This window comes from Streptomyces sp. NPDC111507 (assembly GCF_055638955.1).
In genome coordinates, this window is sequence record NZ_JBVKBU010000004.1 from 396,257 (window position 1) to 509,308 (window position 113,052).

The window sequence follows — 113,052 nt, forward strand, 5'->3', positions numbered from 1 at the left end:
CCCCCTTGCCGGCGAGCAGCCCCCGCGCCTCCGCCTCCGTGAACGGTCCGAGCGGCACGTCCGTCATGAAGTCCGCGAAGCCGCCCCAGCGGGCGGTGTCGAAGGGGCGCTGGCCGGAGGTGACGATGACGACATCGGCGGGCAGCAGGCCGTAACGGTCGGTGGTCATCACCTCGTGCAGCCAGCCGTCGAGGAACGGCCCCGTGCGTTCGTAGGTGTCGAAGAACAGGACGACCCATGGCACCGCCGACGCCACCTGCGACAACTCGCCCAGCAGCACCGGCGTCAGCACCCGTTCGGGTGTCAGGACCAGCTGCACGTCCTCCTGGCTGCGGAAGCGGGCGCTGAGGCTCGCCCGCACCCTGTCAGCGGCCTGGGCGAGTTGGCCCGCGTCCAGGGCGCCCGCGAAGGCGCCCACGCCCGGCACCATGCCAAGTCCGACCAGTCCGGCGCGTGCCACCACGAGACCGGCCGCCGAGGGCTCACCGGGCTCGGCGTCGACCACGGCGACCGCCTCGGCTTCGTGCCGCCGCTCCCGATGAAGGGCGAGCAGCCGATCCAGCTCCTTGAACCTCCGCCCCTGCAGACCGAGTTGGCGGCTGATCGCGCCCATGGCCTCGGGCACCCCATCGACGCTCTCGTCGACGTACGCCGTCACGGCCCCGCAGTCCCGGGCCATCTGCTCGAACTCCCTCACCAGGAAGGTTTTTCCGACCCCCGCGTTGCCGTGCACATGGAAGAGGAAGCGGTGGCGTTCGTCCTCGGGCCGCAGCTCCAGGTTCCGCCGGAAGGCAGCCCGTTCGTGGCTCCGCCCCACGAATCCTGCCCGTCTGCGCTGCTGGATCAGCTCCTGCATCGACGGCCGCGCACGCCCCATCCGTCCGCCCCCTCCATCGCCCTGGCCGCTACTTCACCACGGAGACCTTCGTCCCCTTGGCGCCGAACGCCCAGACCGCGTCCCCGTCCGCGCTGTGCATACGGATCCCGCCGGTCTTCACGCCCGCCGCGGGCTGTGGCGAGGAGCCGTCCTGGGCGTTGGAGAACGCGATGTTCACGCCGGACGCGACGGTGAAGTAGACGATGTTCTCGACCTTCGTGCCGTCCGTTCCCGTGGTGGAGGGGACGGTGGTCGACACCGCGTACCGGCCCGGCGCCGGGCTCACCGTGCCCGGCCACACCGCGAAGGTGCGGCGGACGGCCTCGCCGGTGTCGACGAGCCACACGCGCCGCTGGGCGAGCGAGTAGACGATCCGCCGTCCGGTGCCCGAGCCGTCGGGCACGGCGACCGGCTCGGCCTTCTTGGGCGAGGCGGAGGGCCCCGGGCTCGCCGACGCGGACGGCTTCGCCCCGGCGGCGTGGGCGGCGGTCGGGTGCGCCCCTTGGTCGGCCTGCGCGGCGAGGGCGGTGACGCCCACGATCGCCGCCGCGGTCAGACCGGTGACCCAGATCCAGGAGGGAAGCCGTCGGGCAGGCACGGACACGCAACTCCTCGGATTCACCGGGCTTCTGGGCCCTCCACCGAGGGTCGGATCATCGTACTCCGACGCGCCCGGGGCCACCGCACTCTTCGGCCGTCACTCCAGCACCGGCAGCAGCTCCGGCAGGTGCCCGTCCGACACCTCCGCCGCCCGCTGCCGCTCCTCGGAGACCTCCCCGTACAGGGTCGTCCGCGGCCTCGCCGGACGCCCGGCCGCCTCCGCGACGGCGATGAGGTCCTTGACGGACTTGTACGAGCCGTACGAGGAGCCCGCCATCCGGGAGATGGTCTCCTCCATCAGCGTGCCGCCGAGGTCGTTGGCGCCGGAGCGGAGCATCTCCGCGGCGCCCTCGGTGCCCAGCTTCACCCAGCTGGTCTGGATGTTGGGGATGTGCGGGTGGAGCAGGAGGCGGGCCATGGCCACCACCGCGCGGTTGTCGCGGGTGGTCGGGCCCGGACGGGAGATGCCCGCCAGGTACACCGGCGCGTTGGTGTGGATGAACGGGAGTGTCACGAACTCGGTGAAGCCGCCGGTCTGCTGCTGGATGCGGGAGAGCGTGCGGAAGTGGCCGAGCCAGTGGCGGGGCTGGTCCACATGGCCGTACATCATCGTGGACGAGGAGCGGATGCCGAGTTCGTGCGCGGTCGTGACGACGTCGATCCAGGTCGCCGTGGGCAGCTTGCCCTTCGTCAGAACCCAGCGGACCTCGTCGTCGAGGATCTCCGCCGCCGTGCCGGGGATCGTGTCGAGGCCGGCCTCCTTGGCGGCGGTCAGCCACTCACGGATGGACATCCCCGTACGCGTCGCGCCGTTGACGACCTCCATCGGGGAGAAGGCGTGCACGTGCATGCCGGGGACGCGCTCCTTCACCGCCTTCGCGATGTCGAAATAGGCGGTACCGGGGAGGTCCGGGTGGATGCCGCCCTGCATGCAGACCTCGACGGCCCCGAGCTCCCAGGCCTGCTGGGCGCGGTCGGCCACCTGGTCCAGCGACAGCGTGTACGCGTCGGCGTCCGTGCGGCGCTGGGCGAAGGCGCAGAAACGGCAGCCGGTGTAGCAGACGTTGGTGAAGTTGATGTTCCGGGTGACGATGTACGTGACGTCGTCGCCGACCGCGGACCTGCGCACGTCGTCCGCGATCCGGCAGAGGGCGTCGAGCGCCGGACCGTCCGCGTGCAGCAGCGCGAGCGCCTCGTCGTCGGTGAGCTTCGTCGGGTCGTCGGCGGCGGTCGCGAGGGCCGCCCTGACGTCGGTGTCGATGCGGGAGGGCAGCATCCCGGGCGCCGCCGCCTCCCGCAGCGCCTCCCAGTCGCCGTACACGAGGTCGAAGTCGTCCCGGCGATCGCCGGTGCGCCCCTCGGTGTCGATGGTGTGGTGCAGATCGGTGCGCCCGGACGCCGTGAAGGCCTCCTCGGGCTCCTGCCAGGGGTGCCCCTCGACGACGGCGTCCTCCCGGGCGAGCCCCGTCTCCGGGTCGGCCAGCGCCCGTACGTGCGGCAGCAGCCGCGGGTCGAGCCAGGGCTCCCCGCGCTGCACGAACTCGGGGTACACACACAGCCGCTCGCGCAGTTCGAAGCCGACGGCACGCGACTGCTCGGCCAGCTGCTCGATCTGCGGCCAGGGCCGCTCGGGGTTGACGTGGTCGATGGTGAGCGGCGAGACCCCGCCCCAGTCGTCGATCCCCGCGCCGATCAGCCGCCCGTACTCGGAGTCGACGAGGTTCGGCGGGGCCTGGAGGCAGGCGGCCGGTCCCATGATGTGCCGGGCGACGGCCACCGTGGCGACCAGTTCGTCCAGTTCGGCGTCCGGCATCCCGCGCATCGCCGTGTCCGGCTTGGCGCGGAAGTTCTGGATGATCAGTTCCTGGATGCCGTGGTACGACCGGGACACGCGCCGCAGCGCGAACAGCGACTCGGCGCGCTCCTCGTACGTCTCCCCGATCCCGATCAGCAGCCCGCTGGTGAAGGGAACGGACGACCGCCCCGCGTCCTGAAGGACCCGCAGCCGTACGGCGGGCTCCTTGTCCGGAGAGCCGTGGTGCGGACCGCCGGGCTCGCTCCACAGCCGTGTCGCCGTCGTCTCCAGCATCATGCCCATGCTCGGCGCGACGGGCTTGAGCCGCTGGAAGTCGGTCCAGGACATCACCCCCGGGTTGAGGTGGGGCAGCAGTCCCGTCTCCTCCAGGATCCGGATGGAGATGGCACGGACGTACGCGATCGTGTCGTCGTACCCGTGCGCGTCCAGCCACTCCCGGGCCTCGGGCCAGCGGTCCTCGGGCTTGTCGCCGAGCGTGATGAGGGCTTCCTTGCAGCCGAGTTCCGCGCCGCGCCGGGCGACGTCGAGGACCTCGTCCGGCGACATGAACATCCCGTGCCCGGCGCGGCGCAGTTTGCCCGGCACGGTGACGAAGGTGCAGTAGTGGCACTTGTCACGGCACAGCCGGGTCAACGGGATGAAGACGCTCTTGGAGTACGTGATGACGCCGGGCCGGCCGGCCGCTTCCAGGCCCGTGTCCCGTACCCGGGCGGCGGAGGCGGCGAGGTCCTCGAGGGCCTCGCCGCGCGCCTGGAGCAGCACCGCGGCCTCGGTCACGTCGAGGGCGACGCCGTCACGGGCGCGTTTGAGGGCGCGACGCATGGAGTTCTCGGTCGGGCCGGTTCCGGAGGTCGCGGTGGTCGTCATCGTTCGAGCATACGATCGCGGTGATCAGGCGCTACAGGGCGTGGCCGTATTCCTCCGGGGCCACGGATCGTTACAGGGTGCCACTGGCGCCCCGCGCGGGTCGGGCCCCGGCAGGCGCGCCGCCTCCCCGAAAGCTGTCGATTTCCTTCCCTTGCCCCGCAGTTCACAGCCGACTACCAGGGTTGTACGTGCCAACGTGCACCACCCATGTCACTCTCACGACACCCTGGGAGCAGCAGCATGTGCGAGGACGAGCACGGCATCGAAAGCTTCGACGGCATCGGCAGACGCGCGCTGTTCGTGACGGGGGCGGCGGCCGCCCTTACGTTGGGAAGCGTGACCTTCGCGAGCGGCTCCGACGCGACCGACCGTACCCAGACCCGTACGGTGTCCGGCACCCTGCCCACCGGATCACCGGACTTCGTGTACCTCCCGGTGGAGGTCCCGCGCGGGGTGCGGGAGATCCACGTCGCGTACACCTACGAGAAGCCGTCCGTCCCGGCCGGCACCGCGGGCAACGCGCTCGACATCGGCCTCTTCGACGAGCGCGGCACGGCCCTGGGCGGCGAGGGCTTCCGCGGCTGGTCGGGCGGCGCGCGCACCGAGTTCTTCGTCCGCGCGGACGACGCGACGCCGGGCTACATCCCCGGCCGGATCCACGCCGGCACCTGGCACATCGCGCTCGGCCCCTACACGGTGGCGCCGCAGGGCCTGCCGTACGAGGTCACGATCACGCTGACGTACGGGGAGCAGGCCGCCACCCCGGCCCCGGCGTACCCGCCGTCCCGTGCGAAGGGCCGGGGCCGCGCCTGGTACCGCGGCGACTGCCATCTGCACTCCTGGTACTCGGACGGGCGCCGCACCCCCGCGGAGATCGCCGCGCTGGCGCGCGCCGCGGGCCTGGACTTCATCAACACCTCGGACCACAACACGCACAGCTCGCACGCCCACTGGGCGGACCAGGCCGGTGACGACCTGTTGATCATGCTGGGCGAGGAGGTCACGACCCGCAACGGTCACGTGGTGGCCCTCGGTACGGACCCCGGCACGTTCGTCGACTGGCGCTACCGGGCCCGCGACAACCGTTTCGGCCGTTTCGCCCGCCAGATCCGCCGCGCGGGCGGCCTCGTCGTCCCCGCCCACCCGCACGCCACCTGCGTCGGCTGCGGCTGGAAGTTCGGCTTCGGGGAGGCGGACGCGGTGGAGGTGTGGAACGGCCCGTACACCCCCGACGACGAGGTGACCCTCGCGGACTGGGACAACACGCTGGTGGCGGCCGTCCGTTCGGGCGCCGCCGACCGCTCCTGGCTCCCGGCGATGGGCAACAGCGACGCCCACCGCGACCCCGACCCGGTCGGCACCCCGCAGACGGTCGTCCTCGCCGACGACCTGACCCGCGAGGCCATCCAGGAGGGCCTGCGTGCGGGCCGCTCCTACGTGGCGGAGTCGAAGCTGGTGTCCCTGACGTTCTCGGCGGCCGGTGCGAAGGGCGAGCACGCGGGCATCGGCGAGCGCCTGCGGGTCGCCCCCGGCACCCCGGTCACCGTCCGCCTGGAGGCCACCGGCGCCCCCCCGCTGCACGGTCCGCTTCGTCACCGACCAGGGCGTCCTCTTCACGAGCGACCCCTTGCCGGTCTCGGGCTCGGGCACGGTGGACTGGAACACGACGGCGCAGTACGCGGCCTACGTGCGCGCGGAGTTGCGCCATGAGACGGCGGTGGGCCCGGTACCGGGGGCGTTGGCGGCGTTCACCAACCCGATTTTCCTGGGGACATGAGTCGGCTGGTGTGACGTGCTCCTCGGGCTGCTGAAGCCCGGGGCTTCTGGCTTCCCGTCCGTTGCCGTGCCGCACGCGGCACGGGTTTCGGGCGGGATCCATGACTTCCCGACGGGGCCGTCGGCCGACTGGTGCCGCTGGTCGAGAAGCGGGGAGAACGCTCAGCGCTCGCCGGCCGGCTCCGGCCACAACGCCCGCACCGCTTCAGGCACCCCGGCCACGACAGCCGGGTCGAGCAAGGCCAGTTGGAGGATGTAGCCCGGGAGGACGGAGAGCATCGCCGAAGCGATCGCCTCGGCCGTCACACTGGTGGGCAGGTCGCCGTGGTCCTGGTGGTCACGGACCATGATGACCAGGTCGGCGCGCATGCGGCCCATGAGCTGGTCGAGCTTCTGCGCCACCGAGCGGTTGCGCATGGCCTCTCCCCAGACCAGAACAGCGAGCCCGGCCAGGTTCCCGTCGGCGGACTTGACCCGAATCACGTCGAGAAGTTCCGCCATGACCGCCCCCATGGATCGGTCCTGCCGGTTCGTGGCGACGGTGAGCGTGACGCCGAGGACCTCGCGCATGTTCTCCTCGGCGATCGCGAGGATCATCTCGTCCTTGCTGGTGAAGTGCCGATACACCGCTCCCGCAGACAGCCCCGCCTCCGTGAACAGGTCCTGCATGGACGCGGAGTGGAATCCGTCACGGAGGAAACAGCGGCGCGCCGCGTCCAGGATCTGCTCGCGGCGGGCGTCCATGTACTGCTGGGTGACCTTGGGCATGACCTCACCCTATCAAGAAAAACGAACATTCGTGTTGACGTTTGCTCGCGCAGGGGGCCAGACTGAGGGAACTAATAGAACGATCATTTCTTTTTTTAGGGAGGGCTGACCGTGAGCCCGTTGTCAGGACGCTCGGCATGGCGGGAAGTGGCCATTGCCGCCGTGGCGCTGCCCATAGTGATCACCCTGGCGGTGATGGCGTTCGCCTGGCCGGCGGGGCGGATCGCGCCACGCGACGTCCCGGTCGGGATCGTGGGCACCGGGCCCGCCAGCCAGAACGCGGTGGAGGGACTGGCTCATGCCAGGCCCGGCGCGTTCGACTTCCACCTCTATCCCGACCAGCAAGCCGCACGTGCGGCGATCAAGAACCGGGATGTCTACGGCGCCTTCGCCATCTCCGGCAACGGCATCACCGTGCTGAGCGCCTCCGCCGCCAGCCCCTCCGTGGCCCAGCTTCTGACCCAGGTCGGGCAGCAGCTGGCCGACAAGGCCACCCAGCAGATCGCCCAGCAGAAGGCCATCCAACAGAAGGCCATCGAGCAGAAGGCCATCCAGAAGGCCGAGCAGCAGAAGGCCGCTGGTACTCATTCCTCGGCGAAGACCCACAAGCAGGCAGCCGCCCCGCAGGGAGCAGCCCAGCAGGGAGCAGCCCAGCAGGGAGCCACCCCGCAGGGAGCCGCCCCGCAGGGAGCCGCCGGTGCCGATTCCTCGGTGAAGATCCTCGTGAAGGCAGTCGACGTGGTGCCCGTCGCCACGGACGACCCCCGGGGCGTGGTGTTCAGCTCATCGGTCTTCCCGCTCACGATCTGCGGCATCATGATCGGGGCGTTCGTCACGATGGCTCGCGGCCTGGCCCGCCCGCGGCACCGCGTACTGACACTTCTCGTGGCATGCGCCGTCGCAGCCCTCGGTATCTATGTCGTGGCCCAGGGTTTCCTCGGGGCGCTGCCCCACAATCACGTGGCCACGTGGGCGATCCTGTCGCTCGACCTGCTCTCCATCAGCGCCACCGCTGCCGGGGTGATCCGACTCTTCGGACCGGCGGGCCTCGGACTCAGCGCCGCGCTCATGGTCTTCGTCGGGAACGCCTTCTCCGGCGCCACCTCCGCTCCGGACATGCTCCCCAAGGGAGTGAACGACATCGGCCAGTGGCTGCCGCCCGGCGCCGGAGCCAGCCTGCTTCGCGACACCGCGTACTTCGACGGCAACAGCGGAGGCGGCCACCTTGCCGTCCTCATTCTGTGGAGCGTCATCGGGATCACCGCGGTCATGTTCGGCCACTGGGTCATGCGGGAATCCCGGGGAGCCCGCAACGCGAAGACCGGTGCGACGGCTTCCGGAGAGTTGGTCCCGGCCCTGCCGGGGTCCGGCATCACTTCGCTGGACCGGCGTCCCGCGCACGCACACGCGCACGCACGCCGCAACGACGGTGGCAGCTGAGCAGCAGCACACCGAGGCCGCGGCCGTCCACATGAGCCGGCCTCACGAAGGGTGCGGCCCTTCCGCGCGGGCCGCACCCTCACCTGGGGGGTGCGGCCCGCGCGCCCCCCAGGCCGACTCCCGAAACAGCCACGACTACGACGTACGGCGCGAGGCACTGCACCGTGACGCCTCGCGCCAGACCGGAGCGGACACACGATGACCACCCCACGACACGCTCAGCCGGCACTCCAGTGCGCACCCCCGCAGCCGGCCGGGCCCCCTCCGGCGGCCGCTCGGGCCTTCGCCCTGCTGGGCAGACGCTGGAACGGCCTGATCCTCGTGGCCCTGGCCAAAGGCCCGGCCCACTTCACGCAGGTTCGCGAGCGCGTCCCCGGCATCAGCGACCGCATGCTCGCCCAGCGCCTCCAGGAACTGACCGCGGTCGGCCTCGTCGCTCGAAACGTCCAGCCCGGCCCGTCCTCGCGAACCCATTACGCGCTCTCCCCGCACGGCAACGCCTTCCTCATCCCCCTGGCCGCCTTGCTCGTGTGGGCGGAGGACCACCTTCCGGCGAGCGGCTCACTGGCCGAGGACCAGCAGCGTCACCATGAGGACCGTCAGTACGCCCAGGCCGATTCCGCCCGCCTTCGCGCCACCCCGGGGGAGGAAGATCCCGGCGACCGTCAGCAGCGTGGTGAGTGGTACGCCGAGCTGGGCGACCAGGATGAGCGCGTTCGCGAACTCGGGTGTGCGGACGCCGTCCTGGCAGGTGTCGCAGGCGATGGCGAGAAGCGGGCCGAAGGTGGCGACCAGGCCTCCGGTGACGAGCACCAGCATCGCGAGGGCGGTCAGGCCGGCCCAGTCGAGGGGAGTGCGCCGGGACTTGGTGGTGTGGGTGTTCGCCATGCGGCCGACGTTACGGAGCGTGTCGACCGGTCGGCATCCGACGTCGTACTCAGGTCACCGTGAGGCCGTGGCCTGAGTACGGCTACTCCGGAGCCGTGTTGGAGAGGCGGTCCAGCCACTCGCCCAGGAGGGCGGACTCGCCCGGGGTGAAGTCCGGCCTCGGGGCCCGGCGGAGGAGGGCGGCGAGGTGGGTGGCGGTGGCGGGGAGTACTTCTTCCGCTCCGGCTTCTTCCGCTTCCGCTCCCGCTTCTTGCGCTCGCGCTTCCTCGTCGCCGGCGGGCGTGGTCTGCGGCCCCATCGCCTCCGGGGTGAAGACCACCGCGTGCACCGCGTCCCGGATGCGGCGCGGCAGGGTCTCGTCCGTGAAGGTCGTCGGGCGGGAGACCAGCATCAGGGACACGCCGACGTTGGCGGACATGATCATCTGAGCGGCGAGTTCGGGGGCCAGGCGCAGCTTGCCCTGTTCGGCCGCGCGCCGCAGGTCCGCGGTGAGGATGCGGTGGGACTCCAGGGCGGCGGCCGGTGGCGTACGCATCGCCGGGGAGTTCATGAGGCGGTAGAGGTTGGGGTTGCGCAGGGCGAAGTCGGTGTGGGTGTCCCAGCCGTCGCGCAGGTCCTGGATGGGGTCCGTGCCGGGCCTGCGGCTGCGCTTGGTCGTCAGGTACTTCTCGTATCCGTGGTCGACCACCGCCGACAGCAGGCCCTCCTTGTCCCCGAAGTGGCGGTAGAGGGCCGGGGCACCGACCCCCGCCGCCTCGCAGACCGCCCGGGTGGAGACGTCCCCGTCGGGGGAGTTCGCCACCAGCTCGGCCGCCACTTCGAGGATGCGCGCTTTCGTACTGCTCACGGACGTGCTCACGGTAGCGACGTTATCCGAGTCGTCCGAGGTCACGCCGTCCCCTTCCGCGCCAGGGGGGACAACAGGTCCGCCAGGCCGATCCGGGTCAGGAACTCGGCGCGGACACGGTCCGCGACCAGGCTGACCTCCTGCGATCCGTCGTCCGCCGGGTCGACGTGCACCCGGAAGGGGCGCTTCCCGTACGGGGTGTCCACCACGTCGACGATCGCGTCGGCGACCAGCGACACGTCCGCGTCGGGCGGGGTGAGGGCCGCCAGGCGTCCCGCGACCTGGTCCATCAGGCCCGCGTAGTGCTCCTCGTAGGCGGGGAGCACGGCCTGTTCGGAGGGGTGGCCGCCGCTCGCGAAGTGGTTGGTGCCCGAGGTGAACGCGCCGGGCACCACGATCGTCGTCTCGATGCCGAAGCGGGCCAGTTCGGCGGCGTACGACACGGCGAGCGCGTCCATCGCGGCCTTGGCGGCGAAGTACGGCGCCAGGTACGGCGGGGTGCCGCCGCGCGTGGAGGTGGAGCCGACCCACAGCAGCAGACCGTGGCCCTGGGCCCGCAGATGCGGCAGCGCGGCCCGGTTGACCCGCTGGGTGCCCAGCACGTTCGTGTCGTACACCGCGGCCAGTTCGGCGGGCGTGAAGGCCTCCGTCGGGCCGGTCACCATGTGCCCGGCGTTGTGGACGAGCACGTCCAGCCCGCCGGCCCCCGCCAGCACCGTGGCGATCGCCGCGTCCGCCGACTCCTGGGACAGGACGTCGAGTTCGACCGTACGGAGGTCCACCGCGTGCTCGGCGGCGTACGCCTCGGCCTCCGCGACCCGGGCCGCGTTGCGCCCGCCGGTGTCCCGCATCGCGGCGTACACCGTGTGCCCGGCGCGGGCGAGGGCACGGGCGGACAGCGCGCCGAAGCCGGATCCGGCCCCCGTGATGACGATCGTCTTGCGCGCGGCGGCGTCCATGGCCGAATTCGCGACTGACTCCATCACTGATTCCATGACTGATTCCGTGACCGAATCCATGACTGAACTCCTCGTGAGTCGTGGCGAGTTACGCGATGCCGCCGTTGGCCCGCAGCACTTGGCCGTTGACCCAGCGGCCTGCGGGACCGGCGAGGAAGGACACCACCTCGGCGATGTCCCGGGGGGTGCCGAGGCGCTCCAGCGGCGGCTGGGCCGCCATCCGCGCGATGGTCTCCTCGTCCTTGCCGTCCAGGAAGAGGGCGGTGGCGGTCGGGCCGGGGGCCACGGCGTTGACGGTGACGTCCCGGCCGCGCAGCTCGCGCGCGACGATCAGGGTCATGGCCTCGACGGCCCCCTTGGTGGCGGCGTACGCGCTGTACCCGGGGATCGCGAGCGCGAGCACGGAACTGGAGAAGTTGATGAGCGCGCCGCCCGCGCGCAGCCGTCGTGCCGCCTGCTGGTCGACGACGAACGTGCCGCGGATGTTGGTGCGGTGCATGCGGTCCAGCGCGTCGAGGTCGAGGTCGACCAGGGGCGCGAGTGCCATGACACCGGCCGCGTGGACGACGACGTCCACCCCGCCGTACGTGGATTCGGTGGCGTCGAAGAGGGCGGCCACCTCGGTCTCGTCGGCCACGTCGGCGCGGACGGCGATCGCCTCTCCGCCCGCCTCGGTGATCGCGGCGACGGTCTTGTCGGCCTCGGCCTCGCTGCCCGCGTAGTTCACGACGACGGCGTAACCGTCGGCCGCGAGGCGCTCGGCGGTCTCCCGGCCGATTCCGCGGGATCCGCCGGTGACGACGGCCACGCGGCGGGACGTTTCCGACGTGCTGGAGTGCTCGGTCATGACGATGCTCCTCGACAGGGCGGGGTAGCGAGGTTCGCCACCCGATGAGAGCAACGCTAACACTATTGCGGTAGCAGCGCTATGGACAAGCGCACTCAGCCCAGAAACGCCGCTACGGTCGCCACGAACCGCCCGGAGTCATCGAGCCAGGGGTAATGACCGGCGCCCGGCTGCACGACGAGCCGCGCGTCGGGGAACAGGCCCGCGAACTCGGCCGTCGCCCCGGGCGGGCTGTTCAGGTCGAACTCCCCGGTGAGCAGCAGGACGGGGGTTCGGCAGGCGGCGAGCGCCGCGCGGGTGGCGGGCGGGTCGAAGGCGCCCTCGGCCCCGAAGAAGGCCACGGCCTCCTCGTTGCCCGGCCGGGCGGCCTCATGATGCCGCCGCGCCACGGCGTCCCAACGGCCCCAGAAGAAGGGGGCGATGGCCTCCCAGTCACTGCCTGTCCCGGCACCGATCGCCTCCAGCGCGGCGAACGCCGCCGGGAACCACGGCTCACCCTCCCTGAGCCGTGCGCGTGCGCGCCGCGCCTCCCCCGTGACCTCGATGCCGACGGCTCGGGTGCCGGGGCCGATCAGGGCGAGCCTGCCGACGCGCTCCGGATACCGGGCCGCGTACTGCGTCGCGACGTTCGCTCCGGCGGAGTGGCCGAGCAGGTCGAACCGGGCGAGGCCGAGGTGCGCGCGCAGCGCCTCGACGTCGTCGACCAGGCGGTCGCAGCGATAGCCGGCGGTGTCGTGCGGGAGCGCGGACCGGCCGGTACCGCGCAGGTCCAGGACGGCGAGCCGGCGGTGCAGGGAGAGGCCTCCGAGGTCGCCGAGGTAGCGGGAGTCCGTGGGGCCGCCGGGGACGCAGAGGACCGGGCCGCCGCCGCCGTCTCCGCTCCCGCCTCCCATCAGGCGGTAGGCGAGGCGGGTTCCGTCAGGTGCGGTGAAGGTGGGCATGACGCGGATCCTGACAGTCATAACCGGGTTATACAACCGGGTTATGGAGACCTGGAGACACTCGACCTGGGTATATAACCGAGCTATGGCAGTCGAAGAGGACACGCGTCGCACCCCCGAGCCCCCGGCCGAGCCCCTGACCGAGGCGCAGGCCGAGCGGATGTTCGCCGACATGAACGACGTCATCCGCGCGGGCGAGGAGATGCGCCGGCTGCGCGCCGAGATGATCAGGCTCTTCGCCGACCTCGGCTGGACCCAGGACAGGATCGCCCGCCTCACCGGCATGAGTCAGCCCGCGGTGTCCAAGCAGGTCGCCAAGCACAAGGGGGACGATCCGTCGCCCCCGCCGCGCCTCTCCCTCGACGAGCACGACACCCCCTGGCTGGAGGGGCGCCTCTGGGGCCTCGCCGAGGAGATCTCCGAGACCCTCCACGACGCCGCCCACTGCACGCGGGACGTCAACGCCGTTGCCCGGGGCCGGAAACACTTCACGCCCCAGAACGTCGACGCGCTCCGGCGCCTGGTCGAGGCGGACCTGCGACTGCACCGGACCGCGCTGCCCGACGGCCACCGGCGTGCCTACGACGAGATCAGCCGCGCCCTCGACACCCCCGCCCCTTCGGCGGCCACCCCCACCGGATCCCCCTCCGCACGCCGCACCCTGGCCCGCCAGATCCAGCGCACCCGCCTCAGAGAGGAGACCTGAGCGCCCCATCAGGGCCGGTGTTTCCACCTTCGCCATACTCGCCGTCACATTGACCGCATGATGTCCACATGACGGTCAACATGACGATGAGCCTCCCCGACGAAGTGGCTGCCTTCGTGATGGCCAAAGGGAATGCCTCTGCGTACACCGCGCGGATACTGCGCCGACAAATGCTGGCCGAGGAGCTGGAGAAGTCCGCGCGGATGCGGGCCGAGGCAGGCATAGTGATCACCGCTTCGGAGCCCGCCGAAAGCGAGGACGCCACCCTGGAGCGCTGGGCGCGGGTGGCGGGCAGGTGAAGCGCGGCCACGTCTACGAGCTGTCGTTCGCCGGAGGCCCCGCGCACGCCCTGGTGATCTCCTTCGACGCCCTCAACACGCAGAACAAGACAGCCACGTGCGTACTCGTCCACCCGCAGCAGGTGCGCGAAGCGACCCTTGTCGACATTCCGGTCGACGCCCCCTCCTCGGGCACCGTCGTGCTCGGCGAGTTCCGCACCCTCTCAGCCCCCCACTTCACCGAAGAGCTGGGCCCCGTCGACGAACGGGTCATGGAGGCCGTCGAGATCGGCCTCCGGGCCGTGTGCGACCTGTAGACCCGGGCCCGGCCGGCCCGTCAGTCCTGCCGCGTTCCGGCGTTCACCGGCCTCGCTGAGGAGGACGCCGGCTAAGCGGGTCGGGCGAAGTCCGCTGCGGTTCGGCGGCGCCCTGAAGGGGCGCGGGGAACTGCGCGACCGGCCACGATGGAGCCGCGGACGATCGACGGCACCTCCCCGCACTTCCAGCGGAGCGCTCAGGTCCCCTTCGTCGCCCGAGCCCGGTCGCGGGCCCACGCGCACGCGCCTACCAGCACGGCGGCACCGGCCCCGTACACGGGCAGCCACAGGGTCGTCGTGGCTGCCAGGCAGTCGGCAACGGCCTTGCCGCTCTGGGTCACTTGTGCGTACGCCAGGGCGGCGACGTCGCTGTCGGCCAGGTTCGCCAGCGCGGCCCTCGACCGGATGGCCTCGTACCTGCCCGTCCCCTCGCACCCGCTCCGCGTGCCCGACATCGGAAACAGCCAAGCCCAGCGCTGCATCATGGGGGCCAGTGCGATCGCCACGCACAGGCCGACGACCAGCGAATACGCCACCAGCCCGCGCATGTACGCCGATCGGATGCCGGGCGTCCATGCCGGCCGTCGCTGGAAGGCGAAGATCACGGCGAGAAGCGTCACCCCGATGTACGTGGAGAACCACTGCCAGGAACCCTGCGCGAGCGCGAACGTCAGCACGGCGGCGAGTCCGATGCCGATGACCCCGGCCTGGCCGGCGGAGTCGGATCCGGCTCCGGCTCCGCCTCCGGTGGATGCGGGCCTTCGGGTTGCTTGAGGGCTGAGGTCGTTCACGGGCCTCTCCTGCGGGGTGGGGGCCATCAGCATCCGCCGCGTGGCGCCGCGGTCCCCGGCGCCATGCCGGACGGTCTCGGCACCCCCGCCCGGATGACACACCCTGCCGGTCCGGGCAGGCCCAGGGCCTGCCCGGCCGAATCAGGCCCAAGCGCTCCGCTGGAAGTGCGGGGAGGTGCCGTCGATCGTCCGCGGCTCCATCGTGGCCGGTCGCGCAGTTCCCCGCGCCCCTTCAGGGCGCCGCCGAACCGCAGCGGACTTCGCCCGACCCGCTTAGTTACCCGACGGCCACACGATCGCCTGCACCTCGCTGTACGCGTGCAGTGCGTACGACCCCACGTCCCGCCCCACCCCGCTCTTCTTGAAGCCGCCGAACGGTGCCTCCATGTTGCGGCCGACCGTGTTGACGCCCACCCCGCCCGCACGCAGCGCGCGGGCGACGCGGAAGGCGCGGGCGACGTCGCCGGACCAGACGTAGTCGATCAACCCGTAGTCGCTGTCGTTGGCGAGGGCGATGCCCTCCTCCTCGTCGTCGAAGGGGACGACCACGACGACGGGCCCGAAGATCTCCTCGCGGACCACCCGCATGTCGGGGGTGCAGTCCGCGAGGAGGGCCGGGGCGACGTAGAAGCCGCGGTCGTACGGGGGGCGCGTGCTGCCCGTGACGATCCGCGCGCCTTCCTTGCGGCCGAGTTCGACGTAGGCCTCGACCCGGTCCCGGTGGGCCGCCGAGATGACCGGCCCGACGACCGTCCCGGGCTCGCGCGGGTCCCCGACCGTCAACCGTCCCGCATACGCGGCCAGTTGCTCGACCAGGCGGTCGTGGACACCCCGCTGCGCGATCACCCGCGTCGGCGCCGTGCAGATCTGGCCGCTGTAGAAGGAGAACGTCGTGCCGATGCCGAGCACCGCCGACTCGACGTCCGCGTCGTCGAAGACGACCGCCGCGCCCTTTCCGCCCAGCTCCATCAGCTGGCGTTTCATCCCCCGCCCGCACACCTCGGCGATCCGCTGCCCCACCGCCGTCGAGCCGGTGAAGCTGACCATGTCCACGTCCTCGCAGTCCACGGCAGCCTCGCCGACCTCAGGACGCGAACCGCTCACCACGTTCACGACACCCGGCGGTACGCCCGCCGCCTCCAGGGCCTCCGCCATCCGGTACACGGACAGCGGGTCCTGCGGGGCGGGCTTCACGACCACCGTGTTGCCCATGGCCAGGGCGGGGGCGATCTTGCCTGCCGGATTGGCCCAGGGGTTGTTGTAGGACGTGACGCAGGTGACGACGCCGACCGGCTGGCGGACGGCGAGGGCGCCCATGACCGCCGCCTTCCCGAACGGCCCGGCCTCGTTGATCTGCGGTGGCAGCGGCTGCTCGACGGGCTCCACGCGCGCGTAGCGCCGGAAGCGGGCCGCGCCCACCCCCACCTGCATCCCGCGCGCCGTCCCGGTCGTGGCACCGCTCTCGGCCTGGGCGAGATCGGCGTAGGAGAGGAAGTTGCGCCGGATGATGTCCGCCGCCCGGCCGAGGAGCGCCGCGCGCTCCTCGGGGGGCGTCCGCGACCACGGTCCGAAGGCCTCCCGCGCCGCGGCGGCGGCCGCGTGCACCTGCTTCCGCGAGGCCTCCGGCGCCCTCCCGACGACACCCTCCGTCGCCGGGTCGATCACCTCGTAGTGCCCGTCGTCGGGCTCCACCCACGAGCCGCCGATGAACAGCCGCTGCTCGTCGCCCGCCCCCCGCACGTCGGTCACCTCGTACTCACCGTCTCCGTGTCCCGGCCGGAGCGCAGCACCTTCCCCGGTACTGCGCCCGTCACCACGTCCCCCCGGATCGACTCGACCCCGTTGACCCAGACCGCCGTGATGCCGATCGCCCTGGAGTCGAGCCGGGGACTTTCTCCCGGCAGGTCGTGCACCAGGGTGGCCTTGCCGGCGTCGATGCGCTCCGGGTCGAACAGCACGAGGTCCGCATGGAAGCCCTCCGCGATCCGCCCGCGTTCCCTCAGTCCGAAGAGGCGCGCCGGGTCGTCCGTGAGCATCTTCACGGCCGCCTCCAGCGTGGTCAGCTTCCGCCCGCGCAGACAGTCCCCGAGGAAACGGGTCGTGTACGGGGCCCCGCACATGCGGTCGAGATGGGCGCCCGCGTCCGAGCCGCCGAGCATGACGTCCGGGTGCTGCCAGGTCTCGGCGCGCAGCGTCCAGGAGTCGGTGTCGTTGTCGGTGGGCATGGGCCACAGCACCGTCCGCAGGTCGTCGTGCGCGCAGATCTCGACCAGGCACTCGAAGGGCTCCTGGTGGCGCCGGGCCGCGATGTCCTTCACGACCTGCCCGGTGAGGCCGTCGTTCGCCGGACTGTAGGTGTCCCCGATGACGTACCGGCCGAAGTCGGCGAGGCGGCGGAAGACGCCCGCCTCCTTGCTGTTCGCCCGGGCCAGCATCTCGGCGCGCACGGAGGAGTCCCTGAGCCGTGCGATGCGCTCCGGGACGGGCAGGGCGAGGATCGGGCCCCACCCGGGGATCAGGTTCAGCGCGCAGAACGTGCCCAGGGACATGTTCATGGGGGTGAGGATCGGCATGGTGAGGGCCACCACCCGGCCGCCCGCCTTCCGCGCCCGTTCGCTCGCGAACAGCTGCCTCGGTACCCGCTCGGGGACGGCGGCGTCGATGGTCAGCACGTTCCAGTTGAGCGGGCGGCCCGCCGCCGCGCTCATCTCGACGAACAGGTCGATCTCGTCGTCGCTGAACTGGTCGAGGCAGCCGGCGACGATCGCCTCGATCTGGGTGCCCTCGTGCTCGCCGACGGCCCTGCTCAGAGCCAGCAGCTCCGCGGGCTTCGCGTGCCGGGAGGCCACCGGTTTCCCGTCGCCGTCGGAGTGGGTGGAGGACTGGGTGGTGGACAGGCCCCAGGCGCCGGCGTCCATCGCCTCGTGGAAGAGGGCGAGCATCTGCTCCAGCTGCTCCCCGGTCGGCTGCCCGCCCACCGCGTCCGCGCCCATCACGTACCGCCGCAGCGCGCAGTGCCCCACCATGAAGCCCGCGTTGACGGCGATCCGCCCCTCCAGGGCGTCGAGGTAGTCGCCGAAGCTGTGCCAGCTCCAGGGCGCCCCTTCCTCCAGGGCGACCAGCGACATCCCCTCGACCTTGGACATCATGCGGCGGGTGTAGTCGGCGTCCTCGGGCCGTGCCGGGTTCAGCGGGGCGAGGGTGAAGCCGCAGTTGCCGCCCGCGACCGTCGCCACCCCGTGGTTCAGGGACGGGGTGGCGTACGGGTCCCAGAAGAGCTGGGCGTCGTAATGCGTGTGCGGGTCGACGAATCCGGGCGCGAGGACGAGACCGGAGGCGTCCTCGCTGGTGCGGGACGCCTCCGTGACCGTGCCGATCGCGGCGATACGGCCGTCGCGGATGCCGACGTCCGCGGTGTAGCCGGGCGCGCCCGTGCCGTCCACGACGGTCGCGCCCTTGATGACGTGGTCGAGCATGGCCGCACCCTCCTCAGACCGCTTGGCGGAAACGGGTCGTCCGGTGCACCGGATCCGTGTCGATCTTCGGGATCACGTGCTCTCCGATCAGCCGGATCGTCTGCAGGGTCTCCTCCTTCGGGACCCCGACCGGCAGCCCGAAGGAGAGCTGGTCGGCGCCCGCCTGCTCCCAGCGCTTGCACTGGGTGAGCACCTCGTCCGGGTCGCCGCAGATCAACAGCTCCTCCTCGATGAGGAGTTCGACGAACTCGGCGTTGTACTCGGGGAGCGTCTCCGGCCAGACGGGGAAGCCCTCGGGGCGCGGGAAGGTGTCGTGGTAGCGAAAGACGAGGGAGGGGAGGTAGTGCAGTCCGCCGCCGACCGCGATCCGTATCGCCTCCTCGTGCGTCGGCGCACAGATGGCGGTGGTCGTCACCATCACGTTGTCGTTGACGAAGGCCCCGACGGGCTCGGCGTCCACGATGGCGGTCTTGTACTGCTGGAGCACCCACTCCATGTCGGAGACCTTCTGCACGCTGAAGCCGAGCACGCCCAGGCCCTTGCGGGCGGCCATGGCGTACGAGGGTGGCGACCCGGCGGCGTACCACATGGCGGGGTGCGCCTTCCCGTACGGCTTGGGGAGCACCTTGCGGGGCGGGAGCTGCCAGTGCTTGCCCTGGAACCCGACGTACTCGTCCTGGAGCCACATCTTCGGGAACTCGGCGATGGTCTCTTCCCAGATCTCCTTGGTGTAGTTCATGTCGGTGATGCCGGGGAGGAAGCCGAGGATCTCGTGGCTGCCCGCGCCGCGACCGCTGCCGAACTCGAAGCGGTTCTCGCTGAGGTGGTCGAGCATGGCGACCTTCTCGGCGACCTTCACCGGGTGGTTGACCTGGGCGAGCGGGTTGAAGATGCCCGAGCCGAGGTGGATGCGGTCCGTGGCGTGGGCGAGATAGCCGAGGTAGACGTCGTTCGCCGAGAGGTGCGAGTACTCCTCCAGGAAGTGGTGCTCGGACGCCCAGGCGTATTTGAAGCCGGACTTGTCCGCCTGGATGACGTACTCGGTCTCCTCCATCAGCGCCTTGTGCTCCGCGAGCGGGTCGGTCTCGGCGCGCTTGCCCACGTATCCCTGTACAAAGAGCCCGAATTCCAAGGAGGTTCACCGTCCCCAGTAGTTTCTGACTATCCGTCAGATTGGCTTGCCGCCGACTGTTGCACCACGGGCCTGCACCGTCAATAGCTGACTGGCCGTCAGATCACGCTGACCCCCGCCAGCCACCCCCCGTCGATCACGAACGGCTGCCCGGTGATGTACGAGGAGTCCTCGGAGGTCAGGAACAGGGCGAGCCGGGCGACCTCCTCGGGCCTGCCCACCCGCCCGAGCGGCACGAGCTTGCTGTACAGCTCGTCCAGGGCCCTGGTCATCTCCTGGGGATCGGCGCTCGGGTCGAGCTGGGCCGGGTTCGACATGGGGGTGTCGACGGCGCCCGGACAGATGGCGTTGACCCGTATCCGCTGGTGCGCCAGCTCCAGCGCGGCGACCCGGGTGAGACCGAGGATGGCGTGCTTGGTCGCCGTGTACGTGCCCACGGCCGCCATCCCGGTCATCGCCGTGTACGAGGCGGTGTTGACGATCGTGCCCCCGCCGGCCGCGGCGATCTCCCCCGCTACGGTCTTGATGCCGAGGAAGCAGCCGACCTGGTTGACCTGCACGACCTGGAGGAACTCGTCCAACGGGGTGTCCACGAGGGCGTTGAAGCGCAGGATGCCCGCGTTGTTGACCAGCCCGTCGATCCGCCCGTACGCGCCCTTCACGGCGGCGACGGCGGCCGCCCAGTCGTCCTCCCGGCCCACGTCGAGGTGGACGTAGAGCGCGTCCAGCTCCTTGGCCACGTCCTCGCCCCGGTCGTCGAGCACGTCCGCGACGACGACCCTGGCACCCTCCGCGGCGAACAGCCGCGCCTCCTGCTCGCCCTGCCCGCGCGCCGCCCCGGTGACGATGACGACGCGTCCGTCCAGCTTGCCCATGCCCTGACTCCCTGATTGAGGTGAGGCGCGATCCGGTCGAGATGGGGCGCCGTCTAGTTGAGGTGGGGCGCGACGTCGGCGCCGAACGCCGTGATCTGGTCGACGAGCTCACTCAGCCCCCGCGCCCGGAACCGCACCTGGATCTGGTGCACCCCCATCGCCCGGTACGCCCGCAACGACTCGGCGACCGCCTCCGGGGCCCCGGTCACCGTGCGCCGCCCGACATGCCAGTCCGGCGTGCCGACGTACAGGGGCTCGGTGATGGCCCCGACGACGAGAGGCGCGGAGATCCCCGCCTCCTCCCTGATCCGGTACAGACGGGCGATCTGCTCCGGCAGCCGCTCGCGCGGATCGCCCTGCGGCAGCCAGCCGTCACCCCGCAGCGCGGCCCGGCGCACGGCGGCGGGCGAGGAGCCGCCCACCCACACGGGTACGCGCTCCTGCGCGGGCCGGGGCCGCTGCCCGAGCCCTTCGAAGTCGTACAGCTTCCCGTGGTGCACGGGGAACTCGTCCGCCCCCAGGGCGGCGCGCAGCGCGTCGATGGACTCGTCGAGCACCGCCCCCCGCCGCGCGAAGTCGGCGCCCACCGCCGCGAACTCCTCCTCCACATGTCCGGCGCCGACCCCGAGGATCAGCCGCCCGCCGGAGAGGTGGTCGAGGGTCGCGTACTGCTTGGCCGTGACCAGCGGATGCCGCAGCCCGACGACCGCGACATGACTGAGCAGCCGTACGCGCTCGGTCACGCCCGCGAGGTGGGCGAGGGTGGCGACGGGGTCGTACCAGATCGTGCTCATGGCGTCCGCGAGACGGCGCGGGACGGCCACGTGGTCGCAGCTCGCCACGTAGGCGAAGCCGGCACGGTCGGCGGCGCGGGCGACCGCGACGAGCTCGCCGGGACCGGCCTCCGCCTCCCAGGGTTCGGCGTAGAGGGTGCTCTGGGACTGGATCGGGAGCTGCATCCCGTAGAGCAGGAGCGAGGGGTCCGTCGGCGCCGGATTCGACGGGGACCGGTTCGATGAAGGCTCGTTCGACGGGGACCGGTTCACGGGGGACTGGTTCAACGGGGGCCTCCCGGTCCGGGCCACAGCCCGTCCTCCGTCAGCCCCAGCAGCTCGATGGCGTTGCCCCGGACGATCCGTTCCACCACGTCCGCGTCCAGGTGCCCCATCTGGGCCTCGCCGACCTCGCGGGACTTGGGCCAGGTGGAGTCGGAGTGGGGGTAGTCGGTCTCGTAGAGGACGTTCGGGACCCCGATGGCGTCGAGGTTCCTCAGTCCGAACGCGTCGTCGAAGAAGCAGCCGTAGACGTGGTCGGCGAAGAGTTCGGACGGCGGGCGGTGGACCTTGTCGGCGACGCCGCCCCAGCCGCGGTTCTCCTCCCAGACCACGTCGGCGCGCTCCAGGATGTAGGGGATCCAGCCGATCTGGCCCTCCGCGTACATGACCTTGAGGTTCGGGAAGCGTTCGAACTTGCCGCTCATCAGCCAGTCGACCATCGAGAAGCAGCAGTTGGCGAAGGTGATGGTGGAGCCGACGGCGGGCGGCGCGTCGGCCGAGGTCGACGGCATCCTGCTGCTGGAGCCGATGTGCATGGCGATGACCGTGCCGGTCTCGTCGCAGGCGGCGAGGAAGGGGTCCCAGTCGTCGGTGTGGACGGAGGGGAGTCCGAGGTGGGGCGGGATCTCGGAGAAGGCGACCGCGCGGACGCCACGGGCGGCGTTGCGGCGCACTTCCGCGGCGGCGAGTTCCGGGTCCCAGAGGGGTACGAGGGTGAGCGGGACGAGCCGGCCGTGGGCCGCCGGGCCGCACCACTCCTCCACCATCCAGTCGTTGTAGGCCCGCACTCCGAGCAGGCCCAGCTCACGGTCCTTGGCCTCGGTGAAGGTCTGGCCGCAGAAGCGCGGGAAGGTGGGGAAGCAGAGCGCGGACTGGACGTGGTTGACGTCCATGTCGGCGAGACGCTGGGGAACGTCGTACGAGCCGGGGCGCATCTGCTCGTACGTGATGATCTCCAGCCGTATCTCGTCCCTGTCGTAGCCGACGGCGGTGTCGAGGCGGGTGAGGGGCCGGTGCAGGTCCTCGTAGACCCACCAGTCGCCGATGGGTCCGTCGTCGCCGGGCCCGCCCATCACCGGGGCGAACCTGCCGCCGAGGAAGGTCATCTCCTTCAGCGGCGCGCGGACGATGCGGGGTCCGGTGTCCTGGTACTTCGCGGGGAGGCGGTCGCGCCAGACGCCGGGGGGCTCCACGGTGTGGTCGTCCACGGAGATGATCTTCGGGAACGGGGTCGTGGACGCCTGGGCGGCCTCAGTGGTCCTCGTGGTCTCCATACGGCTCACGGTAGCGCCGATCTGACGACCCGTCAGCTACCTGTGGGCCACCCGTCGACAGCCCGTCGACAACCCCTCGGCCGTCCGCTCCGCCGCCGCACGCCCCCGCACGCCTCTGGAATGGGCGACTCTGTGCGGAGATGTGCGCAGAGGTTGTGAGAGCCCTGTGATTCCCCGTGCCTCTACGGTGTGCGGGCCTGTGATCGCTGTCTCGCACGGCTGACGCATCCGCCATGAACAAGGCAAACTGGCCTCGTAGAACTGACGGTTCGGCAGGGGGACGGCGATGGACGGTGTACCGCGGGTGCCGGAGCAGCGACGTGCCGGGGAATCGGCGGCGTTGCGCTTCAGCGTGCTCGGACCGGTGCGCGCCTGGCGCGGCGAGGATTCCTTGCCCACGGGGTCCCCGCAGCAACGCGCCCTGCTGGCCGCGCTGCTGCTGCGGGAGGGCCGGACGGCCACGTCCGGCGAGCTGATCGACGCCCTCTGGGGCGAGGAGTCCCCGCCCCAGGCGCTGGCCGCCGTGCGGACGTACGCCTCCCGGCTCCGCAAGGCCCTGGACCCCGGCGTCCTGATCAGCGAGTCCGGCGGCTACGCGATCCGGCTGGCCGCGAGCGACAGCTCCCTCGACCTCGCCGAGGCCCAGGAACTCGCCGCCGACGCCGAGAAGGCCAAGCACTCCGGCGACCTGTGCTCCGCCCGCGACCTGCTGAACCGGGCGCTGGGCCTGTGGGACGGGGAGCCGCTGGCGAGCGTGCCCGGGCCGTACGCGGAGAACCAGCGGGCCCGCCTGGAGGAGTGGCGTCTCCAACTCCTCGAATCCCGCCTCGACATGGACCTGGAACAGGGCTGCCATGCGGAGGCGGTCTCCGAACTCACCGCCCTGACCGCGGCGCACCCCCTGCGCGAGCGGCTGCGCGAACTGCTGATGCTCGCCCTGTACCGCAGCGGGCGGCAGGCCGAGGCGCTCGCCGTGTACGCCGACACGCGCCGCCTCCTCGCCGACGAGCTCGGCGTGGACCCGCGCCCGGGCCTGAAGGAGCTCCAGCAGCGGATCCTCCAGGCCGACCCGGGCCTCGCGGAACCCTCGGCCCCGGCGGCCGAGCCCACCGCGACACCGGTCCGCCCGGCCCAACTCCCGGCCACCGTCACGGACTTCACCGGCCGCGCCTCCTTCGTCCAGGAACTGAGCGACGTCCTGGCCTCCGCCTCCTCCGCCGAGGGCGAGGGCCAGGTCATGGCCGTCTCGGCGCTCGCGGGCATCGGCGGCGTCGGCAAGACGACCCTCGCCGTGCACGTGGCCCACCAGGCGCGCACGTCGTTCCCCGACGGACAGCTGTACGTCGACCTTCAAGGTGCGGGCCAGCGGGCGGCGGAGCCGGAGACGGTCCTCGGCGCGTTCCTGCGTGCCCTGGGCACGGCGGACTCCTCCATCCCCGACTCCCTGGAGGAACGCTCGGCGCTCTACCGCTCGGTCCTGGACGGCCGCCGGGTCCTGGTCCTCCTGGACAACGCCCGCGACGCGGCCCAGGTCCGCCCGCTCCTGCCCGGCACGGAGGGCTGCGCGGCCCTGGTCACGTCCCGGGTGCGGATGGTGGATCTGGCGGGCGCCCACCTCGTCGACCTCGACGTGATGTCCCCGGAGGAGGCCCTCCAGCTCTTCACGAAGATCGTCGGCGAGGAGCGGGTGGCGTCGGAGCGCGAAGCGGCCCTCGACGTCGTCGCGGCCTGCGGCTTCCTCCCCCTCGCCATCCGCATCGCGGCCTCCCGGCTGGCCGCCCGCCGCACCTGGACCGTCTCGGTCCTGGCGGCGAAGCTCGGCGACGAGCGCCGCCGCCTCGACGAGCTCCAGGCCGGCGACCTCGCGGTCAAGGCCACCTTCGAACTCGGCTACGGCCAGCTGGAGCCGGCCCAGGCCCGCGCCTTCCGCCTGCTGGGCCTGGCCGACGGCCCCGACATCTCCCTGGCCGCCGCGGCCGCCGTCCTCGACCTCCCGATCGACGACACCGAGGACCTCCTCGAATCCCTCGTCGACACCTCCCTCCTGGAATCCGCCGCCCCCGGCCGCTACCGCTACCACGACCTCGTACGCCTCTACGCCCGAGCCTGCGCGGAACGCGACGAACAGCCTCCGAGCGAGCGGGACGCGGCGATGTCGCGGTTGCTGGACTTCTATCTGGCGACGGCGGCCGGGGTGTACGCGATCGAACGTCCCGGGGACCGGCTGGTGGACCATCTGGAGGCCACGGAGTACCCCGGGCTGGTGTTCGAGGATCGGCATCCGGCGCAGGACTGGCTGTACTCCGAGGCGATCTCGCTGCTGGCCTGCGTGCGTCAGTCCAGCGGCACGGACATGCTGCGGCGCGCCGTCGACCTCCTGTGGGCGTCGGTCGATCTCGCCGAGTCCGGTGCCAACTCCAAGGAGTACGAGGCGATCGCAGGGGCCGCCCGCGTCGCCTCGCAGAAAGTCGGTGATCCGCGCACTGAGGCGCGGGCCCTGACCACGCTGGCCTACGTGCACCACATCGCCGGCCGTTTCGACCTGGCCGCCCAGGAGTCAGCTCGCGCGGTGGAGCTGGCCTGTTCCGCCTCCGACCCCGTGACCGGCTACTGGTCCTCCAACATCGGCGGCGTCGTCGCGCTCTACCAGAACCGCCACGAGGACGGCGAGGAGCAACTGACCCGCGCCATCGAAGGCTTCCGCTCCTGCGACGACCGCCCCGGCGAAGCCAGCGCGCTGTGCAACCTCTCGCGCATCCACCTGGCCACCGGGCGCACCGCGAGCGCGGTCGCCCTGGCCCAGCAGGGCACGGACATGTACGACGACATGGGGCACGCTCTGAAGGGCGCCAACGGCCGCTACGCCCTCGGGCTCGCGCTCACCCAGAGCGAGCAGCACCTCCAGGCCACCGAGCGCCTCCAGGAAGCCTTGGAGGTGTTCAGAGACAGCCGCCAGCGCCTGTGGGAAGGCATGACGCTCTTCCGTCTCGCCGAGGTCGACCTCGCCGCCCGACGGCCGGCGCAGGCGGCCCCGCACGCCGAGATGGCACTGACCGTGCTGCGCGGCATCGGCGGCGAGTGGCGTCGCGGAAACGTCCTCACCGTGCTGGGGCGCGCCCTGAGCGGCATCGGCCAGAACGGCCGCGCCCAGGTCTGCTGGCGTGAATCCCTGGACATCTTCGACGCGCTGGGCTCCCCGGAAGCCGATGCCGTACGCCTTCTCCTGAACCCTCTCGCCGTCGCCTGAGAGCATGCGCCTGCACGTTCATCATTCGTTTATCGCCACCCGGCACTCTCAACTCGTCGATCCGTCGCGTCGGGGGGCAGACGGGACGACAGGGGGTCGAACCTCTAAGGTGAACCGGCCCAGAAGTGCCCGTCCGGCGGTCCTCGGGGGAGTTGCCGGGCGGGTGCTTTCGCCCTATCGCATCAAAAACAGGGGAGCAAAGACATGAGCGACACCAACAGCACCGACAACGTCCACGCCACCGACGAGCCCACGGCCACCACGGACAACGTCCACGCGACCACCGAGCCCCTCTCCGGCAAGAACCCGATCGCCCCGACGGAGACCGGCGACGCCACCACGGACAACGTCCACGCCACGGACGAGCCGGTCTAAGTCCTACCGGGGGGACGGACTTACACCACACGGGGAACGGGGATCGGCCGCGGCGGCGCGGAGGGGGAGCCGTCGCGGCCGATGTGTGTCCGCGTTCATCCGAACACCCTGCGTAACCGACGGCCACTGTCGTACCGTAGGCGTGGCACGGTCCACGGAAGGATCAGGATGGCCGCACAGCACATCGACCCCGGCGGGCCCCTCGTTCCCCGGCCCGAGCGGACACCCGCGGCCCTTCGCGTCGCTCTGGCACAGGTGGCCCCCCACCGGCTCGCCGACATGGAGCGGCAGAAGGACGAGGCCATCGCGCTGGCCGCGCAGACGGGGAGCCTCGGTCCCCTCACACAGTTCCTGGAGACGTGGGCCGTGGCGATCGAGATCGCCAGGACCCCGGCGTCGGCGGCACGGCTGCGCGCCGCCGAGTACACCGCGCAAAGCGTCGACCGGAGCGATGCCGCATGGCGCGACGCCATGGACGAGCTGCACGCCGTCCACGCCTGGGCCCACGAGTCGCTCACTCGTGAGTAACCGGCGCTGGGAGAAGGACCCCGACGAAGCCCACGTCATCGGCGGCGCGACACCGGCCCCGCCCGCCTTCGTCGCCGAGGTGGAGAGCCGGGCCGACGAGATCGTACGAGCCGCCGCGGCACTGCACCTCGACGGAACGAGGTACGAGGGCGCGGGCGAAGGGACGCACAGTGCCTTCGTGCCTGGCGGAATGTTCCTCTACCTGACCGTCGCTCGGCACGAGTGCGTCTACGTACTCCAGGTCACCCCCTGGCCCGCCTGAACCCCTGCTCGATCCGTCCCCGTAGCTCTCCCTTCACCACCTTCCCGCTCGCGTTCCGCGGGAGTTCCCGTACGAATTCCACCGCCCTCGGGACCTTGTAGTTCGCCATCTCGCGGCGGGACCAGGCGATCAGGTCGTCGGAGGTGAGGACGGAGTCCGGGCGTCGGACGACGTACGCCTTGCCGACCTCGCCCAGGCGGCCGTCCGGGATGCCGATCACCGCGACGTCCGCCACCTCCGGGTGGAGGCCGAGGAGTTGTTCTATCTCGGCGGGGTAGGCGTTGAAGCCGCCGACGATGAACATGTCCTTGATGCGGTCGGTGATGCGGAGGTTGCCGGAGGGGTCCAGGACGCCCACGTCGCCGGTGCGCAGCCAGCCGTCCGGGGTCAGGACGCGGGCGGTTTCCTCGGCGTCCTCGAAGTAGCCCCGCATCACGTTGAAGCCGCGGACCAGCACCTCACCCGGGGTACCCGTGGGTGCTTCCACTCGTACCTCCACGCCCGGGATGGCGCGTCCCGAGGTCGACGCGATCACGGACGACGGGTCGCCTCGGCGGCACATCGTCACGAATCCGCTGGCCTCCGAGAGGCCGTACGCGGTCAGGACCGTCTCCACGCCCAGCTCGGTGCGCAGGCGTTCCACCAGGCACAGCGGTACCACGGCGGCTCCGGTCACCACCAGCCGCAGCGTCGACAGGTCGTACGACGCCCGCGCCGGGTGGTCCAGGAGGGACTGGTGGAGGGTCGGCGGGCCCGGCAGGACCGTGACCCGCTCGGACGCGATGTTCGCCAGCACCGTGTCCACGTCGAACACCGGCTGCGGGATCATCGTCGCGCCCCGCATCAGACAGGCGAGCACCCCGGCCTTGTAGCCGAAGGTGTGGAAGAAGGGGTTCACGATCAGATAGCGGTCCTCCCGGCGCAGACCGGCCAGCTCGCACCACACCTCGTACGCCCGCAGGCTCTGCTCGTGCGTGATCACGGCGCCCTTGGGCCGGCCCGTCGTGCCCGAGGTGAAGACGATGTCCGACGGCGCCGATCCCGGCACGGCCGCCGCCCGTTCCCGCACCTCCGCCGCTCCGACGCCCTCCCCGTCCGCGAGGAAGTCCTTCCAGGTGCGGAAGTCGGCGGGGGCGTCGTCGGCGAGCACCACGACCTGCTCCAGGTGCGGGAGTCCGGGGAGGGGGCCGTCTGCGGCGCCCTCCCCCGCCTCCGCTCTCTCCCCCGCCGCCCGCCGCAGCGACGCCACGTACGACGTCCCCAGGAACGTCCCCGTCACGAACAGCAGCCGGGCGCGGCTCCGGGACAGCACGTACGCCGCCTCGGTGCCCTTGAAGCGGGTGTTGAGCGGGACGAGCACCGCGCCCGCCGACACCGCGCCGAGGGCGGAGACGATCCAGTCCAGGGTGTTCGGCGCCCAGATGGCGACCCGGTCGCCGATCCGTACGCCGTTCGCGAGGCAGGCGGCCGCCGCACGTTCGACGCGGGCGCCCAGCTCGGCGTAGGAGATCCGCGTACGGCCCTCGACGACGGCCTCGCGGTCCGCGAAGCGCGTCGCCGCCGACCGCATCAGCCCCGGGACGCTGCCCCATTCCAGGTCTCCGCGCATCTCACGCCTCCCGTAGCCGCGAACCCACTAGCTGACTACCCGTCAGATTAGCTGTAGCCTGACGGCCTGTCAGCAGTCGGGCCCTTCCGTGGAGGTGCACCCATGCCGGGGATCAAGGACGCCACCGCCGTCGTCGGCATCGGACAGACCCCCTTCGCCAAGCAACTCCCCGAGTCCGAGAGGACCTTGGCGTGCCGCGCGATCCTCGCCGCCCTCGACGACGCCGGAATCGCGCCCTCCGAAGTCGACGGGCTGGCCTCCTACACCATGGAGGAGACCGACGAGGTGGAGGTCGCGAAGGCGGTCGGCCTCGGCGATCTCACCTTCTTCAGCAAGGTGGGCTATGGCGGCGGCGGCTCCTGCGCCACCGTCGCGCACCTCGCCGCCGCCGTCGCCACCGGCCAGGCGACGGTGGGCGTGGCCTGGCGGTCGCGCAAGCGGGGCAGCGGGCCCAGGCCGTGGAAGAACACCGCCGTCCAACTCCCCACCCCCGCCCAGTGGACCCGCCCCTTCGGGCTGCTCAGACCGGCCGACGAGATAGGCATGCTGGCCCGTCGCTACATGCACGAGTACGGCGCCACCCGCGACCACCTCTTCAACGTCGCCCTCGCCTGCCGCAACCGCGCCAACCAGAACCCCGCCGCGATGATGTACGAGCGCCCGCTGACCCGCGAGATGTACATGACCTCCCGCTGGATCAGCGAACCCCTCTGCCTCTTCGACAACTGCCTGGAGACGGACGGCGCGTTGGCCTGCGTGATCGTGTCCGCGGAGCGCGCCCGGGACTGCCGGCAGCGCCCCGTGTACGTCCACTCCGCAGCCCAGGGCCTGCCCGCCCAGCACCACGGCATGGTCAACTACTGGAACGACGACCCGCTCACAGGCCCCGCCTGGACCGCCGCCCGGCACCTGTGGAAACACGCCGACTTCACTCCGGACGACGTCGACGTGGCCCAGATCTACGACGCCTTCACCCCCCTGATCCCGCTCTCCCTGGAGGGCTACGGCTTCTGCGGACGCGGCGAGGGCGCGGCCTACACGGAGGGCGGCGCCCTGGAGATCGGGGGCCGGCTGCCCCTCAACACCGGCGGGGGCGGACTCAGCGAGGCGTACGTCCACGGCTTCAACCTCATCAACGAGGGCGTGAAGCAATTGCGGGGCACGAGCACCGCCCAGGTCCCCGGCGCCGCCACCTGCCTGGTCACGGCGGGGGAGGGCGTCCCCACCTCCGCGATCCTGCTGAGGAACTGAGGAGCCGAGATGACCGAGCCCCTTCTCACGCCCGTCCCCGACGACGACGGCGCGCCCTTCTGGGGGTACGCCGCCCAGGGCGAGCTACGGATCCAGGCGTGCGCCGACTGCGGCGAGCTGCGCTTCCCGCCCCGCCCCTGCTGTCCCCACTGCCAGTCCTTCGGCAGCGAGTGGCGGCGGATGAGCGGACTGGGCCGCGTCTGGTCGTACGTCGTCCCGCACCCGCCGCTGCTCCCGGCGTACGCGGCCCTGGTCCCGTACAACGCGATCGTCGTCGAACTCGCCGAGGCCCCGCACATCCGCCTGGTCGGCAACCTGGTCACGGCGCCGGGCGCCCCGCTCGGCTCCTTCCCCCCGGACCGGATCCGGATCGGAGCGCGGGTACGGGTGGTGTTCGGCGGGGAGGGGCTGCCGCAGTGGGTTCTGGACGGCCGGTCGTGAACGGGGGCGCGCTGCGGATCGCGACCGACAAGGACACGGGCGTCGCGGTGCTGACCCTGGACCGCCCGGAGAAAATGAACGCCATCGACGAGGCCCTGGCGTCCGAACTCTCCGCCGCCTGGCGGGCGTTCCGCTTCGACGACTCGGTACGGGCCGTCGTCCTCACGGGCGCGGGCGAACGGGCCTTCTCCACCGGCCTCGACCGCGCGGCCCGGACCCCCCAGCCCACCTCGCCCTTCATGGTCGACGACCCGCTCCTGCGTATCGGCCCGAAGGCCAACGACCTGTGGAAACCGGTCGTCGCGGCCGTGCGGGGGATGGCGTGCGGAGGGGCCTTCTACCTCCTCGGGGAGGCGGAGTTCGTCGTCGCCGACGAGACCGCCACCTTCTTCGACCCGCACACGACGTACGGCATGGTCAGCGCGTACGAGTCCGTGTACGCGGCGCACCGGATGCCGTACGGGGAGGCGGCGCGGATGGCACTCATGGGGAACGCCGAACGGATGTCCGCGCGGCGGGCGTACGACATCGGATGGGTGTCCGAACTCACCCCGCCCGGAGGCGCGTTGGAGGCCGCCGTCCGCTGCGCCACGGTGATCGCCTCCTACCCCTCCGAAGGAGTCCAGGGCACCGTCCGCGCCCTGTGGACGGCCCACGAGGCCGCCCGCGCCCACGCCTTCGCCCAGGCGCCCCACCTCATCTCCCTGGGCAACCTGCCCCCGGCCCGGCAGGAGGAGTTGTTCTCCGAGCGGCGGCCGGGCGGATTCCGGGTGCGGTGATGCGCCTGCGGCCGAGTGGGGGCTGGTCGCGCAGTTCCCCGCGCCCCTAAAAGCCTCCGCCCGACCGGCGTTCGAGAGCGAGGCCGTCAGGCCGATGGGGCACCGGGGCGCAGCCCCGGGGGCCCGGTCCCCCTACGCCGTGCGGGCCGTGCCCGTGCCCTTTTCCGCGTCCAGCGCGTACACGCACCGGTCCTTGCTGCACGCGTACACCACCCCGTCCTTGACCACCGGCGCACCGGTGATCTCCCCGCCCGTCGCCAGCTTCCACCGAAGCCGTCCGTCGTCCGCCTTCAGGGTGTAGAGGAGATGGTCCGTGGAGCCGAAGTGGATGCGGCCCTCGGCGACCGCGGGCGCGCCCACGAGGTCGCCCCCGGCCTGGAAGCGCCACTTCGGGGTGCCGGTGACCGCGTCGAGGGTGTACAACCCCTTGCCGCTGCCGACGTGGACGTGGCCGGCCGCGACCAGGACGGGATCGATCGAGGAGCGGGCCTCGGTCGCGATGCGCCAGCGGTCGCGTCCGTCCGTCGCGTCGAGGGCGTACACCGTGCCGAGGTAGTCGGCGAGGTACACGCCGCCTCCCGTGACCGCGGGGCCCGGCACGAAGGTCGGCGCGGAGAGGAAGACCGCGGGGGCCTCGAAGTGCCAGCGCACGTGCCCGCCGGCGACGTCGACGGCGAGGACGCGGGTGCCCGCGGAGATGTAGACGTAGCCGTCGGGCGCGGAGGTGATCCGTACGGGTACGCCCCCGCACGACGCCGCGTCGCCGATCGGGTACGACCACCGCTCCTCACCCGTACGGGCCTCCAGGGCACGCAGCCGGGCGTCCTTCCAGACGTACACCGTGCCGTCGTGGACGGCGGGCCCGGCCTCCGGGGACTCGAAGTCGGTCTGGGCGCCGGTGATCTCCCAGAGTTTCTGGCCGTTGGAGGCCTCCCAGGCCTGGACGCCGCCCCCGCGCGTACCGGTGATGACGGTCCCGCGGTCGGCCTTCAGGGAGTACACCCAGGCGTCCGTGGACAGACGCCACAGGTCCGCGCCCTCCCGCGCGTTCAGGGCGAAGAGGGTGGGGCCGTCGGAGGCGTGGATGCGGCCGTCCGCGACCGCCATGGACCAGGCCACGTCCCGCGTCTTGAACCGGCGGCGGCCGGTCGCGACGTCCAGGGCGTGGACTTCGAAGGAGGTGACGTAGACGAGGTCGCCCGCGACGGAGGGCGTACCCCATACGTCGTTCGACATACGGAAGCGCCAGGGCCGCCAGCCGGACGGGGAGTCCGGGGCGGCCGGCGGAGCGGCCGTCGGCACGGGGTCGGCGCCGTTGACGCCGACGCGCGGGCGGGACCAGGAGGCGGCGAGTCCCGCCTCCGGAGGAGGTGCCTTCACGGCGGCGGCGCGGGCGTCGGCGACACGCGGCCCGGGGCCGATGGGCACCTGACCGCCCGCGAGCCGCACGGGACCGGTGTCGGGCGCACCGACGGGCACGGGAGCGTGCGAGGGGGGCGGAGGAAGGGCGGGGCGTCCGCCCCCGCTGCGCCCGCCGGAGGACGGGGGCTTCAGCGCCGGACGGCCCCCGCGGCGCGCCTCGATCAGGCCCACCGCCCGCTCGGGCAGCCACGCCGACGCCGTACCGCTGTCGTCGGAGCCGGAGCCGAAGAGGTGGGGTGCCAACTGGGCCTGGAGGTCGGCGGGGTTGGGGCGGCCGGTCGCCTCCATCTGCATGCAGGACTCGATGAGGGGGCGCAGCTCGTCCGGGAGACCCTCCAGGTCGGGGCCCTCCCGCAGCAGCATGAAGACCGTCTCGACGGGGTTGGCGCCGTGGAAGGGCGCGTGCCCGGTGGCGGCGAACACCAGCATCGAGCCGAGCGAGAAGACATCGCTCGCGCCCGTCACGCTGCGCGAGTCCTTCGCCTGTTCGGGGGACATGTAGGCCGGAGTGCCGACGGCGACGTTCGTCATCGTCAAACGGGTGTTCGAGACACCGGAGGCGATACCGAAGTCGATGACCCGCGGCCCGTCCTCCACCACCAGCACGTTCGAGGGCTTCAGGTCACGGTGGACGAGCCCGGCGCCGTGGATCGACTGGAGCGCCTCCGCGACGCCCGCCGCCAGCCAGCGCACCGCCTGGGCCGGCATCGGCCCGCACTCGTTCACTATTTCCTCGAGGGAGGGCGCAGGAACGTACGCGGTGGCCAGCCACGGCACGGCCGCGCGCGGGTCGGCGTCGACCACGGCCGCCGTGTAGAAGCCGGAGACCGCTCGCGCGGCCTCCACCTCACGAGTGAAGCGGACCCGGAACAGCTGGTCCTCGGCGAGCTCGGTCCTGACCGTCTTGATCGCCACGCGCCGGCCCGAAGCCGAGCGCGCGAGATAGACCAGCCCCATGCCGCCGGCACCCAGCCGTCCCAGCACCTCGAACGGCCCGATCCGCCGCGGATCGTGCTGTGTCAGCTGATCCACCACTTGCCTGCCACCTCCCCGTACGAGCCACGTCATCCACGTATGAACGCGGCCCCGTGCAGCGTCTCACCACCGCACCGCCATGGCGGCACGCACCCCGATTCTTCCTGTCCGCGCCACAGGTTGCGAACCCGATGGCGAAACGGGGTGTCTCGGGACAAAATCACCGGCCCCGTACCTGGAGTACGGCGAACGACGCCCCTTGATTGTCCGTGACGACGGCCGCCCTTCCGTACGAGGTGTCGAAAGGGGGCGCCTGGACACGTCCGCCGAGCCGGTTCACCGTACCGAGAACCGCGTCGACGTCCTCCACTCCGAAGTGGACGAGGAAGTGCGGCGGCATCTCGGCCGAGAAGACACCGGAGACCGGGGCGCGGCCGAAGTCGGGCGAGGCGTCGGGGCCGAACAGGGCGTCGTGGAACAGGGTGCCGTAGAAACGGTCGACGGTTTCCGGGTCCCGCGCGTACAGCTCGGCCCAGCAGAAGGAGCCCGGCTCGTGCCGCTTGCCGAAACCGGAGTGGGTTCCCGCCTGCCACAGGCCGAAGACCCCGCCCTCGGGGTCGGTCGCGAGGGCGGTCGTACCGTAGCGGCCCAGTGGGGTGGGCGCGATGATCACCTGCCCGCCCGCCGCCTGGATCCGGGCCGCGAGCGCGGCGGCGTCCGGGGTCGCGAAGGACACCGTCCACACCGTGGGCATCCGGCCGTCCCGCTTGGGTGTGAGGGCGGCGACGGGCTCCCCGTGATGGCGCGCCCACACCCCCTCCGTGTGCGGGTCGAACCCCTCTCCGAAGGTCCAGCCGAACAGTTCACCATAGAAACGCCTGCCCGCCTCCACATCGGGAAGCTGCGCGTCGACCCAACAGGGGACGCCCTCCGGGTAGGCGTGCGTAGCGTCGGACGCCCGGGATACGGCCATGCGGTCAAGTTAACGGCCTTTCATCCACTCCGCGCGACGGCCCGGACACCCTCGGACATCTCCCAGGGCCCCCACTCGCCGCCCGCACTCCCCCACGCACCCCATTTGCAGTCGGCCGAATCGCGCTCCGATCACCCCTCGGTAAGCTGACGGCATGACAGGACAAGTGCGTACCGTCGACGGCCGCGTGGCCGGACGGCGAGGGCAGGCGACCAGGCAGAAACTGCTCGACTGCCTCAGTGAAATGCTCAGCTCGTCGCCGTACCGGGACGTCAAAGTCATCGATGTCGCCCGGAAGGCGGGCACGTCGCCGGCGACTTTCTACCAGTACTTTCCGGACGTCGAAGGCGCCGTCCTGGAGATCGCCGAGCAAATGGCCACGGAGGGCGCCGGGTTGACCCAGCTCCTCGAAGGGCGCTCCTGGGTCGGCAAGGCCGGCTGGGCGACCGCACAGGAACTCGTCGACGGTTTCCTGGAGTTCTGGCGGAAGAACGAGGCGATCCTGCGCGTGGTCGACCTGGGCGCCGCCGAGGGCGACAAACGCTTCTACAAGATCCGCATGAAGATCCTGAACTCGGTGAACAACTCCCTCGCGGACTCCGTCTCCGAGCTCCAGTCCAAGGGCAAGGTCGACAAGGACGTGAACCCCGCGGCGATCGCCGGTTCCCTCGTCGCGATGCTCGCCGCGGTGGCCTCGCACCAGAAGGGCTTCCAGACCTGGGGCGTCAAGCAGGCCGAACTCAAGCCGAACCTGGCGCTGTTGGTGCACCTCGGGGTGACCGGGAAGAAGCCGACCAAGTAGCGCGACCGTACCTTCTGGGGCCCCTGTTCGGCCCACATCCTGTCATGCGGGCGGCAGTTCACTTCGTGGACTGCCGCCTGCTGCGCTATGCGCGGCGGCGCACGATGCGAAACAGCCTGATCTCCCGGTCGATCCGCGCCTGGTACGTGGCGTACGGCGGCCAGAACGCCAGCACCGCCTTCCAGGCCGCGTCCCGCTCCTCCCCCGCCAGCAGACGGGCCCTCACGGGGATGTCCTCGCCCTGTCGGCTGATGACGGCGTCCGGATGGGCCAGGAGGTTGGCGGTCCAGGCCGGATGATCGGTGCGCCCGAAGTTGGACCCGACGAGAATCCAGCTGCCCTCCCCCTCCGGCATACAGGCCAGCGGCGTACGCCGCTCCAGCCCGCTGCGGGCGCCCCGCACGGTCAGCACGATCCCCGGCAGCAGCTGCGCGCTGAGCAGCACCTTGCCGCGCGTCAGCCGGTGCACCACGCGGTCCATGGCAGGGACGAGGTGCGGGGCGATCCGGGCGAAGGCCCGCGTCGAGGACACCTTCTGCACACTCCGCACGACGGCCCGCGACCGGATTCCCGGCGCCATCAGACCGCCACCTCCGCCCCGTCGAAGAGCCGCGCCGCGTCGGCGGCGTACGCCCGCAGTCGGTGCACGGGCCCGAAGAGCAGTTCGTCGCCGGCCGCGCGCTTGAAGTACAGCTGGGCCTCGTGCTCCCAGGTGAAGCCGATGCCGCCGTGCAGCTGGATCGCCTCGGCGGCGGCCGTGCGCAGCGCCTCCAGGCCCTGGGCGAGCGCGAGGCCGCCGACCCGCTCGCCCCCGGCCCCCGCCGCCCAGGCGGCGTAGTACGCGGCGGACCTCGCCGCCTGCACCCGCACGTACACGTCCGCGAGCCGGTGCTTGACCGCCTGGAAGGACCCGATCGCCCGCCCGAACTGCTCCCGCTGCCGCACATGGGCGACGGTCCGCTCCAGCGCCCGGTCGGCGCCGCCGACGGCTTCGACGGCGAGCACGGCGGCGGCGCCGTCCCCGACGGAGGCGAGCGCGCCGAGCACGTCGGCGTCCTCCTCACCGAGCAACTCGGCCCGCACCTGGCGCAGTTGCACCCGCCCCTGCGCCCGTGTCTCGTCCAACGACGTCTGCCGCATCCGTACGAGCCCCGGGGCGTCCTCCGTCACCAGGAAGATCCGCGTCCGGGCCCGGGCGAACCCCCCGGTGTGCGCGGCGACCAGCAGGAGCCCGGCGCTGTGCCCGTCGAGGACGCGTTCCACCTCCCCGTAGAGATGCCAGCCGCCCTCCTCGCCCGGCCGGGCCTGTACGCCCCCGGCCCGGCCGCCGCCCGCCCAGTCCCCGCCGTTGTCGCCGACCAGGCCGAGCGCGGTGGGGAGCCCGGCGCCCGGTACCGCGAGGGCGGCGGTCAGCTCGCCGGCCGCGATCCTGGGCAGCAGCCCGGCGCGCTGGGCGTCGGTGCCGAGGGCGAGGATCAACGGGGCCGCGAGGGCGGCCGTGGCGAGCAGCGGCGAGGGCGCGAGGACCCGCCCCGACTCCTCGCAGGCGAGGGCGAGATCGGCGAACGAGCAGCCGACCCCGCCGTACGCCGTGGGCAGGGCGAGCCCCGGCAGCCCGAGCTGCTGCGCGAGGGTCTCCCAGAGCCCGGCGTCGTATCCGGCCCCGGTGCGCACGGCCGACCGCACCTCCTCCGGACCGCAGCGCTTGAGCAGGAGTTCCCGCAGGGTGCGGCGGATCTCGTCCTGTTCGGCGGTGAAACGGGCGTCCATGGCCAGGCCCTTTCTCCCGATCTGACGGCCCGTCACATTAGCGCCGTGCGGTACGGATGCCCAGAGCCACGACGACCTCCCGCACACCGTCACATCTGATGTACCGTCAGATTCATGACTCCGGGGAAGCGCAAGGTCGCCGTGGTGGGTGTCTCCCTCTCGGACTGCGGTCGCGTGGACGACGCGACGCCGTACGCCCTGCACGCCCAGGCCGCCAGGCGCGCGCTGGCGGACGCGGGGATGGACCGCTCGCTGGTCGACGGCTTCGCGTCGGCCGGCCTCGGCACCCTGCCGCCGGTCGAGGTGGCCGAGTACCTGGGCCTGCGCCCCACCTGGGTCGACTCCACCGCCGTCGGCGGCTCCACCTGGGAGGTCATGGCGGCGCACGCGGCGGACGCGATCGCGGCGGGGCACGCCGAGGCCGTCCTCCTCGTCTACGGCTCGACCGCCCGCGCCGACATCAAGGCGGGCCGCCGCACCGGCAACCTCTCCTTCGGCGCCCGGGGCCCGCTCCAGTTCGAGGTCCCCTACGGCCACACACTCATCGCCAAGTACGCGATGGCCGCGCGCCGCCACATGCACGCGTACGGCACGACACTCGAACAGCTCGCCTCGGTGGCCGTCCAGGCGCGGGCGAACGCGGCGCTGAACCCAGAGGCGATGTTCCGCACCCCGATCACCACCGACGACGTCCTGTCCGGCCCGATGATCGCCGACCCCTTCACCAAGCTGCACTGCTGTCTGCGCTCCGACGGCGGCGCGGCGGTGCTGCTGGCGGCCGAGGAGTACGTACGGGACTGCCGCAGGGCCCCGGTGTGGATCCTCGGCACCGGCGAGCACGTCTCGCACACGACGATGTCCGAGTGGCCGGACTTCACCGTCTCCCCCGCCGCGGTGAGCGGACGCCTCGCCTTCGAGCGGGCGGGGGTGCGGCCCGACGAGATCGACGTGGCCGAGCTCTACGACGCCTTCACGTACATGACCCTCGTGACCCTGGAGGACCTGGGCTTCTGCGCGAAGGGCGAGGGCGGGGAGTTCGTGGAGAAGGGGCGCCTGACGGTGGGCGGGGAGCTGCCGGTGAACACGGACGGCGGCGGACTCTCGGCCCAGCATCCGGGGATGCGGGGCCTGTTCCTCCTGGTGGAGGCCGTACGGCAACTGCGCGGGGAGGCCGGGGAACGCCAGGTCAGGAAGACGGGCGGACGCCTTCCCGAGCTGGCGGTGGCCTCCGGGACGGGCGGGTGGTTCTGCTCGTCGGGGACGGTGGTACTCGGAAGGTAGGGGACGGTGGCGCCGGGGCGGCAAGGGCCGGACAGCACGACTCCGGGGGTCAGGGCAGAACGGTGACGGGGGCCGTGTCGTTGACCGGGTTCGGGTCGCGGCGGCCGGTGGACGGCTTGGTGTCCTGGAGGGCCACGCTGCCCTGCCCCGGCCCGTCGAGGCTCAGAGTGAACGCGAAGTCACGGGTCCTGCCGGGGTCGAGTCGGCCCACGAGACAGCTGTACGCGAGGCCGTCGGAGTCGCAGTACGGCTCGTACGCGTCCTCGTCGATGGCCTCCATGGGTTCTTCCAGCACGGTGCCGGGCGGCGGCGTGAACAGCAGCTTCGTACCGGTTCCGGGGATGCCGGGCCCGTTGTTGCGGACCTTGAGCCGCAGCGAGCGCTTCGTGCCGGGGCTGCCCCGCAGTTCGACGCCGAAGACCTCGTAGTCGGCGTGGGTGTCCAGACGCACGTCGGTGAAGACGCCTCCCTCGGCGAACGCGCCGCCGGTGCCGTCGGCGCCGCGCACGGCCTCGGCGGTCAGGGGTGGGCCGTCACCGTGGTCGCCGCCCGGCGGCACCACGGTGTACTGTCCGGGCCCCGAGTCCAGCGGCCAGGCCTCCTGGCTGAAGGAGCCGTACATCCGCGTCTTCGACGCGCGCAGCCGCAGGGCGGGGTGCAGGACGACGGTCCCGCCCGGCGGGATGCGCAGGTCGGGAAAACGGCAGACGGCCGTATGGCCGTGATGCTGAGGCGGGTAAAGGCAGTTGGCGTACCGCTGCCGGAAGTCCAGCTCCCCGGACCCGAGTTCGAGGGCGAGCCCCTTCACCGGCACCTCGCCGTCATTGCGGACGACGACCGGTACGGTCACGTCGGCGCCCGGGCGCACGTCCTTGACGACCTTGAGCGTGCGCACCTTCACCACGGGCTCGCCGACCACGACCCGGGTGCGGGTGGTGAGCGTCTTCCCGTCCTTCGTGGTGAACGTGAAGCGCACGATGCCGGTGTCGCCGGGTTTGCTGCCCTCGGCGGCGACCGGGTGGACACGGTCCAGGTCCGACCAGTTGTCGTAGGCACCGCTGACGTCGCAGATGGCACGCACGGTGTCGTTGATGCACCGGGTCCCGCTCTTGCGCAGGCCGACCGCCTTCAGCCGTACGACGCCCTCGGACCCGCGCACGTCGACGGTCAGCCGGTGGTCCCGCGTGCCGTAGCGGCTGGTCGCCTTGACGTCCTCGGCCTGCAGATGGAACGGCATCTTGGCCTTGGGCCCGGATGTGTCACCGACGGGGCGCAGGTAGAAGACCTCGGGGGCGGAGATCCAGGACTTGGGGGCCGCGAGGGGGCCGCAGGCGGCGAGGGGGAGCAGGAGGGCGCCGCTGAGCGCGACGCCCGCTGAGCGCCTCAACGGACGGTACGGAGGAAGGCGGTCCAGGTAGTGGGGGTGATGGTGAGGGTGGGGCCGGTGAGGTTCTTTGAGTCGCGGATGTGGACCGTTTCGGGGCGGGTTGCTATTTCGAGGCAGGCCTCGCCCTCGTTGTTGCTATAGCTGGACTTGAACCAGGCCAGTTCGTTCATATTCACCGTTGTCCCGCCTTCCTTTCGATGCGCTCCACGGACTCCTCTGGGTTGAGCGCTTGGGCGCGCAGCATCCCGAAGAGGTCAACCAGATCGCTCGCCTGCTCCGGCTTGTGGATCAACCTACCGCCGCCCTGCGCGTCCGCGTACACCAGATTGCGCCCCTCCTCCGAGATCATCAGCTGCATCGGTCCCACCAGCCCCGCATGGACGCGCCTCGCGGTCGGCATCACCTGGATCGTCAGCTGCTTCATCGTCTGGTTGCAATCCAGGATGTGCACCAACTGCTCCTTCAATACCTGCTCGTCACCGAGCGGCCGCTCCAGTACGGCCTCTTCGACCACGTAACTCACGTACGGCGGAGGATTGCGCATCAGCACCGCCTGCCGTTCCAAGCGAGCCTCGACGTGCTTCTCGATCTCCTCCTCGGTGTACGCCGGTCGCCGCACTTCGTACAGCGCCCGCGCGTATGCCTCCGTCTGAAGGAGCCCCGGAATCAGCATCGTTTCGTACGCGCTGATCACCCGCGCATTCCGTTCCAGCCGCACCCAATTCACGAAGGCGGGCGGATACTTCTCCTCCTCAATCATCTCGACGCAAGCGGCGAGCGCACCCCTTGCATCGAGCCTCTCATCCGCGCCCCTGAGGAACTCGATCGGCGGGATCCGCTCCCCCCTCTCATACGCCCCGAAGATCGACTCGGAGACATGCACCAACTCACCCGCCTCCTTCTGCGTCAGTTCCAGCCGCCCCCGATGAATCCGCAGCAACTCCCCCACCAACCGCCGCCCCATGGACACCCCACCGTTCGTCCCCACAACAACCACCATCCTCCCCACAACCGGCAATGTGGACCGTGTTCGTCTGGTCACGCTACGCAACCATCGCCACCCTCATAGTCATGACGAACAAACTCACCCCGAATTGGGTCCCAAGGTCCGGTCTTCAACTACGCCTCGCCGGGGTCCACTTCGACGCCGTCCGCGTGTGCGGCGTACGCGGGGAAGCCGTGCTGCACCACCTCGTCGCGCTCACCGACGGTCACCCCGGACCGGTCGTCAGGGAGTCCAACGGCTGCCGCTGGACGTACTTCCTGCTGGCACCCGGCGAGGGCGCGGAGCGCGACTGGCCGCCCGGCGCCCGCCGGTTCACGCGCTCGGCGCACGACGAGTACGTGGGCGTACCCGCGCCGGAGGGGAACACGTACCCCCTGAGCTGGGGGCACGGCGCACCGGAGGTGGGTGAGTTCGTGGACGCGGAGCTGCTGCACGGGGTGCTCATGGCGCAGCTCTGCCGGTCCCCCGAGTGATACTCGGAGGATGGGAACGGATCTTCATGAGCTGCTCAGGTCACTGCGGGTGTGGGACGTAGAGCTGCCCTCCTTCGAACCGGCATCCGCACCCGCCGAACCACTCCCCCTGTTCACGGAGTGGTTCGCGGAGGCGGTCGCGGCGGGGCAGAGCGAACCGCACACGATGTCGCTGGCGACGGCGGACGAGGACGGGCTGCCCGACGTCCGGATCGTGATGCTGCACGGCGCGGACGCGGACGGCTGGGCCTTCGCGAGCCATGCCACCAGCCGCAAGGGCCGTCAGCTGGCCGCGCGCCCGTACGCGGCTCTGGGGTTCTACTGGCCCGCTCAGGGCCGTCAGATCCGGCTGCGGGGGCCGGTCGAGGTCGCCCCGGCCGAGGAGGGGCAGGCGGATCTGCACGCCCGTTCGACGGGGGCGCTGGCCGCCGCGCTCGTGGGCGGGCAGAGCGAAGTGCTCGGTTCGGTGGCGGAGTTGGGGCGGGCCTCGGACGACGCCTGGGACCGCGCTCAGCGCGAGCCCGACGCCCCGGCCCCGACGTGGACCCTCTACCGCCTCCGGCCGGAAGAGGTGGAGTTCTTCCAGGGTGACGCGAGGCGTCGGCACGTACGGCTCGTTTACCGCCGTACAAAACCTTCTCCGGAGGGCGGTGGCTGGCGCAAGGAGCTGCTCTGGCCCTGAGACGAGGGACTGGTCAGGTGGGCCTGGGCGCACTTGCGGAAGGCCGTCACGAGGCGGCTTCGGTCGTCGGCGCGGGTCGCGAGCACGACGTGACTCGGTTCGACGCCGTGCAGGGGGACCGTGGTGAGGTCGGGGCGGATGCTGTCGGCGCGCGGGTCGGCCGGGACGATGCCCACGGCCTGGCGTCACCGGAGCCACCGGATTCGTCGGCAGCGCCGTCGTACGCGAACTGCTGGACGCGGAACACCGGGTTCTCGGCCTCGCCCGCTCGGACCGGGCCGCCGCGTCACTGACGACCGCGGGGGCGGAAGCGCACCGCGGTGCCCTCGACGACCTCGACAGCCTGCGGGCGGGCGCGGACGCGGCGGACGGCGTGATCCACACCGCGTTCCAGCACGGCTCCGCCGACTTCGCTGCCGCCGCCCGGACGGAGATCCGCGGCGGCCCGGATCCCGGGGGAGGCGGCGGCGCTGTCGTTCGCCGAGCGCGGGGTGCGGGCCTCGGTGGTGCGGCTGCCGCCGTCGGTGCGCGGCGAGGGTGACCACGGTTTCGTACCGCAGATCATCGCCGTCGCCCGCGCGAAGGGCGTCTGCGCCTACCCCGGCGACGGCTCCAACCGCTGGGCCGCCGGGCACCGGCTCGACGCCGCGCACCTGTACCGGCTGGCCCTGGAGGAGGCGGCCGACCACTTCGGCTGGTTCGGACGCTTCTTCGCGAGGGACGTCCCGGCGTCGAGCGCCCGGACACAGAAGCGGCTGGGATGGCACCCCGAGCGGCCCGGCCTCGTCGAGGACCTCGAAGCTGGGCACTACTTCACGAACTCGTAGACGGCTGCTTCAAGAAGTCGTGGACGGCGAAGTCGGCGACGGGGCGGTAACCGATGCGCTGGTAGAGGCCGTTGCTGGTCGGATTGGCGAGGTCGGTGAAGAGGAGCACCTCGTCCGCTCCGGCGGCCAGCGCGGCCCTGCTGACCTCGGCGGTGGCGGCCCCCGCGTAGCCGCGTCCGCGCAGGGATGCCGGGGTGTAGACGGGGGCGACCCGGATCTGCCCGGCGATCAGGGGGGTCGCTCCGGCCATGGCCACCGGCGTACCGTCCGGCGTCTCCCAGAGCGTGACACCGCCGTAGGCGAGTCGGCTCTCGGCCCAGCGGTCCGGGTCCTGCCTCTCGTTGCGCTCGAAGATCCCGGCGAACTCGGCGTACCAGCGCGCGACGAGCGCGTGGTCGCTCTCGCCGGCCACCCGGGCGCGGCCCGGCGGAACGGGCGTCGGCGGCGTGAGCGCACCGAGCCGGTACAGCCGTTCGCTTCTTCTGAGCCGGGCCCGCACACCCGCGTGGCGCTCCCAGGCGGCGGCGAACTCGGCGGCCGTGTCCACCGGACCGCCGACGCCCGGGAACGAGTACCCCTCGTCCGCGAGCCGCGCGGCCAGCGCGTCGACGCCTTCCGCCGGGAGGTCGGTGAGATTGAGCTGGTACGGCGGGGTGTGGAACAGCACCGCCGACACCCCACCGACCCCGTCGCCCGTCCCTTCAGCCTCCCCGTCGGCGTCGGCGTCGGCGTCGGCGTCGGCGAACCGGCCGAAGAACGGTGCCTCCTCCCCGTACACGTCCGGCCCTCGTCTGCGCAGCGCATCGGTCACGGACAGCGCCACGGTGTGCGCCGCGGGCCGCGAGCGCAGGAAGTCCCCCGCGCTCGTGAGGAATTCGTCCAGATCGTGGGTGAACACCCAGCCACGCGCGTCACGAGTCATACCCGGCATGATCCCGCTCACCGCATGCCCGGCGCCTCCGGATTTCCCGGCCCCGCGCACCGTGCTCGTCCTGGCCCGGCGGCCCGGCCCCTCCCGCGTGGCCGTGTAGGCCGTTCGCCTCCGTGGTGGTGCACGGGTCGACGCCGTCGATGATCATCCAGGTGTACCCCTCGGCAATGAAATACATCGGTATGTCCGGGGTACCCAAACGAAGGAACTGGACATGCGGTATCGAATCGTCGCTCTCGCCGTGGTGAGCGTGCTGGCCATGGCGGTCCCGGCAGGCGCGACTCCCCCACGGATCGCGCCCGACAGCGCGGGACCGAAACCCCCCGGGCCGACGCCTCCCCCCGGAACGACACCTCCGCCCGGGGCGCCGAACGGCGAGGCCTGGGCATGGACCCAACTGACCAGCAACGGCACCCAGATCCGGTACGTGTCCACGGACACCAGCCTGACGTGTCCCGTCGTGCGCTACACCCTGGGAGGCAGCCGGAATCCATTCGCGCTGCACCGTGTGAGCCTTCCCGGGCCGACCTCACAGTTCCCGACCACCGTCTGTGAGCTGAGAGTGCCCCTCACAGCCTCCAACGCGGTGCTAGAGCAGACGTCGATCCAGGCGGCCACGGTGCATCCCGCGAACCGTCAGCTCCCCTTGCCGAAGTGGACCTCGAACACACGCCCCAGCAACATCGCCGTCATCGGCGACGCGGGCTGCGAGGTCCCGACGGCCGGTCCCGTGCAGAACTGCGCGAACCATCAAACCGGCTGGCCCTTCCAGCGGGTCGCGGACAGCGCGGCGACCGTGACGAAGCCGGATCTCGTGATCCACACCGGTGACTACCTCTATCGGGATGACCCCGCCCGGGCGAACGACAAAGCGGCGAATCCGGGCTGTACGACGCTCACCGACCGAGCCAGCTGGGCCTGCGTCATCGCCGACTTCTTCAGGCCCGCCGAAAAGCTGCTGGCCGTGGCACCGATCGCGCTGACCCGGGGTAACCACGAAGACTGCAACATGATGCAGCAGGGCGGCGCGGGCGGCGCGTGGTTCCGCTACCTCGCCGACGATCTCCGCAACAACGCATCGTGCAGCGTCTACCCGCCGCCCTCGCTGATCAAGGCCGGCACCCTGACCCTCGCATCCGTGGACTCCTCGTTCGCCAACGACATCACAACCACGCCGACCCAGCGGGGCATCTACGCCAGGCAGTTCCAAGCCGTGAACCAGGCCGCGGTCCAAAACCCCAACAACGACTACTTCGTGGTCACGCACAAGCCGCTGTGGATGGTGAAGGCGGCCGGCACCCCGCCCAACTCGGCGGAATGGCTGACCCACGTCCTCGACGCGGCCGTCTCCGACACCTCACTGCACCGGCTGGCGGACAACGTGCGACTGGTGCTGTCGGGGCACGTCCACCTCTACCAGATGGTCGATTTCAACACCTCCCGCCCGCCCCAGCTGACCGTGGGCTCCTCGGGCGGACCACTGGACAACGGCCCGGACGACGCCAAGGTCGTCGGACAGCGGATCGGCACGCCCCCGCAGGCCGTCACACAGTCGATCACCCAGGAACAGAACCCTCCGGGAGGCGTGGGGGTCTTCGGATACGCGGTCCTCAACGACAACGGCGGGACCTGGAACCTCACCTTCCATGACCCGTCCGGTGCCGTACGGGGCAAGACCTGTGCGCTGAGCACGAGCAAGACCAACAAGTCGTTCGCCTGCCATTAGGCAGACCGACAGGTAGAACCGACAGGTCAAGGAGTCGGGACCGGGTCCCACCGGGGCCCGGAGCCCGTCGACGGCAGCGTCGGCTCCGGGTCCGTCGCGATCCGTGCGTGCAGGTGGACGTCCCGGAACGCGTCGTGCCGCCCCGACTCGAACATCGCCTCCCGCAGGGTCCCCTCGTACGGGAACCCGCACCGCTCGGCGATCCGGCAGGACGCGTCGTGGCCGAGGGCGTGACCCAGTTCGATGCGGTGCAGACGGACGGCGCCGAAGACGTAGCGGGCGGCCAGGGCGAGGGCACGGGTGGCGACCTGGTGACCGCGGGCCTCCGGAAGGACCCAGTAGCCGACGATGCCGACGCGTATGACGTGGTTGATGTCGTTGACGCCTATGTGACCCAGGATCGTACCGGTGGCCGCGTCGGTGATGCAGAAGGAGACGGCGGTGCCCTCGGCGACGCTCTCGGCGCGCGAGCGGAGCGAGTCACGGGCGCTGCCCAGGTCCCGGACGATCTTGACCGGGGTGTTCCAGCGCTGGAACTCCGGGTCGGACAGCCCGCGCAGCCAGGTCGCCACATCAGCCTCGGATTCCGGGTCCCAGGGACGCAGCCGCAGACCATGGCCGTCGAGCACGGGGAAGGGCTGGGCGAGGGGCTTCTCGTGAACGTCGGACATCCGGCCATTATTCACGGGGCCCAGAGGGGTTCAAGAAGTGGTTTTCGACACGGCTCAAGGAGAGGGGGCGGCGGAAGAAGGAGGCGCTACAGCGCCGGACCGTGGCCGGAACACCGGCACCCCCGCCCTGAACGCGACCTCCAGCCCCATCCCGATCCGCAGCGCCTCACTCTCGCACTCCACCACCTCGGTCATCATGCGCGGCCCCTCCACCAGGTCGACGACCGCGGCGACGTACGGCACCCGCTCGCCGAACGGCGGGAGGTCGTTGCGATGCACGACGGACCAGGTGTAGAGCGTGGCGTGCCCGCTCGCGGGCCGCCAGCGCACGTCCTCGCTCCAGCAGTGCGGGCAGAACTCCCGGGGGTAGTGGTGGGCCCGGTCGCAGCCCGCGCAGTGGCGGATCAGCAGCCGGCCCTCCGCCGCCGCGTCCCAGTACGGCCGGGTGAAGGCATCGACTTCGGGCAGATCGAATCGCGCCCCGCCCGAGGCGCGCTCCCCGCTCACGAGCACACCCCGACCCCGATCGACCCGCGCCTCACGAGAACAGGCCGATCGCACTGTCCAGCGACCACGTCTGCCATCCCATCCCGAAGAAGGCGACGACCGAGATCAGCGCCATCATCGCGTTCTGCCCCTGCTCGGCCCAGTCGTGGATCATGAGGGTGAAGTACAGGACGTTGAGGAGCAGTCCGCCGACGAGCGCGATCGGCGTCAGGAACCCGGCCACCAGTCCCAGCCCGAGGGCCAACTCCGCGTACACGACGACGTACGCCATCGTCCGCGGCCGGGGCGCGACCACGACGTCGAAGCCGGAGCGCACCGCGTTCCACCGGTGCTTGCCCGCGACGTCCGCCGCCCACGCGATCCCGGTCCCCCGCTCGAACCAGCCCTTCTTGTCCTTGTGCCGCCAACTCTCCAGCCACCACAGCCCGAGCCCGATCCGCAGCACGGCCAGCCACTCCGCTCCGCCGAGCCAGATCGTGTCCATGGCAGTCCACGCCCCCTTCAGATTCTGACGGTACGTCAGTTCAGCGCACGGAGGACGCCCGCGCAAGAGGCGTACGCCACCCTCCCCTTCACTCATCCCCCCGCTTCGAACACAACCGAGTGACCTACGCCACCGGCCCCACCCACTCCTCCTACAGCCGTGATCAGTTCGCAACCGATTCCGGGCTTGACCGAGACCTATCAAGTGACGACGTGATTACGCTCGCGCACATGGCCGACTCGACTGCTTCCTCGACACCCCGCCCGGTGCCGTCCCACGAAGACCGCCCCGTGTACGTCATCGGCGGCGGTCCCGGGGGGCTCGCGACGGCGTACGCGCTGCGCGCACAGGGCGTACGGGCCGTCGTACTGGAGAAGTCCGACCAGGTCGGAGCGTCCTGGCGGCGCCACTACGACCGGCTGCACCTGCACACGACCCGGCGCCTGTCCGGCCTGCCCGGCCTCGCGATGCCGCGCTCCTTCGGGCGGTGGGTCTCGCGCGACAACGTGGTGCGCTACCTGGAGAAGTACGTCGAGCACCACCAGCTGGAAATCGTCACGGGCGTCGAGGTCTCGCGCGTCGAGCCCGCCCCGGGTGGCGACGGCTGGCTGCTGCACGCCACCGGCGGCCGCGAGCTGACCGGCAGCGCCGTGGTCGTCGCCACCGGCCACAACCACACCCCGCGCCTGCCCGACTGGCCCGGCCGCGACACGTACACCGGCGAACTCCTGCACGCCGGCGACTACCGCAACCCCGCCCCCTACGCCGGCCGTGACGTCCTCGTCGTCGGCGTCGGCAACACGGGCGCCGAGATCGCCGTGGACCTGGTCGAGGGCGGCGCCTCCCGGGTACGGCTCGCCGTGCGCACCGCGCCGCACATCGTGCGCCGCTCCACGGCCGGCTGGGCCGCCCAGTTCACCGGGATCCTCGTACGACGGCTGCCGGTGCGCCTCGTCGACGCACTCGCCGGGCCGATGGCCAAGGTCAGCGTGCCGGACCTGTCGGCACAGGGGCTGCCCCGCCCCGACACCGGCCTCTACTCCCGCGTCAACGAAGGCTCCATCCCCGTCCAGGACGTCGGCCTCATCAACGCCGTCCGCAAGGGACGGGTCGAGGTCGTGGCCGCGGTGGAGGGCTTCGAGGAGGACAAGGTCGTCCTCGCCGACGGGAAGCGGATCGGCCCGGACGCCGTGATCGCCGCGACGGGCTACGTACGCGCCCTGGAAGGCATCGTCGGCCACCTCGACGTCCTCGACGGGCGTGGCCACCCGGTCGTGCACGGCGCCCGCACCCCGAAGAAGGCACCCGGCCTCTACTTCACCGGCTTCACCAACCCCATCAGCGGCATGTTCCGCGAACTCGCCCTCGACGCGGAGAAGATCGCGAAGGCGGTCGCGAGGACCGCGGCCAAGACGGAGAGAGCGGCGGAGAAGGCAGCGTCGAAAGCGGCGACGAGGACGCGTGCGAAGACAGGGGCGAAGACGGAGGCGCGCGACACGGGGGACACCCGCGCCGCGCGCTGAGTGACCGTCAATTGACTGCGAGCACCGCCGTGTTGTTCGTGGTGTCCGGGTCGAAGGTGAAGTCTCCGAACTCGGGATGAATGCTGACCTCACCGCTCGTGCCGGGCACCGCCGCGTCGATCCGCAGCTGGAAGGCGTACGTGCGCTCGGCGCTCTCGGACACCCAGTACGGCAGCGCACAGTCGTAGCGCGGGGCGCCCGTGCGCTTCTCGTAGTACCCGCCCGTGAGGGTGTGCGGGACGCAGTCCGCGGGGACGCCGGTGACCGTCGTACCCGTCGGGACGATCAGCCTGACCTTGGCGGCCGGGTCACCGGAGCCGAGGTTCGCGAACCAGGCCGGGCCGTTGTTCTTGAAGGTGAGCGGGGCGGTCACCGTCTGGCCCGCCGTACCGGTGACCGCGGCGCCGGCCACCGAGAAGTCGGCGGTGCTGTCCGTGCCGATCTGCAGGGCCGCGTAGTTGTCACGGCTCGCGAGGTCGGTCGCGCCGTCGGCCGGGTCGACACTGATGTCCAGCCGGTCGTTCAGCGCGTGCCGCGCGATCGCCAACTGCAGCGGCGCGGGCAGCTCGAAGGAGTCACCGGGGGCCAGCACCTGGTCGAACGTGCAGGTCGCGTCCGTCATCGGCGCGTACTCGTCACCGCCCGTCCGCGTGTAGGTGCAGGCGTCGTACTTGTTCAGGAAGTCCAGCCCGTACGACGCCGTCATCTTCACCGTGACGCCGTGCGCGCTCTCGTTGCCCTTGTTGGTCAGCGCGAAGGGGATCGTCTCGGTGCCACCCGGCTGCGCGTGCTCGACGTCGGCCACGGAGGCGAGGGAGAGGTCGGGGCCCGAGGCGACCGTGAAGTCGGTCTCGAAACTGTCCTCCGGCGCCGTGAGCGTGCCGTCGGGGCCGCCGGTGGCCGTCGCCCCGTAGGTGATCACGCCCTGCGCCCCGGCCTGCGCACCGTCGGCCGCGCGGATCCCGAGGTGGATCTGCCGGACGTAGTCGGACCCGATCACGGGCACGTCCGGCACGCTGCACACCGCGGTCGTGCCGTTCGGCGCGCAGTTGTCCGGCCAGGTCACCTCGCCGACCCCGGCCAGCCCGGAGGCGTCGACGGTCACCTTGCCGTCGGTCACCGTGAAGTGGCCGTTGTCGTGGTAGATCCCCACGTCGATCGTCCGGCTCTGCGGCGCGCCGCCGTCCGTGCCGAGCGGCAGGGCCTGCGCGGAGGGTGCGTCGATCCACAGCTGGTCGGACTCGGTCTCGGCCAGCGCGGGGGCGGCGGTGAGCCCCACGGTGACAAGTCCGGCCGTGAGCGTCGTACAGGCTCCGAGCCGCAGCGCGCGGCCGAGGGAGACAGGTCTCATGACATCCCCAAGAGTGCGAAGAAAAGTGAGGAAAGGCGAAGACAAGGACAGAAAGTGGTGGCTCGACCGGCGTGAGCCGACAGGGCCATGTCATAGACGATCAGCGGGAGTTGATGGTTGTGCGGCACCCCCACGGGTTCCGGCTCCCCGCACGACGGGTACGAACCAGATCCCCGCCGCCCAGCCTTTTGCTTGCACGACGGTTCCTGACGCGGCGTCAGTTAAGTAATCTGACAGAGCGTCAGTTAATTGGCTGTCACACAGGAGCGGGCGGACCGATGCTTGGATCAACCCACGGCACCCTCACCACCGACTCCCGCCGGGCCCGCGTCATCGCCTGCGGCGAGCAGCCCTCACCCGTCGTGCACGGCCGCCCGGCCGACGTCGACGACCTGGACGTCAGCGGCCGTCCGCTGTACGCCGAGGTACCCGATCTGGACCGCTTCTTCCGTCCCGAGTCCGTGGCCGTCGTCGGCGCCTCGGACGCCGAGGGCCGGCCCAACACCGGCATCACCCGGCAGCTGATCGCCTGGGCCGAGCGGGTCGGCGCCCGGCTGCACCCGGTGCACCCCACCCGTCAGTCCGTCTTCGGCATCCCCTGCTCCCCCTCCCTCGCCGACCTGCCCGAGCAGATCGATCTGGCCGTGCTCCTCGTCGGCGACCCGCTCCCCGTGATCGGGGAACTGGCCGAGGCCAAGGTGAAGTTCGCCGTCGCCTTCGCCTCCGGGTTCGCCGAGACCGGGGCCGAGGGCGCCGCCGCACAGACCCACCTCGCCGCCGCCGTCCGCCACGCCGGCCTCAGGCTCCTCGGGCCCAACACCAACCTCAACGCCTTCGAGAAGTTCCGCGACGATCTCGACGGTCCCGCGATCGCCCTCATCACCCAGTCCGGACACCAGGGCCGGCCGGTGTTCGCGATGCAGGAGCTGGGCGTACGGCTCTCCCACTGGGCGCCCACCGGCAACGAGGCCGACCTCGAGACCGCCGACTTCATCTCCTACTTCTCCGAGCAGCCGGAGATCGGCGCGATCGCCTGCTACGTCGAGGGGCTGAAGGACGGCCGCTCCTTTCTGCTCGCCGCCGACCGCGCCGCCCGCCGCGGAGTGCCCGTCGTCGCCGTCAAGGTCGGCCGCACCGAGACCGGCGCCCGCACCGCCGCCTCACACACCGGCAAGCTGACCGGGGCCGACACGGTGGTGGACGCGGCGATGCGGCAGTACGGCGTGATCCGTGTCGACGGGCTCGACGAACTCCAGGACACCGCCGCCCTGTTGGCCCGTGCCCGCGCCCCGCGGGCCGAGGGTGTCGTCGTCTATTCGATCTCGGGCGGCACGGGGGCGCACTTCGCCGACCTGGCGACGGCGGCGGGGCTTCCTCTGCCGAGTCTCTCCGCCCCCAAGCAGGCAGAGCTGCACCAGTGGATACCCGAGTACCTGAGCGTGACCAATCCCGTCGACAACGGCGGGCACCCGGTCGGCGACTGGCGCGGACGGAAGATCATCGACGCGATCCTCGCCGACCCGGAGGTCGGCGTACTGATCTGTCCCATCACCGGGCCCTTTCCTCCCATGAGCGACAAGCTCGCGCAGGACCTGGTGGACGCGGCGGAACAGACGGACAAGCTGGTGTGCGTGGTGTGGGGCTCGCCGGTCGGCACCGAGGCCGCCTACCGCGAGACGCTGCTCGGCTCGTCGAAGGTCGCCACCTTCCGGACCTTCGCCAACTGCATCACGGCCGTGCGCGCCTACCTGGACCACCACCGGTTCGTCGCCGCCTACCGCTCCCCCTTCGACGAGGCTCCCCGCACTCCCTCGCCGTCCTTCCGCAAGACGCAGGCGCTGATGCGGCCGGGGCAGCAGCTGAGCGAGCACGCGGCGAAGCAGCTGTTGCGCGCCTATGGGATCCGGGTGCCGCGCGAGCAGTTGGTGACCAGCGCGGCGGCGGCCGTGCGCGCGGCGAGTCTCGTCGGCTACCCCGTGGTCATGAAGGCGTCCGGCGCCCAGATCGCCCACAAGACCGAACTGGGTCTGGTGAAGATCGGACTGACCTCCGCCAGCCAGGTCAGGGACGCCTATCGCGAGCTCGCCGACATCGCGCGCTACGAGGGGATCTCGCTCGACGGGGTGCTGGTGTGCCAGATGGTCGAGCGGGGGGTGGAAATGGTCGTGGGCGTCACGCACGACCAGCTCTTCGGGCCGACCGTGACCGTCGGGCTGGGCGGCGTGCTCGTCGAGGTGCTGCGGGACGCGGCCGTCCGCGTGCCGCCGTTCGGCGAGGACCAGGCTCGGGGCATGCTCGGCGAGCTGCGCGGGCGGGCCCTTCTGGAGGGCGTGCGCGGGGGGCCGCCGGTGGATGTGGACGCGCTGATCGAGGTCGTCATGCGCGTACAGCGGATGGCGCTGGAACTCGGGGACGACATCGCCGAGCTCGACATCAACCCGCTGATGGTGCTGCCCAGGGGCCAGGGAGCGGTGGCGCTGGACGCGCTGGTCGTCTGCCGCTGAGCCCCCACGTCCCAGCCCCGGCGGCAGCCCCCGCCGCACCGCCCCCCGTAAAAACCGGAGCATCCCCATGACGTCCTCCCCCGAGAATTCTGCCGAGAAATCCGCCGATCCCGTCGACTCATTGGTACTGCACGCCACTGACAATCACGTCTCGTGGATCACCCTCAACCGCCCCGAAGCCCTCAACGCCATCACGCCTGACCAGCGCGAACGCCTCATCCAGCACCTCTCGCACGCCTCCTGCGACCCGGGCGTACGGGCCGTCGTGATCACGGCGACCGGACGTGGTTTCTGCACGGGCGCGGACCTGCGCGCAGGACCGTCGGCCGGGGGGTCGGGGGCCCGGGAACAGGCGCCCGGGGAGCAGGCGCCCGGGGAGCGGGTGGCCGGGGACGTGGCGCGCATGATCCGGCTCGGCGCCCAGCGCCTGATCGGCGCGGTTCTCGACTGCGAGAAGCCCGTGATCGCGGCGGTCAACGGCACCGCGGCCGGCCTCGGCGCCCACCTCGCCCTCGCCTGCGACCTCGTACTCGCCGCCGATTCCGCCAAGTTCATCGAGGTGTTCGTACGCCGCGGCCTGGTCCCCGACGGCGGCGGCGCGTATCTGCTGCCCCGGCTCATCGGCCCCCAGCGCGCCAAGGAACTGATGTTCTTCGGCGACGCGCTGACGGCGGCGGACGCGGCGCGGCTCGGGCTCGTCAACAGGGTCGTACCACCGGACGATCTGGAGAAGACCGCCCGCGACTGGGCCGAGCGCCTGGCCACCGGCCCGACCCGTGCCCTCGCCCTCACCAAACAGCTGGTCAACGCCTCCCTCGACACCGACCGCACCACCGCCTTCGCCGCCGAAGCCGCCGCCCAGGAGATCAACATGACCACGACGGACGCGACCGAGGGCGTGGCCGCCTTCGTGGAACGCCGGACCCCCCGCTACCAGGGCCGCTGAGTCAGTCCCGCCCCTTCCCACCCCTTCCTATCTGACACTCCGTCAGCTTCAATGGGTGGTGTGATGGGACACGCAGGGATGGCGGCCGCCGCCGTCCGTTATCTCAGGTCGGCCGGGGCTTCCACCGTCGCGGGGCGCGTGGAGGCGCTGCCGCGGCCGGAGTTGCGCGCGGTGGGGGACGATGAGCGGGCGCCGGTCGATCAGGCGGCGTTTCGGCGCGTGCTGGGGAACTTCGCGACGGGTGTCACCGTCATCACCGCGCCGGGCGTCGAGGGCGAGGCCGGTGGCGGGGGGCCGGCCGGATTCGCCTGTCAGTCGTTCGCGTCGCTCTCGCTCGATCCGCCCCTGGTCTGCTTCATGGTGGGGCGTACGTCGGCGACCTGGCCGCGGATCGCCCGCGCGGGCGTGTTCTGTGTGAACGTGCTGGGAGCGCACCAGGGCGAGTTGTGCCGCGGGTTCGCGGTGAGCGGGGCGGACAAGTTCGCCGGGGTCGTGTACGACGCGGCGCCCGTTTCCGGTTCGCCGCGTCTCGCGGGCGCCGCGGCCTGGGTCGACTGCACGATCCACGCGGTGCACACCGGTGGGGACCATCTGATCGTGGTGGGACGGGTGGACGCGCTCGGCGCGAGCGACGGTGACGACGTCGCGCCGCTGCTGTTCCACAAGGGGCGGTTCCTCTAGCTCGGTGGCAGGCCGCCCGGTCGGGGGCCGGAATCGTCAGGCGACCGCCGGTACCGCGGGTGCGCCCGTCGCGGAGCGTCGTCGGATCACCAGTGCCATCAGGGCCGCCGCCGCGCACAGCGCGCCCGAGGCGTACCAGACCACGTCGTACGAGCCGAACGCGTCCCGCGCCACACCGCCGAGGAAGGCGACGAGGGCGGCGCCGACCTGGTGGGAGGCGAGGACCCAGCCGAAGACGATGGCGCTGTCCTCGCCGTACTGCTCGCGGCACAGGGCCAGGGTGGGCGGGACGGTGGCGACCCAGTCGAGGCCGTAGAAGACGATGAAGAAGATCATCGGGGGATGAACGGTGGGGGCGAGGAGCATGGGGAGGAAGAGGAGCGAGAGGCCGCGCAGCGCGTAGTAGACGGCGAGCAGCCGGCGCGGTTCGAAGCGGTCGGTGAACCAGCCGGAGGCGACCGTTCCGACCACGTCGAAGACCCCGATGACCGCGAGCAGCGAGGCCGCCGCCGTGATGGGCATCCCGTGGTCGTGGGCCGCGGGCACGAAGTGCGTCTGGACCAGGCCGTTCGTCGAGGCGCCGCAGATCGCGAAGGTGCCGGCCAGCAGCCAGAACGGGCCGGTGCGGACGGCGGAGAGCAGGACCGTCACCGCGCGCCGGGCGGCGCCCTGCACGGGCGCGGGCTTCGGTACGAACTCCGTCGACCCGTACGGCTTCACGCCCACGTCCGCGGGGTGGTCCCGCAGCAGCAGCCATACGAAGGGGACGACCGCGAGCGCCGCGAGGGCCACCGTCACTGCGGCCGGGCGCCAGTCGTGCTGGGTGACGATCCAGGAGAGGAGCGGCAGGAAGATCAGCTGGCCGGACGCCGAGGCAGCCGTCAGAATGCCCGTGACCAGGCCCTTGCGCGCCGTGAACCAGCGGTTGGTGACCGTCGCCGCGAAGGCCAGCGCCATGGAGCCGGACCCCAGGCCGACCAACAGGCCCCAGCAGAGCAGCAGTTGCCAGGCCGCCGTCATCCACACGGTCAGACCGGAACCGAGCGCGATCACCATCAGGGCGATCGCCACCACCCGCCGGATGCCGAAGCGGTCCATCAGTGCCGCCGCGAACGGCGCCGTCAGCCCGTACAGCGCGAGGTTGATGGACACCGCCGCGCCGATCGTGCCGCGCGACCAGTGGAACTCCTGGTGCAGCGGGTCGATCAGCAGACCCGGCAGCGAACGGAAGGCCGCCGCACCGATGATCGTCACGAAGGTGACGGCGGCGACGAACCAGGCACGGTGGATGCGGGCGCGGGGAGTGGAGGCGCGGGTCGGCTCGATGGAGTCGGCCGGCTCGATCGCGTCGGTGGAGTCGGTCGGCTCGGTGGGGCGGGGGTCCTCCGCGGCTGCGGCGCCCCCCGGGGAGGCGGCATCGGTTGTCTGGGTCACGACATAGAGCTTCGGGCCTGCCGTTCCCGCGAACGAGTGGCCCGAAGGACAGCATTCGCTAGGATCGGGCCATGGACTCTCACGGTACGCATCCTCGCCACCGCGTCGTCGTCCTCGCCCTCGACGGGCTGCTGCCTTTCGAGCTCGGTATCCCGCAGCGCATCTTCGGCAAGGCACGCGACGCCGACGGGCGGCCGCTGTACGAGATCGTCACCTGCTCGGTCCGGCCGCCCGGCCCCGTCGAGACGGACGCCGACTTCGCCGTCCTCGTCGCGAACGGCCCCGAGGCCCTCGCCACCGCCGACACCGTCGTCATCCCCGCCTCCTACGAACTCGGCCCCGTCCACGAGGAAGGCGTCCTCACCCCCGAACTGGCCGCCGCCCTCGCCCACATCCGCCCCGGCACCCGCCTCGTCTCCATCTGCACCGGCAGCTACGTCCTCGCCGCCGCGGGCTACCTCGACGACCGCCCGGCCACCACCCACTGGATGCACGCCGAGCACTTCCAGCTGCTCTTCCCGAAGATCAAGGTCGACGCCGAAGTGCTCTTCGTCGACGACGGCGACGTCCTCACCTCCGCCGGCGTCGCCGCGGGAATCGACCTGTGCCTCCATCTCGTACGCCGCGACCACGGCACCGCCGTCGCCAACGACGTGGCCCGCCGCACCGTCGTACCCCCGCACCGCGACGGCGGGCAGGCGCAGTACATCCAACGGCCGGTGCCGGAGCCGCAGGCGGCCACCACGACCGCCGCCCGCGCCTGGGCGCTGGCCCGCCTCCACGAGCCGATCCAGCTGCGTGACATGGCCGAACAGGAAGCCATGTCCGTACGCACCTTCACGCGCCGCTTCCGCGAGGAGGTCGGGGTCAGCCCCGGGCATTGGCTGACCCAGCAGCGCATCGAACGGGCCCGGCACCTGCTGGAGACCAGCGACCTGTCCATCGACCAGGTCGCGCGGGACGCCGGCTTCGGCACGGCCCAGTCGATGCGGCAGCACCTGCAGGCGGTGCTCGGGGTCACCCCCACCGCGTATCGACGCACCTTCCGGAGCTCCGGGGCCTCCACGGTCGAGGGCCTCGGCGGGGGCCTGGGTGAGGGGCTGGGTGAGGGACTGGACGGGAGATCGGGTGAGGGTGGCGTCGCCCGTCTCGGGGCCGCGCGTTGAGCGCGGTCCGGTGGCGGGGGCCGGGCACCGCCCCCTAGAACGTCAGCACCGCCCGCGCCACCTTCCCCCCCTCCGCATCCTGCGCCGCCTTGTCGAAGTCCTCCACCGGGTAGGTCTGGGTGACCAGTTCGTCCAGGAGGAGGCGGCCTTCTCGGTAGAGGTCGGCGTACAGGGCGATGTCGCGCTGGGGGCGGGAGGAGCCGTAGCGGCAGCCCAGGATGGACTTGTCGAGGTACATGGAGGAGACGAGGAAGGACGCCTCGGCCGTGGCCGGGGGTACGCCCAGGAGGACCGCCTGGCCGTGGCGGTCCAGCAGGTCGATGGCCTGGCGGATGAGTTCGACGCGCCCGACGCACTCGAAGGCGTGGTCCGCCCCCGTGGGAAGGATGTCCTTCACGGCCTCCGTCGACGTCAGGAAGTGCGTCGCGCCGAAGCGCCGGGCCACGGCCTCCTTCGCCGGGTTGGCGTCGACCGCGACGATCTTCAGGGCGCCCGCGATCCGCGCGCCCTGGAGAACGTTGAGCCCGATTCCGCCCGTGCCGATGACGAGGACGGAGTCCCCCCGGTCCACCCTCGCACGGTTCAGGACCGCACCCACCCCCGTCAGGACGCCGCATCCGATCAGCGCGGCGGACGGGAGGGGGATGTCCTTGGGGATACGGACGACCTGGACGGCCTTCACCACCGTCCGTTCCGCGAACGCGGAGTTGGACGCGAACTGGTACAGCGGCCGCCCGCCCCGCGCGAACGGCTGCCGCGGCATCCCGATGGCCTTGCGGCACATCGTCGGCCGCCCCCGGTCGCACTCCGCGCACGCCCCGCAGTTGGCGAGCGTGGAGAGCGCGACATGGTCGCCGGGACGGACATGGCCGACGCCCGCGCCCACCGCCTCGACGACCCCCGCGCCCTCGTGCCCCAGGACCACGGGGACAGGAAAGGGGATCGTCCCGTCCACGACCGACAGGTCGCTGTGGCAGAGCCCGGCCGCGGAGATCGCGACCTGCACCTCGCCGGGCCCCGGATCCCGTATCTCCAGGTCGTCCACGACCTGGGTCCGCTTGCCGTCGAAGATCACGCCTCGCATCGCGACTCCCTCAGCCCTTGGGTTCCCTCGGCAGGCCGAGCACGCGCTCGGCGATGATCGTGCGCTGGATCTCGTCCGAGCCGCCGTAGATGGTGTCGGCCCGGCTGAACAGGAACAGGTGCTGGGAGGAGTCGAGTTCGTAGGGTGCCGCGGCCGACCAGTCCCAGGGGCCGGTCGCGGCCTCCGCGCCCCGCACCCGTACCGCCAGTTCACCGAGCCGCTGGTGCCAGCGGCCCCACAGCAGCTTGGCGACGCTGGGCGCGCCCGCGTCGCCCGAACCGCCCAGCGTCCGCAGGGCGTTCCAGCGCATCGTGCGCAGCTCCGCCCACTGGCGTACGAGGTGGTCGCGGACGACCGGGTCGGCCGCGGCGCCCGTGGCGACAGCCGTCTCGATCACCCGGCCCAGCTCCTCCGCGAAACCGATCTGCTGGGCCAGGGTCGAGACTCCTCGTTCGAAACCGAGGAGGCTCATGGCGACCTGCCAGCCGTTGCCCGCGCCGCCGACCACGTGCTCGGCACGCGCCACCGCCCCGTCGAAGAAGACCTCGTTGAACTCGCTCGTGCCGGTGAGCTGGCGGATCGGGCGGACCTCGACGCGGCCGGGCTGGTCCATCGGGACGAGAAGGAAGGACAGGCCGTGGTGGCGGGCCGACCCCGGTTCCGTACGGGCGAGGACGAAGCACCAGTGCGCCTCGTGGGCGAGCGAGGTCCAGATCTTCTGGCCGTCGACGCGGTACGTGTCGCCGTCCCGTACCGCGGCCGTACGGATCCCCGCCAGGTCCGAGCCCGCGCCGGGCTCGCTGTATCCCTGACACCAGAGTTCCTCGCCGCGGGCGACCGGGGGCAGGAAGCGGGCCTTCTGCTGCGGGGTCCCGTGGGCGATGAGGGTGGGGGCGAGGAGCTTCTCGCCGATGTGGCCCGAGCGGGCCGGGGCCTTGGAACGGGCGTACTCCTCGGCCCAGACGACCTGTTGGGTCAGGCTCGCCCGCCGGTTGCCGTAGCCCTCCTCCGCCCAGCCGAGGCCGATCCAGCCGCCCCGGCCCAGTTCCCGTTCCCAGTCCTGGCGGACGACCGGCTCACCGACCGGGTGGGCGCTCAGCCAGTCCCGTGCCGTGCGCCGGAAGGCCTCGTCCTCGGCGTCGAATCCGAACTCCATGTGTCCCCCTCACCCACGGGCCCAACAGAACAACGGCACTTCACGTGTTCGGCCGCGCCTTGCGCGCCGCCGCCCGCGCCATGGCCTCCACCTGTTCCAGCAGGGGCATGGGGTCCACGCCCACGGTCCCCGGCAGGAAGTCCGCGATCCGCTCGGGAGTCCAGGGGCCGCCCTCCGCGTACCCGGCGCGCAGCTCCCGCGGCTGTGCCCACACCGCGATCTTCGGGCCGGCGATCGTGTAGACCTGCCCGGTGATGCGTTCCTCGCGGGCACGGTCGGAGAGGAGGTAGACCACCAGCGCGGCCACGTCCTCCGGTTCGCCGATCTCCTTCAGCTCCATGGGGACATTGGCCGACATGCGGGTACGGGCGACCGGTGCCACCGCGTTCGCCGTCACCCCGTACTTGTGCAGGCCCAGTGCCGCGCTGCGGACCAGCGAGATGATCCCGCCCTTCGCCGCGCTGTAGTTGGCCTGCGCGACCGAACCCTGGTGGTTGCCGCTGGTGAAGCCGACCAGCGTGCCCGCGCCCTGTTTGCGCATGACCGCCGAAGCCGCCCGGAAGACCGTGAACGTGCCCTTCAGATGGGTGGCGACGACGGGGTCCCACTCCTCCTCGGACATGTTGAAGAGCATCCGTTCACGCAGGATGCCGGCCACGCACACCACTCCGTCGATACGTCCGTACGAGGTCAGCGCCACGTCGACGACCCGTTGGCCGCCGGCCATCGTGGAGATGTCGTCGGCCACCGCGACCGCTTCCCCGCCCGCCGCCTCGATCTCCTTGACCACGGCGTCGGCGATCGAACTCGTCGGCTCGGCGCCCTCGATGGACACCCCGTAGTCGTTGACGACGACCCGCGCGCCCTCGGCCGCCGCGGCGAGCGCGACGGCGCGGCCGATCCCGCGGCCCGCTCCCGTCACGGCGACGACCTTTCCTGCCAAGAAGTTCCCCACGTCCGGCCCCTCCCGCAGTTTCTGACGGTCCGTTAGATTCGGTCTCCTCGGATTCTACGACCCGTCAGATACCCGGAGACAAGCCCCGCGGAGGACTCATGTCACTTCCGGTCGAGTTCCACGACATCGCCAAGCGCGTGAACAACTGGGGGCGTTGGGGCGCCGACGACGAGATCGGGACCCTGAACCTGATCACTGACGAGGTGGTGCGGGAGGCCGTCGCCTGCGTCCGCACGGGGCGGCGCGTTCCGCTCGCGCTCCCGCTCCAGCAGGACGGGGTGCAGACCGGGATGATCCCCGGGCGGATCAATCCGCTGCACGTCATGGTGCAGATCAACCAGGAGATCTTCGGCCCGGGCACGGTCGCGTGCAGCGACGACGCCGTGACCCTGGGGCTCCAGGCGGCGACCCACTGGGACGCGCTCACCCACGTCTCGCACTCCGGGAAGCTCTACAACGGCCGCCCGGCCGGCACGATCACCCCGCACGGCGGCGCCGAGTTCAGCGGCATCGACAAGCCCCGGCACCTCGTCTCGCGGGGCGTCCTGCTCGACATCCCGCGCGCGCGGGGCGTCGACCGCCTCGACGGAGGGCACCCCGTGACCCCCGAAGACCTCGACGCGGCGGAGGAGTTGGCGGGCACACGGGTGCGGTCCGGGGACATCGTGCTCGTACGGACCGGGCAGATCCAGGTCTACCTGGCCGGCGACAAGCACGCGTACGGGTATCCGTCGCCCGGGCTGTCGATCCGTACGCCCGAGTGGTTCCACGCGCGCGATGTCGCGGCCGTCGCGAACGACACTCTCACTTTTGAGATCTTCCCTCCCGAAATCGAGGACCTGTGGCTGCCCGTGCACGCGCTCGACCTGGTCGAGATGGGGATGCTGCAGGGCCAGAACTGGAATCTCGAAGAGTTGTCCACAGCCTGTGGACAAGAGAATCGCTACACCTTCCTGCTGTCCGCGATGCCGGAACCCTTCGTGGGCGGCACAGGGACTCCGGTGGCACCGGTCGCCATCCTCTGAAGTGAGCGCCTGGATCCCCTTGGGCTCCCGGGGAAAAGGGTCGGCTGGCGGCGCGCCACTGCGCGCCCCGAGCACGGCATCGCGCGCCGCCATCCGGTTCCGGCGTACCCGCCCTGCTCCCTGTGGCCCTGTAGGAGCCGACGCCGAATCACGACCCGCACTCGCCGAGGGCTCCCGTCACCGAAGCCCTCGTCGTCCCCTCGCGGCGAATCGCTGAACACAAGCGTGATCAAACGGACACGCCACGTCAACACCCGTTCGGGGAATTATCACTTACGCACCTTTTACGAAGGCGCGCACGGAAGCACATCCCGGCGCACTCGGCCCCGACCCGGGCCGCGGAAACGGAACGCGTGCACAGACGCACGAACCGTGCTCCCGCACCAGAGCTCCCAGAGGTACGGGAGCGGGTGCGGGGCGCGGGGTGCGGGTGTGGGTGCGACCGCGGACTAGACCGCCTCGTACGCCTCGTACGCGAAGTCCTCATAGGCGGAGGTCGCGTACGCGACCCCCGCCCGGGCGCCCTGCGTACAGCGGTCGACCTCGCACCAGATGCTCTTGCCCGCACCCTCGGGGTTCCAGCCCCAGCGGTCCGCCAGGCCGTCGACCAACTCCAGGCCGCGACCGTTGGTCTCGTCGCCCTCGGCGTGCCGGGGTACCGGGGGGCGGGCGCTGGAGTCGGCCACCTCCAGGCGGACGGTGCCGATGGACTCACCGAGGACGCCCGGCAGGGACAGCCGCAGCACGGCCGGACAGCCGGTGTGCACCACGGCGTTGGTGACGAGTTCGGAGACGAGCAGGATCAGCGTCTCGGCGAGCGGTTCATCGACCCCTATCCCGGACCCGGCGAGCCGCGAACGGGCCCACCTCCGAGCTCGCCCCACCTCCGCGGGGTCGGGCCGGATCTCCAGCTGCACTTGAAGCACCTGCACCGCTCACACCATCCGAACCGGCGGACACATCGCCTCGCGCCTCACGAGGGCCACGATCGTGGCCATGACCTGCATGACCAGAACCAGGATCACGGAACGTGATTCCCTTGAGAGACAGCATGGTTGACGTACAGTCACCCCAACAAGCGCTTCGGGCATATTCCAGCGCGAAGGAGTACGCGTGCGGCATACTGTGCGACGCTCGCCACGGGGAGTCGAACAGGCAGTCGCGGGGGTCCGCACTGCCTTGCGAGCGGCGAGCATCGCCGCATCCGGCGCGGCCTCAGAGGCAACACCGGGATCGCTCGATCTCGGAACCACTCGCATCCCACACAAGGTACCCGAGCCCGCCGCCGACTCCAGGCCGTGACAAGTCACGCATAGGACACAACCCGATATCAACGCTCTGTAATTCCGGTATGCCACGATCCGCGACATCCATTGCGCCCCTTTCCGGACCGTGCCTGCACAGAGCCCTATCGGCCCACTCCGGACACCAGATCGGCCGCCAACAATTCCTCACCCTCCGTAGCCATTCCCGTACGTTGAGTCCGCGTCCAAGCCCGCTTCAGATACAGGTGGACGTCGGACTCCCAGGTGAAGCCCATGCCGCCGTGCACCTGGAGGCAGTCGCGGGCGCCGCGCACGGCGGCCTCGTCGGCGAGCAGCCGGGCCGCCGCGATGTCCACGGGGTCGGCCGTGACGGCGGCGGCGTAGACCGCGGCGCGCGCCAGTTCCACCCGCACCAGCATCTGCGCGCACAGGTGCTTGACCGCCTGGAAGGCCCCGATCAGCTGCCCGAACTGCTCGCGGGTCCGGGCGTGTTGCACGGCCGTCTCGCAGGCGCGGGCGGCGGTGCCGAGCTGTTCGGCCGCCGTGAAGAGCGAAGTGAGGGAAGCCGTGGGGAGTGCGCCGGTGGAACCCACGGGGCGCACGCCGATGGGACCGGCCCCACCGGATACGGGTACCCGGTGCAGCGGCGTCAGCGGGTCCACCGGCCGCAGCGGCTCGGCGCCGGTCGCGTCCCCGCGTACGACGTCCGCCTCGGCCAGCCACTCCACCAGGCCGCCGCCGTCGACGGCCGTCACCACGGTCTCTCCGGTGGCGGCCCCGTCCACCACGCCCGCCGCGAGGTGCGTGGCGATCAGCGGGCCGGGCAGCAGGACCCGCCCGGCCTCCTCGAAGGCGAGCACCGTCTCCGGGAGGCCGAGTCCGACGCCGCCGTCCGCCTCGGGCAGGCGCAGTGCGAAGAACCCGGCCTCGCCGAGCTCGCGCCACAGGGCCCGGTCGAGCCTCGGCCCCTCGTCCACGGCGGCGCGCAGCCGTTCCCGGCCGAACCGCGCCGCGAGCAGCTCGCGCACGCCCGCCTTCAAGGCTCGCTGGTCGTCCGTGAGTTGGAAGTCCACGGGGAAGTGCTCACCGTCCCTTCGGCAGGCCCAGGATCCGCTCGGCCACGATGTTGTGCTGGATCTGCGAGGTGCCGGCCGCGATGGTGTACGACAGGGAGCTGAGCCGGTCGAGGGTCCACTCCCTGTCCAGGTCCAGCGCCTCGGGCCCGAGGACCTCGGCGGCGGCGTCGTACAGCTCCTGCCGCGCGTGTGAGTACCTCAGTTTGAAAACCGAACCGCCGACCCCCGGCACTCCCCCGTTGCTCTGCGCCTCGCTCACGTTCCACTGGGTGAGCCGCCACAGCGCACGGAACTCGGCGTTGAGCCCGCCCAGCCGCCGCCGGAGTGCCGGATCGTCCCAGCGGCCGTTCTTCCGGGCCTCGCGCGCGACCTCCTCGAGCACCCGTCGGCAGGCCACGACCTCACCCACGAAGGCGGTGCCGCGCTCGTACGACAGGGTCACCATGGTCACGCGCCAGCCGTCGTTCTCGGCGCCGACCCGGTGCGTCACGGGCACCCGCACCTCGTCGAGGAAGACCTCCGCGAACTCGGTCGAGCCGGCAAGGGTGCGCAGCGGCCGGACGGTGATCCCGGGCGCGTCCATCGGCATCGCGAGCCACGAGATCCCGCGGTGCTTCGGGGCCGCCGGGTCGGTCCTGACCAGCAGCTCGCACCAGTCGGCGACCTCGGCGTGGGAGGTCCAGATCTTGGACCCGCTCACTACGTAGTCGTCGCCGTCCCGCCACGCGCGGGTGCGCAGCGCCGCGAGGTCCGAGCCGGCGTCCGGTTCGCTGAACCCCTGGCACCAGACCTCCTCGCCGCGCAGCACCGGCGGCAGCCAGCGCGCCCGCTGTGCGGGGGTCCCTTCGGAGGCGATGGTCGGCCCGGCGTGCAGCAGTCCGACGAAATTGGCCCCTACGTAGGGGGCGCCCGCCTTTTCCGTCTCCTCCAGGTAGATGAGGTGCTGGGTCGGCGTGGCGCCCCGGCCCCCGGCGTCGACGGGCCAGTGCAGCCCCGCGTACCCGGCGTCGTACAGCATCCGCTGCCACCCGAGGTCGTACGCCCGCCGGCCGGGCCAGTCGTCCGGGGACGGTTTCGGGGGCAGCGCCGGGAGCACCTCGGCGAGCCACTCCCGCAGCCGGGCTCGGAACTCCTCCTCCTCAGGGGTGTACGTGAGGTCCATGGGGCCGCTACTTGTCGAGGTCCAGGTCGAGCATGCGGATGGCGTTCCCGCGCATCAGCTTGTGGACGGTCTCGTCGTCGAGGCCCTTCACATGGTCCAGGGCGACCTCCTTGGTGTGCGGGAAGGTCGAGTCGACGTGCGGGTAGTCGGTCTCGAAGGTCGCGTTGTCCCGTCCCACGACGTCCAGCGAGGCGACGCCGTGCTTGTCGCGGAAGAAGCAGCAGAAGATCTGCCGGTAGTAGTACGTCGAGGGCGGCTCCGGGATGAGGTCCCGGACGCCGCCCCAGGCGCGGTGCTCCTGCCAGACGTCGTCGGCGCGCTCCAGGGCGTACGGGATCCAGCCCATCTGCCCCTCGGAGTAGGCGAGTTTGAGGCGTGGGAACTTCACCAGCACCCCGCTGAAGAGGAAGTCCATCATCGAGGCCATCGCGTTGTTGAAGGACAGCGAGGCCTGTACGGCGGGCGGCGCGTCCGGGGACGCGGCGGGCATCTGCGACGAGGAACCGATGTGCATGTTCACGACCGTCCCCGTCTCCTGGCAGACCGCGAAGAACGGGTCCCAGTAGCCGGAGTGGATGGAGGGCAGGCCGAGGTGGGTGGGGATCTCGGAGAAGGTCACCGCCTTCACTCCGCGCGCGGCGTTGCGCCGGATCTCCGCGACCGCCAGTTCGATGTCCCACAGCGGGATGAGGCACAGCGGGATCAGCCGGCCGCCGCTGTCGCCGCACCACTCCTCGACCATCCAGTCGTTGTACGCGCGCACGCAGGCCAGGGCCACTTCCTTGTCGTGCGCCTCGGCGAACGTCTGCCCGCAGAAGCGGGGGAAGGTCGGGAAGCAGAGGCTTCCCTCGACGTGGTTGAGGTCCATGTCCTTGAGCCGCTCGACGGGGTCCCAGCAGCCGCGCCGCATCTCCGCGCGCGTGATGCCCTCCAGGGTCATCTCGTCACGGTCGAAGCCGACGGCGGCGATGTTGCGCTTGTACGGGAACTTGAGGTCCTCGTAGATCCACCAGTCGGTGGGCGGGCCGTCCGGGTCCATGGTGATCTGGTACTTGCCGCCGACGTAGGCGAGTTCACCGATGCCGGCCGTGAGGGGCTTGGGTCCCCGGTCCTGGTACTTCTTCGGCAGCCAGGTCTCGAAGAGGTGCGCGGGCTCGATCACATGGTCGTCGACGCTGATGATGCGGGGCAGTTCGGTCATGGGTCCCCTCCGCCTGGCGTACGTATCTGATGGGTCGTCAGATTCTCGCTTCCTCAGCAGGCTAGTCCCGCACCCCTGGACCGACAAGGCGCCGAGCCCTACGCTCTGCGCACGATCTGACTGCCCGTCAGCTCCATCACGGTCACAGGGGGCCGCCGCCGTGAACGACACCGCCCACGCACTGAGCGCATCCCGCACCCTCTGGGAAATGGTCGCCCGCCGGGCCGACCTCACCCCCGACCGCCCGGTCCTCCTCCAGGGCGACCGCACCCTGAGCTTCGGCGCGTTGCGCGAGGGCGCCGAGCGGGTGGCGGCGGGCCTGTACGACATGGGCGTACGCCCCGGCACGGTGGTCGCCTGGCAGCTGCCCACCCGTATCGAGACCGCCCTGCTGTCCTTCGCCCTGGCCCGCCTCGGCGCCGTGCAGTCCCCGGTGATCCCCTTCTACCGCGACCGCGAGGTCGGCTTCGCGCTCCGGGAGTCCAAGGCCGAGTACTTCGCCGTACCGGGCGAGTGGCGCGGGTTCGACCACACGGCGATGGCGCGGCGGCTCGGTGCGAAGGGTGTCTTCGAGGCGTACGACACGCTGCCGGACGGCGATCCCGCCGTACTGCCCGCTCCGCCCGCCGAGGGCACCTCGGTCCGCTGGATCTACTGGACGTCGGGGACGACGTCCGACCCCAAGGGCGTCCTCCACACGGACCGTTCGCTGATCGCGGGCGGGTCGTGTCTCGCCCATGCGCTGCACCTGTCGGCCGCCGACGTGGGCTCGATGGCCTTCCCTTACGCGCACATCGCCGGGCCCGACTACACGGTGATGCTGCTGCTGTACGGCTTCCCCGCGGTGATGTTCGAGCACTTCGGGCTGCCGGAGGCGCTGGCGGAGTACCGGCGGCACGGGGTGACGGTGGCGGGCGGTTCGACGGCGTTCTACTCGATGTTCCTCGCCGAGCAGCGCAAGCGGCCGTCCGAGCCGGTCGTCCCCACGCTGCGGCTGCTGGCGGGCGGGGGCGCGCCGAAGCCGCCCGAGGTGTACCACTCCGTCGTCCGGGAGATGGGCGTGCAGCTCACCCACGGCTACGGGATGACCGAGGTCCCGATGATCACGATGGGGGCGCCGGACGACACGGCCGAGAACCTCGCGACGACGGAGGGCAGGCCGCCGGCGGGCATGGAGGTACGGATCGTGGACGGCGAGGTACGGCTGCGTGGGGAGGCCGTCTGCCAGGGGTATCTGGACCCGGCGCAGACCGCCGAGGCCTTCGACGAGGACGGGTTCCTGATCACCGGCGACGTCGGTCATCTGACGGAGAGCGGGCACCTCGTCCTCACCGGGCGCCTGAAGGACGTCATCATCCGCAAGGGCGAGAACATCTCGGCGAAGGAGATCGAGGACCTGCTGCACCGGCACCCGGCCGTCGGCGACGTCGCGGTGATCGGCCTCCCGGACGCCGACCGCGGCGAGCGGGTCTGCGCCGTGGTCGAACAGCCCCCGGGCGCCGACGAACTGACGCTCGCCGTCGTGGTCTCCTACCTGCGCGAGGAAGGACTCTCCGTCCACAAACTCCCCGAGCAGTTGGAGGTGGTGGACGCCCTCCCCCGCAACGAAACGCTCCGGAAGGTACTCAAGTACAAGCTCCGGGAGCGGTTTTCGGGGGTGGGGTGAGGGGGTGCACGGACTTCAGGAGCCGCCCGGGCCCCGGGAGCCCGGGCGGTTCGGGGAGTTGCGGGTCCCGTAGGGGGCTACTCCGGCACGGTGAAGTAGCGGGCGAACGAGGTGACGACCTCCGTTTCGCCGATCCGGCCGTCGGCGTCCGTGTCGAGCGCGGCGGCCGCCACGGCCGCGACGCCGTCGGGCACGCCCAGGGCCCTGAGCACGCGGACGGCCTCCTCGACCGTGGCCGCGCCGTCCCCGTCCGTGTCCGCGACGGCGAGGGCCGCGTGCAGGAAGGGACGGGCGATCTCCCCGAAGCGGTCGGGATTGTCGCGCAGCCGCTTCACGGCGCCGTTCACGAACTCTTCCCGGGTGATGCGCTGATCGCCGTCGCGATCCGCTATCCCCGCCATGCCCTGCCAGAACGCCTCCGCGCCGACGTACAGGGCCTGACCCTTGTCCGACCGTGCCGCCGTGTCGAACTCGGTGAGAACCGCCTTCGTCGCGGCGTTGAAGTCCTCCCGGTCGATGTAGCCGTTGCCGTCCTGGTCGAAGCCGGCGAAGCGGGCGGCAATCCTGCGCTCGTACTCGGTACTGACCATGGTCTTCTCGGACCGCCTTACAACTCAGCCGGACTCTCAGCCGGACTGCGGTTTCATCTGGCACGGAGCGTACGACGCCCGGGCAACCGGGGGTGCGGGAAAACGACGGTTGTGCCAAGACCGAGGGAATTCCCGGACAACTGTGTGGCGCGGGCTCACGCCGACAGCGGGCTCGACTCCTCGTCGACGGCCGAGACGACGTCCGGATAGACGTCGAAGAGGCGGCGCACGCCGAGGGCCCCGAGAACGCGGTTGACGTGGGAGACGTCGGACGCGCCCTGGGCCGGCAGGATCAGCCGCAGGCGCCCCTGGCAGGAGCGGACCAGGCGGCGGGTCGCGATGAGGACGCCGACGCCGCTGGAGTCGCAGAAGAGGACCTCGGAGAGGTCGAGGACCAGACTGTGGCGACCCTCCGCGACCGCCTCGTGCACCCGTCGGCGCAGCACCGGAGACGTGACGAGATCCATCTCGCCCGACACCCGGAGCACGGCCCACTCACCCCACTCGCCCCACTCGTCGTCGGTCACCTTGAGCGTCACCACAACGCCTCCCGCTCGCCTCGCCCGCCGGAAACGGAAGCACTACTTACGCTTCCTGTCAGCGCGGCTGCCCCACCGTCGTTCCATGAAACACCGGTAGGCGTTCGATGAAACGTCGGTCTACGGTCGAAAACGCTGGACGACCGAGCTGTTTCGGTCGTTCAGTGGTCACGTACGGTCTAATTCGATCGGATCCAAGGGGGGAAGCGATGGGCTTCTACCATCCGGACCCCGTCCAGGGGCGCACATTGACGTAAAGGGGCGTGCGCTGTCGGACGTGCCGACTACATTCGAGACAGCGATGCACACAGGCTGGACGGGGACGCCGGCCGCCGACAGGTAGGGACAGGGACGGCAGGGACAGGCGCCGGGCAGGAGCAGAGTGAGGGGGCCGCATGGCGACGAAGGACGCACCGCCCCGCTGGGACCGCAAGATGCAGCAGCGGCTCGCACGCGGGGAGGCGGCCGCGCTCGGTGAGCTCTACGACCGGTTCGCCTCGCTGGTGCACGGCCTCGCGCACCGCGTGCTCGGCGACGAACGGGCCGCCGACAACATCACCCGCGAGGTGTTCGCCCACGTCTGGCAGAGTCCCGAGTCGTACGACCCCAAGCAGGGGCCCCTGCGTTCCTGGATCGCCACGCTGACCCACCGGCTCGCCGTGCAGCGGCTGCGCGCCACCGAGACCGCCGCGCTCGCCCTGGACGGCGGCGGCACCACCGAGGAGTTGGAACGCAAGGTGCGCAGCGCCTCCGTCGCAGCCCGCGCGGACTACATCGTCACGTCCATGCCGACCCCACTGCGGGCCGCCCTGGAGCTGGCGTACTTCCAGCGTCGCGACTACCGCCAGGCCGCCGCCGACCTCGGCGTCACCGAGGACGAGGCCCGTCGCCGGCTCCGCCTCGGCCTGCAACTGCTGTCCACCGCCCACGACGCCGGGCTCTCCGGCACGCCGCCCGAATACGGAGGTGCGCGGTGAGCGGAGGAGCGGACCGGTTCGGGCCCTTCGACGAGCCTTTCGACGAACACGAGGAGCACGAGGCGCACGAGCAGGGCGGTGAGGGGGACGGCGAGGACTCAGGCGGGCGCGCACAGGAGGAGGCCGGCCAGAGTTCCGGCGGGCCCCGCGACGACGACGGCGGTCATGGTGACGGCCCTGTCGGAGGAGGCGATGACGGCGGCGGGGGTGACGGCGGCGGGTTCACCGGGCCCGCAGGGCCGGGGCAGCCGCCGCGCATCCCCATGCCGCGTTCCTCCGTCGAGGACACCGGACTGCCGCTGCCGGAACCCGCGCCCCTCTTCCTGGAACACCGGGTGCTGAAGTCGCTGCTCGGCGCGTGGGCGCTGGCCGCCTGCTCGGCGCAGGAGACGGCGGCGGTCGAGGAGCACCTCGGGGAGTGCGGTTCGTGCGCGGACGAGGCGCTGCGGCTGCGCGGGGCGGTCGGGCTGCTGCACCCGCCGGAGAGCCTCGATCTCGACCCGACGCTGCGCACCCGGGTCCTGGAGGGCTGCCTGGACCGGCGTCCGGCGCGTATCCCGGTACCCGAGTGGGCGACGCCCTACGACGCGGAGGCCGCGCGGCTCGACGCGCTGTTGCAGGACATAGGAGACGCGGAGTGGCACGCGCCGGTGCGGTTGCGCTGGTTCGAGGGTGACGGGCCCGTGAGCCGGCGTACGACGGTGGCCGGGGTCATCGCGCATCTGCTCTCCGTGGACGGGCTGGTGGGGATCGCGCTGGGCCTGGAGGACCCGCTCGGCGGCACGACGGCCGAGAAGACCGAGGCGGAGGGGGCGGCCGCGGGCGCCCCGACCCCTTCGCAGCGCACCGAGGCGTACTGGCGTGCCTCGCACTTCCCGCCCACCCGGGCCGTGCGCGCGCCCTGGCGGGAGCAGAGCCACCACATCGTGCGCACGGTGTCGTTCGCGGGCGGAGGCTCCGGGCGGCTCGCCGTGTCGTACGGCGGATTCGCACTGCCGCTCAGCGACTCGCTGCTGGACCGCGCCTTCGAGTGCTGGGTGCACGCGGGGGACATCGCGGACGCCGTGGACTATCCGTACGAGCCGCCCGCGCCACGTCATCTGCACCGGATGATCGACCTGGCGGCGCGGATGCTGCCCGTGTCGCTCGCCGAGCGGCGGCGGGCGGGGCTGTCGGCTCCGGCGCCCCGTCGGCTCGTCGCCGCCGGGGCACCCGGGCGCAGTCTGCGTCTGGAGATCGAGGGCTCCGGCGGGGGCGAGTGGCTGATCCCGCTCGACTCCCCGGCGAGCGTCGCCTCCGCCGAGCACGAGGTCGCACATGTCGCGCTGGACGGGGTGGAGTTCTGCCGGCTGGCGGCGGGGCATGTGTCGCCGGAGGAAGCGGCGGCGGGTCAGGTGGGCGACCGCGAGGCCATCAGAGACGTACTCTTCGCCGCCGCGTCCCTGAGCCGGATGTAGGCCGCCCCGTCCACCCGCGGCCGAAACGATCCCCGGGGCCGGAGGCGAAGCGTCCGCGTGTCCTACGCGAACACCACCGTGCGGCGGCCGTTCAGGAGGATCCGGCGCTCGGCGTGCCACTTCACCGCGCGCGCCAGCGCCTGGCACTCCACGTCCCGCCCGATGGCGACCAGCCCGTCGGGCGTCACGTCGTGGCCGACGCGCTCGACCTCCTGCTCGATGATCGGCCCCTCGTCGAGGTCGGCGGTGACGTAGTGCGCCGTCGCGCCGATCAGCTTCACACCGCGCGCATGCGCCTGGTGGTACGGCTTCGCGCCCTTGAAGCTCGGCAGGAAGGAGTGGTGGATGTTGATGATCCGGCCGCTGAGCTGCTTGCACAGGTCGTCCGAGAGCACCTGCATGTAGCGGGCCAGCACGACCAGCTCGACCCCTTCGGAGCGGACCAGTTCGAGCAGCTGCGCCTCGGCCTGCGCCTTCGTGTCCTTCGTCACCGGAATGTGGTGGAAGGGGACGTCGTACGAGGCCACGAGCTCGGCGAAGTCCGTGTGGTTGGAGACCACGGCCGCGATGTCGACGCGCAGCGCGCCGGTCCGCGCGCGGAAGAGCAGGTCGTTCAGACAGTGGCCGAACTTGCTGACCATCAGCACGACCCGCATCTTGTCCTCGGCCCGGTTGAGCTGCCAGTCCATGTGGAAGGAGTCACCGATCGCCGCGAAGCTCGCGCGCAGCTTGTCCACGGTCACCGGCGCCTCCGCCGAGAAGTGGACGCGCATGAAGAACAGTCCCGTGTCGTGGTCGCCGAACTGCTGGCTGTCCTCGATGTTGCAGCCGGTCATGAAGAGGTAGCTCGACACGGCGTGCACGATTCCCTGCTTGTCCGGGCAGGAGAGGGTCAGGACGTACTGTTCGGCGAGCGCGGCGGCGCCGGTGGACTGATCGTTCATGCAGGACAGGGTCCCATACGAGGCACCGCGCCGGACGGACCGTCCCGCCACGCGGACGCCACGCGGAGCGTCCCGCCGTGCGGACGCTACGCCGAGCGCGTCAGGATCCGCAGGACCTCCAGCGTCCGCGGCGCGATGTCCGGATCCTCACCGTCGCTCACCGCGAGACGTACGTGCGCGTCGCGCGCCGCCCGCAGTGCCTCCGGCCACGCCTGGTGGTCGAGGTAGGCGGAGACGGGGGCGTCGGGCCCGACCTGGTGCATGATCCGCAGGACGCGGAGCACGGCGGTGTCGACGAGGGCCGCCTCCTGGGAGTCCCGGAAGATCGTGCCGACGTACTTCTCGGCGGACCAGTTGTCCAGCCAGGTGTCCTCGACCAGGCGGTACACGGCGTCGGTGACGTCCCCGTACCCGTCGATCCCGGCGAGCCAGACGTCACGTTGGAAGGTGGGGTCGGAGAGCATGTGCAGCGCGGAACGCACATTGCTGCGCCAGCGCCACCAGGGCATGTCGTTCAGTGGCATGCCGCCCATGGTGGAGGAGCGACGGCCGCGACGGGAAGAGTTCTCCGAACCTTGCACAGTCGACGATCGTACGTTCTCCGCGAAAATGCGATCATCGCCCCCCGTAATTCACCTCTACGTCACCTCACGTTGACCACGGGTCACACGCAGGTTAGTGATGTGACGGAATCGTGCGTGTCCATGACCGGTAGGCGACGCACCAGCACCACCCCACCCGACCACCTCCAGCGAACCGGGTCCAGAGTCTCGACGAAGGTCAAGGCCAGAGCCCTTTTCGCGGGCGCGGTGGTGGCGTGCGCGTCGATCGCTGTCGGGTGCGGCGTCGTCCCCGGTATCACGGGGGGCTCCGGGGACGACCCCATCACCGTCATGACCTGGGCGCCGCAGGACACCCCCGCGACCAACAAGCCCGGCATGCCCGCCATGGCCGAGGCCTACGCGCGCTGGGTCAACGCGAACGGTGGCATCAACGGCCACAAGCTCAAGGTCCTGACCTGCAACGACCACAACGACACCGTGTACGCGGCGAAGTGCGCCCGGCGCGCGGCCGACGAGAACGTGGTCGCGGTCGTCGGCTCCTACAGCCAGCACGGCCGTTCCTTCCTGGCCCCGCTGGAGGCCGCCGGCATCCCGTACATCGGCGGCTACGGCGTCACCGACGACGAGTTCTCGAGCCCGCTCTCCTACCCGATCAACGGCGGCGAGCCGGCCCTGCTGGCCGGTCTCGGGGAGCAGCTCGGCAAGACGTGCGGCCCGGTGTCGCTCGTCCGCCCCGACACCGTCGCGGGCGACCAGCTCCCGGTGCTGCTGAACGCCGGCCTGAAGGCGGAGGGCCACGCGCCCGGCACCGACCAGCGGGCCGCCGAAGACGCGACCGAGTACTCGCAGCAGACCCAGCTCGCACTCAGCCGCGCGAGCGCGGACCCGCTCAAGCGGGGCTGTGTGGTGTCCGCGCTCGGGGACCGTACGGAGACCTTCATGGACTCGTTCCGGCGCGACCGCCAGGACTATCCGAAGGTCGGCACGGGCACGGTGCTGGGCAGCCTCAACCAGTCCCTGATCGATTCCACCGGAGGCCAGTCGAGCCCGTACGAGGGCGCGCACGTCACCGGCTGGTACCCGGTGGCGAGCGACAAGCGCTGGGACCCGATGCGCAAGGTGATCAAGGAGCAGGCCTTCGGCGACAACCGGATCGACCCCGCGGACGCCGGCGTGCAGACCACCTGGATCGCATACAACGTGCTCAAGTCGGTCATCGAGTCACTGGGCGACAACCAGGTGACCTCGCTCGCGATCCGGCACGCCCTCGACAACGGCCTCAAGGTCACCACCGGCCGGCTCACCCCGACCCTCAGCTGGCGCTACGAGGACCTGATCGCGGCCGTCGACTTCCCGCGCCTGGTCAACGCCCACGTCACCTTCCAGGTCGTACGCAAGGGTCAGCTGGCCTCGGAGCGCAACGGGTTCATCGACGTGTCGAAGACGCTGGAGAACGCGGACTCGAACTGACACCCGGGCTCGGACCGGGCTGACACCCGGGCTCGGACCGGGCGGTCACAGCTGGGTCGTCGTGCGCCGCGTCAGCCCGTAGGTCGAAGCGATCGAGTTCCACAGCCTGGCGGCCTTCGCCTTCTGCGCGCTCGCGGTGCCGCTGGCCTGGTTGGCCGCCGAGGTCTGACCGGTGGTGCGGGCGTGGCCCTTCTTGCAGCCCTTCCTGCCCTTGACCTGGTCGGCCCACGCCGCGTAGTGGTTGTCGGCCGACGCGGAGGCCTGCCACGCACTGTTCAGCGCGGCGGTCAGCTGGGCGTTGTTCGCAAGCTTGTCGACCGAGAGAGCGCCGAGCCTGGTCACCAGTCCGGACCGCTGCTTGGCCGCGTCGCGCAGGTCACTGGCCGCCTGGTCCAGGTTGTTGCACGCCTTCACGTTCTCCACGGCGTTGATCACCGAGTCGCGGCTGTTGTTGCTGTCCGCGAGGAGCTTGTCCAGCGCGACGGCCTGCGCCTTGGCCGGGTCGGCCCCCGACGACGAGCCGTCCGTGGGCGCGGCCGTCGCCGACACGTTCTTGCTGCTGTCGTTCTTGCCGCTGTCGCTGCCTCCGCCGCCGCTGAGCATGGCGCCGGCCCCGATACCGAGCACGACGATGCCGATCCCGACACCGGCGATCAGCGGGACGCGCGAGCGGCTCCGTCCACCACGGCCACCGCCGCTGCCGTCGTCGGCCGCGCCGCGCCGGGTGGCGGCCCGCCCGCCCGGCGCTCCGGGCATCCCCGGGGCCTGCGCGGCATACGGGGCGTGCGGAGTGTGGGGGGCGTGCGGGGCAGGGGCCTCGAACCGCGGCAGCTGCTGCGTGGACGCGGGCCCCTCCGACGCGCCCGGCGCGCCGGGCGCACTGCGGAACAGGTTGTCGAACTCCGCGGGCGGCTGCCGGTCCTCCGGTCCGCCCGGACGTATGCCGTACGGCGCCGCGCCAGGCTCGGCGGGCACGGGGGCGATGTACTGCGTGGCCTCGGCGTCGGGGTGCGCGGTCGGGGGCAGCGGCCCCGAAGACACCTCGGGCGGCAACGCACCCGGGCCCACCGGCGGGATGTACTGCGTGGCCCCTTCGGCGGGCGTGGCGGGGACGGGCGGCAGGAACTGGGTCGCGCCCTCGGCCGCGGCCGGAACCGGCGGGATGTACTGCGTGGCGCCCTCGTCGACGGCGGGCGGCAGCGCCCCGGGAACGGCGGGCGGCAGCGCGGCGGCGTGCGCATGCCCGCCCTGCTGCTGGGGTACGACACCGCCCTGGTGGCCGCCGTACATCGGATCCTGTCGGCCGCCGTAGGAGGAAGTCTCCTGACCGCCGTACGACGGCGGCTGCTCCCCGTACGGCTGCTGCTCCCCGTACGACGGCGGCTGGGTGCCCTCGGCCGGCAGCGGGCCGCCGGGGGCCTGCTGGGCCGGGAAGCCCTGCTGCTGGGCCGGGGCGGCGCCCCAGCCCTGCGCCGGCTGCTCGGGCGCGGCCCAGGTCTGGGTGGACGGGTCGTGACCGCCCCAGTCCGGGGTGGGGGCGTTGGTGGGGGCGCTGGACGGGGACGGCTCGGAGCCACCCCACGTCTGGGTGCCGTTCACGGGCGCTCCCCAGCCCTCGGCCGGCTGCGGGGCCGGTGCCGCCGACTGGTCCGGTCCCCACGGCTGGTCCCAGGTCTGACCGCTCGCCGGGATCGCCGGGGCCGCCGGAACGGCCCGGTCGCCCGTCATACCCGGCAACAGCGGTTCGCCGCCGTCGGAGGGCAGCACGATGCCTTCGCGCGCCGCGCGCGCCGAGGGCTGCTCGCCCTGTCCACTCTGCGTCACCGGGACTCCTACTAATGGGGGACCTTCGGAATCGTCGGCTCACGCTACCGGGTCCCCCCGCGCCCGTGCCACGCAGCACAGGTCGTTACCCCCGTCCCCTGTGACCGGGGTAACGAATACGCCCCACCGTGCGCTGTATCTGACTCCTCCCACTCCAAGCGCCTTCGTTAGCCCGGCGTTCACGCCTGTGCACACCGCGTGTTCACCGGCGCACACATGATCCACTCACGCCGCCGCCTGCAACTCCATCCGCGCCCCGAACTCCCGCACCACCGCCTCGTCCCGGTACGGCTCGAGGCGCTGCTGGAAGTCGTCCAGGTACTCGGCGCCACGGTTGGAGCGGAGCGTGCCGAGGAGTTCGACCGCGCGCAGACCCGTGTGGCACGCCTGTTCCACCTCGCGCTGCTGGACCTGCGCGGTGGCCAGCAGGACGTAACCGATGGCCCGGCGGCGGGCCCGCGACTCCGGATGCCCGGCGAGGGACTCCTCGGCGCAGCGCGCGGCGGCCTCCGCCTGACCAAGGTCACGGTGGCAGTGCGCCAACTCGTCGGCGAGATAGGCCTCGTCGAAGTGCGCGATCCACGTCGGGTCGTCCCCCGAGGCCGCGTCGGCGCCCTCGAGCGCGGTGATCGCACGCCCGGACGCCACCTGCGCGGCGCGCGCGTCGCCCATCAGGGCGTGCCCGCGCGCCTCTGCGGCGTGGAACATCGACTCCGCGCGCGGTGTCACCCGCCCCCGCGCCCCCTCCTGCGCCGCGCGTGCCAACTGCGCGATCTCACGCGGGTTGCCGAGCTGCGCCGCGAGGTGGCTCATGGACGCGGCCAGCACGTACCCGCCGTATCCCCGGTCCCCGGCCGCCTGGGCGAGCCGCAGCGCCTGGATGTAGTAGCGCTGGGCGAGGCCCGGTTGGCCGGTGTCGATGGCCATGTAGCCCGCGAGTTCCGTCAACCGCGAGACGGCCGAGAAGAGTTCACGTCCGACGCCCTCCCGGTACGAACCCGCGAGCAGCCCGGAGACCACGCTGTTGAGGTAGTGCACGACGACCGGGCGCACATGCCCGCTGCCGTACTGGTGGTCCAGATCGGTGAGCGCCTGGGTCATCGCGCGGACCGCCGCCACGTCCGAGAGCCCGACCCGTGGACCCGCCGCACGCGCCACCTGCGAGTCCGGCGCGGAGATCAGCCAGTCGCGGCTCGGCTCGACGAGCGCGGAGGCGGCGACGGACGAGCCGGACAGGAAGTCCCTGCGCCCGACGTCACTGCGCCACAGCTCACACACCTGCTCGATGGCGCCGAGGACGGTCGGCGAGAACTGCAACCCCACGCCCGACGCGAGGTTCTTGCCGTTGGCCATGCCGATCTCGTCGATCGTGACCGTACGGCCCAGCTTGCGGCCGAGCGCCTCGGCGATGATCGCGGGAGCGCGCCCCCTCGGCTGCTGACCGCGCAGCCAGCGCGCCACCGAGGTCTTGTCGTAGCGCAGATCGAGGCCGTGCTCGGCGCCGCACATGTTGACCCGGCGGGCCAGGCCGGCGTTGGAACAGCCCGCTTCCTGGATGAGCGCCTGCAGCCGTTCGTTCGGCTGCCTGGCGACGAGAGGCCTTGCGGCCATGGCGTACCCCCTGTGGCTGCGGTGCCTGCCCACGCACCGAGTTGACGTGTCCTCATCGGCCAACCACAGCGAAGGAAGTCGGCCATGAAGATCAATGCCCCGCCGACATACCGAAGATGCGAGACATGTGAGGATTGCCGGGGTACAGGCGGTTGCCCGACCCCACCCCTGGTTACCCACGACCCGCTGCCGTTCCCCCTGCGCGCCCCCACCTGTGCATCCATGCGCCCCGCACGCGGGAACGATGCCCCTCCCCCGCGCACGGGACCCCCGTAACCCCCTGTGGCAGCTAGAGTTGTGTTCATCGTGGAAGAGACCATCGCGGGGCCCGAGGCCGTCCAAATCCCGAAGCAGCGTGGCGAATCACTACTTGACACCGCCGTGCGATATGCCGAAGAACGCCATTGGGACGTGTTCCCGGGCACGTGGCTGGAGGTCGTCGACGGGATGCAACGCTGCTCCTGTGGCGAGGCCACCTGTCCCACGCCGGGCGCACACGCGGCGCGCGAGGACTGGGCGACACAGGCGACGGGCAGTGCGACCGTCGCACGCCGGATGTGGTCGAAGCAGCCGAACGCGTCGATCCTGCTGCCCACCGGGCGTACGTTCGACGCGATCGATGTGCCGGAGACGGCCGGGTTCCTCGCGCTCGCCCGCATGGAGCGGATGGAGCTGACGCTGGGACCGGTGACGTGCACGCCGGACCGGCGCATGCACTTCTTCGTCCTTCCCGGCGCCGCGGTGAAGGTCCCCGACCTGGTACGCCGACTGGGCTGGCCGCCCGCCTCCCTCGACCTGATCACCCTGGGCGAAGGCTCCTACGTGGCGGCTCCGCCCACCCGGCTCGGTTCGCGGGGTGCGGTGCAGTGGGCCTGCCGGCCGACGCCGGCGAATCGGTGGCTGCCGGACGCGGAGGAACTGATCTCGCCGCTTGCCTATGCGTGCGGCAGGGACCGATGACCGTGGTTCGGCGCCGTTCCTGAGCCGCGGGTTCGTCGTGGCTGGTCGCGCAGTTCCTCGCGCCCCTGAAACCTTGCCCCTTAGGGTGCTCACATGGCCGAGCAAACAGGGGCAGACGTTCCCGCCGTCCGTGTACGCGGGCTCTGGAAGCGGTTCGGGGAGCAGGTCGCCGTCGCCGGGATCGATCTGGAGTTGCCCGCGGGGCGGTTCATCGGGCTCGTAGGGCCCAACGGCGCGGGCAAGACGACCACCCTCTCGATGGTGACCGGGCTGCTCAGGCCCGACCAGGGCGGCGTCGAGGTCGTCGGCCACGACGTCTGGCGCGACCCGGCGGCGGTGAAGGCCCGGATCGGCATACTCCCCGAGGGCCTGCGGCTCTTCGAACGGCTCTCCGGGCGTGAGCTCCTCGCCTACACCGGCCGGCTGCGCGGCCTGCCCGGCGCCGAGGTCGACAAGCGCACCACCCAGCTCCTCGACGTCCTCGACCTCGCGGGCGCCCAGCACAAACTCGTCGTCGACTACTCGACGGGCATGCGCAAGAAGATCGGTCTCGCCGCCGCTCTCCTCCACAACCCCGAGGTCCTCTTCCTCGACGAGCCGTTCGAGGGCGTCGACCCCGTCTCCGCGCAGACCATCCGCGGCGTCCTGGAGCGCTACACCGCTTCGGGCGCCACGGTCGTCTTCTCCTCCCACGTCATGGAACTCGTCGAATCGCTGTGCGACTGGGTGGCCGTCATGGTCGCGGGGCGCATCCGCGCGCACGGCCCGCTCGCGGAGGTCCGCGGCGACGCGCCCTCCCTCCAGCAGGCGTTCCTGGAACTGGTCGGCGCACAGGGCCGCGACCACGGGGCCGACCTGGACTGGCTGGGCGGCGGGGCGACGCGATGAGCACGAGCACCTCCGGAGTCTCCTCCGAGGCCTCGATCACCCCCGTCGTCGTACGGCTGAAGCTGTCGCTGCTGCGCAACGGGCTGCGGCAGTCGGCCGGGCGGCGGGCCGCGTACATCACCTCGGTCGTCGTCGTCCTCCTCTTCGCCGCCCTCCAACTGCTCGGCCTCATCGCCCTGCGCGGCAACGCGCACGCCGCGTCCGTCACCGTCCTGCTGATCGCGGTCATGGCGCTCGGCTGGGCCGTGATGCCGCTGTTCTTCCCCAGCGGCGACGAGACCCTCGACCCGACGCGGCTCGTCATGCTGCCGTTGCGACCGGACCCGCTGGTCCGGGCGCTGCTCATGGCCTCACTGGTCGGTATCGGACCGCTGTTCACCCTGTGCCTGCTGGTCGGTTCCGTGATCTCCGTGGCGCACGGCACGGCGGCGTACGTCACCGGTGTCGTGGCCGTGCCGTTGGCGCTGCTCGTCTGTGTGGCCCTCGCGCGGGCCGTCGCCGCCGCCAACATCCGGCTGCTGTCCAGCCGCAAGGGCCGCGACCTGGCCGTACTGAGCGGCCTCGTCATCGCGATCGGCGCGCAGCTCGTCAACTTCGGCGCGCAGCGGCTCGGTTCGGCGGGCGGACTGTCCCGGCTCGACCCGGCGGCGGACGTGCTGCGCTGGGTGCCGCCCGGGTCGGCGATCGGCGCGGTGGACTCGATGAGCAAGGGCTCGTACGGGGTGGGGGTCGCCCAACTCGTCCTGAGCGTGGCGGCGCTGGCGGGGCTGCTGGCGCTCTGGTCGAGGCACCTGACCCGGCTGATGACCTCCCCGGACGGGTCGACGTTGCAGGCGGGCGAAAGTGCCGCGCGGGAGCGGGTTCCGACGGGCGGGCTGCGCCGGCTGCTGCCCTCGGGGCGCACCGGGACCGTGATGGAGCGCAGCCTGCGGTACGTGTGGCGCGACCCGAAGACGAAGGCCGCGTGGGTGACCTCGTTGGCGATCGGGCTGATCGTGCCCGTGTTCAACGCCCTGCAGGGCACCGGCTCGATCTACTTCGCGTGCTTCGCGGCCGGGATGCTCGGCATCCAGATGTACAACCAGTTCGGCCAGGACACCTCCGCGTTCTGGATGGTCGCGATGACCATCGCCTCCCCGCACGACGCGTACGTCGAACTGCGCGGGCGTGCGCTGGCGCTGCTGGTGATCACCTTGCCGTACGCGACCCTCGTGACCGTGCTGACGACGGCGATGCTCGACGACTGGTCCAAGCTGCCCGAGGTGCTCGGCCTGTCCTTCGCGCTGCTCGGCGCGATGCTGGCGACCGGCGCCTGGTCCTCGGCCCGCTTCCCGTACTCGATCCCACAGGAGGGCTACAAGAACGTGGCTCCCGGGCAGGCGGGCCTCGCCTGGATCGCCATCTTCGGCGGAATGGTCTCGGCGGCGCTGCTGACCGCTCCCGTCATCGCCCTCACGATCTGGCTGAACGTGACGGCGGACGGGGACCGGTGGAGCTGGCTGCTGCTGCCGCTGGGGGCCGGATACGGGGCGCTGATCACGGCGTTCGGGCTGCGGATGGCGGCGCCACGGACGGCCCGGCGGCTGCCGGAGATCCTGGCGGCGGTCAGCAAGGGCTGAGCCCCGCGGGCCTGGACCTGATCCAAACGACAGGGCCTGGGGCCTGTCGTTTGGATCAGGTCGTTTCAGGCGACGGGACTTGATCAGTGCCGGTGAGCGGGGTCCGGTGCGTGCAGCTGCAAGGCGGAGGAGGGAGTGATGGCGGAGCCATGGCGACCGACGACAACGCCGCAGATGTGCGTGCCGGGTCCCGCGGCCCAGGCCTGATCCAAACGACAGGTCCTAGCGGTCCTGGCCGGTGAGTACGCCGTCGAGGAAGGGCTCGATCGCGGCGCGCCACGCCTCCGGCTGGTCGTAGTGCACGAGGTGACCGGCGTCGGCCACCTCCGCGTACTGGCCGTGCGGCAGGACGCGGACCATCTCCTGGGCCTCGGCCCGGCCGAGCTCGCCGTCCAGACCCCGTACGACCAGTGCGGGGCACTGGACCTGGGCGAGCTCCTCCCAGTGGGCGTCGTACACCCAGGTCTGGCGGGACTTGAGCATCTGCTCGGGTTCGAAGACCGGGCGCCAGCCGTCGGCGGACTCGTGCATCACCTCGGCGTAGAACTCGCCGCGGGACGGGTTCGGGCGCTCCACCCAGGGGTCGTCCTCGCCGAACCACTTCCGTACGTCGGCGAGCGTGGCGAAGGGCACGGGCCAGGCCCTGAACCAGTCCTCCCACTCACGCTGCGACGCGGCCCCTAACGCCGAGGCCCGCATGTCGCAGATGATCAGCCCGCGGACGAGGTCGGGGCGCTTGGCGGCGAGCTGCCAGCCGGTCAGCGCGCCCATCGCGTGGCCGATGAGGACGGTCGGGGCGAGACCCAGCTGCTCGAGAGCGGCCTCGACGTCCTCGACGTACGCCTCCCGCGTGTACTGCCCCTCGGGCGCCTTGTCGCTCTGGCCGTGGCCGCGCTGGTCGAGGGCGACCGCGCGGTGCCGCTCGGAGAGCCAGCGGGCGGTGGACGCCCAGTGGGAGGCGCGGCCCATGAGGCCGTGCAGAAGCAGCACGCCGGGCGCGGGCGGGGTCCTGGGCGGGTCGCTCTTGGGAGGATCGGCGAACTCCCAGGCAGCGAGGCGTAGGCCGCCCGCGCCCGTCACGTCGATGCGCCGCACCATAGGTCTGGCACCCCCCTAGCTCGCTCGGACCGCTCGCTCCCGCTCGAGTCGGCCGGTCCACTCGTACCGCTTCCTACCGCGCTTACTGCCGCGCTTCCTGCTGCTGTCGTGCCGCTTTCGTGCCGTTGAGTCTGCTGATGTACTGCTCTACGTGTACCCGATTTGCCTGTGATACGCCGCCAGGCTATCGAATGAACATTCGAAAATACTCCTCTCGGTGGCAACACCCCTCGTTCGAGTGACCACACTCGGGGATTGACCGCCGCCGCCGAGGGGAGATCTTCAGCGGGAGGCGGACCGCTCGGGGAAATTGGTCCGAAGGGGATGACCCTGGGAGCTCGGGGCTCCGGGTCAGCACAGGGGAGGACAGGCCCCGGCGCCGTAAAGCGCCGGGGCCCTCTCCACATCTACGGCACATCCTCCCCGCCCCCTCCCCAACCGTGCGACATCCCTCTTGGACACGGTCAAGAGCCCTCAGGTCATATGCCTCACGGGCCAGCCTCGCACGCAAATGGTCGCGGCGCTGCGATTCCGCACACTGAATCTTGGTTTCGGCCATGTAGCGAAAACATCACAACTGCCCCTGTGGTCGCGGGAGTTGACATGACCGAGGTGAGTCAGCGGAGGTGCGGGAAGGAGGTGGAGTGTTGGGTCACCGCGGGCGGACGACACGCTCCACGGCGAGCGACCTGCGCCATGGCGCCCATGCCCGCGCCCGGCGCGTTGAACGGAGCGCCGGGTCGTCCCCGACGAGCGGTGTCGCTGTACGCGGGCTCGATCGCCACCGACGCGCACGGGGGCAGGCCGGGTCGACGCCTGCCCACGACGGCCGGCGGGCGCCCGGAGGCCGACCCGGGGTTCGGCGGCTGCCGGACCCCGTGGCCCACCCCCGGGAGCTGCCCCTCGCGGGCTCAGGGCCGGGAAGCCCGCACCGGGGTGCGAGGCCTCCCACGATCACCGGATGTCAGCGCTTGGCGACGAACACGTGGGACGCGACGTCCGACTCGAGCTCCGCCGCCTCACCACCGCTGCCGACGAGCACGCCGCCCGCCGACTCCGTCACGCTCACCACGGAGCCGGGCTGCACACCCGCGCGCCGCAGCGTGTACATCAGCTGCGCGTCCGTCTGGATGGGCTCGCCGATCCGGCGTACGACGACGGTCTTGCCGTCCAGGCCGGGGTCGAGCTCGGCCAGCGACACCATGCTCTCGTCCAGGAACGGGTCGGCGCCGTCCTTCTCGCCGAGCTCCTCCAGGCCGGGGATCGGGTTGCCGTACGGCGACTCGGTCGGGTGGCGCAGCAGCTCCAGCACGCGCCGCTCCACCGCCTCGCTCATCACGTGCTCCCAGCGACACGCCTCGGCGTGCACCTGCTCCCACTCCAGACCGATCACGTCGACGAGCAGGCACTCCGCGAGGCGGTGCTTGCGCATCACTCGGGTGGCGAGACGACGGCCCTCCTCGGTCAGCTCCAGGTGCCGGTCGGTGGCGACCGCCACCAGGCCGTCGCGCTCCATGCGCGCCACCGTCTGGCTGACCGTCGGCCCGCTCTGGTCGAGCCGCTCCGCGATCCGGGCGCGCATGGGGACCACGCCTTCCTCCTCCAGCTCGAGGATGGTGCGGAGATACATCTCCGTGGTGTCGATCAGTCCGGACATACGTGCCCCTTGATTAGCTCTGCCGAAGGCTCGGTGGCTCACCGGCGTGTGCGCTGGCCCTGAACCCAATTCTGACGCATACCACTGACAAGCGTGCCTCGCCGTTGAAACCGCAGGGTTACGAGTGCCCCCGCGGACGCCCCACCGGGTGCCTCCGCGGCCACCTCCGCAGGCCGTATTGACAGCGCACTGGTCCAGACCGCAACGTGATCCGCGGCACAAAGCGTGACCCAGCGCCCACCCGACGCCGACGAGACTTCTAAGGGGCTTCGCCGATGAGCGACCGCAAGCTGGCCGGGCAGTTCTTCGACGCGGCGATCGGCCTGCTCCAGCGGGTGCGCGACGAGGACGAGGGCGCCATCGAGGCGGCCGGCACCCTGATCGCCGACACCGTCGTCGACGGCGGCCGGCTCTTCGCCTTCGGCGCCGGGCACTCCTCGCTCGCCGCGCAGGACGTCGTCTACCGCGCGGGCGGCCTCGCCCTGATGAACCTGCTCCCGGTCCCGGGTGTGGTCGGCGTCGACGTCATGCCGGCGACGCTGGGCTCGGCTCTGGAGCGGGTCGACGGCCTCGCGAGCGCGGTCCTGGACTCCAGTCCGCTGCGCGCCGGCGACGTACTCGTGATCATCTCCCTGTCCGGCCGCAACGCGCTCCCGGTCGAGATGGCCATGAGCGCGCGGGCCCTGGGCGTGAAGGTCATCGGCGTCACCTCGGTCGCCTACACCTCGGAGACGACGTCCCGGCACGTCTCGGGGACCTATCTGAAGGACCACTGCGACATCGTCCTCGACTCCAAGATCGCGGTCGGCGACGCGGAACTGACCCTGGAGACGATCGAGGCACCCTTCGCTCCCGCCTCCACGGTGGTCACGACGGCCCTCCTCCAGGCCGTCATGGCCACGGCCGCGGGCGCGCTGGCCGACCGGGGCATCGAGCCGCCCCTGCTCCGCTCGGGCAACGTCGACGGCGGCCACGAATGGAACGACCGAGTGATGACGGAGTACGGCGACCGAATCTTCTACCGCCGCTGAGCCGACCGGAATCTTTCACCGCGACTGGGCCGACGGAATCTTTCACCGCGGCTGGGCCGACCGGGTCTCTCAGTCCGGCTGGGCCAACGGAATCTTCCACCGTGGCTGGGCCGACGCGGTCTTTCAGCCCGGCTGCGCCGCCGGGATCATTCAGCCCGGCTGAGTCGACCGGGGCCTTTCACGTGACTGGGCCGACCGGGTCTTTCAGCCCGGCTGGGCCGACGGAATCTTTCACCGCGGAGGGGCCGACCGGGTCCTTCAGCCCGGCTGGGCCGACGGGATCACTCAGCCCGGCTGAATCGACCGGGGCCATTCACGTGACTGGGCCGACCAGGATCTCTCACCACGGCTTGGCCCACCGGGATCCCCCGCGCCGCTGAGCCGACCCGGATCCTCGACCGACGCTGAGCCGAACGAGCCTCTCCACGGTCGCTGGCCCCACCCGGACCCTCCAACCCCGCCGAGCCGACCAGGATCCTCCACCCCGCTGAGCCGACCGGGAGTCCTCCGTCCGCGTTGGGCCGACCCGGAATCCTTCACCCGCGTTGAGCCGATTGGGTGGGGTGCGCGGCAGCGCCTACGTGCGGGCCGTCAGCCCGTCCAGGTCCAGCGCCGCGGCGATCCGTACCGCCACGTCCTCGGCGTATGTCGCGTCCGTGCGGTCGAACTGGCTGCGCTCCGCCCCCCGTAGAAACGTCACGACGCCCAGCGTGCGCCCCCGGCTGCGCAGGACCGCGCACAGGGCATGCACCGCGTCCGGCGGCCACTGGCGGGCCGTGGCCCACTCCCGCTTCCGCTCGGCGGTGGTCTCACCGGAGCTGGCCCGCACGGACCCGGCCCGATCCACGCACTGGAGCGCGGGATGCCCCTCGGCGTACCGCACGGGCAGCCCGGCCTTCCCGGTGAGCAGGCTCGGCCCGGGCGCCCCGGCGGGCGTGGTGACGGCGCGTACCAGCCGTACGGGCCCGTCGTCGTCCCCCGCCGCCCACCCGGTCGCGACCCGGTCGATCAGGGCGTGGTCGGCGAACCCGGCGAGCGCGAAGTCGAGGTGGACGGTGGCGGCCTCCCCGGGGTCCTCGCACTCGGCCGCCGCCCGTGCCGCCCGGTGCAGCTGGTTGGCCCGGAACCGCAGCAGGGCCGCCTCCTGCTCGGTGTGCTTGGACTCGGTCACGTCCTGGAAGAGCCACCCGACCCCGAGCGGAACCGGTTCTTCCGCGAGCGGCGAGGCAAGCCGCAGGAACCCGCTGCGCCAGCACCGCCGCTTCTCGCCCTCGGCCGACCGCACGCTCACCCACATCTCGGCGGGCGCGGGCGGCGCGCCCTCGGCGAGCACGTGCGTGAGCGCGCCCTCCAGCTCCTCGACCCCTTGGGAGAGCAGCTCCCCCAGCGGCCGTCCGAGCACCGCCGTACGCCCGGTCCCCAGGGCCCGGGCCGCATGCGCGTTGACGACGGCGGGCCGCAGGTCCGCGTCGACCAGGACCACACCCCAGCTGGCGTCCTCGAACAACGCCTCGCTCAGAGCGATGGACCGCTCGAGATCGATCTGCGCGTGCACCTCGCTGAAGGCGCAGTACACCCCGGCCGGCTTCCCGTCGGCTCCGCGCACGGCGGCGGACTGGGTCCGCACCAGCACGCGCCCGCCGTCCTTGGTCAGCAGCGCGAACTCGTGCACCTGACGCCCGGGGGCCTCCATGGCGGACAGCAGCCGCGCCTCGACCTCCTCGGCGTCCGCGGTCCGCACGGCCCATCCGGCGAACCCGCGCCGCCCCACGGCCTCGGCCGCGGTCCAGCCGAGAATCCGCTCGGCCTCACGGTTCCAATGGGTGACGACCCCATCGGCGTCGAACGCGCACAGCGCCGCGTCCATCCCGTCCAGCAGCGCGGCAAGCAGATCGGAACCAGCCGGCTCGGGCTCGTCCGGCCCCAGCTCGTCGGTGGTCCCACTACGCCGGGAAGCACTCACCTGGACCCCCTGCAGGCTGCGTCCGCACGTACGGCGAGACAGTTCGCTCACTCGCCTTCATTCAACTCGAACGTGACCCAGCCCACATCGTGTTCCCCAAAGATTGGACGAAATCGTTGTACGCAGGGATTCCGCCCCGTCAGCCCCATGAATCGCGCCCCACCCACCCATCGAAGTGGCCGTCCCAGGCTTCTGCCTAACAGCCGCTCCGGCCATCCGTTCGATGATTCACCTGGATTCGCACAAACGGATGCCTTTAGGCGGTCTGCGCCACAGACAGATCCACGATCACTAGCGTCTCGTTCCAGGTGGTTCGGCAGGTCAACCGCTCCCACCCATGGTTGACCAGCCCCAGTCGTCACTGTGAATCGAGGTGAGTTCGACGACTACGTTCCATACAGGTGAGGAGACCCACCCTGCCGTGCTTCCTCAGCGGCAGGCTCTGGAACCAGCGGCAGCAGACACCCCCGGAAGCAGGGACGAAACGGGCCGCAGGGGCGCCACTTCTCTGGACGGCGCAGCCGGTATGGGACACGGGCGAGGGGAGACCGTACGCATGTCACCAACAGGCGTACGGCGACACCCCGACGCGGCTGCTTCAGTAGCCGCGGAGGGAGTACGCCTCTCCCGTAAGGGAGAAAACAAGGCGGGGGCTGGCGCGCAGATGGTCCCGGTGCTCGACAAACGGGGGCACCCCTTGATGCCGTGCCACCCCGCCCGCGCACGCAAACTGCTCGCGAAGGGAAGAGCAGTGGTGGTGCGGTACGTGCCGTTCGCGATCCGCTTGAAAGATCGTCTGCTCGAGGACTCCACCATCGCCGGAGTGGCGGTGCGCGTCGACCCGGGAAGCTGTGGGCCGGGAATCGTCGTGACTACGGACACGGAGCAGCCGGACCACGCCACGGGACACGGGCACTCAGCGCGCCGAGGCCTGTTCGCGGTCGAGCTGAACCACCGCGGCGCTCAGATCCGCGACGGCATGAAGCGTCGGGCGGGCTACCGGCGTCGGCGGCGCAGCGGGAATCTCCGTTACCGCGCGCCCGGATTCGACAACAGAAGGCGACCGGCGGGCTGGCTCGCGCCGTCCCTGCGGCACCGAGTCGAGGGCACGATCGGCCAGGTCAGCCGCCTGATGAAGTTCTTTCCTGTCGTCGAGATCCACATCGAGCGGAACTCATTCGACACCCATGCCCTCAGTCTCGGCCGCGAGGCAATGAGTGCGCTCGAATACCGTGAGGGCACCCTCACCGGGTACGAGGTGCGCGAATACCTGCTGGAGAAATGGCACCGTACCTGCTCCTACTGCGGAGCCACCAGCACACCCCTGCAGATCGACCACATCCAGCCCAGGGCCCATGGCGGATCCGGCCGGATCTCGAACCTCACACTGGCCTGCGGCCCCTGCAACCAGGCCAAATCGGCGCGACCGGTGGAAGATTTCCTCGCAGAGCAGCCGGAAAGACTCGCGCGCATCAAGGCGGAGGCCAAACTTCCGCTGCGAGACGCGGCGGCCATGACCTGCGCGGGGTACCGAACCTGCGCCTGCTCCAGCGGGCTGACGGATATGCGTACGGCACCAGGTTCGAAAAACCTGTTGAGCCGCGTTCGATCGGTTCCTAAGGTGGGCCGTACGCCGAAGGGAGGTGATCGGGTACATGTATGAAACCCGGACTAGCGAGGTGGCTGCGGGCTAGCGGCCCGTCACCACATCCAGTGCGGTGCCGGACCAGCGCGTGAAGTGCGCGCGTAGCCGGCCCCAATCCCAAGCAGTCACCCGACCCGCGAGCTCGCCGGTACGTCCGGCCGGCTCCTCCGCCGTGAGGCGGGGGGACCCGAGCTCGCGGGTCGTCTGCGTTTCGCAGGGCATGTGAGGTGGGGCACATGCGTTTCGCGGGGTCCGCAGTACTCTTGGGCCATGCTTCCGATGCTCGTTCGACGCCGACACGTGGACTTCGTGCGCGTCACGAGCATGGGCTGTCGGGCTTCTTCCTGACCTCGGCCCCCCTCTTCCCCCTTGGCACCCGTGGCCCCCGCCCCACCCCCGGCGGCCGCCCGGGCACCCGTACACCCTGCGGACGCACCTCATGACGACGAACACGTCTTCTGATCAGTACCTGCAGAGCCTCCAAGGCTTGCAGAACCGACAGCACCGGCCCTCCCAGCAGCTTCCGATCATCGATCTCTCCGCGGCCGACCGCGGCCCCCAGGCCCGCGCCCTGCTGCACGCGCAGTTGCACAGCGCCGCCCACGACGTGGGCTTCTTCCAGCTCGTCGGGCACGGGGTGACCGAGGGAGAGACCGCCGCCCTGCTCGACGCCATGCACCGGTTCTTCGCGCTGCCCGCGGCCGAGCGGCTCGCCCTCGACAACGTCAACTCGCCGCACTTCCGCGGGTACACGCGCACCGGCGACGAGCGCACGGGCGGCAGCCGGGACTGGCGGGACCAGCTCGACATAGGGGCCGAGCGCCCCGCGCGCAGGCCCGGTCCCGGCGAGCCCGCCTACTGGTGGCTGGAAGGGCCCAACCAGTGGCCGGCCACGCTGCCGGAGCTGCGGACCGCCGCGCTGGCGTGGATCGACCGGCTCAGCTCGGTCGCGGCCCGCCTGCTGCGCGAGCTGCTCACCGCGATCGGGGCGCCCGCCGACTTCTACGAGCCGATCTTCGGCGAGCGGGCCCATCCGCATCTGAAGCTCGTGCGCTACCCGGGCAGCGCGGGCGACGGCGCCGACCAGGGCGTGGGCGCGCACAAGGACTACGGATTCCTGACGCTGCTGCTCCAGGACCAGGTCGGCGGCCTTCAGGTGCAGCGCGAGGACGGTCAGTTCCACGAGGTGCCGCCGCTGCCGGGAGCGTTCGTGGTCAACCTGGGCGAGCTGCTGGAAGTGGCCACCAACGGGTACCTCGTCGCCACCAACCATCGGGTCGTCAGTCCGCCCGGGGCCACCGAGCGGTTCTCCGTGCCCTTCTTCTACAACCCGCGCCTGGACGCCCGCGTGGAGCCGCTGCCCTTCCCGCACGCCTCCGCCGCGCCCGGCGTCACCGACGACCCGGCGAACCCGCTGTTCGCGGAGTACGGCTTCAACGAGCTGAAGGGCAAGCTGCGGGCCCACCCGCTGGTCGCCACCCGTCATCACGCGGAGCTGCTCACCCCCGCGTGATGACCGGCGGACCCGGCGAGCGGGGTCAGAGGGCTCGGCGCACTCAGTGCGCGATGTCCTCGTAGCCCTTGATCTCCTGGGGGCCGCGCGGACCGGGGCCCACGTAGTGCGCGGACGGCCGTACGAGCCGTCCCGTGCGCTTCTGCTCCAGGATGTGCGCCGACCAGCCCGCCGTACGGGCGCAGGTGAACATCGAGGTGAACATGTGCGCCGGGACCTCGGCGAAGTCGAGCATGATCGCGGCCCAGAACTCGACGTTCGTCGCCAGGACGCGGTCCGGACGGCGCGCGTGGAGCTCATCGAGGGCCGCCTTCTCCAGCGCCTCGGCGATCTCGAAGCGGGGGGCGCCGAGCTCGCGGGCGGTGCGGCGCAGGACACGGGCGCGCGGGTCCTCGGCGCGGTAGACCCGGTGGCCGAAGCCCATCAGGCGCTCGCCCTTGTCGAGGGCCTTCTTGACGTAGGCCTCCGCGTCGCCCGTGCGCTCGATCTCCTCGATCATGCCGAGGACGCGGGAGGGCGCGCCGCCGTGCAGCGGCCCGGACATGGCCCCGACGGCGCCGGAGAGAGCGGCGGCGACATCCGCGCCCGTCGACGCGATGACGCGGGCGGTGAAGGTGGAGGCGTTCATGCCGTGCTCGGCGGCGGACGTCCAGTAGGCGTCCACGGCCGCGACGTGCTTGGGGTCGGGCTCGCCGCGCCAGCGGATCATGAAGCGCTCGACGACGGAGTGCGCCTTGTCGATCTCGCTCTGCGGAACCATGGGCCGGCCCTGGCCGCGGGCGGACTGGGCGACGTACGACAGGGCCATGACGGCGGCGCGGGCGAGGTCCTCGCGAGCCTGGGCCTCGTCGATGTCGAGGAGTGGTTTGAGGCCCCAGACGGGGGCGAGCATGGCGAGCGCGGACTGGACGTCGACGCGGATGTCGCCGGAGTGGACGGGGATCGGGAACGGCTCGGCGGGCGGCAGACCGGGGTTGAAGGCGCCGTCCACGAGGAGGCCCCACACGTTCCCGAAGGAGACGTGGCCGACCAGATCCTCGATGTCGACGCCCCGGTACCGGAGTGCGCCGCCCTCCTTGTCCGGTTCGGCGATCTCCGTCTCGAACGCGACGACTCCTTCGAGTCCGGGTACGAAGTCGGACATCAGGCGGCTCCTCGTGATGTGTACGACGGGGGGTTCATGGGGGGTGACGGTGGGGCGTGATGGTGGGGGCGCGTCTTGCGGTTGGAAGGGGAAAACCGTGCGTCGGTGATGAGTGGTCGACGTCCGGCTCCACGGTCGGCTCGTGGACTCGCGGTCCGGTACGTCTTCCCGGTGATGCCCCGTGCGACCGGCGGTCATCCCACCGGAAACGGTGCCAGCACCATATCTCCGAGTGCCACCTTTGGGGAGGCCCTGCGGCACTCAGTGCCACCCACTGACTCTCGATGCCGTACCGGGATACGGCAAGATGACCGCGTGACCGACCGCGACCGCTTCCCGGATGAATCCGCCGCCGAGCCCCTCGTCCTGCGCGCTGCGGAAGCCGCCGCCGCGGAAGCCGCGGGCGACGCCGAAGAACTCGCCGCCGACCCCGCCGCGATGCGCGCCCACTACCGCGCCGAGGGGCTCGTCGAGGCCGATCTCGCCGCGCATCCCATGGACCAGTTCGCCCGCTGGTTCAAGCAGGCCGCGCAGGCCTCGGTGCAGGGCATGGTGTACGAACCGAACGCGATGGTCGTCTCCACGGCGGACGCGGAGGGCCGGCCCAGCTCACGCACGGTGCTGCTCAAGCAGTACGACGAGCAGGGCTTCGTCTTCTACACCAACTACGACTCCCGCAAGGCCCGCGAGCTGTCCGAGAACCCGTACGTCTCGCTGCTCTTCCCCTGGCACCCGATGGCCCGCCAGGTCATCGTCACCGGAACGGCGCGGCGCACCGGACGCGACGAGACCGCCGCGTACTTCCGCACCCGCCCGCACGGCTCCCAGCTCGGCGCCTGGGCCAGCGCCCAGTCCTCGGTCATCTCCTCCCGGGACGAGCTCGACGCCGCCTACGAGGAGTTGAGCGCCCGCTACCCGGAGGGTGAACAGGTCCCCGTGCCCCCGCACTGGGGCGGCTTCCGCGTCGCCCCCCGGACGGTCGAGTTCTGGCAGGGCCGCGAGAACCGCCTCCACGACCGGCTGCGGTACGTGGTGGAGCCGGACGGCAGCTGGCGGGCGGAGCGCCTCAGTCCGTGATGCCGCGGGGCTCAGCCCGTGACGGCGGCGGGGCTCAGCCCAGCGCCTCGTCCAGGAGTACGCCCCACTGCGCCACCACCCGTTCCCGTCGCCCCCCGTCGTTCGTGAGGAGGTTGGCGAGGCCGAGGCCGCGGGACATGTCCAGCAGGCCCTGGACCGTTTCGCGAACGCCCGGGCGGGATTCGTCGGCGGCGAGGAGTTCCACGGCGATCCGGTGGGTCTCGCGGCCCACGCGGGCCTCCAGCTCGGTGACCCTGGGGCGCAGCTGCTCCTCGTTGGAGGCGGCGACCCAGAGGTGGAGGGCGGCGCGGAAGAGGGGGCCTGTGTAGAGGTCGACCAGAGCCACGACCACCTCGCGGCGTTCGGCGGCGCCCTCCGGGAACAGGGCGCGCAGTGCGGTGGAGCGCTCCTCGGCGACGTACTCCACCGCGGCGGTGAACAGGTCCTCGCGGGTGCGGAAGTGGTGCTGGGCGGCCCCCCGGGACACTCCCGCGCGCTCGGCGACGACGGAGACCGTGGAGCCCGCCCAGCCGTGCTCGGCGAGACAGGCCACGGCGGCCGCGAGCAGCCGCTGCCGGGTGGCGCGGCTGCGGTCCTGCTTGGGAACGTGCGGAAGCCGGGGACCGCGGGGGGCGATTTCGGCCGACTGTGTCGCGTCCGTGGTCGTGTCCGTGGCATTCGTAGTCGCGTCCGTGGCCGCGTCCGTGGCATTCGTGGCCGCGTCCGTGGCGTCCGTGGGCTCCGCGCGCTCCGCGGCTTCCGTCGTGCTCACACCACCCATGCGGGATCCCGTCGTTCGAGGAAGGCCGTCATCCCCTCGCGGGCCTGCGCGGAGGAGAACAGTTCGGCCGAGAGCGCGGTCAGGGTGTCCGCGTCCCGGTCGAAGGCCTCCAGCACCCTAGCCGTGAGCAGCCGTTTCGTCTCGGCCAGGCCTTGGGGGGAGGCGCGGCGCAGGCCGTCCAGGACGGGTTCCAGGGTGACGTCGACGTCGTCGCCGGTCGCCGTCAGGAGTCCCGTCCGTACCGCCTCCGACGCGTCGAAACGTTCGCCCGTGAGGTAGTAGCGGGCGAGGGCGCGGGGGTCCGTACGGGGCAGCAGGGGGAGGGAGATCACGGCGGGCGCGACGCCGATGCGTACCTCCGTGAAGGCGAACGTGGCCTCCTTGGAGGCGATCGCCAGATCGCAGGCTCCGAGGAGCCCCAGTCCGCCCGCCCGTACATGGCCCGTCACCCGGGCCACCACGGGCTTGTGCAGTTCGACGATCCGCCGCAGCAGGGCGACGAGCGCCTCCGGGTGCGGGGGGTCGCGCAGGTCGGCGCCCGCGCAGAACGTGTTCCCCGTGTGGGCGAGGACGACCGCGCGGACGTCTCGGTCCTTGCCGCACCGGGTGAGCCCGTCCGCGAGCTCGCCCACGAGGGCGGCGGAGAGGGCGTTGCGGTTGGCGGGCGAGTCGAGGGTGAGGGTGGTGACGGCGCGGTCGTGCGTCACTCGGACAAGCGATTCAACCGGTTCAACGGTCATGACAGGCCCCGCAGTTCCCGGCGCAGGATCTTTCCGGAGGCCGCCCGTGGGACGGCGTCGATGAAGGTGACGCCGCGGACCCTCTTGTACGGGGCGACGCGCTCGGCGACGTACATCATCACCTCTCCTTCGGAGAGGCCGGGGACGTCGGAGAGGTCGTCCGCCGCCGGACCGGCCGGTCCGGCCGCGGAGGGCTGGCGCACCACGAAGGCGTGCGGGACTTCGTTGTTGTCCTCGTTGTAGACCCCGACGACCGCGGCGTCCGCGATACCGGGGTGGGTGAGGAGCAGTGCCTCCAGTTCGGCGGGCGCGACCTGGAAGCCCTTGTACTTGATGAGCTCCTTGACGCGGTCGACGACGAACAGCCAGCCCTCGGTGTCCACGTGGCCGACGTCTCCGGTGTGCAGCCAGCCGTCCGGGTCGATCATCGCGGCGGTGGCGTCGGGCTGGCCCAGATAGCCCTTCATGACCTGGGGACCGCGGATGACGATCTCGCCCGCCTCTCCGACGCCGAGGTCCTTGCCGGGGTCGTCGAGGGAGACGATGCGCATCTCGGTGCCCGGGACGAGCCTGCCGACCGTTCCCGGGGGCGCCTCCTGGGCGGCGTCCACGGGGACCAGGTGCGTGCAGGGCGACAGTTCCGTCATCCCGTAGCCCTGGCCGATGGGCGGCAGCCCCAGCCGCTCGGCGCAGGCCAGCGCGAGCTTGGCGTCCAGGGGCGCGGCGGAGGAGACGATGTACTTCAGGGACGACAGGTCGTACCGCGCGACGGCCGGGTGCTTGGCCAGGGCCAGCACGATCGGCGGCGCCACGAAGAGGCCGCTGATGCGGTGTTTCTCGATGGCCGCGAGGAAGGTGTCGAGGTCGAAGCGAGGCAGTACGACGACGGTGGCGCCCTGTCTCAGGGGCGCGTTCATGAGGGCCGTCAGCCCGTAGATGTGGAAGAAGGGCAGCACCGCGAGGATGCGTTCGCCCTCGCTCATCGGCAAGAAGGGCACCAGCTGCGCCAGGTTGGTGGCGATGGACCGGTGGGTGAGCATCACCCCCTTGGGGATACCGGTCGTCCCGGAGGAGTACGGCAGAGCCGCGACGTCCGTCACCGGGTCGATGCCGATCTCCGGTTCGGGCGCGGTCGAACCGAGCAGGTCGATCAGCGAGCGATGCCCCGGCGCGCTGTCGCAGACGAAGATCTCCCGCACCCCGCCGGCGAGCTCGGCGGCCTGCCGCGCCGCCTCCAGGAGGGGGGACACGGTCACGATCCAGTTCGCGGCGCTGTCCCGCAGTTGCTTGGCGAACTCCTCGGGCCTGGCGAGCGGGTGCACGGTCGTGACCGACGCCCCCGCGCGCGTGGCGGCGTAGAACGCCGTCGGGAAGGCGATGGTGTTCGGGCTGTGCAGGGCGAGGACGTCGCCCTTGCGGACGCCCGCGTCGGCGAACGCGGCGGCCAGCCGCCGGTGGAACCGGTCCAGTTGCCCGTAGGTGAGCGTGGTGCCGTCGACTCCGTCGATCAGCGCGGGCGTGTCGCCGCGCTCGGCGGCGCGGCCGAGGACCGCCTCGTGAATGGGTTCCTCTACGGCCGGGACTTCGGCGTACTCGCTGCGGAACACGGTTCCTCCTGGAGCGGCTCGTGGAGCGGCGGGCTAGTACGACTTGGGCAGGCCCAGGGTCTGGTGGGAGACGTAGTTGAGAATCATCTCCCGGCTCACCGGAGCAATACGAGCCACACGCGAGGCCGTTATCAACGAGGCGAGGCCGAATTCGCGGGTGAGCCCGTTGCCCCCGAGGGTGTGCACGGACTGGTCAACGGCCCTCACACAGGCCTCGCCCGCCGCGTACTTGGCCATGTTGGCGGCCTCACCCGCGGCGACGTCGTCCCCGGAGTCGTACAGGTATGCCGCCTTCTGCATCATCAGACGGGCGAGTTCGAGGTCGATGTGGGCCTGCGCGAGGGGGTGGGCGACGGCTTGGTGGGCGCCGATGGGCTGCTTCCAGACGGTGCGCTCGCGGGCGTACTCGACGGCCCTGGAGAGCGCGTAACGGCCCATGCCGATCGCGAACGCGGCCGTCATCACCCGCTCGGGGTTGAGCCCGGCGAAGAGCTGGAGCAGGCCCGCGTCCTCGTCGCCGACGAGCGCGTCGGCGGGCAGCCGCACGTCGTCGAGGGTCAGCTCGAACTGCTTCTCCACGCTGTGGAGTTCCATGTCGATCCGCCGCCGCCCGAAGCCGTCGGCGTCGCGCGGGACGATGAACAGGCAGGGCTTGAGGCGCCCCGTCCGCGCGTCCTCCGTGCGCCCCACGATGAGGGTGGCGTCCGCGATGTCGACGCCGGAGATGAACACCTTGCGGCCGCTCAGGAGCCAGTCGGCACCGTCCCGGCGCGCGGTGGTGGTGATGCGGTGCGAGTTGGAACCCGCGTCGGGTTCGGTGATACCGAAGGCCATGGTGCGGGTGCCGTCGGCCAGGCCCGGGAGCCACTCCTGTTTCTGGGCCTCGGTGCCGAAGCGGGCGATCACCGTGCCGCAGATCGCCGGCGACACGACCATCATCAGGAGGGGGCAGCCCGCGGCACCGAGTTCCTCCAGGACGATGGAGAGTTCGGCTATGCCGCCGCCCCCGCCACCGTAGGTCTCCGGCAGGTTGACGCCGAGGTAGCCGAGCTTGGCGGCCTCGGACCAGAGGGTGTTGATGTCGTAGTCGCGGCCGTGGCGTTTGCCGAGGGCGGCCACGGCGGATCGGAGGGCCTTGTGTTCTTCGGTTTCTGTTGCGGGGCTCATGGGGGCTCCTGGGGCCGTGTGTACGCTGCGGGTTGTTTGTGGCTGGTCGCGCCCACGCGGCGGAGCCGCATGAGGGGACAGCCCCGCGCCGCTAACGGGGCGCTGTGCTCACCGGTGTTGTCTCCACCACTGCCAGCAGGGTCCCGACCTCCACCTGTTGGCCGGGGGTGGCGTGCAGGGCCGTGAGGGTGCCTGCCGTCGGCGCGGAGATCTTGTGTTCCATCTTCATCGCCTCCAGCCACAGGAGCGGCTCTCCGGCCCGTACGGCGGCTCCCGTGGCCAGTCCCTCGGCGACGCGGACGACGGTTCCGGGCATGGGGGCCAGGAGGGAGCCGGGGGCCTGCTGGGCGGTGGGGTCGGGGAAGCGGGGCAGGGCGGTGAGAGCGGTGGCGTTCACGAACACCTGGTCGCCGTACCGCGTCACCTCGAACTTCCTGCGTACGCCGTCCACTTCGAGTACGACGAGACGGGCGTCGGCGTGCACCACGCGCACCCCGTCGGCCGTGAGGCCCGCACGGGTGTGCTGGTAGCGCACCTCGTGCTCGGTGCCGGCCAGGTCGTAACGCTTGGTCTGGGGCTGCGAGGGGAGGTTGCGCCAGCCGCCGAACCGGGAGCGGGAGTGGCCCCGCGCGTCCGCCAGGGCCGCCGCCAGGGGCGCGTACGGGTCCGGGGACGGCGTCGTGAGGGCGGCGAGGTGGCGCTCGTAGAACCCGGTGTCCATGCGGGCCTCGGCGAACTCCGGGTGCCGCAAGGAGCGCACGAGCAGATCCCTGTTGGTCGCCGGGCCGTGGATGTCGGCACGTTCCAGGGCCCCCGACAGCTTGCGCAGGGCCTCCGCGCGTGTGGGCGCGTAGGCGATCGCCTTCGCCAGCATCGGGTCGTAGTGGACGCCGATCGGGTCGCCGTCGGTGTAACCGGTGTCCAGGCGGACGCCCTCCGGGACGGCGAGGCGGTGCAGGGTGCCGGTCTGCGGGGCCCAGGACCGCGCCGGGTCCTCGGCGTACAGGCGGGCCTCGATCGCGTGCCCCCGCGCGCGTGGCGGGTCGTTCGCGAGCGCCCCGCCCTCCGCCACCTGGATCTGGAGCGCGACGAGATCGACGCCGAAGACCGCCTCCGTCACCGGGTGTTCGACCTGGAGGCGGGTGTTCATCTCCAGGAAGTGGGCCTTGCCGTCGGCGACCAGGAACTCGACCGTTCCCGCGCCCACGTAGTCGACGGCACGGGCCGCCCGCACGGACAGGTCGTAGAGGGTTTCCGTCAGGTCTCCGAGACTGGGGGCCGGGGCCTCCTCGACGACCTTCTGATGGCGGCGCTGGAGGGAGCAGTCGCGGGTGCCGAGCGCCCAGACCGTGCCGTGCGCGTCGGCGAGGATCTGCACCTCCACATGCCGACCGCCCTCTACGTAGGGCTCGACGAAGACCTCGCCGTCGCCGAAGGCACTGAGGGCCTCGGCGCGGGCGGCGGTCAGCTCGGCGTCGAGGGCGCCGAGCTCGCGTACGACGCGCATGCCGCGTCCGCCGCCGCCCGCGGCCGCCTTGACGAGCACCGGGAGATCGGCGGCGGTGACCGTCTCCAGCGGTTCGAGCCCCATCAGTTTCTTGGCGCGCGTCTTGGAGGCCATCGCCTCGATGGCCTCGGGCGGCGGCCCGATCCAGACGAGGCCCGCGTCGAGGACGGCCCGCGCGAAACCGGCGTTCTCGGAGAGGAAGCCGTACCCGGGGTGCACGGCGTCCGCACCGGCGCTCAGGGCGGCCTTCACGATCAGGTCGCCGCGCAGATACGTGTCCGAGGGCGCCGCCCCCGGCAGCCGTACCGCCTCGTCGGCCACACGCGTGTGGAGGGCGTTCTCGTCGGCGTCCGAGTACACGGCGACGGTCCGGATCCCCAACTCACCGCAGGTGCGGAAGACCCGGCAGGCGATCTCGCCCCGATTGGCCACGAGGACAGAAGTAATCACTGGGACCTCACATCCGGAAGACGCCGAAGCCACCGCGCGCACCCTCGTAGGGGGCCGTGTGGATCGCGGACAGGCACAGGCCGAGGACGGTGCGGGTGTCGCGGGGGTCGATGACCCCGTCGTCGTACAGCCGCCCGGACAGGAACATCGGCAGGGACTCCGACTCGATCTGCTGCTCCACCATGGCGCGCAGGGCCGCGTCGGCGTCCTCGTCGTAGGGCTGCCCCTTGGCCGCGGCCGACTGCCGGGCGACGATCGAGAGGACGCCCGCGAGCTGCTGGGGGCCCATGACGGCGGACTTGGCGCTGGGCCAGGCGAAGAGGAAGCGCGGGTCGTAGGCGCGCCCGCACATGCCGTAGTGACCGGCTCCGTAGGAGGCCCCCATGAGGACGGACAGGTGGGGGACCTTCGAATTGGAGACGGCGTTGATCATCATCGCGCCGTGCTTGATGATCCCGCCCTGCTCGTACTCCTTGCCGACCATGTAGCCGGTGGTGTTGTGCAGGAAGAGGAGGGGGATGTCGCGCTGGTTGGCGAGCTGGATGAACTGGGCGGCCTTCTGGGACTCGGCGCTGAACAGCACTCCCTGGGCGTTGGCCAGGATGCCGACGGGATAGCCGTGGAGGGTTGCCCAGCCGGTCGTGAGGCTCGTCCCGTAGAGGGGCTTGAACTCATCGAAGTCGGAGCCGTCGACCACACGGGCGATGACCTCGCGCGGGTCGAAGGGGTGTCGCAGGTCGCCGGGGACGATCCCCAGGAGCTCGTCCTCGTCGTACTTCGGGGGCTCGGCCGGACCGGGATCACCGAACGCCTTGCGGTGGTTGAGCCGGGCGACGACGCGCCTGGCCTGGCGGAGGGCGTCCCGTTCGTCGACGGCGAAGTAGTCCGCGAGACCCGACACGCGCGCGTGCATCTCGGCGCCGCCCAGGGACTCGTCGTCGCTCTCCTCGCCGGTCGCCATCTTCACCAGCGGCGGCCCGCCCAGGAAGACCTTCGCCCGTTCCTTGACCATGATCACGTGGTCGGACATGCCGGGGATGTAGGCGCCCCCGGCGGTGGAGTTCCCGAAGACGACGGCGACGGTCGGGATCCCCGCCGCCGACAACCTGGTGAGGTCGCGGAAAATCGCTCCCCCGGGGATGAAGATCTCCTTCTGCGACGGCAGATCGGCGCCGCCCGACTCCACCAGGCTGATGCAGGGCAGCCGGTTGGCGAGGGCGATGTCGTTGGCCCGCAGGGCCTTCTTCAGGCTCCAGGGATTACTGGCGCCGCCCCGCACGGTCGGGTCGTTCGCGGTGATCAGGCACTCCACGCCCTCGACGACCCCGATCCCGGTCACCAGCGACGCGCCGACCGCGTACTCGCTCCCCCAGGCCGCGAGCGGCGACAGCTCCAGGAACGGTGTGTCCGGGTCGAGCAGCAGCTCGATGCGTTCACGGGCGAGCAGCTTGCCGCGCTTCCGGTGCCGGGCCACGTACTTCTCGCCGCCGCCCGCGAGCGCCTTGGCGTGCTCGGCGTCCAGCTCGGCGAGCTTGGCGAGCATGGTCTCGCGGTGGGCGGTGTAGTCGGGGGCGGCGGTGTCCAGGGCGGACGCCAGGACCGTCACAGCAAAGCCTCCGGGATGTCGAGGTGGCGGGAGCGGAGCCATTCGCCCAGGGCCTTGGCCTGGGGGTCGAAGCGGTGCTGGGAGGCGACGCCTTTGCCGAGGATTCCTTCGACGACGAAGTTGAGGGCGCGGAGGTTCGGCAGAGTGTGACGGACAACTTTCAGATGACAGCTTTCAGTTATCAGATTCTGAAATCTGTCAGCTGTCAGCTGATGAACCAACCAGCGCCACGCGTCATCCGATCGCACCCACACCCCGACATTCGCGTTCCCCCCCTTGTCCCCACTGCGTGCACCCGCGACCACGCCCAGAGGAGCGCGTCGCGTCGGCCCCGGAGGGAGCGGTTCGGGCAGAGCGGGCTCGAGCGCCGGTTCGAGTACGAGGGTGTCGGTGGCCGGGGCAACCGGCACCCGTCGCCCGTCATGGAGGACCGCCACGTGCTCCACGGCGCCCTGGGGGACATACACGTCCTCGAAGACCCCGTACGGGGAGCCCTTTCCCGGGGGCGTGATCACGTGGAAGCCGGGATAGCTGGCCAGGGCCAGTTCGATGGCGGCGCCGCTGAGGGTGCGGCCGACCGCGTCCTGGTCCGGGTCGCGTACGACGAGGCGCAGAAGGGCGCTCGCGGTCTCCTGGGTGGGCGCGTCGGGGTGGTCGGTGCGGGCGAGGTCCCAGCGGACCTCCGTGGGGCGCGACTTGGCCGCGTCGAGGGCCGTCTCCATCTGGTCCCGGACGAGGGCGGCCTTCGCCTCGATGTCGAGGCCGGTGAGGACGAAGACGACTTCGTTGCGGTAGCCGCCGAGGCGGTTGAGGCCGACCTTGAGGGTGGGGGGCGGGGCCTCGCCGCGTACACCGGAGATGCGGACGCGGTCGGGGGCCTCCTGGGTGAGGCGGACCGAGTCGAGGCGGGCGGTGACGTCGGGGCCCGCGTACCGGGCGCCGGAGGTCTCGTAGAGGAGTTGCGCGGTGACGGTGCCGATGTCCACAAGGCCGCCGGTGCCGTCGTGCTTGGTGATGACGCTGGTGCCGTCCTCATGGAGTTCGGCGAACGGGAATCCCGGGTGGCGAAGGCGCGCCGGGTCGTGGTCGGTGAAGAAGGCGTAGTTGCCGCCGGTGGCCTGGGTGCCGCATTCCAGGACGTGACCGGCGACGACGGCGCCGGCGAGACGGTCGTACGCGTCCGGCGCCCAGCCGAAGTGGGCGACGGCGGGCCCGGTGACCAGCGCCGCGTCCGTGACCCGCCCGGTCACCACGATGTCCGCGCCCTCGCGCAGACAGGCGGCGATCCCGGCACCCCCGAGGTAGGCGTGCGCGGCGAGGCTCCTGGGGTGGCCGGCGGTCAGGTCGTCGCCCTCGACGTGGGCGACGCGCACCGGTATGCCGAGACGGTCGGCCAACTGCCGTACGGCGTCGGCGAGTCCGGCGGGGTTGAGGCCGCCCGCGTTCGCCACGATCCGCACGCCCCGCCCGTGCGCGAGGCCGAGGCACTCCTCCAACTGGCCGAGGAAGGTGCGGGCGTAGCCGCCGGAGGGGTTCTTGAGGCGGTCGCGGCCGAGGATGAGCATGGTGAGTTCGGCGAGGTAGTCGCCGGTGAGGACGTCCAGGGGGCCGCCGGTGAGCATCTCGCGCATCGCGTCGAAGCGGTCGCCGTAGAAACCGGAGGCGTTGCCTATCCGCAGGGGCGTGACGGTCACCTGGCGTCTCCCTTGGACGCGCGGCCCTGTCCGGGTGGGCCCGCGAAGGCCTGTGCGATGTCCAGCCAGCGGTCGGCGTCGGGGCCGTCCGCCCGTACGGCGAGGTCGCCGCGGTGGGCCCGTTGGGTGACCAGGAGACAGAAGTCGAGGGCGGGGCCGGTGACGCGCTGGGGTGCTTCTTCGGGCCCGTACGTCCACAACTCGCCCTTGGGTCCGACCAGTTCGACGCGGAATTCGGTGGCGGGCGGAGTGAGCCCCCGTACGTGGAAGGCGAAGTCCCGGGCCCGTACGCCGATGCGGGCGACGTGGCGGAGGCGGTCGGTGGGAGTGCGCGCCACGCCCAGCGCGTCCGCCACGTCCTGGCCGTGGGCCCAGGTCTCCATCAGGCGGCCGGTGGCCATGGAGGCGACCGACATGGGCGGGCCGTACCAGGGGAAGCGGGTGCCTGCGGGAGTCGCGCGGAGGGCCTCTTCCAGCGCCGTTCGCCCCGCCCGCCAGTCGCCGAGCAGCGTGGCGGGCGGCAGCCGGGCCCCCTCCTCCGCGCCTTCGTCCACGAATCCACCGGGCGAGGCCATCGCCTTCTCGACCTCCTTGGCGAAGGCCTCGGCGTCCGTCACGGCGAGCAGGGCGGAGCGGTCCGTCCAGGCCAGGTGGGCGATCTGGTGAGCGACGGTCCAGCCGGCGGCGGGGGTGGCGAGTGCCCAGCGGCTCTCCGTCACATCCCTTACCAGCAGGTCGAGTTCTTCGCTCTCCCGATGCAGATCGTCGATCACTGACGACGGGTCGGACACGATGGAGCTCCCCTCGGGGCACGACGGTGTGCGGCGGCGCGCGGCGCCGCGCCGCGATGTGCGGCGATGCGCGGCGGGCGTGCGGAGTCTTTCGCGGTGCGTTCTGGAGCATGGCAGCGGGCACAGAAACAAGCAAGCATGCTTGCATTAATTGATGTGCCTCGCGGGCTACGGGGAGATGTTCCGCGCGGACTACAGGGAGCGGAAGACGCCGTCCGGTGCCGCCTCGGCCGCCTCGGCGAAATCGGAGAAGTCGAGATTGGCGATCATCAGGTTGGCGTGAATCTCGTGGATCCCGGCCGGGGCGGTGCGGAACTCGCCGCCTTCGGCCTCGAACTCCTCGTCGCTCTCGCACTCTTCCCTGGTCAGGGTGGACACCGCCAGCAGAGCTCCATGACCGGCGCGCAGGGCGGCGCCGTCGGCGAGGAAGACGACGGCCAGTTCTTCGTCGACGGAGACCGCGGCGAGTACGCCGGCCGTCGTGAGTCCCGCCCAGGAGGGGTCGTCCACGACATGGATGTACGGCTCGAAGTCCCCGGGCCCCCAGGGCAGGGACAGCGCGAGTTTCAGCGCCGCCCACGCCCCGTCGTCGCTGAAATCCGTCCTGATGACCAGCGCCGCGAACTCGTCGCGGCCTGCCGCCCATCGCCCGGTGCGATCACTCATGACGCAGCCCTACTCCCCCGCTCGGATCACCACCTGCACACGCGGCACGCACAGTAGACGAGGGCGCTGACAAGCCCCGCGCGTACGAGTCGGCGGAGTGGGGCAGGCCTCGCCTCAGTGCGTGGCCGTGCCCCGGCTCATCGCGACTCACCGACGTTCTTCGCCCTGCCCCGTCCCACCTGTGTCCGTACCGCCCCCATGCTCGCGGCGATGACCAGGGCGATCGCGAGGGCCTCGGTGGCGGAGAGGGCCTGGTCCAGGACGAGGAAGCCGGCGGTCGCGGCGACGGCGGGCTCCAGGCTCATCAGGATGGCGAAGGTGGCGGCGGGAAGGCGGCGCAGCGCGAGCAGTTCGAGGGTGTACGGCAGCACGGAGGACATGATGGCGACCGCGCCGCCCAGGGCCACGGTCGTCGGGTCGATCAGCCGGGTCCCGGCCTCGGCGATCCCCAGCGGCAGGAACGCCACCGCCGCGACCACCATGGCGAGCGCGAGCCCGTCCGCCTGGGGGAAGCGTCGGCCCGTACGTGCGCTGAAGACGATGTACGCCGCCCACATCGCGCCCGCGGACAGGGCGAAGGCGACGCCGACCGGGTCGAGGGAGCTGAAGCCCCCGCCGCCGAGCAGGAACACGCCGCCGAGGGCGAGGCCCGCCCAGAGGAGGTTCAGGGCGCGGCGGGAGGTGAGGACCGAGAGGACGAGGGGGCCGAGGACCTCGAGGGTGACGGCGGGGCCCAGCGGGATACGGGCGACCGACTGGTAGAAGAGGCCGTTCATCGCGGCCATGGTGAGACCGAAGATCACGACCGTGCCCCAGTCGGCCCGCGAGTGCCCGCGCACCTTGGGCCGGCAGACGGCCATCAGCACGATCGCGGCGACCAGCAGGCGCAGGGTGACGACCCCGAGCGCGCCCGTGCGCGGCATGAGGGTGACCGCCAGCGCGCCGCCGAACTGCACCGAGATGCCTCCGGCCAGGACCAGTCCCACGGGGCCGAGGGCACCCCTCCGGCTCGGGGCGCCCTCACCCGGGGTGGGCGCGGGCGCCATCGCCGGGGCGGCCGAGGACGGAGACGCCGGGGAGGACGGGGCGGCGCTGGGGCTGTTCACGGGGCCTTCCAGGGGCTCGACTCAGGAGTCGTGCATCAAGGTGCACTTCTCAGTCCACAGTAATGGACTAAGTCAGGCACGTGAACCCCTTATGCGCCTGTCCAGGGTGTCTCGTCGCGGAAGAGGGGGCGGCCGTCGGGCAGATAGCCGTCAAGGGGGTCTCGCAGAGGATCGGGATCGGGGAGGGAGCCGGGATCGGGGAGGGGGTAGGGGCCAGGGAGGGGGGAGGGGTCGGGAAACGCACCGGGGTACCAGGCTCCCTCGGCCCCGGACTGCCCGGCGGCCCCGTAGTACGCGTACTGCGGAGCCGCTTCCGCGACGAAGCCCCCCGCGTAATCCGTCGGCACCCCGGCGGGCACCCCCACAGGCACGCCCGCCGGCATCCCCGTCGGCACCCCTACAGGCACCGCGCCGCCCACCGGAACCTCCGCCTCCGTGAACAGCGGCAGCCGCAGCTCTCCGGTGTCCATCAGCGCGTTGTTCTGCGATCCGTGCAGACGGGCGTACGCGCCGCCGCGGGCCAGGAGTTCGTCGTGGCGGCCGGTTTCGACCACACGGCCGCGGTCGACGACGAGGATGCGGTCGGCGTCGGGCGCGAGGTTGAGGTCGTGGGTGATCATGATCGTCGTACGGCCCTGCATCAGGCGCCGCAGCGGCTTGATCACGCGGCGCGCGGCCATCGCGTCCAGGCCGGTGGTCGGCTCGTCGAGGACGAGGACGGGGGCGTCGCGCAGGATGGCGCGGGCGATGGCGAGCCGCTGGAGCTGGCCGCCGGAGAGGCGGGCCGAGTTGGGGTCGGTCTTGGTGTCGTAGCCGTCCGGCAGCTTCACGATGAAGTCGTGCGCGTCGGCGGCGCGCGCGGCCTCCACCAGCGCCTCGTCGCTCGCGCCGGGGCGCCCGCAGCCGATGTTGGCGCGGACGGTGTCGTGCAGGACGAGGGTCTCCTGCGGCAGCAGCGTGACGTACTCGCGCAGCCGGGCCAGTGGGAAGTCGCCCACCGGGACGCCGTCGAGGAGCACGGAGCCGGCGTCCGGGTCGTAGAAGCGCAGGAGGAGCTTGGACACGGTGGACTTGCCCGCGCCGCTCGGGCCGGTGACGATCACGAGTTCGCCGGGGTTGACCGTAAAGGACAGGCCGCGCAGGGCGTCGGTCTCCGCACCGGGGTAGCGGAAGGTGGCGTCGCGGACCTCCACGGCGCCGTCGGGGCGGCCGAGCCGGCTCTCCGCCGAGCGCTTCGGATCGGCGACCGCTGGCCGCACATCGAGAATCTCGATCAGCCGTTCGGCGCCGGCGGTGGCGGCGGCGATGGTCAGACCGAGCTGGGCCAGGCCGCGCACGGGCGGGTAGAGGTAGCCGAGGAACGCGGCGAAGGCGAGCAGCTGGCCGAGGGTCATCCGGCCGCCGGAGATCTCCCACACGCCGAGGCCGATGACCGCGAGCACGCAGATCGTCTCGATGACCTGGACGAGCTGCTCGTACAGCTCGTTGAGGCGCCCGGAGCGCACGGAGGCCCTGAACCAGGCGTTCGCCTCCTGGTTCAGCCGCCGCCGCTCGGCGTCACGGCGGTCGTACGCCTGGGTGAGGACGATGTTGCCGAGGGACTCCTCCACGACGGAGGTGATCGCGCCGTCGGCGACCCGGCCGTCGCGCGAGACGGACTTGATGGAGCCGGAGAAGCGGCGGGCGGCCAGCCAGAACAGGGGTGCGAGCACGAAGGTCGCCGCGGCCAGGTCCCAGCGCAGCCAGAAGGCGGCGGCCGCGTAGAACAGCGCGCTGAACGCCGCCGACGCCGCGCCCACGAGCCCGGACACGACCATCGTCTCGATCGATTCGACGTCGCTGGTCAGCCGGGACAACAGGTCGCCCTGGCGGTGGCGTTGGAAGAAGTGTGGCGGCAACTGTTGGACGTGGTCGAAGACATGCTCGCGCAGCCGCATCACGAAGCGCTCGGTGACCCAGGTGGCGAGGGAGTTGCCCGCGTAGGCGACGGCGGCGCCGAGCACGGCGACGGCCAGCCATTCGGCGGCCGGGGCCCAGAACGCGGCCAGGGAGCCCTGTTGCAGGGCGTGGTCGGTCAGATCGCTGAAGAGGAGGATGGCGGCGGTCTCGGCGAGGGCGGCCAGAACCGTGCACAGCCAGATGGCCAGCAGCCAGCTCCGCAGCCCCTTGGTCAGCGGCCAGAAGCGCCGGAAGGCGGTACGGGCGGGGATGGTCGGCGTGTCGTGGTCGAGTTCATCGTCGTCCTCGTACGCATCGTCCTCGTACTCGTGATCCTCGTACCGATCGTCCGCGACCGCGCCGACGCCGGTTTCCGCGTATTCCTTCTGTTTCTCGTACCCCTGATTCTGCCTTTGCCGGGTCATGGCCCTCCTCATGTGAATTGCAGGCCGCGCCGTGGAATTCAAAAGAGAGAGGCCGACGGCGCACCGTCGGCCTCTCCGCTACCGCTCGATCAGCGTTCGTCGTTGGGGAACGGCTTGGGGAGCGGCTTGTGCGCCTTCTTGCGCGGCTTCGGCGCCGGCGGGGGCGGGAGCTGCTTCGACTTGGGCTTGGGGGGCAGGGGGGCAAGCTTCTTGAAGCTCATGCCAACTCCTTGAGGTTTCTGGCTACGCAATAGCGAGCGCAATAGTGCGATGGTGCGAGAATTCTCTGTGGATACGGGCGGGAATTCCTGGTCGTCACCTCGGTATTCCCTGCCGCCCGACATGAAGGAACCTACACGCCCCGCGTCCCAAGGCACAGCAAAATGCAGCACATGACGACTGTGAATCCCCTTATGAAACCTGAGAGTTCCCTAAAAACCCTGGGTATTGGATATCCACGCCGTCAGTCCGACCCTCGGTCGACCTCCGGGTCCACCCCTTGATCCACCCCTTGATCCAGCCCGTGGTCCAGCGCCTCGGCCAGCGCCTCCGCCAGATGCCGCCCCTTGCGCCCCGCGAGCTGTTCCAGCTGTGTGCGGCAGGAGAAACCGTCCGCGAGAAGCAGGGTGTCGGGCGATGCGGCCCGCACGGCCGGGAGCAGCTGTTCCTCCGCGCAGCTCTTCGACACCTCGTCATGGCCCTTCTCGAAGCCGAAGTTGCCCGCGAGTCCGCAGCAGCCGCCCGCGAGGGAGCCGGTGAGGCCTGCCGCCTCGCGCAGCCGGCGGTCGGCGCCGTCGCCGAGGACGGCGTGCTGGTGGCAGTGGGTCTGGCCGGTCACCGGACGGTCGAGGGACGGGGGTGCCCAGTCCGGGGCGAGACGCTCCAGGGCCTCGGCGAACGTCAGCACCGCCGAGGCGAGGCGCGCCGCGCGCGGGTCGTCGTGCAGGAGCTCAGGGAGGTCCGTGCGCAGAGCGGCGGCGCAGCTCGGTTCGAGGACGACGACGGCGGGTGGCCGCGGGTGGACGTCCGGGTCCAGGAACACGCCCATCAGGTCGAGCGTGCGGCGCATCACCGCGCGGGCGCGGTCGAGTTGGCCCGTGGAGACGTAGGTCAGCCCGCAGCAGACATGGCCCCGCGCGCCCACCGACCAGGGGTGGTGCGAGAGGGCCACGCCCTCCCCGGCCCGCGGCGTCCGCTTGCGCATCACCACCGTCGGCGGGAGCATCACGTCCACCCCGGCCGCCTCCAACACCCGTACGGCCGCCTGCCCCACGGAGGGCGACAGGTACTCGGTGAAGGTGTCCGGCCAGAGGATCGCCACCTCTCTCGGGGGCCCGTCGAGCTTCACCTCGGGGCCGTACGCCCCCTCTCGCATCATCCGCCGCACCCGCTCCTTGAACCGCCGCGCCCACCACCGGCTGAACGTCTCCGGTGCCAGGCGCGGGATCTCCCGCTCGGGTGCGATCCCGCCGAGCCGTTTGGCGAGCGCCGCGAAGGGGCCTACGGAGGCGAGGGAGTTGAGCAGCGGCGCCGTTCCCGTGCGGTCGACCATGCGCAGCCATACCGGCAGCCGGCCCATCGTGTAGTGCGCGGCGGGGCGCCTCCTGCCTTCGTAGTGGTGGTGCAGGAACTCCGCTTTGTACGTGGCCATGTCGACGCCCACCGGACAGTCGGACCGGCAGCCCTTGCAGGACAGGCACAGGTCGAGCGCGTCCCGGACCTCGGTCGAGCGCCAGCCGTCGGTGACCACCTCGCCCGCGAGCATCTCGTGCAGCAGCCGGGCCCGCCCCCGCGTGGAGTGCTCCTCCTCGCCCGTCGCCCGGAACGACGGGCACATGACGCCCGCGTCGGCGGCCGTCGTACGGCACTTGGCGACCCCCACGCATCTGCGCACGGCCGCCGAGAAATCCCCGCCGTCCGCCGGATATCCGAACGCCACGTCCACCGGCTCGCGCGGCAGCACCGCGAACCGCAGGTTCTCGTCCAGCCGGTGCGGGCGCACCAGCATCCCGGGGTTGAGCAGGTCGTCCGGGTCCCAGAGGTCCTTGGCACGCTCGAAGAGGCCGACCAGCTCCGTGCCGTACATCCTGGGCAGCAGTTCGGCCCGTGCCTGCCCGTCCCCGTGCTCGCCCGAGAGGGAGCCTCCGTGGGAGACCACCAGTTCGGCCAGTTCCTCGGAGAAGCGGCGGAAGCGGCCGATGCCCGCACCGGTCAGCAGGTCGAAGTCGATGCGGACGTGGATGCAGCCGTCGCCGAAGTGCCCGTACGGGGTGCCGCGCAGGCCGTGGGCGCTCAGCAGGTGCCGGAAGTCGCGCAGGTACGCGCCGAGCCGGGCCGGCGGCACCGCGCAGTCCTCCCAGCCCGGCCATGCCTCGCTCCCGTCCGGCATCCGGGTCGCCGTGCCGCTCGCGTCCTCGCGCAGCCGCCACAGGGCGCGCTGTCCGGCCGGGTCGGTGACCACGAGGGCGTCGAGGACGTCGGCGGCCCGGACGATCGCGTCCGCACGCGCGCGTGCCTCCGCCGGGTCCGCGCCCCCCGTCTCCACGAACAGCCAGGCGCCGCCGCGCGGCAGCCCCGCGTCCGGCGGTACGAGGTCCGCGGCCATCCCCTCCACGGTGAGCGGCGCGAGCGACAGCAGCCCGGCCGCCGCCTCGGCCGCCGCGCTCTCGTCCGCGTACGCCAGCACGGCCAGCGCCCGCGCGCGCGGTGCCTCGACCAGGCGTACGACCGCCTCCGTGAGCACCCCGAGCGTGCCCTCGGAGCCGCAGAAGGAGCGGGCGACGTCGGCACCCCTCTCGGGGAGCAGCGCGTCGAGCGCGTAGCCGGAGATGCGGCGGGGCAGCTCCGGGAAGCCCGTGCGCAGGCGGGCCAGCTCGCCCTCGACCAAGGTCCGGAGGCCGTCCGGGGCGCCCTGCCAGCTCTGTCCCAGCCGGACGACGGAGCCGTTCCCCTTGACCACCGACAGTTCGCGCACGCTGTCCGCCGTCGTGCCCCAGGCCACCGAGTGCGAGCCGCACGAGTTGTTCCCGATCATGCCGCCGAGGGTGCAGCGGCTGTGCGTGGAGGGGTCGGGTCCCAGGCGCAGGCCGTGCGGGGCCGCGGCCTCCTGGAGGCGGTCGAGGACGACACCGGGCTGCACGACGGCCGTGCGCGCCTCGGGGTCGAGCGCGATGATCCGATTCATGTGGCGGGTGAGGTCGAGGACGACCCCGGTGCCGGTCGCCTGTCCCGCGATCGACGTGCCACCGCCGCGTGGCACGACGGGCACCCCGTGGGCCCGGCACACGGACAGGGCGGCCGCCACGTCGTCCGCGTCGCGCGGGCGGACCACGCCGAGCGGGACCCGGCGGTAGTTGGACGCGTCCATGGTGGTCAGCGCCCGCGCGGTCACGTCGAAGGCGACGTCGCCGCGCATCTCCGCCGCGAGGGCGGCCCGCAGCCCGTCCACGTCGGGCGGGTCCGCCGCGCCGCTCGTGCCGTCCTTCGCGCCAAGATCCGTCATGTCTCCAGGATGACCCCGCGCACCGACAACGGTCCGTAACCGTGACGCATCGATCACCGGCCGGCCTCCGGCCGATCACGGACCGATCGCCAGCGCGATCACAGACCGATCACCGACCGATCCCAGACCGATCACCTGCGGATTACGAGCTCGGATCCGGAACCTTCCCAATACGATCACGAACTCTCATATAGTGACGGCAAATTGAGCAATCGGTGTCGGCTCTCGCCCAGGAACCTCCCCCCAGGAACCTCGCCCCCAGGACACGACCGAGGACACGATTCATGACCGCGCCCATCCCCTCCGGCGAACGACCCACCCTCCGCGCGAGCGCCCCCGCGCCCCTGCTCACCGCCGTCGCGGCGGCAGTCGCGATCGTCGTCGCCGTCTCCCTGGCACCCGACTCGGCACGCGTCCCGCTCGCCTGGGGCACGGGCGCCGCCGCCGTGCTGCTGTGCGTCGCCGTCGCGGTGGCCGCGCGCGCCCTGCAGACCGCGAAGCTCGCGCGCCGCCGCCTCGACGCCGTGGCCCAGGACGCCGGACGGCTCCTGCAGGAACGGGCCCGCATGGCGGAGGAGTTCAACCAGGAACGGTCCCGGCTCGCGGAGGAGTCCGCCCGCGACCGCGCGCGCCTGGCCGACGCCGACGCCCGCGAACGCGCCCTGCTCACGCAGGGGTTCGAGGAGGAACGGCAGCGCCTCACCACCGAGATCGCCGAGGAGCGGCGGCGGTTCGCCGAACTCGCCGAGGAGAACACCCGGCTGACCGAGCGCACGCGGCGGGCCAACAGCGACCGGGCCGCCGCGATCTCGGCCACCGCCAACGCGGCCGGGCGGATGCAGGCACTGTCCACCGGCATGCTCGCCGACCTGCGCGCCATGGAGGAGAAGCACTCCGACGAGGAGGTCCTCGCCGACCTCCTCCACCTCGACCACCGCACCGCGCAGGCGGGCCGCCTCGCCGACTCCGTCGCTGTCCTCGCGGGCGCCCGCTCCGGCCGCCGCTGGGCGCGCCCCATCGTCATGGAGTCGATCCTGCGCGGCGCCATGGGCCGCATCGGCGGCTACCAGCGGGTGCGTGTCCACTCCGCGAGCGACGCCGCCGTCGCCGGGCACGCCGCCGAGGGCGTGATGCACGCGCTCGCCGAACTCCTCGACAACGCCGCGAACTTCTCCCCGCCGACCGCCGAGGTCCACGTCTACGTCGAGGAGGTCCCGGCCGGTGTCATCGTCTCCGTCGAGGACAGCGGCCTCGTCATGGGCGACGTCCAGCTGCGCCGCGCCGAACGCGCCGTCTCCGCGGACGCCGAGAACGCCGCCGACCTCGGCGGCCTCACCGGCACCCGGCTCGGCCTCGCGGTGGTCGGCCGGCTCGCGCGCAAGCACGGCCTGAAGGTGTCCTTCCGGCCCTCCGCACGCGGCGGCACGGGCGTCCTGGTGCTCATCCCCCAGGACATCCTGAGCCTGCCCTCCGCAGCGGCCCCGGCCGCCCCTGCGTCGACGCAACCCCAGGTCAAGCCCGCCGCCGCGACCCCGCCCGCCGAGGACCGCCCGCTCGCCGAGCCGCGTCCCCAGGCGTCGTACGCCGCCGCCCGCGCCCCCGAGGACCTCGACCCGGACCCGGTCCCCACCCACGAGTCGCCCCGGCACGCCACCGACACCCCGCCGAACGGCACCCCCACGACCGGCACTCCCGCGACCGGCGGCCTCCCCAAGCGCCGCCGCGGCCGGACCCTCGCGCACGCCGAGCGCAGCCGCGCCCACCTCGCGAACCAGGCCGGCCCCGAGCCCCGTACGACCGACTCCAAGGCCACCGCCGCCCGCTTCAGCAGCTTCCGCCAGGCCGTCCGGGGCACCGCGCCGGACCAGGCGGCGGTCCAGGGAACGGTGCCCGAGGACGACGCCGTACGCGCCACCGCGTACACCGCCGAAGACGCCGTACGGGACGCGTTCACGCAGGACGAACCCGTACGGGTCGAATCCGCGCAGGACGAATCCGGGAACGCCGTACGCGGCGAAGAAGCCGTACGGGAGCCCGCCCCCGCGCATCCCTCGCACGCCCCCTCGCACACCTCCTCGCATCCGGAAGGCGACACCACTTCATGACCGGCACCACCACCGCCGACGAGAAGCTCTCCTGGCTCATCGAGGGCCTCCTCGAGCGCACCCCGGGCGCCCGGCACGCGCTCGTGCTCTCCCGGGACGGCCTGAAGCTGTGCCGCACGCCGGAGCTCACCGTCGACCGCGCCGACCAGCTCGCCGCGATCGCCGCCGGCATCCAGTCGCTGTCCCACGGGGCGTCCGTGGAGTTCGGCGACGGTACCGGGGGCGTGCGCTCGGCGATGACCGAGTTCTACGGCGGGGTCCTGTTCATCGTGGAGGCGGGCGACGGCGCCCATCTCGCCGTGGTCACCGCCGAGGACGCGGACGCCGGTCTGGTCGGGCACAACATGAGCGAGCTCGTGGAACAACTCGGCGAACACCTGAGCGCGCAGCCCCGGACGTCATGAGCCGTCCGGGCAGGGACGACGCGCCCGACCGGCTCTACACCCTCACCGGAGGGCGCAGCCGGTCCGCGCCCGACACCCCGTTCGACCTGGTGACACTCGTGGTCGCCGAGTGCGATCCGGCGGTGGGCATGCAGTCGGAGCACGCGGCGATCCTGCGGTTGTGCGAGCGGCCGACGGCGGTCGTGGAGATCGCCGCCGTGCTGAAGCTGCCGGTGTCCATCACCCGCATCCTGCTCTCCGACCTGCTCGCCGCGGGCCGCGTCAGCGCCCGCCACCCCCAGAAGGCCGCTCTTCCCGATCCCGACATCCTGGAGCAGGTGCTCGTTGGACTCCGTAACCTCTGACGCCCGAACGTCCCAGGGGGCCGACACCCGTACGCCCCTGGGGGCACAGGCCGACAACGGTCTGAAGATCGTCATCGTGGGCGGCTTCGGCGTCGGCAAGACCACCCTGGTCCGCTCCGTGAGCGAGATACGTCCCCTCAACACCGAGGAGACGATGACGCAGGCCGGCGCGGCGGTCGACGACATCAGCGAGGTGCGCGGCAAGTCCGCGACCACGGTCGCCTTCGACTTCGGGCGCATCACGCTGGACGCCCGCAATGTGCTGTACCTGTTCGGCGCGCCGGGCCAGGAGCGTTTCTGGTTCCTGTGGGACCGGCTGTTCTCCGGCACGCTCGGGGCCGTCGTCCTCGTCGACACCCGCCGTATCGACGACTCCTGGTACGCGATCGACCGGCTGGAGCACCACGGGACGCCGTTCATCGTGGCCTGCAACGACTTCGGCGGCTCCGCGCACACCCCCGCCCAGATCCGCGAGGCGCTCGACCTCGATCCGCAGGTCCCGCTGCTCGACTGCG

At 71.5% G+C, this 113,052-nt stretch carries 99 protein-coding genes and 2 pseudogenes (2 of these 101 only partly in view); 41 read left to right on the forward strand and 60 right to left on the reverse strand.

Annotated features, from left to right (window positions below; all coding sequences use genetic code 11):
• The 3 genes from ACZ7M2_RS19505 to ACZ7M2_RS19515 form a co-directional block, all read right to left on the reverse strand.
• Positions 1 to 877, reverse strand: partial view of a tetratricopeptide repeat protein gene (locus ACZ7M2_RS19505; RefSeq protein WP_471596305.1) — the 5' portion only. The gene continues 1,511 nt to the left of window position 1, outside the view; only the first 877 of its 2,388 coding nucleotides appear in the window; it begins with the start codon at positions 875 to 877; its stop codon lies off the left edge, out of view.
• A gap of 28 nt (positions 878 to 905) precedes the next feature.
• A complete protein-coding gene (locus tag ACZ7M2_RS19510; protein WP_471596306.1) occupies positions 906 to 1,481 on the reverse strand; it encodes a hypothetical protein in 576 nt (191 codons plus the stop codon).
• Positions 1,482 to 1,574: 93 nt separating this feature from the next.
• On the reverse strand, positions 1,575 to 4,160 hold the full coding sequence (locus tag ACZ7M2_RS19515) for a bifunctional FO biosynthesis protein CofGH (RefSeq protein ID WP_471596307.1): 2,586 nt from the start codon (positions 4,158 to 4,160) through the stop codon (positions 1,575 to 1,577).
• Positions 4,161 to 4,400: 240 nt separating this feature from the next.
• Here ACZ7M2_RS19515 and ACZ7M2_RS19520 point away from each other — a divergent pair.
• Positions 4,401 to 5,937, forward strand: a pseudogene (locus ACZ7M2_RS19520) (CehA/McbA family metallohydrolase).
• 161 nt (positions 5,938 to 6,098) lie between these two features.
• Here the strand turns inward: ACZ7M2_RS19520 and ACZ7M2_RS19525 are convergent.
• Positions 6,099 to 6,704, reverse strand: a complete 606-nt coding sequence (locus ACZ7M2_RS19525; RefSeq protein WP_352044194.1) for a TetR/AcrR family transcriptional regulator — start codon at positions 6,702 to 6,704, stop codon at positions 6,099 to 6,101.
• A 111-nt stretch (positions 6,705 to 6,815) separates the two neighbouring features.
• Between ACZ7M2_RS19525 and ACZ7M2_RS19530 the strand changes: the two genes are divergently transcribed.
• Both ACZ7M2_RS19530 and ACZ7M2_RS19535 read left to right on the forward strand, forming a co-directional pair.
• The gene (locus tag ACZ7M2_RS19530; RefSeq protein ID WP_471596308.1) at positions 6,816 to 8,144 is read left to right on the forward strand and encodes an ABC transporter permease; all 1,329 of its coding nucleotides are present in this window, start codon (positions 6,816 to 6,818) and stop codon (positions 8,142 to 8,144) included.
• A gap of 198 nt (positions 8,145 to 8,342) precedes the next feature.
• Positions 8,343 to 8,687 (forward strand): annotated as a pseudogene (locus ACZ7M2_RS19535) (winged helix-turn-helix transcriptional regulator); the annotation flags it as partial.
• 18 nt (positions 8,688 to 8,705) lie between these two features.
• Here ACZ7M2_RS19535 and ACZ7M2_RS19540 read toward each other — a convergent pair.
• From ACZ7M2_RS19540 to ACZ7M2_RS19560, 5 genes are all read right to left on the reverse strand, one after another.
• A complete protein-coding gene (locus tag ACZ7M2_RS19540; protein ID WP_471596544.1) occupies positions 8,706 to 9,032 on the reverse strand; it encodes a hypothetical protein in 327 nt (108 codons plus the stop codon).
• An 82-nt stretch (positions 9,033 to 9,114) separates the two neighbouring features.
• On the reverse strand, positions 9,115 to 9,891 hold the full coding sequence (locus ACZ7M2_RS19545; protein WP_471596309.1) for a TetR/AcrR family transcriptional regulator: 777 nt from the start codon (positions 9,889 to 9,891) through the stop codon (positions 9,115 to 9,117).
• 29 nt (positions 9,892 to 9,920) lie between these two features.
• On the reverse strand, positions 9,921 to 10,862 hold the full coding sequence (locus ACZ7M2_RS19550) for an SDR family NAD(P)-dependent oxidoreductase (RefSeq protein ID WP_471596310.1): 942 nt from the start codon (positions 10,860 to 10,862) through the stop codon (positions 9,921 to 9,923).
• A gap of 64 nt (positions 10,863 to 10,926) precedes the next feature.
• Positions 10,927 to 11,685 carry an SDR family oxidoreductase gene (locus ACZ7M2_RS19555; protein WP_471596311.1) on the reverse strand — a complete coding sequence of 253 codons (759 nt, stop codon included), beginning with the start codon at positions 11,683 to 11,685 and terminating at the stop codon, positions 10,927 to 10,929.
• Between the two features lie 95 nt (positions 11,686 to 11,780).
• Complete coding sequence (locus tag ACZ7M2_RS19560; RefSeq protein ID WP_471596531.1) at positions 11,781 to 12,626, reverse strand: alpha/beta fold hydrolase; 846 nt, start codon at positions 12,624 to 12,626, stop codon at positions 11,781 to 11,783.
• A gap of 85 nt (positions 12,627 to 12,711) precedes the next feature.
• On the opposite strand from ACZ7M2_RS19560, the gene ACZ7M2_RS19565 reads away from it, so the two are divergent.
• From ACZ7M2_RS19565 to ACZ7M2_RS19575, 3 genes are all read left to right on the forward strand, one after another.
• Positions 12,712 to 13,332 carry a helix-turn-helix domain-containing protein gene (locus tag ACZ7M2_RS19565; RefSeq protein ID WP_471596312.1) on the forward strand — a complete coding sequence of 207 codons (621 nt, stop codon included), beginning with the start codon at positions 12,712 to 12,714 and terminating at the stop codon, positions 13,330 to 13,332.
• A 68-nt stretch (positions 13,333 to 13,400) separates the two neighbouring features.
• The gene (locus ACZ7M2_RS19570; protein WP_471596313.1) at positions 13,401 to 13,631 is read left to right on the forward strand and encodes a hypothetical protein; all 231 of its coding nucleotides are present in this window, start codon (positions 13,401 to 13,403) and stop codon (positions 13,629 to 13,631) included.
• On the forward strand, positions 13,628 to 13,927 hold the full coding sequence (locus ACZ7M2_RS19575; protein ID WP_471596314.1) for a type II toxin-antitoxin system PemK/MazF family toxin: 300 nt from the start codon (positions 13,628 to 13,630) through the stop codon (positions 13,925 to 13,927). The genes ACZ7M2_RS19570 and ACZ7M2_RS19575 overlap by 4 nt, the downstream gene beginning before the upstream one ends.
• Positions 13,928 to 14,124: 197 nt before the next feature.
• On the opposite strand, the gene ACZ7M2_RS19580 is transcribed toward ACZ7M2_RS19575, so the two are convergent.
• The 7 genes from ACZ7M2_RS19580 to ACZ7M2_RS19610 form a co-directional block, all read right to left on the reverse strand.
• Entirely contained in the window at positions 14,125 to 14,718 is a 594-nt protein-coding gene (locus ACZ7M2_RS19580; RefSeq protein ID WP_471596315.1) for a hypothetical protein, read from the reverse strand.
• 273 nt (positions 14,719 to 14,991) lie between these two features.
• Positions 14,992 to 16,467, reverse strand: coding sequence for an aldehyde dehydrogenase family protein (locus ACZ7M2_RS19585; protein WP_471596316.1), 1,476 nt, complete (start codon positions 16,465 to 16,467; stop codon positions 14,992 to 14,994).
• Positions 16,464 to 18,194: an N-acyl-D-amino-acid deacylase family protein gene (locus ACZ7M2_RS19590; protein WP_471596317.1), complete on the reverse strand. Its 1,731-nt coding sequence runs from the start codon at positions 18,192 to 18,194 to the stop codon at positions 16,464 to 16,466. The genes ACZ7M2_RS19585 and ACZ7M2_RS19590 overlap by 4 nt, the downstream gene beginning before the upstream one ends.
• Before the next feature lie 13 nt (positions 18,195 to 18,207).
• The gene (locus ACZ7M2_RS19595) at positions 18,208 to 19,326 is read right to left on the reverse strand and encodes an LLM class flavin-dependent oxidoreductase (protein ID WP_079089897.1); all 1,119 of its coding nucleotides are present in this window, start codon (positions 19,324 to 19,326) and stop codon (positions 18,208 to 18,210) included.
• 98 nt (positions 19,327 to 19,424) lie between these two features.
• Positions 19,425 to 20,201 carry an SDR family NAD(P)-dependent oxidoreductase gene (locus ACZ7M2_RS19600; protein WP_352044183.1) on the reverse strand — a complete coding sequence of 259 codons (777 nt, stop codon included), beginning with the start codon at positions 20,199 to 20,201 and terminating at the stop codon, positions 19,425 to 19,427.
• Positions 20,202 to 20,254: 53 nt separating this feature from the next.
• A complete protein-coding gene (locus tag ACZ7M2_RS19605; protein ID WP_471596318.1) occupies positions 20,255 to 21,160 on the reverse strand; it encodes a TIGR03619 family F420-dependent LLM class oxidoreductase in 906 nt (301 codons plus the stop codon).
• 98 nt (positions 21,161 to 21,258) lie between these two features.
• A complete protein-coding gene (locus ACZ7M2_RS19610; RefSeq protein WP_471596319.1) occupies positions 21,259 to 22,530 on the reverse strand; it encodes an amidohydrolase family protein in 1,272 nt (423 codons plus the stop codon).
• Positions 22,531 to 22,816: 286 nt separating this feature from the next.
• Here ACZ7M2_RS19610 and afsR point away from each other — a divergent pair, with 286 nt between their 5' ends.
• From afsR to ACZ7M2_RS19630, 4 genes are all read left to right on the forward strand, one after another.
• The gene (afsR, locus tag ACZ7M2_RS19615; RefSeq protein WP_471596320.1) at positions 22,817 to 25,777 is read left to right on the forward strand and encodes an SARP-family global regulator AfsR; all 2,961 of its coding nucleotides are present in this window, start codon (positions 22,817 to 22,819) and stop codon (positions 25,775 to 25,777) included.
• Between the two features lie 204 nt (positions 25,778 to 25,981).
• The gene (locus ACZ7M2_RS19620) at positions 25,982 to 26,152 is read left to right on the forward strand and encodes a hypothetical protein (RefSeq protein WP_352044180.1); all 171 of its coding nucleotides are present in this window, start codon (positions 25,982 to 25,984) and stop codon (positions 26,150 to 26,152) included.
• Positions 26,153 to 26,320: 168 nt separating this feature from the next.
• Positions 26,321 to 26,680, forward strand: coding sequence for a DUF6247 family protein (locus ACZ7M2_RS19625; protein WP_471596321.1), 360 nt, complete (start codon positions 26,321 to 26,323; stop codon positions 26,678 to 26,680).
• On the forward strand, positions 26,673 to 26,942 hold the full coding sequence (locus ACZ7M2_RS19630; protein ID WP_471596322.1) for a hypothetical protein: 270 nt from the start codon (positions 26,673 to 26,675) through the stop codon (positions 26,940 to 26,942). Before ACZ7M2_RS19625 ends, ACZ7M2_RS19630 begins: the two co-directional genes overlap by 8 nt.
• Here the strand turns inward: ACZ7M2_RS19630 and ACZ7M2_RS19635 are convergent.
• The gene (locus ACZ7M2_RS19635; protein ID WP_471596323.1) at positions 26,923 to 28,551 is read right to left on the reverse strand and encodes a FadD3 family acyl-CoA ligase; all 1,629 of its coding nucleotides are present in this window, start codon (positions 28,549 to 28,551) and stop codon (positions 26,923 to 26,925) included. The two genes, ACZ7M2_RS19630 and ACZ7M2_RS19635, sit on opposite strands and share 20 nt — an antisense overlap.
• A 102-nt stretch (positions 28,552 to 28,653) precedes the next feature.
• Here ACZ7M2_RS19635 and ACZ7M2_RS19640 point away from each other — a divergent pair, with 102 nt between their 5' ends.
• Genes ACZ7M2_RS19640 through ACZ7M2_RS19650 form a run of 3 tightly spaced genes read left to right on the forward strand, consistent with a single transcriptional unit; the run spans position 28,654 to position 31,022 of the window.
• A complete protein-coding gene (locus tag ACZ7M2_RS19640; RefSeq protein ID WP_471596324.1) occupies positions 28,654 to 29,802 on the forward strand; it encodes a lipid-transfer protein in 1,149 nt (382 codons plus the stop codon).
• A gap of 9 nt (positions 29,803 to 29,811) precedes the next feature.
• Positions 29,812 to 30,243 (forward strand): Zn-ribbon domain-containing OB-fold protein, encoded by a 432-nt coding sequence (locus tag ACZ7M2_RS19645; RefSeq protein ID WP_471596325.1) that lies wholly within the window; start codon positions 29,812 to 29,814, stop codon positions 30,241 to 30,243.
• Positions 30,219 to 31,022, forward strand: coding sequence for an enoyl-CoA hydratase/isomerase family protein (locus tag ACZ7M2_RS19650; protein WP_471596326.1), 804 nt, complete (start codon positions 30,219 to 30,221; stop codon positions 31,020 to 31,022). The genes ACZ7M2_RS19645 and ACZ7M2_RS19650 overlap by 25 nt, the downstream gene beginning before the upstream one ends.
• A gap of 132 nt (positions 31,023 to 31,154) precedes the next feature.
• Here ACZ7M2_RS19650 and ACZ7M2_RS19655 read toward each other — a convergent pair whose 3' ends face one another.
• Together ACZ7M2_RS19655 and kbpA are read right to left on the reverse strand one after the other, a co-directional pair.
• A complete protein-coding gene (locus ACZ7M2_RS19655; RefSeq protein WP_352044173.1) occupies positions 31,155 to 33,479 on the reverse strand; it encodes a serine/threonine-protein kinase in 2,325 nt (774 codons plus the stop codon).
• Between the two features lie 160 nt (positions 33,480 to 33,639).
• A complete protein-coding gene (gene kbpA, locus ACZ7M2_RS19660) occupies positions 33,640 to 34,392 on the reverse strand; it encodes an AfsK-binding protein KbpA (protein ID WP_471596327.1) in 753 nt (250 codons plus the stop codon).
• Between the two features lie 166 nt (positions 34,393 to 34,558).
• On the opposite strand from kbpA, the gene ACZ7M2_RS19665 reads away from it, so the two are divergent.
• Positions 34,559 to 35,194, forward strand: a complete 636-nt coding sequence (locus tag ACZ7M2_RS19665; protein WP_352044465.1) for a TetR family transcriptional regulator — start codon at positions 34,559 to 34,561, stop codon at positions 35,192 to 35,194.
• 85 nt (positions 35,195 to 35,279) lie between these two features.
• On the opposite strand, the gene ACZ7M2_RS19670 is transcribed toward ACZ7M2_RS19665, so the two are convergent.
• Together ACZ7M2_RS19670 and ACZ7M2_RS19675 are read right to left on the reverse strand one after the other, a co-directional pair.
• Positions 35,280 to 35,774, reverse strand: a complete 495-nt coding sequence (locus ACZ7M2_RS19670) for a nitroreductase family deazaflavin-dependent oxidoreductase (protein WP_352044171.1) — start codon at positions 35,772 to 35,774, stop codon at positions 35,280 to 35,282.
• Entirely contained in the window at positions 35,774 to 36,964 is a 1,191-nt protein-coding gene (locus ACZ7M2_RS19675) for an acyl-CoA dehydrogenase family protein (protein WP_471596328.1), read from the reverse strand. Before ACZ7M2_RS19675 ends, ACZ7M2_RS19670 begins: the two co-directional genes overlap by 1 nt.
• 114 nt (positions 36,965 to 37,078) lie before the next feature.
• On the opposite strand from ACZ7M2_RS19675, the gene ACZ7M2_RS19680 reads away from it, so the two are divergent.
• Positions 37,079 to 38,245 carry an acetyl-CoA acetyltransferase gene (locus tag ACZ7M2_RS19680; RefSeq protein WP_352044169.1) on the forward strand — a complete coding sequence of 389 codons (1,167 nt, stop codon included), beginning with the start codon at positions 37,079 to 37,081 and terminating at the stop codon, positions 38,243 to 38,245.
• Positions 38,246 to 38,294: 49 nt separating this feature from the next.
• Here the strand turns inward: ACZ7M2_RS19680 and ACZ7M2_RS19685 are convergent, their stop codons facing one another.
• The 3 genes from ACZ7M2_RS19685 to ACZ7M2_RS19695 are packed head-to-tail and all read right to left on the reverse strand — an operon-like array spanning position 38,295 to position 40,581.
• A complete protein-coding gene (locus tag ACZ7M2_RS19685; protein ID WP_471596329.1) occupies positions 38,295 to 39,632 on the reverse strand; it encodes a COG1361 family protein in 1,338 nt (445 codons plus the stop codon).
• Positions 39,629 to 39,802 carry a DUF397 domain-containing protein gene (locus tag ACZ7M2_RS19690; RefSeq protein WP_471596532.1) on the reverse strand — a complete coding sequence of 58 codons (174 nt, stop codon included), beginning with the start codon at positions 39,800 to 39,802 and terminating at the stop codon, positions 39,629 to 39,631. Before ACZ7M2_RS19690 ends, ACZ7M2_RS19685 begins: the two co-directional genes overlap by 4 nt.
• Before the next feature lie 2 nt (positions 39,803 to 39,804).
• Positions 39,805 to 40,581 (reverse strand): helix-turn-helix domain-containing protein, encoded by a 777-nt coding sequence (locus ACZ7M2_RS19695; RefSeq protein ID WP_471596330.1) that lies wholly within the window; start codon positions 40,579 to 40,581, stop codon positions 39,805 to 39,807.
• A 122-nt stretch (positions 40,582 to 40,703) separates the two neighbouring features.
• Between ACZ7M2_RS19695 and ACZ7M2_RS19700 the strand changes: the two genes are divergently transcribed.
• From ACZ7M2_RS19700 to ACZ7M2_RS19715, 4 genes are all read left to right on the forward strand, one after another.
• Positions 40,704 to 41,111 carry a hypothetical protein gene (locus ACZ7M2_RS19700; protein ID WP_403689267.1) on the forward strand — a complete coding sequence of 136 codons (408 nt, stop codon included), beginning with the start codon at positions 40,704 to 40,706 and terminating at the stop codon, positions 41,109 to 41,111.
• Between the two features lie 10 nt (positions 41,112 to 41,121).
• Positions 41,122 to 41,793 carry a pyridoxine/pyridoxamine 5'-phosphate oxidase gene (locus tag ACZ7M2_RS19705; RefSeq protein ID WP_471596331.1) on the forward strand — a complete coding sequence of 224 codons (672 nt, stop codon included), beginning with the start codon at positions 41,122 to 41,124 and terminating at the stop codon, positions 41,791 to 41,793.
• A 232-nt stretch (positions 41,794 to 42,025) separates the two neighbouring features.
• On the forward strand, positions 42,026 to 42,334 hold the full coding sequence (locus ACZ7M2_RS19710) for a hypothetical protein (RefSeq protein WP_471596533.1): 309 nt from the start codon (positions 42,026 to 42,028) through the stop codon (positions 42,332 to 42,334).
• Entirely contained in the window at positions 42,285 to 42,620 is a 336-nt protein-coding gene (locus ACZ7M2_RS19715; RefSeq protein ID WP_471596332.1) for a hypothetical protein, read from the forward strand. The genes ACZ7M2_RS19710 and ACZ7M2_RS19715 overlap by 50 nt, the downstream gene beginning before the upstream one ends.
• On the opposite strand, the gene ACZ7M2_RS19720 is transcribed toward ACZ7M2_RS19715, so the two are convergent.
• Positions 42,607 to 43,542: a GNAT family N-acetyltransferase gene (locus tag ACZ7M2_RS19720; protein ID WP_471596333.1), complete on the reverse strand. Its 936-nt coding sequence runs from the start codon at positions 43,540 to 43,542 to the stop codon at positions 42,607 to 42,609. The genes ACZ7M2_RS19715 and ACZ7M2_RS19720 overlap by 14 nt on opposite strands.
• Positions 43,543 to 43,765: 223 nt before the next feature.
• Between ACZ7M2_RS19720 and ACZ7M2_RS19725 the strand changes: the two genes are divergently transcribed.
• Positions 43,766 to 45,277, forward strand: a complete 1,512-nt coding sequence (locus ACZ7M2_RS19725; RefSeq protein ID WP_471596334.1) for a metallophosphoesterase family protein — start codon at positions 43,766 to 43,768, stop codon at positions 45,275 to 45,277.
• A gap of 26 nt (positions 45,278 to 45,303) precedes the next feature.
• On the opposite strand, the gene ACZ7M2_RS19730 is transcribed toward ACZ7M2_RS19725, so the two are convergent.
• From ACZ7M2_RS19730 to ACZ7M2_RS19740, 3 genes are read right to left on the reverse strand one after another with little or no spacing between them, the layout of a single operon-like run.
• Positions 45,304 to 45,948: a GNAT family N-acetyltransferase gene (locus tag ACZ7M2_RS19730; protein WP_471596335.1), complete on the reverse strand. Its 645-nt coding sequence runs from the start codon at positions 45,946 to 45,948 to the stop codon at positions 45,304 to 45,306.
• A 54-nt stretch (positions 45,949 to 46,002) separates the two neighbouring features.
• Positions 46,003 to 46,455 (reverse strand): Zn-ribbon domain-containing OB-fold protein, encoded by a 453-nt coding sequence (locus tag ACZ7M2_RS19735; RefSeq protein WP_471596336.1) that lies wholly within the window; start codon positions 46,453 to 46,455, stop codon positions 46,003 to 46,005.
• Between the two features lie 31 nt (positions 46,456 to 46,486).
• A complete protein-coding gene (locus tag ACZ7M2_RS19740) occupies positions 46,487 to 46,939 on the reverse strand; it encodes a hypothetical protein (RefSeq protein ID WP_060898543.1) in 453 nt (150 codons plus the stop codon).
• Between the two features lie 230 nt (positions 46,940 to 47,169).
• Here ACZ7M2_RS19740 and ACZ7M2_RS19745 point away from each other — a divergent pair, with 230 nt between their 5' ends.
• The gene (locus ACZ7M2_RS19745) at positions 47,170 to 48,462 is read left to right on the forward strand and encodes a flavin-containing monooxygenase (protein WP_471596337.1); all 1,293 of its coding nucleotides are present in this window, start codon (positions 47,170 to 47,172) and stop codon (positions 48,460 to 48,462) included.
• Positions 48,463 to 48,469: 7 nt separating this feature from the next.
• On the opposite strand, the gene ACZ7M2_RS19750 is transcribed toward ACZ7M2_RS19745, so the two are convergent.
• A complete protein-coding gene (locus ACZ7M2_RS19750; RefSeq protein WP_471596338.1) occupies positions 48,470 to 49,813 on the reverse strand; it encodes a COG1361 family protein in 1,344 nt (447 codons plus the stop codon).
• A 278-nt stretch (positions 49,814 to 50,091) separates the two neighbouring features.
• Here ACZ7M2_RS19750 and ACZ7M2_RS19755 point away from each other — a divergent pair, with 278 nt between their 5' ends.
• From ACZ7M2_RS19755 to ACZ7M2_RS19765, 3 genes are all read left to right on the forward strand, one after another.
• Entirely contained in the window at positions 50,092 to 52,317 is a 2,226-nt protein-coding gene (locus ACZ7M2_RS19755) for an acetate--CoA ligase family protein (protein ID WP_471596339.1), read from the forward strand.
• Positions 52,318 to 52,384: 67 nt separating this feature from the next.
• A complete protein-coding gene (locus tag ACZ7M2_RS19760) occupies positions 52,385 to 53,263 on the forward strand; it encodes an enoyl-CoA hydratase/isomerase family protein (protein WP_471596340.1) in 879 nt (292 codons plus the stop codon).
• 63 nt (positions 53,264 to 53,326) lie between these two features.
• Positions 53,327 to 53,944 (forward strand): flavin reductase family protein, encoded by a 618-nt coding sequence (locus ACZ7M2_RS19765; RefSeq protein WP_352044155.1) that lies wholly within the window; start codon positions 53,327 to 53,329, stop codon positions 53,942 to 53,944.
• Positions 53,945 to 53,980: 36 nt separating this feature from the next.
• Here the strand turns inward: ACZ7M2_RS19765 and ACZ7M2_RS19770 are convergent, their stop codons facing one another.
• A complete protein-coding gene (locus tag ACZ7M2_RS19770) occupies positions 53,981 to 55,378 on the reverse strand; it encodes an MFS transporter (RefSeq protein WP_471596341.1) in 1,398 nt (465 codons plus the stop codon).
• A 71-nt stretch (positions 55,379 to 55,449) separates the two neighbouring features.
• On the opposite strand from ACZ7M2_RS19770, the gene ACZ7M2_RS19775 reads away from it, so the two are divergent.
• Positions 55,450 to 56,544 carry a GlxA family transcriptional regulator gene (locus tag ACZ7M2_RS19775; RefSeq protein ID WP_471596342.1) on the forward strand — a complete coding sequence of 365 codons (1,095 nt, stop codon included), beginning with the start codon at positions 55,450 to 55,452 and terminating at the stop codon, positions 56,542 to 56,544.
• A gap of 34 nt (positions 56,545 to 56,578) precedes the next feature.
• On the opposite strand, the gene ACZ7M2_RS19780 is transcribed toward ACZ7M2_RS19775, so the two are convergent.
• From ACZ7M2_RS19780 to ACZ7M2_RS19790, 3 genes are read right to left on the reverse strand one after another with little or no spacing between them, the layout of a single operon-like run.
• Positions 56,579 to 57,628: a Zn-dependent alcohol dehydrogenase gene (locus ACZ7M2_RS19780; protein ID WP_352044152.1), complete on the reverse strand. Its 1,050-nt coding sequence runs from the start codon at positions 57,626 to 57,628 to the stop codon at positions 56,579 to 56,581.
• 10 nt (positions 57,629 to 57,638) lie between these two features.
• Complete coding sequence (locus ACZ7M2_RS19785) at positions 57,639 to 58,784, reverse strand: acyl-CoA dehydrogenase family protein (protein WP_471596343.1); 1,146 nt, start codon at positions 58,782 to 58,784, stop codon at positions 57,639 to 57,641.
• A gap of 40 nt (positions 58,785 to 58,824) precedes the next feature.
• On the reverse strand, positions 58,825 to 59,739 hold the full coding sequence (locus ACZ7M2_RS19790; protein ID WP_471596344.1) for an SDR family oxidoreductase: 915 nt from the start codon (positions 59,737 to 59,739) through the stop codon (positions 58,825 to 58,827).
• A gap of 98 nt (positions 59,740 to 59,837) precedes the next feature.
• On the opposite strand from ACZ7M2_RS19790, the gene ACZ7M2_RS19795 reads away from it, so the two are divergent.
• Positions 59,838 to 60,764, forward strand: coding sequence for a cyclase family protein (locus ACZ7M2_RS19795; protein WP_471596345.1), 927 nt, complete (start codon positions 59,838 to 59,840; stop codon positions 60,762 to 60,764).
• A 449-nt stretch (positions 60,765 to 61,213) separates the two neighbouring features.
• Here the strand turns inward: ACZ7M2_RS19795 and ACZ7M2_RS19800 are convergent, their stop codons facing one another.
• The 4 genes from ACZ7M2_RS19800 to ACZ7M2_RS19815 form a co-directional block, all read right to left on the reverse strand.
• Positions 61,214 to 61,696: an ATP-binding protein gene (locus tag ACZ7M2_RS19800; RefSeq protein ID WP_471596346.1), complete on the reverse strand. Its 483-nt coding sequence runs from the start codon at positions 61,694 to 61,696 to the stop codon at positions 61,214 to 61,216.
• A gap of 476 nt (positions 61,697 to 62,172) precedes the next feature.
• Positions 62,173 to 63,102, reverse strand: coding sequence for an acyl-CoA dehydrogenase family protein (locus ACZ7M2_RS19805; protein WP_471596347.1), 930 nt, complete (start codon positions 63,100 to 63,102; stop codon positions 62,173 to 62,175).
• A gap of 10 nt (positions 63,103 to 63,112) precedes the next feature.
• Entirely contained in the window at positions 63,113 to 64,267 is a 1,155-nt protein-coding gene (locus ACZ7M2_RS19810) for an acyl-CoA dehydrogenase (RefSeq protein WP_471596348.1), read from the reverse strand.
• A gap of 7 nt (positions 64,268 to 64,274) precedes the next feature.
• Positions 64,275 to 65,468 carry an amidohydrolase family protein gene (locus ACZ7M2_RS19815; RefSeq protein WP_067372012.1) on the reverse strand — a complete coding sequence of 398 codons (1,194 nt, stop codon included), beginning with the start codon at positions 65,466 to 65,468 and terminating at the stop codon, positions 64,275 to 64,277.
• Positions 65,469 to 65,628: 160 nt separating this feature from the next.
• Between ACZ7M2_RS19815 and ACZ7M2_RS19820 the strand changes: the two genes are divergently transcribed.
• Positions 65,629 to 67,134 carry a class I adenylate-forming enzyme family protein gene (locus ACZ7M2_RS19820; RefSeq protein ID WP_471596349.1) on the forward strand — a complete coding sequence of 502 codons (1,506 nt, stop codon included), beginning with the start codon at positions 65,629 to 65,631 and terminating at the stop codon, positions 67,132 to 67,134.
• A gap of 77 nt (positions 67,135 to 67,211) precedes the next feature.
• Here the strand turns inward: ACZ7M2_RS19820 and ACZ7M2_RS19825 are convergent, their stop codons facing one another.
• Both ACZ7M2_RS19825 and ACZ7M2_RS19830 read right to left on the reverse strand, forming a co-directional pair.
• Positions 67,212 to 67,724: an EF-hand domain-containing protein gene (locus ACZ7M2_RS19825; RefSeq protein WP_471596350.1), complete on the reverse strand. Its 513-nt coding sequence runs from the start codon at positions 67,722 to 67,724 to the stop codon at positions 67,212 to 67,214.
• 155 nt (positions 67,725 to 67,879) lie between these two features.
• Entirely contained in the window at positions 67,880 to 68,263 is a 384-nt protein-coding gene (locus tag ACZ7M2_RS19830) for an STAS domain-containing protein (RefSeq protein WP_180292960.1), read from the reverse strand.
• A gap of 395 nt (positions 68,264 to 68,658) precedes the next feature.
• Between ACZ7M2_RS19830 and ACZ7M2_RS19835 the strand changes: the two genes are divergently transcribed.
• Entirely contained in the window at positions 68,659 to 69,240 is a 582-nt protein-coding gene (locus tag ACZ7M2_RS19835; RefSeq protein ID WP_101404421.1) for a sigma-70 family RNA polymerase sigma factor, read from the forward strand.
• Complete coding sequence (locus ACZ7M2_RS19840) at positions 69,237 to 70,697, forward strand: zf-HC2 domain-containing protein (RefSeq protein WP_471596351.1); 1,461 nt, start codon at positions 69,237 to 69,239, stop codon at positions 70,695 to 70,697. Before ACZ7M2_RS19835 ends, ACZ7M2_RS19840 begins: the two co-directional genes overlap by 4 nt.
• Positions 70,698 to 70,759: 62 nt before the next feature.
• Here the strand turns inward: ACZ7M2_RS19840 and purU are convergent, their stop codons facing one another.
• Positions 70,760 to 71,641, reverse strand: a complete 882-nt coding sequence (purU, locus tag ACZ7M2_RS19845; RefSeq protein ID WP_352044141.1) for a formyltetrahydrofolate deformylase — start codon at positions 71,639 to 71,641, stop codon at positions 70,760 to 70,762.
• An 86-nt stretch (positions 71,642 to 71,727) separates the two neighbouring features.
• Entirely contained in the window at positions 71,728 to 72,174 is a 447-nt protein-coding gene (locus tag ACZ7M2_RS19850) for an SCO4402 family protein (protein ID WP_352044140.1), read from the reverse strand.
• A 171-nt stretch (positions 72,175 to 72,345) separates the two neighbouring features.
• Here ACZ7M2_RS19850 and ACZ7M2_RS19855 point away from each other — a divergent pair, with 171 nt between their 5' ends.
• Positions 72,346 to 73,674, forward strand: coding sequence for an ABC transporter substrate-binding protein (locus tag ACZ7M2_RS19855; RefSeq protein WP_471596352.1), 1,329 nt, complete (start codon positions 72,346 to 72,348; stop codon positions 73,672 to 73,674).
• A 45-nt stretch (positions 73,675 to 73,719) separates the two neighbouring features.
• Here ACZ7M2_RS19855 and ACZ7M2_RS19860 read toward each other — a convergent pair whose 3' ends face one another.
• Complete coding sequence (locus ACZ7M2_RS19860; RefSeq protein ID WP_471596353.1) at positions 73,720 to 75,498, reverse strand: DNA polymerase III subunit gamma/tau domain-containing protein; 1,779 nt, start codon at positions 75,496 to 75,498, stop codon at positions 73,720 to 73,722.
• 225 nt (positions 75,499 to 75,723) lie between these two features.
• Positions 75,724 to 77,109, reverse strand: a complete 1,386-nt coding sequence (locus ACZ7M2_RS19865; protein WP_266625679.1) for a transcriptional regulator — start codon at positions 77,107 to 77,109, stop codon at positions 75,724 to 75,726.
• A 297-nt stretch (positions 77,110 to 77,406) separates the two neighbouring features.
• On the opposite strand from ACZ7M2_RS19865, the gene ACZ7M2_RS19870 reads away from it, so the two are divergent.
• The 3 genes from ACZ7M2_RS19870 (at position 77,407) to ACZ7M2_RS19880 (ending at position 80,576) form a co-directional block, all read left to right on the forward strand.
• Entirely contained in the window at positions 77,407 to 78,069 is a 663-nt protein-coding gene (locus tag ACZ7M2_RS19870; RefSeq protein WP_352044137.1) for a bifunctional DNA primase/polymerase, read from the forward strand.
• A gap of 93 nt (positions 78,070 to 78,162) precedes the next feature.
• Complete coding sequence (locus ACZ7M2_RS19875; RefSeq protein ID WP_352044136.1) at positions 78,163 to 78,957, forward strand: ABC transporter ATP-binding protein; 795 nt, start codon at positions 78,163 to 78,165, stop codon at positions 78,955 to 78,957.
• Positions 78,954 to 80,576, forward strand: coding sequence for a transporter (locus ACZ7M2_RS19880; protein ID WP_471596354.1), 1,623 nt, complete (start codon positions 78,954 to 78,956; stop codon positions 80,574 to 80,576). Before ACZ7M2_RS19875 ends, ACZ7M2_RS19880 begins: the two co-directional genes overlap by 4 nt.
• A 222-nt stretch (positions 80,577 to 80,798) precedes the next feature.
• Here ACZ7M2_RS19880 and ACZ7M2_RS19885 read toward each other — a convergent pair whose 3' ends face one another.
• Together ACZ7M2_RS19885 and ACZ7M2_RS19890 are read right to left on the reverse strand one after the other, a co-directional pair.
• Positions 80,799 to 81,674, reverse strand: a complete 876-nt coding sequence (locus ACZ7M2_RS19885; RefSeq protein ID WP_471596355.1) for an alpha/beta fold hydrolase — start codon at positions 81,672 to 81,674, stop codon at positions 80,799 to 80,801.
• 964 nt (positions 81,675 to 82,638) lie between these two features.
• Positions 82,639 to 83,331, reverse strand: a complete 693-nt coding sequence (locus ACZ7M2_RS19890; RefSeq protein WP_054235646.1) for a metal-dependent transcriptional regulator — start codon at positions 83,329 to 83,331, stop codon at positions 82,639 to 82,641.
• Positions 83,332 to 83,606: 275 nt separating this feature from the next.
• Here ACZ7M2_RS19890 and ACZ7M2_RS19895 point away from each other — a divergent pair, with 275 nt between their 5' ends.
• Positions 83,607 to 84,362, forward strand: coding sequence for an SIS domain-containing protein (locus ACZ7M2_RS19895; RefSeq protein ID WP_471596356.1), 756 nt, complete (start codon positions 83,607 to 83,609; stop codon positions 84,360 to 84,362).
• A 577-nt stretch (positions 84,363 to 84,939) separates the two neighbouring features.
• On the opposite strand, the gene ACZ7M2_RS19900 is transcribed toward ACZ7M2_RS19895, so the two are convergent.
• On the reverse strand, positions 84,940 to 86,325 hold the full coding sequence (locus ACZ7M2_RS19900; RefSeq protein ID WP_471596357.1) for a PAS domain-containing protein: 1,386 nt from the start codon (positions 86,323 to 86,325) through the stop codon (positions 84,940 to 84,942).
• Between the two features lie 664 nt (positions 86,326 to 86,989).
• Between ACZ7M2_RS19900 and iscB the strand changes: the two genes are divergently transcribed.
• Both iscB and ACZ7M2_RS19910 read left to right on the forward strand, forming a co-directional pair.
• Positions 86,990 to 87,988 carry an RNA-guided endonuclease IscB gene (gene iscB / locus ACZ7M2_RS19905; protein ID WP_471596358.1) on the forward strand — a complete coding sequence of 333 codons (999 nt, stop codon included), beginning with the start codon at positions 86,990 to 86,992 and terminating at the stop codon, positions 87,986 to 87,988.
• A gap of 469 nt (positions 87,989 to 88,457) precedes the next feature.
• Positions 88,458 to 89,483, forward strand: coding sequence for an isopenicillin N synthase family dioxygenase (locus tag ACZ7M2_RS19910; protein WP_471596359.1), 1,026 nt, complete (start codon positions 88,458 to 88,460; stop codon positions 89,481 to 89,483).
• Positions 89,484 to 89,526: 43 nt separating this feature from the next.
• Here ACZ7M2_RS19910 and ACZ7M2_RS19915 read toward each other — a convergent pair whose 3' ends face one another.
• Positions 89,527 to 90,627 carry a citrate synthase 2 gene (locus ACZ7M2_RS19915; RefSeq protein ID WP_403689337.1) on the reverse strand — a complete coding sequence of 367 codons (1,101 nt, stop codon included), beginning with the start codon at positions 90,625 to 90,627 and terminating at the stop codon, positions 89,527 to 89,529.
• A gap of 438 nt (positions 90,628 to 91,065) precedes the next feature.
• Between ACZ7M2_RS19915 and pdxH the strand changes: the two genes are divergently transcribed.
• Positions 91,066 to 91,704 carry a pyridoxamine 5'-phosphate oxidase gene (gene pdxH, locus ACZ7M2_RS19920; protein WP_352044462.1) on the forward strand — a complete coding sequence of 213 codons (639 nt, stop codon included), beginning with the start codon at positions 91,066 to 91,068 and terminating at the stop codon, positions 91,702 to 91,704.
• A 34-nt stretch (positions 91,705 to 91,738) separates the two neighbouring features.
• Here pdxH and ACZ7M2_RS19925 read toward each other — a convergent pair whose 3' ends face one another.
• The 13 genes from ACZ7M2_RS19925 to ACZ7M2_RS19985 all read right to left on the reverse strand — a co-directional run bounded on the left by ACZ7M2_RS19925 (position 91,739) and on the right by ACZ7M2_RS19985 (position 109,684).
• Positions 91,739 to 92,341 carry a TetR/AcrR family transcriptional regulator gene (locus tag ACZ7M2_RS19925; RefSeq protein WP_471596534.1) on the reverse strand — a complete coding sequence of 201 codons (603 nt, stop codon included), beginning with the start codon at positions 92,339 to 92,341 and terminating at the stop codon, positions 91,739 to 91,741.
• A 131-nt stretch (positions 92,342 to 92,472) separates the two neighbouring features.
• A complete protein-coding gene (locus tag ACZ7M2_RS19930; RefSeq protein WP_471596360.1) occupies positions 92,473 to 93,225 on the reverse strand; it encodes an enoyl-CoA hydratase family protein in 753 nt (250 codons plus the stop codon).
• A complete protein-coding gene (locus ACZ7M2_RS19935) occupies positions 93,222 to 94,832 on the reverse strand; it encodes a 4-coumarate--CoA ligase family protein (protein WP_471596361.1) in 1,611 nt (536 codons plus the stop codon). The genes ACZ7M2_RS19930 and ACZ7M2_RS19935 overlap by 4 nt, the downstream gene beginning before the upstream one ends.
• Before the next feature lie 33 nt (positions 94,833 to 94,865).
• Positions 94,866 to 95,999 carry an acyl-CoA dehydrogenase family protein gene (locus ACZ7M2_RS19940; RefSeq protein ID WP_471596362.1) on the reverse strand — a complete coding sequence of 378 codons (1,134 nt, stop codon included), beginning with the start codon at positions 95,997 to 95,999 and terminating at the stop codon, positions 94,866 to 94,868.
• Between the two features lie 91 nt (positions 96,000 to 96,090).
• Positions 96,091 to 97,956, reverse strand: coding sequence for an acetyl/propionyl/methylcrotonyl-CoA carboxylase subunit alpha (locus ACZ7M2_RS19945; protein WP_471596363.1), 1,866 nt, complete (start codon positions 97,954 to 97,956; stop codon positions 96,091 to 96,093).
• A gap of 7 nt (positions 97,957 to 97,963) precedes the next feature.
• Positions 97,964 to 99,562, reverse strand: a complete 1,599-nt coding sequence (locus ACZ7M2_RS19950) for an acyl-CoA carboxylase subunit beta (RefSeq protein WP_471596364.1) — start codon at positions 99,560 to 99,562, stop codon at positions 97,964 to 97,966.
• On the reverse strand, positions 99,559 to 101,256 hold the full coding sequence (locus tag ACZ7M2_RS19955) for an acyclic terpene utilization AtuA family protein (RefSeq protein ID WP_471596365.1): 1,698 nt from the start codon (positions 101,254 to 101,256) through the stop codon (positions 99,559 to 99,561). Before ACZ7M2_RS19955 ends, ACZ7M2_RS19950 begins: the two co-directional genes overlap by 4 nt.
• A complete protein-coding gene (locus tag ACZ7M2_RS19960) occupies positions 101,253 to 102,047 on the reverse strand; it encodes a TIGR03084 family metal-binding protein (protein ID WP_471596366.1) in 795 nt (264 codons plus the stop codon). Before ACZ7M2_RS19960 ends, ACZ7M2_RS19955 begins: the two co-directional genes overlap by 4 nt.
• A gap of 192 nt (positions 102,048 to 102,239) precedes the next feature.
• A complete protein-coding gene (locus ACZ7M2_RS19965) occupies positions 102,240 to 102,713 on the reverse strand; it encodes a DUF6924 domain-containing protein (RefSeq protein ID WP_471596367.1) in 474 nt (157 codons plus the stop codon).
• A 137-nt stretch (positions 102,714 to 102,850) separates the two neighbouring features.
• The gene (locus tag ACZ7M2_RS19970) at positions 102,851 to 103,819 is read right to left on the reverse strand and encodes an EamA family transporter (protein ID WP_471596368.1); all 969 of its coding nucleotides are present in this window, start codon (positions 103,817 to 103,819) and stop codon (positions 102,851 to 102,853) included.
• 89 nt (positions 103,820 to 103,908) lie between these two features.
• Positions 103,909 to 106,182, reverse strand: coding sequence for an ABC transporter ATP-binding protein (locus tag ACZ7M2_RS19975; protein ID WP_471596369.1), 2,274 nt, complete (start codon positions 106,180 to 106,182; stop codon positions 103,909 to 103,911).
• An 89-nt stretch (positions 106,183 to 106,271) separates the two neighbouring features.
• On the reverse strand, positions 106,272 to 106,403 hold the full coding sequence (locus tag ACZ7M2_RS19980; protein WP_256258009.1) for a hypothetical protein: 132 nt from the start codon (positions 106,401 to 106,403) through the stop codon (positions 106,272 to 106,274).
• 242 nt (positions 106,404 to 106,645) lie between these two features.
• On the reverse strand, positions 106,646 to 109,684 hold the full coding sequence (locus ACZ7M2_RS19985; protein ID WP_471596370.1) for an FAD-binding and (Fe-S)-binding domain-containing protein: 3,039 nt from the start codon (positions 109,682 to 109,684) through the stop codon (positions 106,646 to 106,648).
• A gap of 284 nt (positions 109,685 to 109,968) precedes the next feature.
• On the opposite strand from ACZ7M2_RS19985, the gene ACZ7M2_RS19990 reads away from it, so the two are divergent.
• The 4 genes in view from ACZ7M2_RS19990 to ACZ7M2_RS20005 are tightly spaced (each overlapping or abutting the next) and all read left to right on the forward strand, a layout consistent with a single transcriptional unit that may run on beyond the window.
• Positions 109,969 to 111,789 (forward strand): sensor histidine kinase, encoded by a 1,821-nt coding sequence (locus ACZ7M2_RS19990; RefSeq protein WP_471596371.1) that lies wholly within the window; start codon positions 109,969 to 109,971, stop codon positions 111,787 to 111,789.
• Positions 111,786 to 112,193: a roadblock/LC7 domain-containing protein gene (locus ACZ7M2_RS19995; protein ID WP_054235659.1), complete on the forward strand. Its 408-nt coding sequence runs from the start codon at positions 111,786 to 111,788 to the stop codon at positions 112,191 to 112,193. Before ACZ7M2_RS19990 ends, ACZ7M2_RS19995 begins: the two co-directional genes overlap by 4 nt.
• Positions 112,190 to 112,537 carry a DUF742 domain-containing protein gene (locus ACZ7M2_RS20000; RefSeq protein WP_067371922.1) on the forward strand — a complete coding sequence of 116 codons (348 nt, stop codon included), beginning with the start codon at positions 112,190 to 112,192 and terminating at the stop codon, positions 112,535 to 112,537. Before ACZ7M2_RS19995 ends, ACZ7M2_RS20000 begins: the two co-directional genes overlap by 4 nt.
• On the forward strand, positions 112,518 to 113,052 hold the 5' portion of the coding sequence (locus ACZ7M2_RS20005; protein WP_403689366.1) for a GTP-binding protein. The gene runs 110 nt beyond the window's last position; the window shows 535 of its 645 coding nt (coding positions 1–535); it begins with the start codon at positions 112,518 to 112,520; the stop codon falls past the right edge of the window. Before ACZ7M2_RS20000 ends, ACZ7M2_RS20005 begins: the two co-directional genes overlap by 20 nt.

What these genes read in the sequence shown, in the direction of transcription:
- ACZ7M2_RS19515 (WP_471596307.1), bottom strand. Translation starts at nt 4,160, where the DNA reads ATGACGACCACCGCGACCTCCGGAACCGGCCCGACCGAGAACTCCATG.
- ACZ7M2_RS19525 (WP_352044194.1), bottom strand. Translation starts at nt 6,704, where the DNA reads ATGCCCAAGGTCACCCAGCAGTACATGGACGCCCGCCGCGAGCAGATC.
- ACZ7M2_RS19540 (WP_471596544.1), bottom strand. Translation starts at nt 9,032, where the DNA reads ATGGCGAACACCCACACCACCAAGTCCCGGCGCACTCCCCTCGACTGG.
- ACZ7M2_RS19550 (WP_471596310.1), bottom strand. Translation starts at nt 10,862, where the DNA reads ATGGAGTCAGTCGCGAATTCGGCCATGGACGCCGCCGCGCGCAAGACG.
- ACZ7M2_RS19555 (WP_471596311.1), bottom strand. Translation starts at nt 11,685, where the DNA reads ATGACCGAGCACTCCAGCACGTCGGAAACGTCCCGCCGCGTGGCCGTC.
- ACZ7M2_RS19560 (WP_471596531.1), bottom strand. Translation starts at nt 12,626, where the DNA reads ATGCCCACCTTCACCGCACCTGACGGAACCCGCCTCGCCTACCGCCTG.
- ACZ7M2_RS19565 (WP_471596312.1), top strand. Translation starts at nt 12,712, where the DNA reads ATGGCAGTCGAAGAGGACACGCGTCGCACCCCCGAGCCCCCGGCCGAG.
- ACZ7M2_RS19570 (WP_471596313.1), top strand. Translation starts at nt 13,401, where the DNA reads ATGACGGTCAACATGACGATGAGCCTCCCCGACGAAGTGGCTGCCTTC.
- ACZ7M2_RS19590 (WP_471596317.1), bottom strand. Translation starts at nt 18,194, where the DNA reads ATGCTCGACCACGTCATCAAGGGCGCGACCGTCGTGGACGGCACGGGC.
- ACZ7M2_RS19600 (WP_352044183.1), bottom strand. Translation starts at nt 20,201, where the DNA reads ATGGGCAAGCTGGACGGACGCGTCGTCATCGTCACCGGGGCGGCGCGC.
- ACZ7M2_RS19605 (WP_471596318.1), bottom strand. Translation starts at nt 21,160, where the DNA reads ATGCAGCTCCCGATCCAGTCCCAGAGCACCCTCTACGCCGAACCCTGG.
- ACZ7M2_RS19610 (WP_471596319.1), bottom strand. Translation starts at nt 22,530, where the DNA reads ATGGAGACCACGAGGACCACTGAGGCCGCCCAGGCGTCCACGACCCCG.
- afsR (WP_471596320.1), top strand. Translation starts at nt 22,817, where the DNA reads ATGGACGGTGTACCGCGGGTGCCGGAGCAGCGACGTGCCGGGGAATCG.
- ACZ7M2_RS19620 (WP_352044180.1), top strand. Translation starts at nt 25,982, where the DNA reads ATGAGCGACACCAACAGCACCGACAACGTCCACGCCACCGACGAGCCC.
- ACZ7M2_RS19625 (WP_471596321.1), top strand. Translation starts at nt 26,321, where the DNA reads ATGGCCGCACAGCACATCGACCCCGGCGGGCCCCTCGTTCCCCGGCCC.
- ACZ7M2_RS19635 (WP_471596323.1), bottom strand. Translation starts at nt 28,551, where the DNA reads ATGCGCGGAGACCTGGAATGGGGCAGCGTCCCGGGGCTGATGCGGTCG.
- ACZ7M2_RS19640 (WP_471596324.1), top strand. Translation starts at nt 28,654, where the DNA reads ATGCCGGGGATCAAGGACGCCACCGCCGTCGTCGGCATCGGACAGACC.
- ACZ7M2_RS19645 (WP_471596325.1), top strand. Translation starts at nt 29,812, where the DNA reads ATGACCGAGCCCCTTCTCACGCCCGTCCCCGACGACGACGGCGCGCCC.
- kbpA (WP_471596327.1), bottom strand. Translation starts at nt 34,392, where the DNA reads ATGGCCGTATCCCGGGCGTCCGACGCTACGCACGCCTACCCGGAGGGC.
- ACZ7M2_RS19670 (WP_352044171.1), bottom strand. Translation starts at nt 35,774, where the DNA reads ATGGCGCCGGGAATCCGGTCGCGGGCCGTCGTGCGGAGTGTGCAGAAG.
- ACZ7M2_RS19675 (WP_471596328.1), bottom strand. Translation starts at nt 36,964, where the DNA reads ATGGACGCCCGTTTCACCGCCGAACAGGACGAGATCCGCCGCACCCTG.
- ACZ7M2_RS19680 (WP_352044169.1), top strand. Translation starts at nt 37,079, where the DNA reads ATGACTCCGGGGAAGCGCAAGGTCGCCGTGGTGGGTGTCTCCCTCTCG.
- ACZ7M2_RS19690 (WP_471596532.1), bottom strand. Translation starts at nt 39,802, where the DNA reads ATGAACGAACTGGCCTGGTTCAAGTCCAGCTATAGCAACAACGAGGGC.
- ACZ7M2_RS19700 (WP_403689267.1), top strand. Translation starts at nt 40,704, where the DNA reads ATGACGAACAAACTCACCCCGAATTGGGTCCCAAGGTCCGGTCTTCAA.
- ACZ7M2_RS19705 (WP_471596331.1), top strand. Translation starts at nt 41,122, where the DNA reads ATGGGAACGGATCTTCATGAGCTGCTCAGGTCACTGCGGGTGTGGGAC.
- ACZ7M2_RS19720 (WP_471596333.1), bottom strand. Translation starts at nt 43,542, where the DNA reads ATGACTCGTGACGCGCGTGGCTGGGTGTTCACCCACGATCTGGACGAA.
- ACZ7M2_RS19725 (WP_471596334.1), top strand. Translation starts at nt 43,766, where the DNA reads ATGCGGTATCGAATCGTCGCTCTCGCCGTGGTGAGCGTGCTGGCCATG.
- ACZ7M2_RS19730 (WP_471596335.1), bottom strand. Translation starts at nt 45,948, where the DNA reads ATGTCCGACGTTCACGAGAAGCCCCTCGCCCAGCCCTTCCCCGTGCTC.
- ACZ7M2_RS19740 (WP_060898543.1), bottom strand. Translation starts at nt 46,939, where the DNA reads ATGGACACGATCTGGCTCGGCGGAGCGGAGTGGCTGGCCGTGCTGCGG.
- ACZ7M2_RS19745 (WP_471596337.1), top strand. Translation starts at nt 47,170, where the DNA reads ATGGCCGACTCGACTGCTTCCTCGACACCCCGCCCGGTGCCGTCCCAC.
- ACZ7M2_RS19750 (WP_471596338.1), bottom strand. Translation starts at nt 49,813, where the DNA reads ATGAGACCTGTCTCCCTCGGCCGCGCGCTGCGGCTCGGAGCCTGTACG.
- ACZ7M2_RS19755 (WP_471596339.1), top strand. Translation starts at nt 50,092, where the DNA reads ATGCTTGGATCAACCCACGGCACCCTCACCACCGACTCCCGCCGGGCC.
- ACZ7M2_RS19760 (WP_471596340.1), top strand. Translation starts at nt 52,385, where the DNA reads ATGACGTCCTCCCCCGAGAATTCTGCCGAGAAATCCGCCGATCCCGTC.
- ACZ7M2_RS19765 (WP_352044155.1), top strand. Translation starts at nt 53,327, where the DNA reads ATGGGACACGCAGGGATGGCGGCCGCCGCCGTCCGTTATCTCAGGTCG.
- ACZ7M2_RS19775 (WP_471596342.1), top strand. Translation starts at nt 55,450, where the DNA reads ATGGACTCTCACGGTACGCATCCTCGCCACCGCGTCGTCGTCCTCGCC.
- ACZ7M2_RS19780 (WP_352044152.1), bottom strand. Translation starts at nt 57,628, where the DNA reads ATGCGAGGCGTGATCTTCGACGGCAAGCGGACCCAGGTCGTGGACGAC.
- ACZ7M2_RS19785 (WP_471596343.1), bottom strand. Translation starts at nt 58,784, where the DNA reads ATGGAGTTCGGATTCGACGCCGAGGACGAGGCCTTCCGGCGCACGGCA.
- ACZ7M2_RS19795 (WP_471596345.1), top strand. Translation starts at nt 59,838, where the DNA reads ATGTCACTTCCGGTCGAGTTCCACGACATCGCCAAGCGCGTGAACAAC.
- ACZ7M2_RS19810 (WP_471596348.1), bottom strand. Translation starts at nt 64,267, where the DNA reads ATGGACCTCACGTACACCCCTGAGGAGGAGGAGTTCCGAGCCCGGCTG.
- ACZ7M2_RS19815 (WP_067372012.1), bottom strand. Translation starts at nt 65,468, where the DNA reads ATGACCGAACTGCCCCGCATCATCAGCGTCGACGACCATGTGATCGAG.
- ACZ7M2_RS19825 (WP_471596350.1), bottom strand. Translation starts at nt 67,724, where the DNA reads ATGGTCAGTACCGAGTACGAGCGCAGGATTGCCGCCCGCTTCGCCGGC.
- ACZ7M2_RS19835 (WP_101404421.1), top strand. Translation starts at nt 68,659, where the DNA reads ATGGCGACGAAGGACGCACCGCCCCGCTGGGACCGCAAGATGCAGCAG.
- purU (WP_352044141.1), bottom strand. Translation starts at nt 71,641, where the DNA reads ATGAACGATCAGTCCACCGGCGCCGCCGCGCTCGCCGAACAGTACGTC.
- ACZ7M2_RS19850 (WP_352044140.1), bottom strand. Translation starts at nt 72,174, where the DNA reads ATGGGCGGCATGCCACTGAACGACATGCCCTGGTGGCGCTGGCGCAGC.
- ACZ7M2_RS19855 (WP_471596352.1), top strand. Translation starts at nt 72,346, where the DNA reads ATGACCGGTAGGCGACGCACCAGCACCACCCCACCCGACCACCTCCAG.
- ACZ7M2_RS19865 (WP_266625679.1), bottom strand. Translation starts at nt 77,109, where the DNA reads ATGGCCGCAAGGCCTCTCGTCGCCAGGCAGCCGAACGAACGGCTGCAG.
- ACZ7M2_RS19875 (WP_352044136.1), top strand. Translation starts at nt 78,163, where the DNA reads ATGGCCGAGCAAACAGGGGCAGACGTTCCCGCCGTCCGTGTACGCGGG.
- ACZ7M2_RS19880 (WP_471596354.1), top strand. Translation starts at nt 78,954, where the DNA reads ATGAGCACGAGCACCTCCGGAGTCTCCTCCGAGGCCTCGATCACCCCC.
- ACZ7M2_RS19885 (WP_471596355.1), bottom strand. Translation starts at nt 81,674, where the DNA reads ATGGTGCGGCGCATCGACGTGACGGGCGCGGGCGGCCTACGCCTCGCT.
- ACZ7M2_RS19890 (WP_054235646.1), bottom strand. Translation starts at nt 83,331, where the DNA reads ATGTCCGGACTGATCGACACCACGGAGATGTATCTCCGCACCATCCTC.
- ACZ7M2_RS19895 (WP_471596356.1), top strand. Translation starts at nt 83,607, where the DNA reads ATGAGCGACCGCAAGCTGGCCGGGCAGTTCTTCGACGCGGCGATCGGC.
- iscB (WP_471596358.1), top strand. Translation starts at nt 86,990, where the DNA reads ATGGTCCCGGTGCTCGACAAACGGGGGCACCCCTTGATGCCGTGCCAC.
- ACZ7M2_RS19915 (WP_403689337.1), bottom strand. Translation starts at nt 90,627, where the DNA reads ATGTCCGACTTCGTACCCGGACTCGAAGGAGTCGTCGCGTTCGAGACG.
- pdxH (WP_352044462.1), top strand. Translation starts at nt 91,066, where the DNA reads ATGCGCGCCCACTACCGCGCCGAGGGGCTCGTCGAGGCCGATCTCGCC.
- ACZ7M2_RS19930 (WP_471596360.1), bottom strand. Translation starts at nt 93,225, where the DNA reads ATGACCGTTGAACCGGTTGAATCGCTTGTCCGAGTGACGCACGACCGC.
- ACZ7M2_RS19940 (WP_471596362.1), bottom strand. Translation starts at nt 95,999, where the DNA reads ATGAGCCCCGCAACAGAAACCGAAGAACACAAGGCCCTCCGATCCGCC.
- ACZ7M2_RS19965 (WP_471596367.1), bottom strand. Translation starts at nt 102,713, where the DNA reads ATGAGTGATCGCACCGGGCGATGGGCGGCAGGCCGCGACGAGTTCGCG.
- ACZ7M2_RS19975 (WP_471596369.1), bottom strand. Translation starts at nt 106,182, where the DNA reads ATGACCCGGCAAAGGCAGAATCAGGGGTACGAGAAACAGAAGGAATAC.
- ACZ7M2_RS19980 (WP_256258009.1), bottom strand. Translation starts at nt 106,403, where the DNA reads ATGAGCTTCAAGAAGCTTGCCCCCCTGCCCCCCAAGCCCAAGTCGAAG.
- ACZ7M2_RS19985 (WP_471596370.1), bottom strand. Translation starts at nt 109,684, where the DNA reads ATGACGGATCTTGGCGCGAAGGACGGCACGAGCGGCGCGGCGGACCCG.
- ACZ7M2_RS19990 (WP_471596371.1), top strand. Translation starts at nt 109,969, where the DNA reads ATGACCGCGCCCATCCCCTCCGGCGAACGACCCACCCTCCGCGCGAGC.
- ACZ7M2_RS19995 (WP_054235659.1), top strand. Translation starts at nt 111,786, where the DNA reads ATGACCGGCACCACCACCGCCGACGAGAAGCTCTCCTGGCTCATCGAG.
- ACZ7M2_RS20000 (WP_067371922.1), top strand. Translation starts at nt 112,190, where the DNA reads ATGAGCCGTCCGGGCAGGGACGACGCGCCCGACCGGCTCTACACCCTC.